This is a genomic window from Streptacidiphilus rugosus AM-16 (genome assembly GCF_000744655.1).
In the GTDB taxonomy this organism is placed as follows: Bacteria; Actinomycetota; Actinomycetes; order Streptomycetales; family Streptomycetaceae; genus Streptacidiphilus; species Streptacidiphilus rugosus.
Window position 1 is genome coordinate 1,005,328 of record NZ_JQMJ01000004.1, and the last position, 114,385, is coordinate 1,119,712.

A 114,385-nucleotide genomic window follows, 5' to 3' on the forward strand; every position below is an offset into this window, starting at 1 on the left:
GTGCGACTGGCCGGGGCGGCGCTGGCGTCCGGACCGCAGGTGCGCGCCTCGCTGCTGCTGGGAGCCGCGCTCGGCGAGTCGGGACGGGGGGCGGAGGCGGTGGCCTGCCTGCGGGAGGCCTTCGAGGCGGCCGACGCCGCGGAGGCGGGACCGGTCGCACAGGTGCTGGCCATCAACCTCTACTACGGGACGGGCGATCCGGAAGGGGCACTCGACTGTCTGCGCAGGGCGGCTGCCCGTCGCGCGCCCGGTCGCGCCCCTGAGCTGGCGGCCGCGCAGGCCACCTACCTCTCGATGTCCGGCCGCACGACCGAGGCGGCGGCCCTGCTCGACGCCGAACTGCCGGACGGCTGGGAGGCGTTCACCGCGCCGGGCGGCGCAGCCTCCGCGCAGGGTGCGCCGATCGGCGAGGGCGCGGCGGGCTCCGCGGTCACCCGCGTGCACGTGCTGCGGGCCGGAGCCAGGGTGCTGCTGGACAGCGGCCGGTTCACCGAGGCGGCGCAGGTGGCGGAACGCGGCTTCGAGGAGCACCTGGCCACCCACGAGCGCAGCACCCTGCACCACCCCGCGGGCTCCCTGCTGGCCTGGGTCAACGCCGAGCTGGAGCTCGGCGACCTGGCGCGGGCGGCGGCGTTGGTCGAGCGCGGACAGGCGATGGCCCTGAGCGACGGCGCCGACTCGCTCACCCCCTGGTACTCCTGGCAGTCGGGCAGGATCGCGCTGGTGGCGGGGCGCCCGGCGACCGCGGAGCGGCACTTCCTCGAGGCCGCCGCCCAGGCGCGCGCCGCCACCGACCCCACCCCCGACCTGCTGGCCCAGGCGGGACTTGTACTGGCCCGCGCGGCCCGCAGGGACGTCGAAGGGGTGGCCGCGCCGCTGCGGCGACTGGAGGAGTTGGCACGGCGGCTGCCGCTGCGGCACGCCGACATCGACCGGGCCCGCGCCTGGGCCCTGCTGCCCGCCGGCGGGGCCGGCCAGGCCCGCGAGCTGCTGCTCGCCTCGGCCGGGGAGTACGGCGCCCACGGTCACCGCGCCCACACCGTGAGCCTGCTGCACGAGGCACTGCGTCTGGGCGACCGCGGTGCCGCCGCGACGCTGGCCACCGCGGCCGGCGCCGTGGACGGACCGGCTGCCGCGGCCCGCGCCGCGCACGCGCGGGCGGTGCTGGACCGTGACCCCGAGGCGCTCACCGCCGCCGCCGAGGCGTTCGAGGGCCTGGGGGCGGAGCTGCTGGCGGCCGAGGCGCTGCTCGGAGCCGCGCAGCTGTGGCGGGACCGGGGCGGACAGCGCGCGGCCGCGGCTGCCGACGTCCGCGCGGCCGCGCTCGCCGCACGCTGCGAGGGCGCGCTGCCCCCCGAGCTGCTGGACTGGCACACCACCTCGCCGCTGAGCGCCAGGGAACGCGAGGTCTCGCTGTTGGTCGCCGAGGGGCTGAGCAGCCGTCAGATCGCGGAGCGGTTGTTCCTGTCGGTCCGCACCGTCGACAACCATCTGCAGAACATCTACGCCAAGCTGGGGGTGGCCAACCGGGGCGAGCTCGCCGCGACGGTCGCCGTCCCAGGCCGGGCGACGGGCGCCGAAGGAGCGAGCCGATGACCCCCGAACAGGTGACCCTGGTCCAGGACTGCATGCGGCGGCTGGCACCGGACCTGCCGACCCTCTCCCATGCCTTCTACACCCGCCTCTTCGCCGAACAGCCGGCCCTGCGCGCCCTGTTCACCACCGAGCCGACGGCACAGGAGCAGAAGTTCTCCGACGAGCTGACCGCGATCGTGACGGCCGTGTCCGACTTCGACGCCTTCGTGGAGCGGGCGCGACGGCTGGGGAGCAACCACCAGGACTACGGAGTCCGCGTGGCGCACTACGGCCACGTGCGCCGCGCCCTGCTGGGGACCTTCGCCGAGGCGCTGGGCGACGCCTGGACCCCTGAGCTGGACGCGGCCTGGTCGGGCGCCTACGACATGCTCGCCGAGGCGATGATGATGGCTCCCGCTCCCGCCCACGCCCCGGGCCGGGCCCCGCCTGACCCGCCCGGCGGCGGCCGCCGCGCCTCACTCGCTGTGCAGCACCTTGGCGATCGTCAGCCGCGCCGCCGCCCGCGCGGGATCAACGCGCCGAGGGCGGCCAGGGCGACCCCGGAGAGCACCAGCAGCGTCACGTTGCCCGGATGCCAGACCTCCCGCATCGAGGCGGGGAAGTCGATGCCCCCGGCCCGCCCCGTGACCGGGAGGATGAGCCGCTCGGCCAGGATGCCGAGCGGCACGCCGACCGCTCCTCCGGCCAGGCCCAGCGCCGACATGGAGGTGACCATCATCGCCGTGACCTGACGTGGCGTCATCCCGATGGACTTGAGCATGCCCAGATCCCGCCGCCGCTCCCGGGCGTTCAGGACCACGGTGTTGAACACGCCCAGCGCCGCGACCGTGCCCAGCAGCAGGCTGAGCACCGAGGCCGAGCCGACGGCCGTCATCGCACCGGCGTTGACGGTCTCCTTGGCCGTGGGGTACAGGCCCCGGTCCGCCGCGCGCACTGCGGCCTGGTAGGCGTCGACGCTCGTGCCGCCGGTCAGCTTCACCAGGTACTGGGTGCCCTCGACGCCGGGGTCGACCGCCGTCGCGGTGGCCCAGTCCGTGGAGACGTAGTCCGGATCACCGGAGAGCGTCTCGCCGACGATCGTCACCGGTTCCGCACGGCGGGCGGTCCGCAGGGTGAACCGGTCGCCCACGGCAAGCTCGTGCAGGGTCAGGAAGCCGGGCGGGACCACGATCTCGCCGGGCCCGCGGAACCAGCGTCCGGAGACGACCAGCGTGCCCAGGTCCGCGGAGGTCCCCCGGTAGGCGACGAGGGTCAGGCCCTCGGCGACGCCGGGCAGGCGCACCGGCACGTAGGCGGAGGCGGTCACCTGGGCGGCGCCGGGCAGGGTCCCCAGCAGGGACTGGATCTGCGCGTCGGTGTGGGTGGGCGCGGTCATCCCGACGTCCGCGCGGCCCGCGTCGACCACGACCTGGTACGCGCCGCCGCCCTCCGCCGCCTTCCCGAACGCGGTGACCGTGGTGGCCAGCCCGGTGGAGAAGGTCACCGTCGTCACGCCCAGCACGACCGCGGCCAGCGTCAACAGGCTCCGTCCGGGTCGGGCGAAGGGCAGACCGAGCCCGAGGCTCACCGAGCGCGGCAGCGGGGAACCCGTCAGCCGCCGCTGGATCCGCAGCGCGCGCCCCCTGCGCTGGGCGCTGCCGGCGCTGATCGCCCGCGCCGCCGGCAGCGAACGCGCCCGCAGCGACGGCAGCAGGGCGGCGAGCAGCACCAGCACGGGCAGACCCGAGAGGGCGACCAGGTCCACCCACGGGCTCAGCCCGACGCTGTCGGCCAGGTCCGCGCCACTCATGCCGTTGAAGATCTGCCGGAGCAGCGGCTGTTCCGCGAGGTCGCCCAGCACCGTGCCCAGGACGCAGCCCGCGAGCGCCGGCACCGACACCATCACCAGGTAGACGGCCACCACCTGGTTCGGCGTGAACCCGATCGCCTTCAGCACGCCGATGTGCCGGAACCCGGAGACCACCGCGCCGCTGACCACGTTCCCCACGATCAGCACGGCGACGAGCAACCCCAGCACCCCGAAGACCATGAGGAACGGCACGAAGGTGTTCGGACTGTGCTCGGCCCGCTGCTTCAGGTTCAGGTAGGACTGCGCGGCGGTGAGCGCCCCGGCGGGCACCGCCCCGGCGACGGTTCGGAGGTCCGTCCTCAGCGCGCTGTCGCCGGCCGCGTCGGCGAAGCGGTACAGCATCTGCGCCGAGGTCGGGTGGAGCAGCGCGATCCGGTCCGGCGCGACCCACGCGTCGGCGGTCCGGCTGACGCTGGAAGCCAGACCCACGACGGTGAACGGGACCCCGGACAGCTCGATCCTGCGGCCGAGCGCGGCGCGCGTGCCCTCACCGCCGACGCCCGGCGGCGAGCTGAACACCACCTCGCCCGGTCCGGTGGCCCAGTGGCCCGCCCACAGGTTCACCCGGTCCACGGCGCCGCCGGGATCGGCCCGGCCGACGACCGTCACCGGTCCGACGTCGTGCACCACCACCTGCCGGTCCAGATCGGCCACGGCCTGGGCGAACGGTCCGGCGGCGGCCGCGACGCCGGGCAGCCGGGACGTCGCCGCGAGCTGACCGGGCGTGACCTTCGCCGCGTCGAAGGTCACGTCCAGCTGTGCGCCCTGCTGCCGGTCGAAGGCCCGGTCGAAGGGGGCGGAGGCGGCGTCCAGCAGTCCCAGCGCGACCACGATCGTCATGGTCGAGACCAGGACCACCAGGCCGATGACGAAGGTCTGCAGCCTGCGCCGCCGCACCCCCGCGCGGGCCGCTCGCCACACGGCTCTCATCCCGCACGCTCCAGGCTGCGCTCGCCGACCACGCGTCCGTCGGCCAGGTCCACGACCCGGTTGGCGCACCTGGTCGCCAGCCGCGCATCGTGCGTGACCATCAGCAGGGTCTGCCCGATCTGGTTCAGGTCCAGCAGCAGGTCCATCACCTGCTCGCCGGAGTGGCTGTCCAGCGCCCCGGTCGGCTCGTCCGCCAGCAGCAGCGCCGGACGGTTCATCAGCGCCCGGGCGACCGCGACCCGCTGCCGCTCCCCGCCGCTGAGGACGGCGGGGTAGGCGTTGCGCCGGTCGGCGATGCCGAGCTCGTCCAGCAGCTCATGGGCGCGGCGGCGTGCCTGCCGCGCAGGGGCGCCGGTGAGCTGGGCGGCGAGGGCGACGTTGTCGAGGGCGGAGAGGTCGTCGAGCAGGTTGAAGAACTGGAAGACCATCCCGATCCTGTGCCGGCGGAACAGCGCCAGGTCGGTCTCGCTCAGTGCGGCGAGGTCCTCGCCGTGCACGGTGACCCGGCCGGACGTGGGCCGGTCCAGTCCGGCCACCAGGTTGAGCAGCGTCGACTTGCCGCAGCCCGAGGGGCCCATCACCGCGACCGCCTCGCCGGCGCGGATCTCCAGGGAGACCCCGCTCAGGGCTTCGTGGTCGCCGTACTCCTTGCGCACGTCCTCCAGTCGCACGACCGGCTGCGCCTCGCTTCCCCCACCCGTTCCGGGCTCGTTCCGTGATCCACGCGTCATGTCGGGAAACCTACGATCCGCCGGGCGCCGCGGGCATCCGACCGGGGATGCAATCGGGGGCGCCGGTCATCCCGTGGAGGTACGGCGCCGGTCTCCGGCCCGCTCGGGCGAACGGCGCCGGGGGCGTCCGCCCGGGGCCGGACGATCATCTATGCTTCATGGGTTCGCGGGGCGGAGGCTCCTCGCGGTGTGCGCCGGCAGCGGAGCGCCGGTCCGGTCCTGGGGATCTTCGGGGGACCTCCGACATGCGTCGCGCCGGCATGCGGCCGGTCCATCCGCCCATGGACGGAAGACCCCAGGGAGAAGTGAGGTATGTCGGTGATCTGCGTCGGAGGCATGATCGGGATCGGCAAGACGAGCGTCGCGGAGATCCTGGCCAAGGCGCTCGGCAGTGAGGTCTTCTACGAGAGCGTGGAGGACAACCCGATTCTTCCGCTCTTCTACACGGCGAGCCCGGAGGAGATCCAGGCCAACCGCTACCCCTTCCTGCTCCAGCTCTACTTCCTGCAGACGCGGTTCGCCTCGATCAAGGAGGCCTACCGGCAGGGCGACAACGTCCTGGACAGGTCCATCTACGAGGACTGGTACTTCGCCAAGGTCAACCACGACCTGGGCCGGATCAGCTCCCTCGAGATGGGCGTGTACGAGGGCCTGCTCAACGAGATGATGCGGGAGATCGACGGCCTGCCGTACCGCAAGGCGCCCGATCTGATGGTCTACCTGAAGGCGGACTTCGAGACGGTGCTGCACCGGATCGGGCTGCGCGGCCGCGACTTCGAGCAGGACGAGGGTCTGGTGGAGTACTACCGGACGCTCTGGTCCGGCTACGACGACTGGGTGCACAAGCACTACTCGGCCAGCGAGGTCCTCGTCGTCGACATGAACTGCACCGACGTGGTGAACAAGCCCGAGGACGCGGAGCGCGTGGCGCAGCAGGTGAAGGACGCCCTGGCGCAGGCCAGGCTCCGCGCCTGAGCCCCGCCTCCGTCCCGGCCTGAGCCGCGGCGGCTCAGGCCGGGACGGGACCGGCGAGCCGCAGGTCGGACACCGGACAGCGCGCCCCGGTCCGCTCGTGCGGGATGACCGGGCCGCCCGAGCGGCGGGCGCGGTCGCGCAGCGCGCCCTCGTGCACGGCCTGGTGGACGGCGCGGGCCAGGCGCGCGCCCCAGGTGGAGCGCGGTCCGCCGAACGGGTCCGCGACCTCGCCCGCCCTCGGCGTGCGGACCGCGACGCAGACCGCGTCCGAGGGGGTGCCCGAGCAGTCGTAGCCGGCGTCCAGCAGCGCCTGCACCTTCGCCTCGGTGGCGGTGGCGAGCAGGTTGACCAGTCCGGCGTCGGCGACCGGGGCGGGGACCACGGCCAGGATGTTGATCGTCCCCGGCCGGAATCCGGTGGCCCCGTCGGCGCGGGCCGGATCGGCGGCCCAGGTGGGAACGCCGATGCCGGTGGTGACCACGGCGTGCACGCCGCCGTCGGCGGCCCGGGTGCCGTCGTCCACCTCCGCGGCCGTCATCAGCCCGACGCCGGGGCCGTGCAGGCCCTGCGCGGCGGCCAGTTCGGCCAGGTGCCGGTCCGGGTCCATCCGGCTGTACCCGGCGCGGACCTGGGCGTTGAGCACCCAGTGGCGCTCGCCGATGCCGCCGCCGAGCACCGCGCTGCTGACCATGCGCCAGCCGGGCCCGGCCCGCCACACCAGCAGGTGCCGGCACGCGCCGTCCTCCCGCCGTGCGGCGCGGGCGACGACCGGGGGCCATGCGTCGTCGATCGGCGGGTTCGCGATGATCACTCCAGGGCGTCGGCGGGCCGCGGTCTCGGGTGACGCTATCGCAGCAGGTCGCAGGCGGGACGGGCCGGGGTCAGCCGCGGCCGGTGACCGGGGCGGCCAGCTGCGCCGCCAGGATCGCGGGGGCCTCGGCCAACGAGGGCCCGTACCAGGTCAGATGCCGACCGCTGACCAGTGCGGCGGGCAGGCCGGGGAACGCCTCGGGTCCGTCCTCGGCGGTGAAGCGGTAGGGCTCGTCGGGCAGCACCACCAGGTCCGCGCCCCGGCCGCGCAGTTCCTCGACCGGGATCGCGGGATAGCGTTCGGCGTGCTCGGCGTAGAGCTGCCGGACGCCGAGGCGCCGCAGCACGTCCCCGGCGAAGGTGTCGCGGCCCAGCACCATCCAGGGCCGCCGCCAGATCGGCACCACCGCGCGGGCCCAGGGCGAATCCGGGTCGCCCGGCACCGCGTCCCAGGCGGCGCGCGCCCGGTCGAGCCAGGCGGGAGGGGCGAGTCCGCAGGCGTCCGTCAGCAGCCGCTCCAGACTGGCGAACGCCTGCTCCAGGGTACGCACTTCGGTCACCCAGACCGGGATGCCGACCGCGCGCAGGCCGTCCAGGTCGACCTGGCGGTTCTCCTCCTCGTTGGCGATGACGAGGTCGGGGGCCAGCGCGGCGATCCGGTCGTGGTCGGGGTTCTTCGTGCCCCCGATCCGGGCGACGTCGAGATCGCCCGGGTGGGTGCACCAGTCGGTCGCGCCCACCAGCAGCCGCGGGGCGGTGGCGGCGACGGCCTCGGTGAGCGAGGGAACCAAGGACACCACCCGCTCGACCCGGCTCGGGTCCAACCGCAGCTCCGTGCCCTGATCGTCGCTGACGGTGCGTTCCGTGCCTGTGGCCATACCGCCACGCTACCCGGACCACCCGGGCCGAGGGTCCGAGTCCTCCACACGGGAGTCCTCCGCGCGAGGGCCCTCCATGCGGGAACCGTTCGCGTCGGAGGCCTCCGTCCGGGAACCCTCCGTGCGGGGGCTCGGCTCTGCCCCGCCCGGGTCCGAGACCGTTTGTGACGCAGGTCTCGACAAGATCATCCCGCTCGTGCAAGATTCAGCACACCTCGCTCGGGCGGAACCCCCCGTCGCCCGAGCGAGGGACGGCGTCGTGTCCCCGGCGGTCGCGTCAGCGCGCCTCAGGACAGGCCGTAGCCGTCCTGGGGATCGGTCTCCGGGACCCACCGGTCCGCGCGGCCCGGATCGAAGCAGTAGCGCGGCGCGCCGACGGTGCCCATGGTGTGGAACGCCCGCCCGTGGTCGTCGACGAGAACGGTGCCCTGGGCGCTCCCCTGACTCCACAGCCGGCGCAGCGTAGCGGCGCGCCCACCTCACGATCGACCGCATTTCGCGTTCCTCGGACCGCATGCGGCGGGGGCCGCCGGGAAGTGGCGACCCCCGTGTTCGGGGACTCCGGCCGCGGACGGCCGGCGGTGGTCAACGCTCCGCTGCGCCGGCGGTCTGCCAGGGGGCGACCGGGTTGCCGAACCAGCAGCCGTGGTCCGGCACCGACTCGCCGCGCATGACCAGGGACGAGGGGCCGACCACCGTCCCGTCGCCCAGGCGGGAGCCCGGCAGGGTGATGGCGTGCGGGCCCACGGTGGCGCCGGCGCCGATGGTCACGCCGTCCATGCGCATCAGGCGGTCGTGGAACAGGTGCGTCTGGACGACCACGCTGCGGTTGACCGACGCGCCGTCGCCGATGCGGACCAGGTCGGTCTCGGGGAGCCAGTGCGTCTCGCACCACACCCCGCGGCCGATGCGGGCGCCGAGGCTGCGCAGCCAGAGGGCCAGGAAGGGGGTCCCGATCAGGGACCCGCCGAGCCAGGGCATCGCCAGGACCTCGACGAACACGTCGAACAGCTCGTTGCGCCACACGAAGGAGCTCCACAGCGGCTGCTGTCCCGCGCGGAACCTTCCGACCAGCAGCCACTTGGCCGCCGTGGTGAGCAGGCAGGCGGCCGTCCCGCAGGCGAGCAGCACGGCTCCCGCCGCGAGGACGGAGACCGTCAGCCCGTAGACGTCGAGGAGCTTCTGGAGCACCAGCACCGCGGCGTCGGCGAGCAGGGCGGTCAGCAGCACCGGGAGCAGGCGGCACAGCTCCACCGCCGCCCGCGCCCACACCAGCCGTCGCGCCGGCTCGTAGGTGCGCGCCGCGTCCGCCCGCTCGGGGCTGCGCTGCATCGGGAAGCCGGGCCGGCCGAGCCACGAGCCTCGCGCCGCCGCCTGCTCGGGTGCGTCGGACAGCACGCCCACCAGCGCGTCGTCGGCCAGACCGCGGCCCGGTCCCACGATGGCCGAGTTGCCGACGAAGGAGCGCCTGCCCACGGTGGCGGTGCCCAGCCGCAGCCAGCCGCCGCGCGTCTCGAAGGGTGCCAGCAGCGTGTCGTCGGCGAGGAAGGCCTGGTCGCCGACGTGCATGAGTCCTGGCAGTCCCAGCACGGTCGAGGCCTCGACCCGGCTGCCGATCCTGGCGCCGAGCAGGCGCAGCCAAGCGGGCGTCAGCAGGCTCGCGTAGAGCGGGAAGAGGGTGCGCCGGGCGCTGTCGGTGAGCCGGTGCACCAGCCAGGCGCACCACGCCACGCCGCCGTGCGCGGGGTGGGTGCCGGGGACGAGGGGGCGCGAGAGCAGACGGATCGCGGCGGCGAGGAGCAGCGCGTAGAGCAGGGCGGTGGCCGGGACCAGCGGCAGGCACAGCTCCACGACGGTGACGCCGACCCGCCCGAGGGCGGTCGCGTGCCGGACCGCGAGCCAGAGGATGCAGAGCGCGGGCGTCGCCGCGAGCAGCGGCAGCAGCTGGCCCAGCGGCAGGGCCAGCGCGTAGGCCGCGCTCCACGCCCTGGAGCGGCGGTGCAGCGGGGCGGGCCAGGGGGCCGTCACCGGCGAGCGGTCGGGCCGTGCCGGGGAGCCGTGCCAGCGACCGCGGGCGGGCACCACGCCGTTCACGCAGCTGCCCGGTGCGATGTCCGCGCCGTCGCCGATGTCGGCGCCCGGCATCAGCATGCTGCGGGCGCCGACCCGCGCCCCGGCCCCGACGCGGATCGTGCCCAGATGCAGCAGGTCCCCGTCGAGCCACCAGCCGGCCAGGTCGGCCTCCGGTTCCACGGAGCACCCGTCGCCGAAGGTCGCCAGGCCGGTGACCGGCGGCAGGGTGTGCAGGTCGACGTGCGAGCCGACCCGGCAGCCCAGCATGCGGGCGTAGCGGGAGGCCATCGGGGTGCCGATCACGGAGGCGATGTTGAAGCTCGCCGCCACGCGTTCGGCCGTCCACAGCCGCAGGTGCGCCGAGCCGCCGCGCGGGTGGCTGCCCGGCCGCAGCCTGGCGGTCAGCGCTCGTGCGCCGAGCACGCCGATCGCGGCCCGCCCCGGTGCGCTGGACAGCAGCAGCCACCCGGCCCCGATCAGCCACCAGGAGGTGTGCACCGTCCACGGGAGCGGGCCCAGCAGGTTGTCCAGGGCGGCGAGCAGGAGCACCCAGTGCAGACCGCCGACGACGGACAGCACCATCAGCACCAGGGCCTGGTAGACGGCGACCAGGCGCGGCGTGGGGCGGACCTCCCTTCGGCCTCCGGTCGGGGCGCACACCTCGTCCAGGCGCTCGGCGAACCTGGCGAGCGTCGGCTCCCGGTAGAGGTCGGCGACGCCGATGCCCGGGTAGCGGTCGCGCAGCGCGGAGACGAGCCGGGCGGCGCTCAGGCTGCTGCCTCCTACGGCGAAGAAGTTACTGTCTCCGTCGACGGGCACGCCGAGCAGTTGTTGCCACTCCCCCGCCAGCCACCGTGCCGTGCCGGTCAGGGCGGAGGCCGCGTCCGGCGGGGCGTCGGCGGTGGGCAGCGGCCAGGGCAGTGCGGCGCGGTCGACCTTCCCCGAGGTCCGGGTGGGCAGTTCGGGCAGCACGGCGAGCACCGGCGCCAGGGCGGCAGGCAGCACCTCCAGCAGACGGCGCCGGAGGTCGGCTCGGTCGAAGGTCGCCCCGGGGTCGTCCAGGACCAGGTAGCCGACGAGGATCTGACCGCTCGTCCCGGTCCGCTTCACCGCGGCGGCCGCGGCCCTGACCCCGGGCAGCGTCAGCAGGGCGGCCTCGACCTCGCCGAGCTCGATCCGGCGTCCGCCGAGCTTGACCTGGTCGTCGGCGCGCCCGACGAAGACCAGCCCTTCGGGATCGGCGCGGACCAGATCCCCGCTGCGGTAGACCCGTTGACCCGGCAGTGCCTCGTGAGGGCGGAACTTGGCGGCGTCCTTCTGCGCGTCGAGGTAGCGCGCGGTGCCGACGCCTGCGATCAGCAGCTCGCCCGTGCCGCCCCAGGGGACCTCCCTGCCCTCCGGGTCGACGACCGCCAGCTCCCAGCCGGCCAGCGGAAGCCCGATCCGCACCGGCTGCCCGGCTCGCAGCCGGGCGGCGCAGGCCACCACCGTGGTCTCGGTGGGGCCGTAGGTGTTCCACACCTCGCGCCCCGGCACGTCCAGTCGCTCGACCAGTTCGGCGGGGCACGCCTCGCCGCCGACGATCAGCAGCCGGACGCCGTCCAGGGCCTCGACCGGCCAGAGCGCGGCGAGCGTCGGCACCGTGGAGACCACGCTGATGCCCCGCTCCACCAGCCAGGGGCCCAGCTCGGTACCGGCCTTGACCAGCGAGCGCGGTGCGGGGACCAGGCAGGCGCCGTGCCCCCAGGCCAGCCACATCTCCTCGCAGGAGGCGTCGAAGGCGACGGACAGCCCGGCCAGGACCCGGTCGCCGCGTCCGAGCGGGGCGTCCGCGAGGAACAGCCTCGCCTCCGCCTCCACGAAGGCGGCGGCTGAGCGGTGGGTGACCGCGACGCCCTTGGGCCGGCCGGTGGTCCCTGAGGTGAAGATGATCCACGCGTCGTCCGACGGCTCGGGCGGGCCGGGGCGGCAGCCCGGCGTGCCGGGTCCCTCCGTGATGCCGCACCCGGCGCCGATCACGGCGCAGACGTCCGCGTCCTGCCACACCATGGCGGCGCGCTCGTCCGGGTCGTCGACGTCCACCGGGACGTAGGCGGCACCCGCGCAGAGCACGCCGAGGATCGCCAGGTACAGGTCGGCAGTGCCGGAGGGCGCCCGCACTCCCACACGGTCGCCGGGACCGACGCCCCGCTCGGCGAGCACGGCGGCCACGCCCTGGGCCGCCACGTGCAGCTCCGCGTAGTCCAGCACCACCCCGTCGGCGTCCAGCGCCGGTGCGGTCGGCGCCGATCGCACCGTCGCTTCGAGCAGTTCCAGCAGCGTGGTGGGCGGCGCCGGAGGCCCGGCGGACCAGCGCGCGGGCGCCGGCCCGGTCGACACCGACAGCGGTGTCGCGAGCTGTGCGGGAGCAGGAGTGAGCGTCATGTACGGCCCTTCGAGGAGAGCAGCGGCCGAGAGTGCAACGGCCGTGAGACACGCCAGATCTGACGACCTGACCAGGAGAACTGCAGGCGGGAGCGAACTCCGTACACGGAGGGTTCCGTCGGAGCTGTCAGCGACGAGCCCGGGAGCGGCACGGAAGGGCCGGCTGCCCGAGGGCGCGGAAGAGGACGTGCGAAGAGGGGGAGATCCTGCGACGACGCGCGTCTACCGGACGGCTATGGAAGAGCCGAAGTCCGGGCGAGTGGGGAGAGTCGCGCGCGTGGAGGACGCCGAAAGCCGTGCCGAAGCCGCGGCCGTCACGTCCGAAAACAGGACAGTTGGTGCCATGAACCAAGTCTTCGGGATCGAACACCGCAGCTCATGCGCTTGCCGCACCATCCCAGTCACTTCCCACCGGACATTCAGGAAGTTCCCAGGAATGGCGCCGCGCCGGGTGCACGGGTGGATCTGCGGGTCGGCGCGGCCCGGGGGACCATCGAAGGAGGGCTCGCCCGCACGAACCCGCGCGCACAGGGAGCCGCCATGTCCCGAAGGACCGAGGACGACCGACCCGGCCCGCCCGCCGCGGGCCCCGATGGCGGCGCTTCCGGCCCCGGCCTGGCCGCGCGCTGGCGCGCCACCGTGGACCGGCACACCTCCCCCACCCAGCGCTCGCTGCTGGCGACCTGGCTCTCGTTCGGCGCGACCTTCGGCACCGTCCGGCTCATCACGCACGGGATCCGCGGGGGCTGGCTGCCCTGGGGGAACATCTCCGCCGGCGGCAGGCACCTGCACCACTACAACATCGGCATCGCCGTGCTCGCGGGCGTCGGCATGGTCGCCGTCCGCGGCGACGCGAGGTTCACCGGCCACCCCGGCGTCGGCGCGGCCTACGGGGCGGGCGCGGCGCTGATCGCCGACGAGTTCGCCCTGCTGCTGGACCTCCAGGACGTCTACTGGGCCGAGGAGGGACGCGTCAGCGTGGACCTCTCACTCGGCATCCTGTCGGGGCTGGGCGCCTACCTCACCGCGGTCCCGTTCTGGCACGAGCTGGCCAAGGTGACCGCCGACCACGCCCAGGGGCGGCTCGCCCGCGGAGCGGCCGGCTGAGCCGTCATGGCACCGTTCGTTCGCGCGGCGCGCCGACCCGCCGCGTGCCGACCGGGCTACGGGATCATCGGGCCATGTCCTCGATCACCGGGCCGATCAACATCACCAGCACCTTCGTCACGTTCTTCGCGGTCGTGGGGCCCCCGAAGGTCATGCTGACCTTCGCCCACGTGGCACGGGGCCGCACCGCGGCTGAGGCGCGGCGCGTGGCGCTGCTCGCCTCCGCGGCGTCGGCCCTGCTGGGTGCGCTGTGCGCGTGGACCGCGCCCTACATGGCGGAGTTCTTCCACATCAGCCCGGAGTCACTGGAGTTGGCCGGCGGCATCATCTTCTTCCTCTACGCGGTGGGCCTGGTGCTCGGCATGCACCTGGGGGCGGACACCCCCGAGGAGGCGGACGAGATGCACCCGCTGGTCTCCGGCTTCAGGGAGCTGCTGCTGCCGTACGTGGTGAGCCCCCTGGCCGTGACCGCCGTCCTGGTGGAGTCCCTCGACCGGGAGGGCTGGGCCTGGCGCTCCAGCGTCGTGGGGTCCTTCGTCGCCGTCGCCGCGATCAACGCCGTCTGCATGGTCGCGACGACGGGACTGCTGCGCAAGGTGCACACGACCACGCTCGAGTTGTGCTCCCGGCTGCTGGGGCTGCTCCTCGCCGCCGTGGGCGTGGAACTCTTCCTCACCGGGCTGGACGACGCGATCAGGTCCTGGGGGCACCTCAGCCAGCACTGAGCCGCAGGGGCACGCGGCAGGGGACGCGGCGGGGACACGCAGCGGGAGCCACACCGTTTCCACAAGGAGCCTGCCTAGCGTGCGGAGCACCCCGACCGACCGGCACGGAGGGAACGATGCGAGGCTTCCGAAGGTTCGGCGTGCTCACCGCGGCGGCGGCGCTCACCGCCGCCTGCACCGGAGGGGGCCACACCGGCGCTCCCCCGACGTCCGGCGGCGGCACCGCCGACGCGGCGGGCATCCACGCCATCAAGCACGTCGTCGTGATCATGCAGGAGAACCGCTCCTTCGACTCGTACTTCGGCACCTATCCCGGCGCGGACGGGATCCCTTCCGGCGTCTGCGTGCCCGATCCGGCGCACGGCGGCTGTGTGCAGCCGTTCCACGACACCGCCGACCGGAACACCGGCGGCCCGCACGGCGCGGTGAACGCGACCGCCGACGTGAACGGCGGGGCCATGAACGGATTCGTGCGGCAGGCCGAGGGCGGCCGGAAGGGCTGCGTCGATCCGGACAACCCCGCCTGCAGCACGGGAGCGGCGACGAGCGACGTGATGGGGTACCACGACGGGTCCGACATCCCCAACTACTGGGCCTACGCCAGGAACTTCGTGCTGCAGGACCACATGTTCGAGCCCAACGCCTCCTGGTCGCTGCCGGCGCACCTGTTCCTGGTGTCGGAGTGGTCGGCGTACTGCACGCAGCACGGCAACCCGTCGAGCTGCACGAACGCGCTGCAGAACCCTGGCCTGCCACCGGACTTCAAGGCCAGGAGGAAGAAGGCCGCACATCCGTCGGCGCAGCCCTCGGCCCAGCCCCCCGCGCGGCCGGCCGGACCGCCGATCTACGCGTGGACCGACCTCACCTACCTGCTGCACAAGGACGGCGTCCCCTGGGGCTACTACGTGATGACCGGTTCCGAGCCGGACTGCGAGGACGCCACGGCGCTGACCTGCTCCCCGGTGAAGCAGAACGCGAAGACGCCCGGGATCTGGAACCCGCTGCCGTACTTCGACACCGTGAAGGCGGACCACCAGGAGGGGAACATCCAGTCCCTGGACGCCTTCTACACCGCGGCGAAGGCGGGAACGCTTCCGGCCGTCTCCTGGATCTCCCCGGCCGGGCAGGTCAGCGAGCACCCGCCGGGGCTGGTCAGCGCGGGCGAGTCCTACACCACGAACCTGATCGACACGATCATGAGGAGCCCGGACTGGGACTCCACCGCGATCTTCCTGACCTGGGACGACTGGGGAGGCTTCTACGACCACGTCGCGCCGCCCTCGGTGGACGCCGACGGCTACGGACTGCGGGTGCCCGGCCTGGTGATCAGCCCCTACGCGAAGCAGGGCTACATCGACCACCAGAACCTGTCCTTCGACGCCTTCGACAAGTTCGTCGAGGACGACTTCCTGCACGGCCAGCGCCTGGACCCGGCCACGGACGGCCGCCCCGACCCGCGTCCGGACGTCAGGGAGAACGCCCCGCAGTTGGGCGATCTCGCCTCGGACTTCGACTTCACCCAGAAGCCCCGTCCGCCGCTGATCCTCCCGGTGCAGCCGCGGACCGACCTGCGCTGACGCCCAGGGCCGCGGTCTCGGCCTCGAAGAGCCGCTCGGGATCCAGGCCCATGCCGGTGAAGTGCCCGGCGAGTTCGAGCGAGAGCACGCCGTGGAGTCGGGTCCAGAAGCGCAGCGCCAGGGCCAGGGCGGCGGGCGGCGCCGGGTGCTCGCCGGCCCACCGGCGCTGCTCGGCCAGGTGCGCGGCCAGTGGCTCGGAGGGGGCCTCCGGGGACGCGTCAGGGGGCGTGTCGCCCTGCCGCGCCGCCAGGTGCGCCGTACAGGCGTCGAGCAGGTGCCCCATGATCTCGACCGCGATGGCCGTGGTCTCCGGAGGAGCCTGGTAGCCGGGCACCGGTGTGCCGTAGACCAGGAAGTAGCGGTGCGGGTCCGCCGCCGCCCACGCGCGCAGCCTCCGCGCCAGCGCGACCGGGTCGGGACCGGCCTCGGCCGCGGCGCGGAACGCGTCGGCCAGGCTGCGGTAGGCGTCCGTGACCAGCTCGGTGATCAGCTCGTCCCGGCCCCCGAAGTAGCGGTAGAGGGCGGGTCCGGTCATGCCGAGCTGCTTGGCGACCGCGTTGAGGGAGAGCGCGGAGGCGCCCGCCTCGGCGATCTGGTCCCAGGCGCGCGCCTTGATCTCCTCGCGCACCTGGGCGCGGTAGCGCTGACGCGGGGTCCCCGTCTGCTCCGCCATGGTCGGACCACCCTCCGCTACAGCCTCAAGAAACAGTGAGAGGTTATCACTCTTCCCCTTGACGACGACCGCGCGCTTCAGTTAGAACTTCTAACAGAAGGAACAAGCACAAACGACTTCGCCAGGAGGCGGCCGTGAACAGCACCGAAGAGCTCGTCGAGGTGGTTCTGCCGGGCATCGTGGAACCCGAGGGGCTGGCAGTGCGCCACGGGGCCGCCCCCGTGGCCGGCCCAGGCCAGGTCGTGATCCGGATGGAGGCGACCGGGGTCTCCTTCGCCGAGCAGCAGATGCGCCGAGGGCGCTACTACGACCAGCCGCCCTTCCCCTTCGTCCCCGGCTACGACCTGGTCGGCACGGTCTGCGACGCGGGACCCGGCGTCGACCCCGCCCTGCTCGGCTCCCGGGTCGCGGCGCTGGTCAAGACCGGCGGCTGGGCCAGCCATGTCGTGGTCCCCGCCGCCGACGCGGTGCCGGTGCCGGCCGGACTCGACCCGGCCGAGGCGGAGACCCTGGTGGTCAACGGGATCACCGCCTGGCAGATGCTGCACCGCCGCGCCAGGGTCAGGGCCGGCCAGACGGTCCTGGTGCACGGGGCCAACGGCGGCGTCGGCACGGTCCTGGTCCAGCTCGCCCGCGCGGCCGGCGCCCGGGTCATCGGGACCGCCGCGCCACGCCACCACGAGGCGCTGCGCGCGCTCGGCGTGCTGCCCGTCGACTACCGGGCCACCGATCTGGCCGCCCAGGTAAGGGAGTTGGCCCCCGGCGGCGTGGACGCCGTCTTCGACCACGTCGGCGGCGAGAGCGTGCGCACCTCCTGGGGTCTGCTGGCCCGGGGCGGCACGCTGGTCTCCTACGGCTCCGCCGCGACCCGGGACGCCGAGGGCTCCAAGCAGTGGCCGGTGCTCAAGCTGCTCGGCCGGGTCTGGCTCTGGCAGGCGCTGCCCAACGGTCGCCGCGCCTTCTTCTTCAACATCTGGGCCGGCCGGGGTCTGGCCGCCGCCCGCTTCCGCGCCCGGCTCCGGGCCGACCTCACCGAGGTCTTCCAGTCCCTGGACCGCGGCGACATCACCGCCCGCGTCGCCGCCCGCCTCCCCCTCGCCCAGGCGGCCGAAGCCCTCCGCCTGGCCGAGTCCGGCACCGTCGCCGGCAAGGTCGTCCTGCTTCCGTGACCCGGCGCTCCCCCGGGCCGAACGCCGCTCTGCCGCTCAGCGGCCGCCCGTCATCGCGCGCCTCGGGCAGGTTCCGCACCCGGTCCGGTGTGACGCCGGGAGCGAGCGGGATCCGGCGCGCGCCGTGGTCGGCCCGGCGCGGAACGGACCCGGCCGCGCCGATTCGACTCGTCGATCCGGTCGCTCACTCCGCCCGGAGGGTCAGCAGGGTGATCTCGCTGGGGGCGAAGACGCGGAAGGGCGGGCCCCAGAAGCCGGTGCCGCGGCTGGTGTAGAGCTGGGTCCGGTCGCCGTGCCGGCTCAGGCCGCTGACGACGGGCTGGTCGACGCGGACGAGGTAACGGAAGGGCCAGATCTGACCACCGTGGGTGTGGCCGGAGATCTGGAGGTCGATGCCGGCGGCGGCCGCCCGGTCGACGTACTTGGGCTGGTGGGCGACGAGCAGCACCGGGTCGTCGGCGTCCGTTCCGGCGAGGGCGCCGGCCAGGTCGGCGCTGTGTCCGGCGAGGCCGGAATGCTCGGCGGTGACGTCGTCGACGCCCGCCACGACCAGCCGGTCCCCGCCCCGCTCCACCGTCAGATGGCGGTTGTGCAAAGGCTCCCAGCCCAGCTCGGTCATCCGGTCCAGCCAGCCCTGCGCCTCGCTGTAGTACTCGTGGTTACCGGTGACGTAGACCTTGGCCGACCGCGCGCGGATCGTCCCCAGCGGAGCCGACTGCTCACGGCGCTGCTCCGCGGTGCCGTCGGCGATGTCCCCCGCGTGCACCACGATGTCCGCGTCCAGCGCGTTGACCGCCTCGGTCACCCGCGCCGACCAGCGGGCCCGGTCGATCGGCCCGTAGTGCGTGTCCGCCAGCACCACGACCCTGGTGCCGTCCAGACCCGCGCCCAGACGCGGGATGCGGATCTCCTGGCGTCGCACCCGGGGAACGCGCATGGCCTCGTAGTGGCCCCAGCACAGCAGCGTCGTCGCGACCACGGCGACGGCGCCCGCGACGAGCCGGGATCCGGCGACACCGCCGTCGGCGCCCAGCGCGATCAGGACCAGGTGCACCAGGTCGCCCAGCACCGACCAGGTGAAGAGCACCCAGACGATCCCGAGCGTGCTGTCGGCGACGCGCGCCGCCCGGTCGGCCCGACGACGCCCGTGCCCCGCCGCCATCAGGAAGGGGAAGGAGACCAGGCCGCCGAGGAACAGCACGGTGCCGGCCAGGAACACCGGGAAAGGCCAGTGGACGCCGAAGACGAACAGGGTCGACCAGGGCAGCACGAACAGCAGGGTGAGCACGAGGAAGACCACTCCTCCGCCCAGCCGCCGACGCAACGAGCCCCGGCGTGGACCGGCCCCCGCATCGGTTCCGCCGCCCGCGGACTCCGCCTCCGGCAGAGCCGCGACCCCGACGGCCTCCGACTCGCCCACCCGAGCCGACCGCGCTCCCACGGCTGCGCTTTCCGCCACGGCGCCACCCCTCACGTCTTCTGCCTGGACAGTCCACCTCCATCATCCCGTACGCGGCCTCGGGCCCTTCGCCCGCCCGGCACCTGCGCCGGGGTGGGGCGGACACGGAGATACGGCCCAGGTCGCTCAGCGTGGGTCGGCCGCCGAGGCCTGGGCAGGGTCGCCGGTGAGCACCGTGCGGGTGAGGCTGGCGCGGTTGGCGATGCCGAGCTTCCGGTAGACCTGGCTCAGATGCGTCTCCACGGTCCTGACGCTGAGAAAGAGCCGCTCGGCGATCTGACTGTTGGTCATCCCGGTGCTGACGAGCTCGGCTATCTGCCCCTCGCGGGCCGTGAGCGCCGCGGCCGCCGAAGGGGCGGCGGGGACCGGTGCACTCATCCGGGCCATCCGGCCGCGCTGACGGGCCACGGCGTCGGCCAGGCGGGCGGAGGAGCACCGGTCGGCCAGATAGGCCGCGCGGTCCAGCCAGTCGGTCACGCCGGCGCCACGTCCCGTGTCCAGGGCAAGCGTGGCGGCCGCGAGGAGGGTGCGGCACAGTTCGATGCGCTCGCCGCTCTCGGCGAAGTCGGCCATCGCCGCCTCCGCGCTGCGCAGCGCGGCGTCGACCGCGCCCTGGGAGGCGTGGGCCCGCATCCGGGCCCGGAGCGCGAACCCGAGGCGGCCCGTGGACGGGAGCTCGCGCAGGCACTGCTCGGCGAGGCGCGCCCACTGCTCGACCGCGGCCGGGTCCCCTGTCGCCTGCGCCGCCTCGGCGAGGGTGTCGCACCAGCGGGGCTTGCGCCAGGCGGTGAGCCTGGGCAGCCCGCTGCCGCCGGCGGCGTCGAGCAGCAGCAGCCGGGCCCGCACCGGGTCCCCGCTGTGCAGCACCAGTTCGGCGTGGAAGCAGCGGACCGTGACGGCCCAGCCCGCCTGGGAGCCGGAGGCGATGGACAGCGCCTGGTCGGCGGCCGTCTGGACCGCCGTCGCGTCGGCCCCGTCGCCTCCGGCGCCGTGCCAGTGCAGGACCTCCGCCATCAGCATGGCGCTGATCCCCTGGGCCGAGACCTCGCCGCTCCCGCGGGCCTGCTCCTCCAGCGTCGCCAGCGCGCCGGGCAGGTCACCCGTCCGCAGCTGGCAGTTGGCCAGCACCGCGAGGACGCTTCGTCCGACCTGCTTCTGACCGGTCCTGCGGGACAGCTCGGCGGCTCGTGCGAGATGGCCCTGCGAGGCGTCGAAGCGTCCCAGCAACCCCTCGGTGATCCCCACTTGGAGCACCGCGTAGAGGTTGGTCAGCAGGGTGGTGTCGGGGGAGGCGTCGATCAGTTCGGCGGCGGCCGCGGCCTGGGCCTGGGCGGCGCCCTGGTCGCGGGTGAACAGGTGGGCGACGGCGGCCTGCCCGAGCGCCTGCGCCTCGCCGACCCGGTCGTGGTGGCGGCGCGCGATGGACGCGGCGGTCTCGGCGTGCTGCCGGGACAGCTCGTAGTCCTGGAGGTCGTAGGCGTGGTCGGCCAGTTCGATGTGGAGCGCCGCCGCGGTCGCCGAGTCCCGGTCGGCGAGCGCGGCAAGTCCCGCCCGCGCCACGGCTCCCGCCTCGCTGAGGCGACCCAGCTGCCGCTCGACCCGGCTGGAGTCCGCCAGCGCTTCTGCCGCCGCCTGCGGACCGGACATCGCGGACCGCAGCAAGTCCAGCAGCTCGCGGCCCTCGGCCGCGTCCCCGGACAGGAGTTGGGCGCGAGCCAGGAGCACCTGCGCCTCGTGCCGGTGCTGCCGGCCCTCCCCTTCCGCGAGCAGCGGCAGCGCCGCCGACAGGAACCGCACCGCCTCGGCGGGCGCGGAGTAGAGCACGTCGCGCGCCGCGGCCATCAGCGTGGTCGCGTGGTCCGGCCGCCCGGGGTCGGCCGCGCGGGCGATGTGGTCGGCGCGGACCGCGATGGGAGCCGCGCGGTCGGCCAGCGCGGAGGCGGCCCGCCGGTGCAGGGCGACCCGACGGCCCGGCTCCAGCTGCCGGTACAGGACCGCTCCGATCGCGCGGTGGCGCAGGTCGAGCAGGCCGGCCGGACCGGAGGGCCGCAGCAGGTCGAGACGGGCCAGCTCGTCCAGGGCCCGGCCGGTCGCCGCGCCGTCCCGGTCCGCGACGTCGGCCACCAGCTCGGGATCGAACGGCTCCCCGAGCACGGCCGCGGCCCGGAGCACGGCGACGGCGTCGGGGTCGACGCCGGCCAGCTCGCCGAGGACGGCCGTGCCCGCCCTGGCGCGGGCGTCCTCGTCGTCGCCGAGGGCCTGGAGGTGGAGCGGGTTGCCCGCCGCCGCCTCGACGACCTCCTCGGCATGCGGTTGCTCGCCCAGCACTTGCTTCGCCTGGGCCGGGGACAGGGGCGGCACGTTCCACGTCTCCAGCATCCCTGCGGACGCCGCGTGGGCGAGGATCTCCGCCAGGGCGGGGGACAACTGCCGCCGGCGGTAGCCCAGCAGACAGAGCACCGGCCCGGTGGCGGCTGCCTGCAGCAGCTCCTCGACGTGGTCGAGTTCCTCGTCCGCGACCCGGTGCAGGTCGTCCACGACCACCAGCGAGGGCGCCCCGTCGGCCGCACGCCGCGCGACGTCCCCCAGATCGGGCACGCGCCGGACACCGGCCGCGGCGGACGCGCCGCCGCCCCGGCCGCGCACCGCGTACACCGCCGTTCCGGCGGCCCGGCTCCGGGCCACGATCTCCGACACCAGCGCGCTCTTCCCGATCCCGGGCTCTCCGACCAGCGCGACGGCCCGCCCGCGGCCCGCCGTCGCCGCGGCCAACGCCGCCACCAGGGACCGGACTTCCACCGCACGCCCGATCAGCGCACGAGCGGCGCCGGGCGCGGAACGTGGCAGAAACCGGCTGATGTCGTACAGATCATCCCCCATGGGCGGAACATTACTGAGCTTTTCGATTCGGCGTTATTTCGGATCCTTTCGGGATCCCCGTGCGCACCACGGGTCACGCGGGGTGCATGCTGGGAGCATGCCCGAGGGTGACTCCGTCTTCCGTGCCGCCGCCGAACTGCACCAGGCTCTGGCGGGACAGCGGCTGACCAGCGCCGATCTGCGCGTGCCCGCCTACGCGACGGCGCAGCTGACGGGCCGGCAGGTGCTGGAGGTGCGACCGCGCGGCAAGCACCTGCTGGCCAGGCTGGAGGGCGGCCTGACGCTCCACACCCATCTGGGCATGGAGGGCCGCTGGCGCGTCTACGCAGCGGGAGAGCGGTGGACCGGCGGCGCAGGGCACCAGATCAGGGCCGTCCTGGGGACGGCGGAGCGGACCGCCGTCGGCTACCGGCTGCGGGTGGTGGAGCTGCTGCGGACGGCCGACGAGAGCCGGGCGGTGGGCCACCTCGGACCGGACCTGCTCGACGGGGCGTGGGACGACGCGCTCGCGGCCGAGGCGGTGCGCCGGCTGCTCGCCGCGCCCGCGCGCCCGGTCGGCGAGGCGCTGCTCGACCAGCGGAATCTGGCCGGGATCGGCAACGTCTACGCCAACGAGCTCAGCTTCATGGCCGGGGTCACCCCGTGGGCGCCGGTCGCCGAACTCGCCGCGCCGCACAAGGTGGTCGCGCTGGCGCATCGACTGCTGCTCGCCAACCGGATGCGCTCCGGTCATCCGACCACCGGCCAGCTCCGGCCGGACCTCGCGCACTGGGTCTACGGCCGCGCGGGCAGGCCCTGCCGCCGCTGCGGCGCCCGGATCCGGACCGCAAGCCAGGGGGTACCGCCGCAGCAGCGCGTGGCGTACTGGTGCCCACGCTGCCAGCGGGGCGTGGGGCCGGACGGCAGGCCATCCGGAACCCCGACCCTTCCTTGATTGGACACGGACAAGCACTCTGGTGCAAACTTGTTTCGCGTTCAACGGCTCCCCCGGCCGAAGCGACGTGGCCGTCCTGCGCGGAACGATCCGTCGTTCCCCGCAGGGCGGCCCTTTTCTTTGCCCCGGGTCCGCGATCAGCCGCGGCAGACCTCGCGCAGGTGAGCCAGATAGGCGCCCGGATCGGCGAACGCGTGGTCCTGGGCCCCGTGACGGTGCAGCTCCAGTCGGCCGTCGGGGTGCAGGCGCACGGTGGTCGTCGCCCGACGCTCCTCCGGCCGAGTCGGGGAGGGCTCGTCCGTGCCCACGAGCACGGTGACGCCGGGACCGAACATGCCGACGGCCGCCTCCGGCGTGGGCGCGGGCGGGTGGCCGGTGCGGTTCGCGCTGCTGACGTAGAGCAGCGGGAACGTGTCCAGCAACGGGACCAGCGGCCGCGGCCGGGCTCCGAAGAGGAGAGTCCAGCCGCCCCGGGTCGCCGGGGCCAGCCAGTCCGGCGCGCCGCCCGGCTGCCGGAGCGGGACGAGCAGCGTGACCAGGTGCTCGCCGAGCAGTCGCCGGGCCGCACCGAACTCCGCCGGGCCGAGGTCCAGGAGCCCGGCCAGGCGGTGGAGCGTGTCCGGGTGGTGAGCCCACAGGGCGACGGCCTGGTCGTCCGGCCGCCCCTTGGCGGTGTTGACCGCCGCAGGCCGAGTCGCGGTGACCACGCAGGTGAGCGGCGCCGGATTGGGGAGCACGACAGCCCTGCCCTCGTCGAGGGCCCGGCGCACGACGGCCGGATCCCCCGTGGCGCCCGGGATCGCGGCCGGCGCGTGCGACGTCGGCAGGGCGCGCGGGTCGGGGGTCACCCGGTGGCTCCGGCACACCGCGAACCGAGCCCGTCCAGGTAGGCGGCGAAGAGGTGCTCGTCGACGACGGCCCGTCCGGTCCGGAAGGCCTGGGACTTGACCCAGGCCATGGCGTCCTTCGCGGCCGCGCCGTCGATCCGGTGGCCGTGCCGGGCGGCGACCGCGGCCACCACCCGGGCACTGGCCAACTGCGTGAGCACGACGGTCGGTTCGATGCCCAACAGGCTCCTCGGATCGTAGGGCTGGAACAGGTCGGGGTCGACGAACGGGGTGCCGGTCGAGATCGTGCCGACGCCTGAGCCCACCACCGGCGTGGTGACCGACAGCGGCACGCCGGTCTGCTCGGAGACCATCGCGGCGATGCCGGGCAGGCGCGTCAGATCCGGTGCCCGCCACCAGAGTTCGCCTCCCTCGGGGCAGCCGGTCAGTCCGGCTGTGCGACCGGGGTCGTGCGCGAGCAGGAAGAGCAGTTGCTCGGTCGCGACCATGCCGGAGCGCTCCGCGAGGCCGAGCCAGGAGCTGGAGACCACCCGCACTCCTGCCTGGAGGGCCTGGAGCGTGTTGGCCAGCCCGAGGCCGAGGTCGTTGTGGAGGTGCGCGCCGAGAAGGACGCCCGGTCCGGCGGCCGCACCGACGCCCGCGAACATCTCCGCCGCCTCGGCGGGCAGTTGGCGGCCGACCGTGTCCGCGAGCAGCACCGTGCCGCCGCCGGCCGCCGTCATCTCCGCGGCGGCCTCGGCCATCCTGGCATGGTCGGCGCGGGAGGCGTCGGCCAGGCAGACGTCGACCGCGACGTCCTCGCTCAGGTCCCTGGCGGCCTTGACCAGGTCCACTCCCTTCGACAGCGCCGCGCGGGCGTCCTGGTGGACCATCGCCCGTGCCATCGCCTCGGAGGCCGGAACCACCACCATCACCCTGGCGTGCGCGACACCGCGCACCGAGGCGACCGCCTGCCGGACGTCGGCCAGGCTGCCGCGGCACACCGCGGCCGCACTCACCTGCCCCTCGGTCTCCACCGCCACCTGCCGCACGGCCTCGTACTCCTCCGGGCAGACGGCGGGGAAACCGGCCGCGAAGACCACGTGCCGCGGGCCGTCGGAGCCGAAGAGGGCCCCGTGCTCGCGGGCGAGCCGTACCCGGAACGGGCCCGGCATCAGGGTCTTGGCCTGCGCGCCGTCCCGCGCGGACTCCTCCCACACCACGAGCCGACCGACCGAGGCCGACTCGCGCACGAGGTCGCGCACTGACATCCCCCACTCCCGTGCGGTCCCCACGGGCGACCGTGACCGGCCACCGCCCCGGAGGCTCCCGCCTCTCGATCTCCATCCCGCTCCGCGAGCGAGGCTACCCACGCCGACCTGCCCGCGACGCCCCCCGAAGGAGTGACGCTCACCGGTGGCCCTCGGCCTCCAGGGACAGCGGCAGCGCCTTGATCCCGTTGATGAAGTTCGAGACCAGCCGCCGGGGCGGTCCGGCCGGGCTCAGCACGGGAAAGCGTCGCGTGGTCTCGCGGTACAGCGCCGTCAGCTGGATCTGGGCGAAGCGCGCGCCCAGGCAGCGGTGGGGGCCGGTGCCGAAGGACAGGTGGGGGTTGGGGTCCCGGGTCAGGTCGAGACGGTAGGGGTCGGCGAAGACGTCCTCGTCGTAGTTGGCGGAGGCGTGGAAGACGACGACCTTCTCGCCCGCCCGGATCCGCTGCCCGGCCAGTTCGGTGTCGCGGGACGCGGTCCGGCGGAAGCTCAGCACCGGCGGATGCCAGCGCAGCAGTTCCTCGACCGCCCGGTCCGGCGTCGCCGCGCCGTCGCGCAGGGCCGCGTACGCGTCGGGGTGCTGCGCGAGGGCCAGCAGGCCGCCGGGGGCGGCGCTGCGGACGGTGTCGTTGCCCGCGACCGTCAGCAGGAAGAAGAACATCTCCAACTCGGCCTCGCCGAGCGGCGTTCCGGACCCGCTCCGGGCCGCGTGCGCCTGCGCGAGGGTGGTCATGATGTCGTCGCCGGGGTGGCGCAGCTTGTGGCGGGCGAGCTCGCGCGCGTAGCCGAACATCTCGGCGAGCTGCGCGGGCGAGCGCGGGTTGACCGGTCGCCCTTCCGCGTCGAGCACGGGCACGACCGGAGCCTCGTCGGGGTCCTGGTAGCCGATGACCTGCCGGGTCCAGCGCAGCAGCAGCCCGCGGTCCTCGGGCGGGACGCCGAGCAGGTCGGCGAGGTTGAGCAGGGCGTAGTCGTCGGTGACGGCGGCGACCACGTCGACCGTCCCGTCGCCGTCGCGGGCGGTCGCGCAGGCGGCGTCCAGCAGGGAGCCGGCCCGCGCGCCCGCGGTGACGGCGAAGCGCTCCATCCGGCCGGGCGCGAACGCGGCGGAGACCAGCAGCCGCAGCCGGGAGTGTTCGGGCGGATCCTGATTGAGCATCATCCTGCGGATGAAGGGCAGGTCGGCCGGGTCGGGGTCGCGGATCTGGGTCGCACCGAGACCGGAGGAGAAGAGTGCGGCCTCCTTGAGCACGCGGCTGACGTCCCGGTGCCTGGTCACCGCCCAGAATCCGGAGCCGCCGGGCCAGCCGAGCACCGGCGGCTCCTCCTGCCAGGCGACGGGCCGCCTCGCGCGCAGGGTGCGGAAGGCCCGGTGCGGGATGCCGTCCGCGTAGCGGCGCGGGTCGAACACGTCGGGGGCGACACCTGCACCGGTCACGGGCGCCCGACCGGGGCCTGCGGCAGGAGGGGCGGAGGGGAGGCCACGTCGACTCCGATCGGTCACTGTTCGTCAAAGACTCGGTCCGGCTTGCCGATCCCACCCTGCCGCCTGCTCACCACGGCGACAAGGCAGCGCGCAGACGCCTCCATGACTTGAAAGCAAATTCCGACCAAGCAGGCAATCTGCCTCCATTGCATTGACGCGGTCTTCATGACGGTGCTTCACTCCCTCGGTGAGAGCGCTCTCTGCACTCCCACCTGTCACGTGCCACCTCACCCGCCACTCATGGGAGAGCCATGCCCGTCGCGCCCAACCGACGTACAGTCCTGCTCAGTTCCGCCGCCCTCGCCGCACTGCCGCTGGCCGGCGCGCTGTCCACCGCATCGGCCTTCGCCGATCCGCGCCCCCGGCCGGGCGTTCCCGATCTCGGCGCCAACGTTCTGCTCTTCGACCCCGCCATGGGGGACGCCGCCATCCAGGCGCAGGTGGACGCGGTCTTCCAGACCCAGCAGTCCAACCAGTTCGGCACCGAGCGCTATGCCCTGGCCTTCCTGCCGGGCACCTACAACGTCGACATCAACGTCGGCTTCTACACCCACGTCCTCGGTCTCGGCGCCTCGCCGGACGACGTGGTGATCAACGGTCATGTCACGGTGGACGCCCAGTGGTTGGGCGGCAACGGCACCCAGAACTTCTGGCGCTCGGCCGAGAACCTGTGCATCGTCCCACCGGACGGCCTCGAGCGCTGGGCGGTCGCGCAGGCGGGTCCCATGCGCCGCGCCCACATCAAGGGCGACATGACGCTGTGGCCAAGCCCGCCCGGCAACCGCTGGTCCAGCGGCGGGTTCCTGGCCGACAGCGTGGTGGACGGACAGGTGGACTCCGGGTCGCAGCAGCAGTGGCTCTCCCGCAACGACCGGTTCGGCAGCTGGACCGGCTCCAACTGGAACATGGTCTTCGTCGGCACGCCCGGCGCCCCCGCCCAGCACTTCCCCAACCCCGCCTGGACCGTGGTCGACCGGACCCCGACGGTGCGGGAGAAGCCCTTCCTGACCGTCGACCGCGACGGCGCGGCGAGCGTCTTCGTGCCCGCCCTGCGCGCGAACTCGGCGGGTCCGACCTGGACGTCGGGGCGCGCCGCCGGACACTCCCTGCCGCTGTCGCGGTTCCACATCGCCCGCCCGGGGGACAGCGCCGCGACCCTCAACCGCGCCCTGGACCGGGGACAGCACCTGCTGCTCACCCCCGGCGTCCATCCGCTCTCCGCCCCGCTCCGGGTGAACCGCCCCGGCACGGTCGTGCTCGGCCTCGGCCTGGCCACGCTGCAGGCCACGCACGGCAACGCGCTGATCGAGGTCGCCGACGTGGGCGGGGTCAGCGTGGCCGGCGTGCTGTTGGAGGCGGCCTCCGCCGGCTCCCCCGTGCTGCTGCGGGTGGGCCACGGGCGCAGCCGGGTACGGCACGCCGACGACCCGACCGTCCTCTTCGATGTCTACGCCCGCATCGGCGGCGCCGTCCCGGGCAGCGCCACGGTCAGCGTGCAGATCGACAGCAACGACGTCATCTGCGACAACCTCTGGCTCTGGCGCGCCGACCACGGCAACGACGGCTCGGTGGGCTGGTCGGTCAACGCCGCCGACACCGGCTTCCTGGTCAACGGCGACCATGTCACCGCCTACGGCCTGGCCGTCGAGCACTACCAGAAGTACGAGGTGCTGTGGCGCGGCGAGCACGGCCGCACCTACTTCTTCCAGAACGAGCACCCCTACGACGTGCCCACCCAGTCCGCCTGGGTGCACGGCGGCACCAACGGCTACGCCGCCTACAAGGTGGCCGACTCGGTCGCCGACCACCAGGCCTGGGGTCTGGGCAGCTACTGCTTCTTCGACCTCGGCGCCGGCATCTACACCGACCGCGCGTACGAGGTGCCGGACACCCCCGGCGTCGTCCTGACCGACCTGATGACGGTCTGCCTCAACGGGCCCGGTGGCGGCGGCATCCTGCACTGCGTCAACAACAGCGGGGACCCGGTGCAGAACGGCTTCGGCACGTTCTACCTGGAGGGCTACAGCAACGGCGTGGCCACCCCCTGACGGCGCGCGGCGGCGGACGGGCGCCGACCACCGGATGGTCGTGCGCCCCCTGCTCCCCTCCGTGCCCCTGAGAAGGCCCTCAATCCCAACCGCCTCCTAGGCACCGCGATCGGGTTCGTGTTCTGCTGAGTGATCCGCGGCAGGTCGCCGCGCAACAAGGCTGGGGGGCATGGATGTTGGGGCAACTCGAGGGACGCACGGCGCTGGTCACCGGGGGGACGCGGGGCATCGGCCGCGCGGTCGCGAGGCGACTGTCCGCGGCCGGGGCCACGGTGGTGCTGACCGGCAGGGACGCACAGGAGGCGAAGGCCGCGGCGGCCGAGCTCGCGGCCGAGTCGGGCGGCGCGGTGACCGGGCTCGCGCTCGACCAGGGCGACCAGGCCCAGGTCGCGGCGTTCATGACGGCGCTGGCCGGAGACCTCCCCGCGCTGGACATTCTGGTGGCCAACGCCGGGACGATGGGCCTGGGCGGCGTGCTCCAGGAGATCTCCGCCGCGGACGCGCGCACCGTGGTGGAGGTCAACCTGCTCGGCACATTCGCCGTGCTCCAGGGCGCCGCCCGGATCATGGCGCCGCGCGGCCGCGGCTCCGTCGTGCTGCTCACCTCGCTGGCTGCCTCCGTCGGCGTGCCGTTCATGGCGGCCTACGCCGCCACCAAGGGCGCGATCGCCGCGCTCACCCTCGGCGCCGCACAGGAGCTGGGCCCGCAGGGCATCCGGGTCAACGCGATCGCCCCCGGCGTGATCGAGACCGACATGATCGCCCCCTTCCCCCGCGAGAACCTGGAGGAGGTCGCCGCCCGCTCGGCCCTCCGCCGCCTCGGGACCCCCGAGGACATCGCCGCGGCGGCCCTCTTCCTGGCCGGCGACGACGCCTCGTTCGTCACCGGCCACGTGCTCGCCGTCGACGGCGGCCTCCAGCCCTGACCGGAACGAGCGGAGCGCCCGGGCACGCGGAATCGGGTGGTGGACGAAGTGTGGCCGGGTACGGCCGGACCCGCGGCTGTGGCGCCGGGACCCGCTACGCTCGGGGCGCTTCGACCGACCGATCAGGAGTACCGCCGATGAGAATGGCCCGGTTCCGTGGGCAGCCCGCCGCAGCTCGGCCGCGCCGCGGCCTGGGACTGCCGGCGCTGACGGCCCTGGTCGCCGTCGGCGCGGCCGGGTGCGGGCCGAACACCGACGTCTACGTCGACCTGCAGAACGTGATGAAGTCCCACATCACCGACAAGGACCACCGACCCGTCGCCTCCGTCTCCTGCACGCCCCACGTGCACGACACCGCCCGCGGCGACACCGCCCACCTGCGCTGCGTGGTGGTCTTCAAGGACGGCACGTCCTACACGGCCAACGCGAGCATCCACAACCAGAACGACGGCGGCAGGCACAACATGCCGGACCTCTACTCCTGGGACAGCCCGCCGCCCGAATAGGCGCTCCGGCGGAGGCCGTGGCCCCAGCACGGGGGCGGGCCGGAGGCGGGGGCGTACGGGCCGGGGCGCGTGGAACGCGTCGCCGAGGCCCAAGGCCTCCTCCTCACCGTCGGTCCGCCGCCTCCGCCTCGCTGTCGGGTCGCGCCGGGCTGGAGGCCGTGGCCTGGACCCGGTCGCGTCGGGCTGGTCCGCCGACGGCGGACTACACCGGCTCGACGCGGGCGTACCGGCCCGCCGTGTGCAGGTCGGTCTCGACGGCGGCGGCGGTGGCGCGCAGCGCGGGGAGCAGGGCGCGGCAGTCCGCGAGGCTGCGGCGGGCCGCGTGCATGGAGACGTTCACGGCGGCCACGGCCCTGCCGTCGCGGTCGCGTACCGGGACGGCGATCGCGCGCAGGCCGTCCTCCAGTTCCTCGTCGACCAGCGCGTGGCCCTCGTCCGCTGCCTGGTCGAGGAGCGCGGCCAGTGCGGCGGCCGAGGTGACGGTCCGGCGTGTCAGCGGCTGGGGGTCCGCGCTCGCCAGACGCGCGGCGCGCTGCTCGGGGGGCAGTCCGGCCAGCAGCACCCGTCCCATGGAGGTGGCGTAGGCGGGAAGCCGGGTGCCGACCCTCAGGTCGACGCTCATCACGCGGGTCGCGGCCACCCGGGCGATGTACTGGATGTCGTCGCCGGCCAGGACCGCCAGCGAGGCGGAGTCGTGCACCCGGGCGGCGAGCGCGGCCAGGTGCGGCTCCGCGATCTGGGCCAGCGAGAGCCGCGAGAGCGGGGCGAACCCCAGGGCGAGCATCTGCGGCGTGGGGGCGAAGCAGCGTTCGGCGGCGGCGACATAGCCGAGGTGCTGCAGGGTGAGCAACGCGCGGCGGGCTGTGGCGCGCGGCAGTCCGGTCGCCTCCGCGACGGCGGTGAGCGGGAGTTCGGCCCGCCCCTCGCCGAACGCGGTCAGCACGGTGAGGCCCCGGGCGAGCGACTCGACGAACTCGGCGCCCAGTTCCTGCTTGGACTGCCGGGACCACTCGGCGGGACGTTCCGCCGACGGCGTCAACGGCGGTGTCGGCCGCCCCAGTTCGGCCTCCATCAGCGCGACCGTCTCGCGCAGGCGGGGCAGGGCCGTCTCCGCCAGGGACGCGGCGCTGTGCCGACTGGTGTGGCTGACGACGCTCACCGCGCAGACCTGACGCCCCACCAGGTCTCTTACCGGTAGCGCGATGGCGACGAGGCCCGGCTCGATCAGTTGGTCGTCGGCGGCCCAGCCCCGCTGCGCCGCCTCGGCCGCCCGGTCGACGAGATCGGCGAGATCGGAGAGATCGGAGACCGGTGCGCCGCTGCGCGGCGGCACCGCCGGGAAGCCGCGGTCCTCCGGATCCACGGCGCGCCGTTCGCGCCAGGCGGCCCAGGCAGCCTCGGTCCATTCGGCCGCGAACAGCGGCCCGGGAGCGGTGCGTTCGATCGGCAGCCGGTCGCCGATCCGGAACGAGAGCGAGAGCGCGCGCCGCCGCGTGGCCTGGTGCACGAAGCGGATCCCGTCGCCGTCCGGCACGGCCAGGGAGACCGACTCGTCCAGCAGGTCGGCGAGCCGGGTGGCGTGCGGACCGAGCAGGTCGGGCAGCCGGACCGCGGACAGATAGGCGTTGCCGAGCTCCATCAGGCGCGGCGCGAGTGCGGCCGCGCTGCCCTCCACCCGCAGATAGCCCATCCGCTCCAGGGTGGAGGCGATCCGGTCGACGGTGGACCTGGCCAGGCCGGTCTCGCGGACGAGCTCGCTCAGGCCGAGTCGCCCGCCCGCGTCGGTGAGCAGGCGCAGCACCGCGAGTCCGCGCGTCAGCGGGCCGACCGCCTCGGCGGGCGCGGCGGCGTCGGCCGAGGGGGCGTGGGCGATGGCGGGCATGTGCTCTCCGGTGCTGATCGAGGGCTCCACCGTAGCGAACGGCCGTTGACAGGCGCGTCCGGCTGGCCCAGACTCTGGCTTCAGTCAATAATGAACTCTAGTTCACCAGACGAACAGAGGCCAGAGCTCACCATGGACAAGGTCATCCACTCCGCCGCCGAGGCGGTCGCCGACGTCGCCGCGGGGTCCTCCCTGGCCGTCGGCGGCTTCGGCCTCAGCGGCGTGCCCAACGTGCTGATCCGCGCGCTGCTCGACCAGGGCGCGGCCCGGCTGCAGGTGGTGTCGAACAACTGCGGCGTGGACGGCGGCGGACTCGGCCTCCTGCTCGCCGCCGGCCGGATCGAGCGGGTCGTCGGCTCCTACATCGGCGAGAACAAGGAGTTCGCCCGCCAGTACCTGGGCGGCGAGCTCGAGGTCGAGCTGGTGCCGCAGGGCACGCTCGCCGAACGGCTGCGGGCCGGCGGCTGCGGCATCCCGGGCTTCTTCACCCCGGCCGGGGTCGGCACCCTCGTCGCCGACGGCGGGATGCCGTGGCGCCACGACGCCGCGGGCGGCGTCGCGGTGAGCTCCCCCGCCAAGGAGATCCGCGTCTTCGACGGCCGCGAGTACGTCCTGGAGCGCGGCATCACGACCGACTTCGCGCTGGTCCGCGCGGCCCGCGGGGACCGGCACGGGAACCTGGTCTTCCGCCGCGCCGCCAGGAACTTCAACCCGCTGGCGGCCATGGCGGGCCGGATCACCGTCGCCGAGGTCGAGGAGCTGGTCGAACCCGGCGTCCTGACCCCGGACGAGATCCACCTGCCGGGGCTCTTCGTCCAGCGCGTCGTGCCGCTCACCCCCGAGCAGGCCGCCGACAAGCGGATCGAGCGACGCACGGTCTCCGCAGCGACCACGCCGAAGGAGGCGACCCCCGCATGAGCTGGACCAGGGACGAGATGGCGGCCCGCGCGGCGGCCGAGCTCCACGACGGCAGCTATGTCAACCTCGGCATCGGCCTGCCCACGCGGGTGCCGAACTTCCTGCCCGCCGGGGTGGACGTGGTGCTGCACTCCGAGAACGGCCTGCTGGGCGTCGGCCCCTACCCGACCGAGGACGAGGTCGACCCCGACCTGATCAACGCCGGCAAGGAGACGGTCACCGTGCTGCCGGGCGCGAGCTTCTTCGACTCCGCCCTCTCCTTCGGGATGATCCGCGGCGGCCACATCGACGTGGCGATCCTCGGAGCCATGCAGGTCTCCGCCTCGGGCGACCTGGCCAACTGGACCGTCCCCGGCCGGACGATCAAGGGCATGGGCGGCGCGATGGACCTGGTGCACGGGGCCCGGAAGGTCGTGGTGCTGATGGAGCACACGGCCAAGGACGGCAGCCCGAAGCTCGTGGAGCGCTGCACCCTGCCGCTGACCGGACGCGCCTGCGTCCAGCGCGTCATCACCGACCTGGGCGTCGTCGACGTCACCCCGGCCGGGCTGGCGCTGGTCGAGACCGCACCCGGTGTCGGCATCGAGGAGATCACCGCGCGCACCGCCGCGCCGCTCCTGCTGCACGCCGCCCTCCTCCCGTCCGGCGCGCCCGATCCTTCCGGGGCGCCTCAGGCATCCGGGACCACCGAGGCCGACACGACAGGAGCCCGCCTGTGACACCCCCGACGGCGAACACGCCCACCCAGTCCTCCATCAGCGAGGAGATCGTGGCCGAGGCCGCGGCCTACGCGGCCTCCGGGCTCACCCGGCACCACCCCTCGCGCGGCTACGCCCCCTACCGCAGCAGCCTGCTGCGCCACCCGCGGCTGCCGCCCGTCGCGGTGCGCGATCCGGACGCGGTGGAGCTCTCCGGACCGGCCTTCGGCGTCACCGACGTCACCGAGCTCGACGCCGACCTGACGCGGCAGCACCTCGGCGAACCGCTCGGCGAGCGGATCACCGTCAGCGGCCGGGTGCTCGACCGGGCCGGCCGCCCGGTGCGCGGCCAACTGGTCGAGATCTGGCAGGCCAACGCCTCCGGCCGCTACGCCCACCAGCGCGACCAGCACCCCGCCCCGCTGGACCCCCACTTCACCGGCGTCGGCCGCTGCCTGACCGACGCCGAGGGCGGCTACGCCTTCACCACCGTCAAGCCCGGCGCCTACCCGTGGCGCAACCACGACAACGCCTGGCGCCCCGCGCACATCCACTTCTCGCTCTTCGGCACCGCGTTCACCCAGCGCCTGGTCACCCAGATGTACTTCCCCGGCGACCCGCTCTTCGCGCTCGACCCCATCCTGCAGTCCGTCACCGACACGGCGGCACGCGAGCGCCTGGTGGCGACGTACGACCACGGCCTGTCCGTCCCCGAGCTCTCGCTCGGCTACCGCTGGGACATCGTGCTCGACGGTCCGTCCGCCACCTGGATCGAGGAAGGCCGATGACGCTCCCCACCCCCTCCCAGACGGTCGGCCCCTTCTACGGCTACGCGCTGCCCTTCCCCGGCGGCGGCGACATCGCACCGGCCGGTCACCCCGACGCCGTCACCGTGCACGGCCGGGTCTTCGACGGCGAGGGTCGGCCGATACCCGACGCGCTGCTGGAGTTCTGGCAGCCGGACCCAGCGGGCTCCCGCACCGGCCGGCCGGGCTCGCTGCGACGCGACCCGGTGACGGGCGGGTTCCTCGGCCGCCACGGCGTCGACTTCACCGGCTTCGGCCGGGTCGCCACCGACGCCGACGGCCACTACACGCTGCGGACCCTGCCCCCGGGCGGCGCGCCGTACCTGTCGGTGTGCGTCTTCGCCCGCGGACTGCTGCACCACCTGTTCACCCGCGCCTACCTGACGGACCATCCGCTGTACGGGGGCGATCCGCTGCTGGCCTCCCTGGACGGGGCGCGGCGCGCCTCGCTGGAAGCGGTCCGCGAGGACGGGCGGACGCACCGCTTCGACATCCACCTCCAGGGGGAGAAGGAGACGACCTTCCTTGTCTTCGACTGACTCCCCCGGCGAGGCCGCCGCCACCGGACCGGCGGGATCCGCGGGACCGGCTTCCGCGTCCTGGACCGAATCCGACGCCGACGACGTCGGCCTGCTCTCGCCCGGCTGGGCCGGGTCCGAGGTGGCCGCGCTCACCGGTGACGCCGCCTTCCTTGACGCGCTGCTGGACGCCGAGACCGCCCTGGTCCGCGCCCAGGCCGAGCTCGGGCTGGCCCCCGCCCCGGCCGTGGCGGCGATCACCGCCGCCACCGCGGCCTGCCGGGATCCGCGCGCGCTGGCACGGCGGGCCCGCGCGGGCGGCAACCCGGTCATCCCGCTGGTCGCCGACCTGTCCGCGGCGGCGGGGCCGGAGGCGGCGCCCTATGTGCACCGGGGCGCGACCAGCCAGGACATCCTCGACACCGCGATGATGCTGGTCGCCGCGCGGGCGATCGAGCCGATCCTCGCCGACCTCGACCGCACCGTGCGGGCGCTGACCGCGCTGGCCGCGGCGCATCGTGACACCCCCATGGCCGGGCGCACGCTGACCCAGCACGCCGTGCCCACCACCTTCGGCCTCAAGGCCGCGGGCTGGCGCAGCCTGGTGCTCGGGGCGCACACCCGCCTGTCCGCGGTCCGCAGTGCGCTGCCGGCCCAACTCGGCGGCGCGGCAGGCACGCTGGCCGCCTTCGGGGCCTTCGCCGAGGCGGAGGGACCCGCCGGTTCCGACCGGCACGCCGAGCTCGGGCCGCGCCTGCTGGCCGCCTTCGCCCGCCAGACGGGGCTCGCTGAGCCGGTCCTGCCCTGGCACACGCTCCGTGCGCCGATCGCCGACCTCGCCGCAGCCCTGGCCTTCACCGCCGGGGCGCTGGGCAAGCCCGCCGCCGACGTGCTCGTCCTGTCCCGGACCGAGATCGGCGAGCTCTCCGAGGGCAGCGGCGGAGGGTCCTCCGCCATGCCGCACAAGGCCAATCCGGTCCGGGCCACGCTCGTGGCGGCCGCGGCCCGGCAGGTTCCCGCGCTCGCCTCGGTGCTGCTCGGCGCGCTCGTGGCCGAGGACGAGCGGCCCGCGGGCGCCTGGCACGCCGAATGGCAGCCCCTGCGCGAGGCGCTGCGGCTGGTCGGCGGCGCGGCCAGGGACACCGCCGAGCTGACGGCCGGGCTGACGGTCCACACCGACCGGATGCGCGCAAACCTCGACCTGACCGGCGGACTGGTCGTCACCGAGCGTCTGGCCGCCGCGCTGTCCGCGCTGACCGTCCGCGGCACGGCCAAGCAGGCGCTGACCCGCGCCGCCCGCCGCGCGGCCGACGAAGGTCTCGACCTCGCGGACGCCCTGGCCACCGAGCCGGCCCTCGCCGGGCTGCTCCCCGCGGAACGCCTGCGCCGACTGGCCGACCCCACCCACTACCCCGGCTCCGCCGGCGCTCTCGTGGACCGAGCCCTGCGGGAGCAGCCATGAGACCGCTGACCCCTGCGGGCTCCGTGAGACCCGTGAGTGCGGTGAGCCCTGTGAGCCCGGCGAACCCGTCAGCTCGGCCAGACCCGCGACCCCGGTGAACCCGGTGAACCCGGTGAACCCGGTGAACCCGGTGAGACCAATGAGCCACGCCAACCCCGTATGCCCCGGCAGCCCTGTGAGACCTGCCAGCCCCGCGAGACCCGTGACCACCGGAGATCCGATGCACCGCCCCGTACCGCACCACCGCGTCGACGGCCCCCCGCAGGCGCCGCCGCTGATCCTCGGTCCCTCGCTCGGGACCTCCCTGGCCGTCTGGGAGCCGCACCTGCCTGCGCTGACGCGGCGTCACCGGGTTGTCCGCTGGGACCTGCCGGGCCACGGCGGCTCCCCCGCCTCGCTGCTCCCGGCCGAGGGCGCGACCGTCGCCGACCTCGGCCGGCTCGTGCTGGACCTCGCCGACGCGCTCGGCGTCGACCGCTTCGCGTATGCGGGCATCTCGCTGGGCGGCGCGGTCGGCAGCTGGCTGGCCGTGCACCACCCCGAGCGGATCGACGCGCTCGCGCTGATCTGCTCCTCCGCCAGGTTCGGCGATCCCTCCGGCTGGCGGGAGCGCGCGGCCCTGGTCCGCCGCGAAGGCACCGAGCAGCTTGCCGCGAGTGCCCGCGAGCGCTGGTTCACGCCCGGCTTCGCCGGCGGCGCCGCGCTGGTCGAGGACCAGCGCGCGGCCGACCCCGCCGGGTACGCCGCCTGCTGCGACGCGCTCGCCGCCTTCGACCTGCGCGCCGAACTGCACCGGATCGGCGCGCCCACCCTGGTCGTCGCCGGGCGCCAGGACCGGGCCACGCCACCCGTCCACGCCCGCGAGCTCGCCGACGGCATCCCCGGCGCGACACTCGTGGAGCTCCCCGGGGCCGCGCATCTGGCCGGCGTCGAGCAGCCCGAGCAGGTGACGGCCGCGCTGCTCGGCCACCTGCGGGCCGGAGGCGGCGCGGGCGAGGGCACGGCGGTGCGCCGCGCCGTCCTCGGCGACGCCCACGTCGACCGGGCCACCGCCGCGACGACGGCGTTCACCGCGCCGTTCCAGGAGTTCATCACCCGCTACGCCTGGGGCGAGATCTGGACCCGTCCCGGCCTGGACCGGCGCACCCGCAGTTGCGTCACCCTCACCGCGCTGGTCGCCGGGGGGCACCACGAGGAGCTGGCGATGCACGTGCGCGCCGCCCTGCGCAACGGGCTGACGCCGGAGGAGATCGGCGAGGTCCTGCTGCAGTGCGCCGTGTACTGCGGCGTGCCCGCCGCGAACGCGGCCTTCGCGGTTGCGAACCGCGTCCTCACCGAGACCACGACGACCGGGACCGGCACAGCCGGGAAGGAGTCCTGATGCACACCACCGTCGGCATCATCGGCGGCGGGCCCGCCGGGCTGCTTCTCGCGCGGCTGCTCCACCTGGCGGGCGTCGACAGCGTCGTGCTGGAGAGCAGAAGCCGCACCTACGTCGAGGAGCGGCAGCGCGCCGGGATCCTCGAACAGGCCACCGTGGACGCGTTGCGGGCGGCCGGCGCGGGGGCCCGGATGGACCGCGAGGGGCTGGTCCACGACGGCATCGAGCTGCGCTTCGACGGGCGCAGCCATCGCGTCGACTTCCCCGCCCTGGCGGGCGGCCGAAGCGTCATGGTCTACGCCCAGACCGAGGTCGTGAAGGACCTGGTCGCGCTGCAGCTCGCGGAGGGCGGGCCGTTGCTCTTCGAGGCGGAGGTCCACCGCGTCGAGGGCGCCGAGACCGACCGACCCACCCTGCACTACACGCACGAGGGCCGCGCGCAGACGCTGAGCTGCGACTACGTGGTGGGCTGCGACGGCTTCCACGGCGTGGCGCGCGACGCCGTGCCGGAGGGGTTGCGGCAGACCTACGAGCGGACCTACCCCTACTCCTGGCTCGGCATCCTCGCGGACGCGCCGCCCTGCTACGACGAGCTGATCTACGCCCACTCCGAGCGCGGCTTCGCGCTCGCCAGCATGCGCTCGCCCACCGTCAGCCGCCTCTACCTCCAGGTCCCGAACGGCGCGGACGCCGCCGACTGGCCGGACGAGCGGATCTGGGACGAGCTCGACCTGCGGCTCGGCCGGCCGATGAACCGCGGCCCGGTGACAGCCAAGTCGGTGCTTCCGATGCGCAGTTCGGTCACCGAGCCGATGCGCCACGGCCGGGTGCTGCTGGCCGGGGACGCCGCCCACATCGTCCCGCCGACGGGTGCGAAGGGCCTCAATCTCGCCGCCGCCGACGTCGTCGTGCTCGCCCGCGCCTTCACGCGGCTGCGGGAGACGGGTTCCACCGAACTGCTGGACGGCTACTCCGACACCTGCCTGCGGCGGGTGTGGCGGGCGGAGCACTTCTCGTACTTCATGACGACGACCCTCCACACCGATCCCGGACAGTCCGCGTTCGAGACCCGCCTCCAGGAGTCGCAGCTGGATCGGATCTCCCGGTCCCGGCACGCGGCCGCCGAGCTGGCCGAGAACTACGTGGGGCTGCCGATCTGAGATTTCATGGACAGGTGTCCATGTATGCTGGACACCTGTCCATGAAATCCGATACCGACGACTGCGGAGCGACGATGAACACCGTGGCGAACGTCCTGGTCGGCCTGGTGGCCGCCCTGCACGTCTACATCCTGGTGCTGGAGATGTTCCTCTGGGAGAAGAAGCCCGGCCGTGAGCTCTCCGGATTCGACGCCGCGCTGGCCAGGACGACGGCGCCGCTCGCCGCCAACCAGGGCCTCTACAACGGGTTCCTGGCAGCAGGACTGATCTGGGGCCTGATCGCGAGCGACCCGACCGGCTTCGCCGCGCGGGTCTTCTTCACCTCCTGCGTGCTCGTCGCCGGGCTCTACGGCGGTGCGACCGCCAACCGCCGGATCCTGCTGGCGCAGGCGCTGCCGGGCGGCCTCGCCCTGGCCGCCGTCCTGCTGGCCCGGTGACGGCGGACGAGGGCGACCCTCGGGCGGCCCGCACCAGGGAGAAGCTGCGCCGGGCCCTGCTCGACGAGTGCGCCGAGCGTCCGCTGGCCGAGGTGGGCGTGGCCGCCCTGGTGCGCCGGGCGGGGGTCGCCAGGGCGACCTTCTACGTCCACTACAGCGGCCTGGAGGCGCTGGCCGTCGACGCCTGCGCCGACGTGGTGCGCGAGGCCGTCGACGCGCTGCACGCCTGGCGCGGCACGCCCGACCCGGTCAGCGCACCGCCCGCGCTGACGGCGTTCTTCACGTCGCTCACCCCGCACGCCGAGCTCTACCGGGAGCTGCTGCGTCCGGGCGGCGGCGGTCCGCTGGGCCACGTGCTCCACCGCGACCTGCGGGCCCGCAGCCGAGCCGAGCGCGCCCTGGTCGGAGCCCCCGACCCGGACCTGATCGCCTCCGCCGTCGCCGCGACCTTCGCGGGCGTCCTCGCCGACTGGCTCCACGGCCTCATCGACGCCACCCCACCCCAAATCGCCGACCAGGTCTGGCAACTCCTCGTCACCCTCCACCGCACCCCCCGTTGAGCGCCGGCACGGCCGTACGGCACGCACCTGCCGCGTCCTCGTCGAGGGCCGGCCGATGGGCCCCGGAGACAGGGACTGCCCGCTCCGGGAGCGGAGCGAGCCGCTGCCGCCACCGAGTCGGCACGGGCTTCGGCCGCGGCCGAGGGACGAACCACCGCCGATCACCCGTCACGACATCGCCGCACGCAGCCGAGCCGCGGCGATACCGCGGCGGGCGTCGTGGGGGTCGAGTCGGTCCAGGGCGTGGCGGTGCAGGGCGATGTCGTAGCGGGCGTGGCGGCCGAGCGCCAGCGCCGGGGTGGGATCGACGGCGGCCAGCGCCGCCTCGCGCAGGGCCACCTCCAGGTGTTCCCGCCACTCGACCACGCCCGGCGCCTCCGACCTGGGCAGCAGCGGGCCGCTGTACGCGGCGGCCGCCGCCGCGGTGTCACCGCGCTGCAGCGCGGCGTGGACCTCGGCGGCGTCGCACCGCAGCGGCCGCGTGAGCGCGTACCGACGCGTCGCGATCCCGCCGCCCAGAGCTGTGCGCAGGTGGGAGACCTCCGCCTTGAAGGTGGAACCGGAGACGGAGCGGTCGCCGTAGAGCGCGTCGTGCAGGCGTTCGGGGGTGAACCCCTCGGGCTCCAGGGCGAGAAGCGTGAGGATCTCCAACTGACGGGGCCGCAGCGGGAGCTCCCTCCCGTCCCGGTGCAGACCGGGGGCGTCGCCGAGGACCGTCAGCCGCAGCTCGTCGGCGGGCCCGGCCGAGGCCGGGGATCCGGATCCCGACGGCGCCTCCGTCCGACCGATCGGCGCGAAGGCACCGTCGTCGCGGCCCTCGCGCAGCCGCTCCTCGATGCCCGCCGCCAGCAGCCGGACCGTCGACAGGGCCAGCGGGTGCGAGCGGTCCCAGCTGGTGGAGAGGTCGAGCACGCCAAGGACGCGTCCCGCGCGGTCGCGGATCGGCGCGCAGTAGCAGACCCAGCCGTGCAGCGCCGAGAGGTAGTGCTCGGCGGAGAACACCGTCGACGCCTGGCCGCGCAGCAGCGCCAGCGAGAGCGCGTTGGTGCCCATGGCCTGCTCGTCCCAGCGGCCGCCGGGAGCGAAGTTGACCCGCTCGGCCTGCCGACGCATCGCCGGACCGCCGCAGGTCCACAGGATCATGCCGGACTCGTCCGTCACCGCGGCGACGAAGCCCGCGTCGTCCGCGATCCGCCGCAGCTCCTCCGCCACGGCGTTCACCGGCCCGCGCAGGCGGGAATGCGCCCACCTCGACCGCGCCGCGTCCGCGTCGCCGACGGGGGCCTCCGCACAGGACCGGTCGACGCTGGCTCCGCTGCGCGCCCAGGACTCGGCGACCTCACTGCGCAACGCGGCCCGCCCGGCGGGCCCCGGCGCCCAGCGGGCCCACTCGCGCTCCAGCTCGGCCCGCCGCTCGCGCAGGCCTCCCGCCGCCGGGGCCCGACCGTCCGTCAGTTCACCCGGCTCCGCCGCGCCGCCCGCTGCGCCGTTCGTGGTGCCGCCCGTCGTCGCTCCTTTGTCCGTCGTCCTCACTCATCCATTAACGACGTCTCCACGGCGACCGACAAGAGCCGCGGTCAGTATTCGCGCCACCTTGCCGCTGCGGGCGGGAATCCGCCGCAAGTCACTCCAACGAGTGGTTGTCAGGTGACTTGCTCCGACTTCTACGGCACGCGGCTAGCGTCGAGCGGGAGTCGGCACACGGCTCGACACATCGCCTGGACCGGGCCGAGGCCCGGCGCGGGGAGGGTGCCGTCATGGGCAGTTCGGCCAGTTCGCCCGAGTCCCGTACGCCGGGCCCGGCGGGTGTGCCCAGGGCCCCCTGGGAGTCGGACCGGAGATCGGCCGAGGCGCGCGGCCGGTTCCTCGCCGAGGGCGTGTCGGCGGCCGAGGTCCGCGGCCGGATCGTGGCGTCCTGGGAGCGCTGCCGGGCGACGGGGCTGTCCGTGGAGCGGACGGAGCTCTCCTACGACCCGGATCTCGACAGCGAGGAACGGCTGCTGCTGGCCTCGCTGCCCGTCCTCGACCGGCTGCACGAGCAGCTGGCGGGCTCTCGGGTGAGCGTGCTGCTGACCGACGCCCGCGCGAGGGTGATGCTCCGTCGGGCGGGCGAGCCGGGCCTGAACCGGCACCTCGACGCGATCAGGCTCGCGCCGGGCTTCGTCTGGGCGGAGCACGAGGCGGGCACGAACGGCATCGGCACGGCCCTGGCCGAGGGCAGACCCGGCGTCGTCGTCGGCAGCGAGCACTTCGCCGAGGCCTACCGCCCCTCCGCCTGCGCGGGCGCCCCCGTCCGGGATCCGCTGCTCGGCACGATCCGCGGCGTCGTCGACCTGACCAGCCGACAGCACGACGCGAACCCGCTGATGGCAGCACTGGCCGGGGAGGCCGCGCTGGCGATCGAGCAGCGCCTGCTCGACCAGTACTCCCGCCGCGAACGCGCGTTCCTGGACGCCGCGAGGCGTCGCACTCCAGGCAGGGCCGGCGCCACGGACCGAAGGGCGCGCCACCGCGATCCGGCCGCCGAGCCGGGGGTGCTCCTCTCCGGCCCGGCGGTCAGCCTGATCGGCGGCCGCCGCGCCGGCGCGCGGGAGGAGGCCCCGCCGGTGGGCGCTGCGGCGGCGCCGGTGCCGCGCGAAGGGGCCCGGCTCCTGCTCGGCGACGGCTCGGTCCTCGGGCAGGTCGCCGTCGCGGCGCGGCACCGCCTCACGCTGCTCTGGGACGCGGGCGTCAGGATCGGCACCACCCTGGACGTCGGCAAGACGGCCGACGAACTGGCCGAGGTCGCGCTGCCCGAGTTCGCCCAGTACGCCGTCGTGGATCTCGCCGAGTGGGTGCCCGAGGGCGAGGAGCCGCCGCCGACGGACGAGCATCCGCCGCTGCGGCGCGCCGCGACCCGCACGGTCAGGGGCGGCGAGCCCGCCGTGGCGGTCGGGTCGCCGGTCGCCTACCGGCCGGGCAGCGCCCAGGCACGCGCACTCGGCTCCGGGCGCGCGGTCCTCGACGAGGACCTCTCCGCCGGAGCCGGACCGGCGCCGGCTCCCTCGGCCCCGTTCTCGCTCTCGCCCGGCGACGAGCGCGGCCCGGCCGCGGGCCGACCGGGGTCCGTCATCGCCGTACCGCTCTCCGCCCGCGGGACGGTGCTCGGCGTCGCCTCCTTCTACCGGTCGCACGAGGCGGGTCCGTTCCACGAGGACGACCTGACCCTCGCCGAGGAGCTCGCCCACCGGGCCGCGGTCTGCCTCGACAACGCCCGCCGCTACACCCGCGAGCACGCGCTCGCCCTCGCCCTCCAGCGCAGTCTGCTGCCCCGCGCGCTCCCCGAGCTGCCCGCCGTGGAGGTGGCCCACCGCTATCTGCCCGCACAGGAGGGCGTCGGCGGGGACTGGTTCGACGTCATCCCGCTCTCCGGCGCCCGGGTCGCCCTGGTCGTCGGCGACGTCGTGGGCCACGGCATCCACGCAGCCGCCACCATGGGCCGACTGCGCACCGCGGTGCGGAACTTCTCCGCCCTCGATCTCCCGCCCGAGGAGCTGCTCGGGCATCTCGACGCGCTCGTCGACGCCATGGACCAGGAGGAGGGGGAGCTCGGCGGCATCGGCATCATCGGGGCGACCTGCCTCTACGTCATCTACGACCCGGTCACCCGGCGCTGCACCATGGCCGGAGCGGGGCACCCCTCCCCCGCCCTGGTCTTCCCCGACGGCACGGTCCACTTCCCCGAAGTGCCGTCCGGTCCGCCGCTCGGCCTCGGCAGCACTCCGTTCGAGGCGATCGAACTGGCCCTGCCCGAGGGCTGCCGCATCGTCCTCTACACCGACGGCCTGATCGAGGACCGCGGCCAGGACATCGACGTCGGCCTCTCGCGCCTCGCCACCGCGCTGGCCGGACGCGACCGCGCTCCGGAGGCGCTCTGCACCGCCGTGCTGGCCGACCTGCTGCCGCAACGCCCGTGCGACGACGTCGCCCTGCTGGTCGCCCGCACCCGCGGCGTGGACGACGACCTGGTCGCGCGCTGGGAGGTCCCGCTGGAACCCGCCGCCGTGGCGGGGTTGCGCGCACAGGTGGCCGAACGCCTCACGGGCTGGGGCCTGACCGCACTCACGCAGACGACACAACTGCTGGTCAGCGAACTGGTCACCAACGCGATCCTGCACACCACCGGCCCGGTCGAGTTACGCCTCCTGCGCGACCGCACACTGATCTGCGAGGTCGCGGACGGCAGCAGCGTCTCCCCCCGCCTGCGCCGTGCCCGGACCGAGGACGAGAACGGCCGCGGCCTCTTCCTGGTGGCCCAACTCGCCGAACGCTGGGGCACCCGCTTCACCAGCGGCGGCGGCAAGGTGATCTGGGCGGAGGTCAAACCCCGCACGGGCTCGCCTGTTCCGGCACCCCGCGCCTGATCCGACGCCTCGGCCCCGCCGACAGCGGGCGGACCGGCGCGGGGCGACGTCGTCGCACGGCGGTGCAGAGCGCCTTCCGGAGCGCGGTCGCGCCCGGCTGGCGCGGTGGCGAGCGGGAGACGCCGACTCGGAAAGCGACAGCCGCCCGGAGTGCATGCATCCATGCCACGGCCACGCGGGCGACGTCGAGGGCGGCGACGCCGATCAGTTTCGGAGCGCGGGCGGAGACGAACGGGGCGCAATCAGCTGACGCCGCCTGCGAGAACCCGGCGTTGTCAGTGATCGTCTGTAGGTTCTTGGGTGTTCCGCCGTTCCGGCGAGAACACTCCCCTGTTCCTGCCTCAAGGAGGCTGTGCCTTGCCCTTTTCGGAGGAGTCGAGCATGCTCCGCGTCGTCCCGCCCGCGCGGCCGCGCAAGCTCGCCAAGGTCCCGTTCGTCGAGCTGGCGGCCGGCCGCCTGCAGGGCGTGGTGTCCAGCGGGTCCGACATCTCGCGCGTCTACGTCTCGTCCGTGGCCGCCGCCGGATTCGGGTTCTCGTGCAACACCAACAACAACCGGCCGTGCGGCGGACTGCGCGGCGGCTTCTGCAACCACATCCTGGCCCTGGTCAACGAGGCCGTGGTCCAGTACGGCGGTGCGCGCGTCGCCCGCTACCTGCAGATCGACGTCAGCGACGCGGATCCGGCCGCCCACCAGCTCGCCGCCGCGATGAGCGCCGTACATCCGGCGCAGGCGGAGGACGGGAAGGCCGTGACCGGGCAGGTGTTCTCCCGGTTCCTGCGCCACCTCGCCTACCTCGAACTGGCCGCGACCACCGCGCCGTTGCCGGAGATGCACTGGTTCCCTTCCGCCGGGGCGGTGGCCTGATGCGCACCGATCTGCTGTCCGAGCGGATTCCGGGTCTCGACGAGGCGCTCGCCGCTGTCGACGCGTTCGACCAGGCCCTCGTCGGCGGGCTGCTGCGCCCGCAGCCGAGCCAGGCGGCAGGGCTCGTCGCGCTGGCCGACGCGGTCGCCGCGTCACCGATCGCCGGCCGTGTCGCCGAGGCTGCCGAGAAGGCCATGGCGGGCGTCGCGGGCGAGGAGCACTTCACCGCGCTCGCCGCCGCGCGCACCGCGCTGCTCGGTTCGGTCCACGACGCGCTCGTACAGCGGGCGGACGAGGCCACCGCCCGCACCCGCGAGCAGGCGCCGGCGTTCGAACCGCAGGCCCCACTCCCGCACAACCTGCTGGTCGCGGCCCGTTCCTGGCTGTGCGACCTGGCCCGGGCAGGCTGGAAGGGGCTGGACCACGAGCTGGTCGCCGACGCGGCGCAGGTCGTGTCCGCGCTGCTGCCGGACCCCGCGCTGCGGCGGCTCGCGGTGCTGCTCGACGGCCTCGCCTGCGAACTCGCCGCCTGCTGCCCGGGACGGACACTCGATCAGGTGCCGGCACGCCGCTGGGCGGACCTGTGGGCCCGCGCGATGATCCTGACCCAGCCCGGCGCGATCGGCTACGGCCCGACGGCGGCGCTGACCGGGAGGCTGCTGCCCCTCGGCGTCGACGTGCACGAGCACGCGACGGCCGTCCAGGCGCAGGTGCACGCCGTGTTCGAGCCCGCGGACGGGACGCCGTCGCGGCTGGTGCGCGCCTCGGTGTCGGCGCCGAAGCCGGACACGGTCGTCGGCGCCGGGCTCTGGCAACTGCTGCGTCCACACATGGCGCTGCTGGCGGCGGTCGGGGAGGGCCGGTCGATGGAGCTCACCGGGATGCCGGCCACCGTCGAGGGCGATCTGCTCTGGGACGAGGCGCACGCCCGGACCGGCGATCCGGCCGACCCGTTCGTGGCCGCTCGCGTCGCCCTCCCCGCGGCCACGGCTGCGGCGACCGCGCCGCTGGACCGTCACCCGGCGAGGATCGCCGAGCCGGTCCTCGTCGAGGGCTACACCACTGAACAGGACGGCGACGGCGTGGTGTTCCTGCTGGCCGGTGACCGGCTCACCGTGGCCGCGGACCGGGCGCCCGCCGCCTCGCCGCTGACGGTTCAGGCCGTCGCCGCGTCCACGGCGTGCATCGGCCTGCTGCGCTGGGACGCGGGCGGCTTCCGCCTGCAGCCGCTCGCGGTGGAGACGGTCGTGAAGAAGAAGACCGCCGCCGTCCATGCCGGCGCCTGGGCGGGCGGAACCAGCAACAAGAACGCCGTCAAGGCCGAGAAGGCCGCCGGCGACAGCGTCGAGACGCTGCGCGAGCGCGCGGGAAGGCTGCTGCGCCGATGAACGAGCGGACCGACACCGACGCCACCGACACCGACACCGACACCCGGCACGGGCTCGCGCTCGCCGACGCCGAGCCCGACACGGAGGCGAACCGCCGCCAGGTCCTGTACTGGCGGATGCTGGCCCGCCTGTTCGACCGCGAGGAGCAGCCCGCGCTGGAGACCGCGTCGCTGGACGTGGTGGAGGACCTCGGCCTCCCCGTCGCGCTGCTGGACCCGGGCGCGTCGATCGACGCCATCGTGCAGCGGCACCCGCAGCTCGCGGCCGAGCTGGACGGGGTGATGCTGCCCGATCCCGACGCCCCGCGGGACCGGGCCGCCGAGGTGCGCCGCGCCGCGCTGGTGTCCAAGGTGCTGCTGAACGCGTTCGCGACAGGCAGCGGCGAGGTCTCCGCGGCCCAGCTGGCGCGGTGGCAGTCCGACGCCGGGTGGCTCGAGCGGGCGCTCGGCTGCCGGCCCGGGGAGCTGCGCGGCTCCCGCCCCGGCGGCCCGGGTGTCAGCCCGGTCGGAACGGGCGGCCCGCACCGCACCCCCGACCTCAGCGTCCTGGTCCCGCAGTTGGGCCCGGAACTGGCCGGCATCGAGGCCGACCTGGTGCGCCGGATGCGGCTTCGGGAGCTGCTGGCCGACAACAAGCTGGCCGGGACGCTCACGCCGAGCATGTCGCTGATCGAGCAGCTGCTGCGCGACAAGGGCAACCTGGACGGCGTCGCCCTGAAGAACGCCAAGGCGCTGATCCGCAGGTTCGTCGACGAGGTCGCCCAGGTGCTGCGCACCCAGGTCGAAAAGGCGAGCGTCGGCGAGCTCGACCGCTCCGTCCCGCCGAAGCGCACCTTCCGCAACCTCGACCTCAAGCGCACGATCTGGAAGAACCTGCCCAACTGGGACCCGGAGAGCGAACGGCTCTACGTCGACCAGCTCCACTACCGGCGCACCGCCCGCAAGACCACGCCGCAGGATCTGATCGTGGTCGTCGACCAGTCGGGCTCGATGGTCGACTCGATGGTCAACTGCACCATCCTCGCCTCGATCTTCACCGGGCTGCCGCGGGTGCGGGTGCATCTGGTCGCCTACGACACCCGGGCGCTGGACCTGACCCCGTGGGTGCGCGACCCGTTCGAAACGCTGCTGCGCACCCAGCTGGGCGGCGGGACCGACGGCACGGTCGCGATGGACCTGGTCCAGCCGATGGTCACCGATCCCCGCAACACCGTCGTGGTGTGGATCAGCGACTTCTACGAGTCCCGCTGCGAGCCGCTGCTGGCGTCCATGACGGCGCTGCACCGCTCCGGGGTGCGGTTCATCCCGGTCGGGTCGGTGACCAGCGCGGGACGCGGCAGCGTCAACCCGTGGTTCAAGGACCGGTTCAAGGACCTCGGCACGCCGGTCCTCTCCGGCCACATCAAGAAACTCATCAGCGAACTCAAGAACTTCCTCGCCTAGAACCTGGAAAGGGCAACCACCCCCATGTCCGACATGCTGCGCGCACCCGCCGAGACCAAGTACGCCGAGGAGCTGTCCTGGCTGGAGTCCGTCGACACCGGGCGCAGGCCCTTCACCTGGCGGCTGTCCCCGAAGATGATCCGCACCTTCGTTCTCGGCTCCCAGCCGGGCGACGGCCTGGACCGGAAGATCGAACAGAAGTGGTTCGGCGAGGCGAGCATCGTCGAGCGCGCCATCGTCACCCTCGCCTCCGACCGCGGCCTGCTGCTGATCGGCGACCCCGGCACCGGCAAGTCGTGGCTCGCGGAGCTGCTGGCCGCCGCGATCTGCCGCGACTCCACCCTGGTGGTGCAGGGCACTGCAGGGACCACCGAGGACCACATCAAGTACGCCTGGAACGTCTCGATGGTGATCGCGAACGGGCAGTCGCGCGAGTCGATGATCCCCTCCCCGATCATGACCGCGATGGAGACCGGCGCGATCGGCCGCTTCGAGGAGCTGACCCGCGCCACCAGCGACGTCCAGGACGCGCTGATCTCGATCCTGTCGGAGAAGTACATCTCGGTGCCCGAGCTCAACCAGGACGGCACGGTCTTCGCCAAGCCCGGCTTCTCGATCATCGCGACCGCGAACAGCCGCGACCGGGGCGTCAACGACCTGTCCTCCGCCCTGAAGCGGCGCTTCAACTTCGTGCGCATCCCCGTCGTCACGAACCGGAAGAGCGAGGCGGAGATCGTCCGCTTCCGCACCGCCGAGCTGCTGGGGCGCCACGAGATCGACCTGGAGGTCCCGCCGACGCTGCTGGACGTGCTGCTGCAGTCCTTCAGCGACCTGCGCGACGCCTCCGCGGCCGCCGCGAGCGACGACGACCGGCTGGAGGCCGCGCTGTCCAGCGCCGAGCAGATCGGCGTGCTGGAGGACGCCGTGCTCAAGACGACCTTCTTCGGCGACCCGACGCTCACCGCCCACACACTGGCCCGCTCCCTGATCGGCTCGCTGGCCCAGCGGGAGTCCGACACCGCGATCCTCAACAAGTACCTGCACGGCGTCGTGGCCCCGCGCGCCGAGCAGCATCCGGAGTGGACCGAGTTCCTGCAGGGCGGTCGCAGCGCGCTGGAGGCCCTGGCGTGACGACCCCCGAGGCGGGCGTGTTCGACGCCCTGCGCGCCCAACTCCAGGAGGCGGCAGGGACCTTCGCCGACGGCCCGGACGCGCTGGAAGGAATCCTCCTCGGCATGGTCGACGACGTCGACCGCGCCGTCCGCGAGCCGCTGGAGATCTTTCCCGTCTGCCACCACTCCCCCGCGTCCGCGGCGGCCATGGCCCGCAGGCTGCGCGCGAAGCAGCCGAAGGTGGTCTACCTGGAGCTGTGCGAGGACATGGCCCCGCTGCTGACCGAGCTGCGCAACTGCACCCTGCCGGTGGCGGTCCAGGCCTTCGCGACCGAGCTGGAGGGCTTTCCTGCCGACCTGGCCCCGCTGTCGGTCATCGCCCCGCTGACCGAGGCGTCGGCCGAGTACCAGGCCATCGCCTACGCGCTGGACACGCCCGGGGTCGAACTGGTCCTGGTCGACCGCTCCAGCGACCACGTCTTCCAGTGGGAGCCGGAGCGCCCCACGCAGCCGGGCCAGGCCGGTGCGCACGCGGACGCGGACGTGGACGCCGAGGAGAGCGGTCTGCACGGCGACGCGGTCGGCGTGGAGATCGGCGACCTGCGTCCGCGCTTCGCCGAGCTCGAGGAGCACCTGCTGCGCAACGGCCGGGTGCGGCACTGGTCGGAGTGGTGGCACCAGTACGTCGAGCTGCCGCTCGGGGACGCGGGCCACGACGCCTACCGCCAGGTCATGTTCCTGATCGGCTCCCTGTTCCGGCGTCTGGCCCCCGGCGACGCGTCGCGGGTGCGGGTGGACGAGGACCGCGAGCGGTACATGTGGACGCGGATGCGCGAGCATCTGGCCGCGACCGGCACCGACCCGGCTGACGCCGTCTACGTCTGCGGCGCGTTCCACGCCGCGAGCCGCGTCGCCGAGTTCGGTTTCGCCGGCGCCGGGGGCTTCACGATCCCCGCACGCACCGGCACGAAGTGGCAGTACGGCCTGATCCCGTCCAGCAACACGGCGATCGAGGCGCAGTTCGGACTCGCGCCGGGATCGGTGTCGATCTCCGCGACGCAGTGGGCGAAGAACCTCAAGCGCACCAAGGTCGTCCCGTTCCGCCTGGAGGGCCAGGCCGGTGGCGGCCGGAAGCCCACGAGGAGGACCACGGCGAAGGCCGCCGCGCCAGCTGCCGCGCCCACTGCTGCAGAGGCGAAGGAACTGGACCGGCTGTCCGGGTTCCTGCAGCGGCCCGGCGTCCTGGACACTCTCGACGAGGCGGAACTGCTGGGCTGGTCCGTCTCCATCGTCCAGGCGGCGCGGCGCAACGGGTACCTCGCCTCCACGGCGGACGCGATCGCCGTCTACGAGCACGCCATCCTCCTGGCCCATCTGCGCGACCGCGCCAAGCCCACCCCGTACGACTTCCAGGACGCGGCGGTCACCTGCATCGAGAAGGAGCGCGTGCCCGGCCGCCGGGACGTCCGCCGCCTGGTCGAGATCATGATGGGCGGCGACCGGATCGGCCGCGTCGGCTACGACGCGCTGCCGCCGCTCGCCCGCGACGTCCACGACCGGCTCGCCCCGCTCGGCCTGGACCTGCAGCAGCGCGGCGTGAAGCGCGCGCTGCTGGACGTCTCCTCCAGGCCCGAACTGGAGCGCTGCTCGGACCTGCTGTGGATGCTGCGCAACCTGCTGCCCGCGGAGGCGGCCCGCCCGATCATGGGCGAGCGGGTGCTCGGTCAGCGCCCGATCCAGGAGTCCTGGGACCTCGCGCTCGGCACCCACCAGCGCGCGCTGATCGAGCTCGGGTACGAGGGCATCAGCGTCGAACAGGTCCTGGAGCAGCGGCTGCGCCGCAAGGCGTACCACCCGCTGGCCACCACGGCCACCGTGCTGGAGGCGGTCGAGGACGCCACCCTGTACCTGCGCTCCGCCCGCCTGGCCGACGAGCTCGGGGCCCACGCCCTGAAGGTCCTGGCGACCGAACGCACCGTCGACAGCGCCCCTGAGGTCCTGCGCAGGGTGCGCCGGCTGCTCGCGTACTACCGCACCAGCGCGCCGGTCCTGCCCGCATGGGTCGAGGCGTTCGTCACGACGGGCTACGCGCACTACTGCACGCTGTTGCCCCGTGCCTTCGCCGACGAGGACGCGACGGTGCGTCAGGTCGCGGCCATGCTGGGCTTCCTGTTCACCATGGAGTCCCTGGCCCTGTCGCTGGGCTGCGACCGGACCCAGCTGGAACTCGCCGTCGCGCAGGCCCACCCCGAGGAACCGTCGAAGGTCGCCCTGCTGTGGGCCGCGCAGGTCCAGCTCGGCCGCCTGAGCCGCGCGGAGCTGCGCGGCCGCTGCGACGAACTCCTCGGCAACCCGCTCGTCCTGCCCACCTACCCGCGCTACCTCTCCGGCCTGGTCCACGCCCTCGAACCGGTCCCGGGGCTGACCGACCTCGCCGTCGAGGCCATCTCGAACGCCTTCGCCCGACTCCCGGACCCGGTCCTGCTGCCGTGGCTGCCGACCCTGATCACCACCCTCCGCGCCGGCGGAGCGGAGTTCGCCCCTCTCCTCGTCCGCGAGGCCGGCCGGATCTTCCCCGGCCACCTGCCCTCCCTCGACACCTGGGTCCCCCCATGGCGCCTCCCCACCCCCACCCCAGCTCCACAGCGCCCCCGACCCGCCCACGACCCGGGCTCGACACTGCTCGCCGCCCACCCGGCCACCTGCAACGCCACGGCCCTCCTCCTCGGCTGCGACGCGCCCTGGGCATCCGCCGCCCCGGCCGCTCCCGCAGGGGCCCTGCTGATGGAACACCACCCCACCACCGCGGAGGCCCTGACGAGCCTCATCTCCCTCTGACCGCTCCCCTCCGGGCGGGCCGCCATGGGCGGTCCCCCTGAGGGGAGCAGGGTGCAGGCAGGAGGCGCTCAGCGCTGAAGGATGCAGCGCACTCCGTGGTACGACGCCATGAATCCGCTGGCGAAGTGGACGACCTCCCAGTCGGTACAGTCCTCACCGCCGAAGGCCGTGTCGATCAGGACGCCATTGACGGTGTGCCCCTCGTTCTCCAGCAGCTTGCGCAGGTAGCCACCGGGGTCGGCGCGCAGTGCTCGTCGCTCGCCCTCGTCGAGGTCGAGGTGGTACGTCTCGACGGAGAGGTCTTCGGTGCGTGTCCGGGTGATGCGCGCCATGAGTCGGCGTCCTTCCTGGTCAGGGTCCCCCCGACCCGGACCACCCTAGGTCCGGGTGGCGAAGGCCGCGCGTGGTGTCCGGCCGAACAGAGCAACGCAGTGCGGCGATTCCGACGTGCTGCCATCGCCCGGCGACCGCCCGGTCAGGCCGCTCCGTACGAGACCACCAGCGCGCCGTCGTGGAGGTCCAGGCTGTGGTCGGCGAGCGCGAGCGGGCCCTCGTCCGTGAGGGCCCTGGTGCGGAGGTGGAAGGTCGCACACCCGTCGCGGGCGACGCGACGCAGTCGCCAGTCTGCCGCGCCGAGAAGCGGAGGGACGGCCAACTGCACCGCCGTCCGGGCGGGCTGAGCATACGTGCGCGTGTGGGACGCAGCGTCCCAGGAGGCCGAGACCAGGACCGCCCGGTCCGGCCTGTCGTCCTCGGGCGCACGAGGCCTCTCGGCTGCCGGGACCAAATCAGCGCTGTGGGTGAACGTCCGCAGCGTGTCGGCGATCCAGGGTCGGAGTGCAGGACCGCCTCGCTCTGCCCAGGAGCGGACGAGGTCGCGGAACGCGCCGCCGCGGTGGCGAGCGCCGGCTGCCATGATCTCGGTACCCGCACCGGCGAAGACACGGCTCAGCTCCGCCGCCGACGTCCCTCCGGGGGCGCGGAGGTGGCGGGCGGCACGCAGCTCCAGCATGGCGCAGTGCAGCAGTCGGGCCGCCGTGTAGGCGTCCCACCGCAGCGGCACACCCCGCAGCTCCGGCACCCGTCTGAGCTCGGCCAGGCAGTCGTCCAGGGAAGGTGCAGTCGCCGCGACCTGTCGCCCAGCGGCCGACAGGTGCCACTGCCGGTCATCGATGCTGAGTCGGGCGTCGGGAGCGGTCACTCGGCCGCTGGCACCCCACCGGACACCGTCCGCTCCCAGCACCACGCCCCGCGTGTCGTCATAGTCGAAGCGCACTGCGGAGACCTCCGCAAGGTGCACCGACAGCAGCGCCTCGTCCGCCTCTCCGTCGGCGGTGAAGCGACGCGGAACGGCGAACCGCAGGCTCGCGTTCATCCGGGTCCCGGCCCGGTTCACCGCGAGTCTGCGGACGACGGCCGCCTCAAGCTCGTAGTCGGCCCGCACGTCGGCGATGCTCTGCGTCGAAAGCGCCTGGCGTGCCGGGTGCACGCGGCCCAGGTGGTCCCGGTACGGCAGCGGCGTGTCGAACCCCAGCCCCGCCAGGAGCGGCGCGAGGTCGTACCCGGCGACTGCCGCCTGCTCCAGCATCCACTGCCGCCGGGACGCACCGAACGCGCCCATCCACCGCAACGCGACCCGCGCCCGGCGTTCGCGGCGCCAGGCGCCCTTGGTGCAAGCGACCCGGAACAGCGGCAGCAGGTTGTTGTCCCAGACATCGGCGCTCTGGTGGATCAGGGCTCCGTCGAAGCGGCGGGGGTCGGCCGCGGTGTCGGTGATCAGTTCCAACGAGCGGTCCAGCAGCGCGGCCAGTGCACCGGACAGGTCCTGCGGCACGGGTGTCCCCTCTCCTCTCCGTCACGGTTGCCGAAGGAACTCTACGGTGCAGGCACAGCGACCTGCTCAGTTCGGGCCGATCAGCGCGGCGGTGGCCGCGAGGGTGGCGAGGGAGAAGGTGGTGGTGACGAGGACGGCGCGGTTGGCGAGGGCTTCGCCGACGCCGTACTCCTGGGCGAAGATGAAGGTGTTCTGCGCGGTGGGGAGTCCGGCGCAGACGACGACCGCGAGCAGTTGGGGGTGCGTCAGGTGCAGGAGCAGACCCGCCGCGAGCGCCGTGGCCGGCTGGAGGACCAGTTTCATGAGCGTGATCGCCCCGAGCTCCGCGCGCGCGACCTGCTGACGTGAGGCGCCGCTGTGGAGGGAGGCGCCCAACGCGATCAGGGCGACGGGGACGGCCGCGGTGGCCAGCAGGTTCAGTGATCCGGAGACCTCGTGCGGCACCGGCAGGTGCCCCGCGGACCAGATGACGCCGAGCACGGAGCCGAGGATCACCGGGTTGCGCACCGGCAGGCTCGCGATCCTGCGCACCCGCACCCTGCCCTCCGCGTCGCCGTGCCGGTCGAGGACGATGAGGATGACCGGCGTCACCACGAGAACCTGGAGCAGCACGACCTCGGCGAGGAAGGAGACGCTGTGCAGCACCTGCTGGGCGATCGGGATGCCCAGGTTCGCCGAGTTGACGTACCCGGCCGCCATGCCCCAGATCGGACGCTCGCCCGCCTTGCGGCCGAACAGCCGGCCTGCGCCGAGCCAGGACACGCCGATCGCCACGGCCGTGCTGACGCCGAACGCGCCGACGGCGCGCACGTCGAAGCTCTTGAGCGGCATCGCGGACAGGGTCAGGAAGAGCGCGGCGGGCATCGCGAGATGGAAGACGAAACGGCCCAGCACCGCGGCTGCGGTGTCGCCCAGCAGTCCGCGGCGGCGCGCCGCGTATCCGACCGCGGTCAGGACCCAGATCGGGACGAAGGCGTTGACGAGACCCACGGACTCAACCCCCGGAGGCGTCGCGCGCCCGGACAGTACGCCCCAGGCCGCAGCCTGGTATCCGGGTCCCGGGAGCTGCCGTTCCGTCGGGCGACATCGTCGCGGCGCCACTCATGACGAGCAGCTGATCATTCCTGACTCCGGGGCGTCAATCGCTGATTGATCGCATACGCAGCCCGTGATTCGACGATGTGTCAGGGTGCGACCTCCCAGCGATGCCGTGCGGGCATTCGGCTCCGAGGTCGCTACGCTGAGGCATGCCAGAAATGATCTCTACGCCCGATTTCACCGAGCCCCGATGGACCGCGCGCCCCGAGGCGCCGGACGGCTCGGAGGCCCGGGCCGTCCGGCGGGTGAACCTCGCCGCGTTTCCCACGGCCAACGAAGCGGACCTGGTCGACGCCCTCCGCCTCGACGCCGATGCCTGGCTGCCCGGCCTCTCCATGGTCGCCGAGGCGCCCGACGGCACCGTCGCCGCGCACGCTCTGCTGACCCGCTGCCAGGTCGACGGCGTGCCGGCGCTCGCGCTGGCGCCGGTCGCGGTGCTGCCGGAGTGGCAGCGGCGGGGAGGCGGGAGCACGGTGGTGCGCGCCGTGCTGGATCTGGCCGCGGCGGATTGCGAGCAGCTGGTCCTGGTCCTCGGCCATCCCGCGTACTACTCGCGCTTCGGCTTCGTCCCTGCGTCGGGTTACGGCATCAAGCCGCCGTTCGAGGTCCCGGACGAGGCGATGATGGCGCTCGCGCTGGATCCCGGCCGCCCGGTCCCCGCCGGATCGATCCGCTACGCGGACGCCTTCGGGGTCTGAGCGCAGGGGCAGCCGGTCACGCGTCGGTCGGCGGGGCGGAGGACTCGATGATGTCCGCGCTCTCACCCTCGAAGTCGAAGCTGTCCAGGGGCACGCCGTAGCGCCGCGCGATCTCGTAGAGGTCGTGCGGCTCGGCGATCACGAACTCCTCGCCGATGGGGTTGTTGAGCGTGTCCAGGACCTGGGCCACCACGTGCCGGGGTCCGATCTCGGCCTTCACCCAGACCCTGACCGTTGCACCGGATTGTCCCGTCATGATCCAATTATCCGCCCGGATCGGCTCCGCTTCCAGTGAGACACGCGCGGCAGACAGGCGAACCGGCCCGTGAGCCACCCCAACGGACGCGGGCCCGCGCACCCGTCCGGCCCAGTCCGCCACCGCCGCGCCCCGCCCGTGAACCCGCGAGCGAACCCGCCCGTCGACACCGTCCGTGGACACCGGCGACCCGCCCGCGGCGTCCCGGGTAGCCTGGCCCAGGAACTGACGTTCGTTCACCGGGGGGAGACGACATGAGTCTCGGGTTCCTGCTGACCTCACTGGTCATCGTCGCGACGCCGGGCACCGGCGCGCTCTACACGGTCGCCGCCGGACTGCAGCGCGGCGCGCGCGCCAGCCTGGTCGCCGCCGTGGGCTGCACGCTCGGCATCGTGCCGCACCTGGTCGCGGCCATCACCGGGCTCGCCGCCCTGCTCAACGCGAGTGCCGCGGCGTTCCAGATCTTCAAGTACGCGGGCGTCGCCTACCTGCTCTACATGGCCGTGGCCACGCTCCGCGACAAGAGCGCACTCAGCGTGGACGAGCAGGACAGCACGCCGCGGCCGGCGCTGCAGGTGATCACGCGCGGGATTCTGATCAACATCCTCAACCCCAAGCTGACCATCTTCTTCTTCGCGTTCCTGCCGCAGTTCGTGAAGACGGACCAGCCCGACGCCACGCTCCGGATGGTCGCCCTGAGCGGCGTCTTCATGTTGATGACCTTCGTGGTCTTCGCCGCCTACGGGCGTTTCGCGGCGGCGTTCCGCTCCCGCGTGATCGAGCGTCCCTCCGTGGTCGCCTGGCTGCGACGCAGTTTCGCGGGCGCGTTCGCCGCCCTCGCCGCCGCGCTGGCCTTCGAATCGGCGTGAGCGTCCGCCCCCGGTCAGGGGGCGGACGCTCACCGGAACCGTCGAGGCCCTCCGTCGTCAGCTCGAGGCGGCCGAGTCGACCAGCTTCGCGTAGGGGGCGTGCTTGCGCACCGACTCGATGCTCTTCTCGCAGGCCTCACGGCTGTCGAAGACCTCGCTCATGGCGATGACCTCGCCGGTCGCCGCCTTGAGCGTGAACCGGAACTCCTGCGCCTTGTCCTGATGCACTTCGAACTTGCCCGGCATGCCCGCACTCCTTGGTCGCTTCTGTCACTGTCCGTCGCGGTGCGACTACAGCCGAAGCTAACGCCGAACGCCCGCGTCGGCATCCGGAGCGAATCCGGAGCGGCGCGGGCGATCGGGTGTGCGAGGCGGTGCGGAGCGCAGCGCGTCAGAGAATGGCGCCCGGACGGTACTTGGCCGCCTCCGGGTAGCGCGCGGCGATGTCCTCGACCCGGGCGACGACCTGCGCCACCTGGCCGGACGCCGCACCGGTGAAGGAGAGCCGGTCCGCGAGCAGCGCGTCCAGGCCGGCCCGGTCGAGCGGGATCCGCTCGTCCGCCGCCAGCCGGTCCAGCAGCTGGTTCTCGCGGACGCCCTGGCGCATGGCCAGCGCGGACGCGACCGCGTGCTCCTTGATCGCCTCGTGCGCCGTCTCGCGGCCCACGCCCGCCCGCACCGAGGCCATCAGCACCTTGGTGGTGCCGAGGAACGGCAGGTAGCGGTCCAGCTCGGCGGCGATGACGGCCGGGAAGGCGCCGAACTCGTCGAGCACCGTCAGGAAGGTCTCCAGCAGGCCGTCGAAGGCGAAGAACGCGTCCGGCAGCGCCACGCGGCGCACGACCGAGCAGGAGACGTCGCCCTCGTTCCACTGGTCCCCCGACAGCTCGGAGACCATGGAGGCGTAGCCGCGCAGGATCACGGCCAGGCCGTTGACGCGCTCGCAGGAGCGGGTGTTCATCTTGTGCGGCATCGCGGAGGAGCCGACCTGGCCCTCCTTGAATCCCTCGGTGACCAGCTCGATACCGGCCATCAGGCGGATCGTCTTGGCCAGGCTGCCGGGCGCGCCCGCCAGCTGGACCAGGGCGGAGAGCACGTCGTAGTCGAGGGAGCGGGGATAGACCTGACCGACGCTGGTGAAGGCGTGGTCGAAGCCGAGGTGGCCGGCGACCCGCTGCTCCAGCTCGGCGAGCTTGGCCTCGTCGCCGCCGAGCAGGTCAAGCATGTCCTGGCTGGTGCCGACCGGGCCCTTGATGCCGCGCAGCGGGTAGCGCGCGATCAGCTCCTCCAGGCGGGTGAACGCCACCAGCAGCTCGTCCGCGGCGGAGGCGAAGCGCTTGCCCAGGGTGGTCGCCTGCGCGGCCACGTTGTGGGAGCGGCCGGTCATGACCAGCTCGCCGTGCTCGGCGGCGAGCGCGGCCAGGCGGGTGAGCAGCGCGACGGTGCGGTCGCGGACGTGCTCGAGGGACTGCTTGATCTGCAGCTGCTCGACGTTCTCGGTCAGATCCCTGGACGTCATGCCCTTGTGGATCTGCTCGTGCCCGGCGAGGGCGCTGAACTCCTCGATCCGCGCCTTCACGTCGTGGCGGGTGACCCGCTCACGGGCGGCGATCGAGGGGAGGTCGACCTGGTCGACGACGCGCTCGTAGTCGGCGACGGCTCCCTCGGGCACCTCGATCCCCAGGTCGGCCTGGGCCTTCAGGACGGCCAGCCAGAGCTGCCGTTCGAGGACGACCTTGTGTTCGGGGGACCAGAGCCGCGCGAGCTCGCCGGAGGCGTAGCGGGCGGCCAGGACATCGGGGATGAAGGGCTTGGCGCTCACGTTGCGCCATTCTAACGGTCCAGCTCAGCCATGCTCCGCCCACCTCTCCCCCCGGCGCGGCTCGGCGGACCGGAGGAGGCGGACCACCGGGCAGGCGGGGCGGACGGCCGGGGCGGGCGGTCCCGGCCGACATCCGGGCCCATCACCCCGCGACCAGGCCTGGAACGCCGGACGCCGGGTACTGGGCGCCGGACACCTGACGCCGGGAACCGGCACGGCACCGGGACCGGGACCGGGACCGGCAGCATCCGAGGCGTACGGGGTGGTCACCCAGAGACGCCCCTGTGCAGATCCGTGCGCGGCCCTGCAGCGGCGAGCGCGAACGACCGCATCGGCCTTCCCGACACGCCGACCGTCGCCCACGACGCGACGCGGGCCCGATCCCGTTTTCGCTCCGTTCGCACCCTTCTGACCGCGTGTCACTGCCTGTTCCCCGGGCCCCTGCGTATTGCCATGGAGGGATGAACTCACCCCCTGATGGATTCCCCGTGCCGCCCCGCCGCCCCACGGCCCCGTCCCGGCGTGACGTGATCAAGGCCGCGGCCGGCCTGGTCGGCGTGTGCGGCTCGGCCGCCTTCGCCGGGCCCCGGCCCCGGCAGGTCCCCGCACCGGAGGACCCGGCCGACGGCCCGCGCAGTCTGGTCCTGGCGGCGGACCAAGCCAGCGAGAGGGTGCTGCTGCTGAACGCCGACAATCCGGCCTGGCAGCACGTCAGCCCCATGGTCCACCCGATGCAGGCGGCCGCCACCGCCTCCTGGTCGTGGTCACCGCTTGACCACCCGGAGCTGAGCGGGCTTGACCCGAAGCACACCTGGTACAGCGTCAGCGAGGCCAAGTACCGCCTCTGGGCCGGTGAGCCGTGGGTGCTGTCCTGCGCGTCCGGCGGCCTGGCCGCGATGGTGTCCTACCCCGACGGGCGGGTGCAGTGGGCAGGCCGCACCGGTGCGAACGCGCACAGCGTGGAGGTGCTCCCCGAGGGCAACGTGGCCGTCGCCGCGAGCACGGAGGGGTTCGTGCGGATCTACACCGCCTCCCAGTCGCCCCTGTCGACCCGCTTCACCCAGTTCGACCTCGCGGGCGCGCACGGCCTGCAGTGGGACCGCACCAGGAGCCTGCTGTGGGCCGTCGGAGACACGGTTCTGCTCGCGCTCGACGTCGGCGGCACCGCGAACGCCCCCGTGATGAAGGTGCGGAAGACCGTCGTCCTGCCCACCAGCGGCGGTCACGACCTGAGCCTGGTCGCGGCCGCCCCGGACCGGATGTGGGTCACCACCGACAGCCATGTCTACCAGTACTCGGTCCCTGACAACGCCTTCGTGCCGTACGCGGGGCAGCTGGGCATCGACGAGGCGGGGGTGAAGAGCGTCGGTGACGACCCCGTGAGCGGCCAGGTCCTCACGGTGACACCCGACAGCGAGAACCCCTGCCAGTGGTGCACCTCCACGCTCTCGTTCCATCTCCCCGACCGCCGGACGAGCATCGCGAAGACCAGCCTGTACAAGGCGCGCTGGATGCCGGGCCTCCCGACGCCGGTGGCCCCTCCGCACGCCCCGCACACGCACGGCTGAGTCGCTGACCCCCGCCCCGCCCGGCCCGCGCGAACGACGGCGAGCCGGGGCGGGGCGGTGCCGCGGACGGTGCGGACGGTCCGGTTAAGGGAGTCGGCCGGGATGGCCGTAGGGGACCATCGCGAGCGAGGCCACGATCGCGACGAGGTGGACGAACGCCGCCAGGCCGTACGCGGGGGCCGGGCGCCTGGAGCGGGCGGCCAGCCACCCGCCCCACCCCGCGACGATCGCGATCGACGCCAGCCAGCCGCCCAGCAGCAGGGGAAAGCACAGGCTCCCGAGGTCACCCTCACCGGCGAAGCTCTCGAACCCGAGGACGAGGAGGCCGACACCGGCCCCCAGCAGCGCCGCGCCGATCGCCGCGCCGGTGACCCGATCGGCCATCGGCCGCGGCGCGGCCAGTCGCCGGCCGCCCTGCGGCGCCGCCGACGCGGGCGGGCGCTCCCGTCTCTGCGTGTACCTGTACCGCTCCACGTCCACCTCCGACGCAGCAGTCTGGCCCCGGCGTCGGCCGAATTCGATACCGCCACAGTCACATTCGGACGCCGGCTCCGCTTCGGCCAAAGGCCCAGCCGCACCACCCTCCGGCGGGGCGAGGCTCTGCCGACATGCGGCTCCGGCGCGCGTGCGGTAGGTCTCAGCGACGGGCCAGTTGCACCATCAGGGGCGCGGGGCTCCGCTCGATGAACTGCGTGCGCGAGGACCCCCCGGTGCGGACGGCCCTGCGCAATCGGGGACCCACCACCTGGGGTGGCTCGTCGAGCAGAGCCCCGCGCCCCTCGGGGGTGCGACTGCCGCCTCAGTGGACCAGGAGGGCGAGGAGGCGGTCGGCCTCGGCGGCGGGGTCGGCGGAGAGGCCGCAGTGGACCGGTCCCGGCTGGACCACCGTGCTGCGCGGGGCGGTAAGCCACCGGAAGCGGCGGCCCGGCTCCTCGTCCGCGGCCTGGCCGGCCGCCGCGCCGCCGCCGCAGACGCCGGCCACGGCGTCCAGCGCGGCGCGGACCGCGGCGACGTCCGCCGCCGGGTCGAGCGCGAGCAGCCGCGCCTCGTCCAGGTGGATCGCCGCGCGCAGCACGCCCGCCTGGCGGCTGTAGACCAGAACCCCTGCGTTGATCTGCTCGCCGCGTTCGACCCGCGGCACCACGCGCACCAGCGCGTACTCGTAGACCAGCTTCACGCCGCCACCCACCAATCCCTCGGGCCGGCCGCCCGCGTCGCCAGCTGCGTCACGTAGGCCGCGCGGACCGCGTCCGGGTCCTCGAAGCCCGGCTCGTCCGCCAGCCAGACGTCGGGGACCAACGCCAGCACCTCGGCCAGCAGCGTCTCCGTCACCCTCGGGCCGAGCTCCGCGTCCGCCGCCGCGAGGTTCGGGCCGAAGGGGGCCAGGACGTGGTCCGAGGCGTCGTAGGGCTTGCGGGCGGACGCGGACGCGCGCGGCCAGTTGTGATGGAAGATCAGGCTCGCCCCGTGGTCGATCAGCCACAGTTCGCCGTCGCGCATGAGCAGGTTCGGGTTGCGCCAGGAGCGGTCCACGTTGCCGATGAGGGCGTCGAACCAGACCACCCGCCCCGCCGTCGCCGCGTCGACCGCGAAGGCGAGCGGGTCGAAGCCGAGCGCACCGCTGAGGTAGGCCATGCCGAGGTTGGTACCGCCCGAGGCCTTCACCAGGTCCTGCACCTGCTGGTCGGGCTCGCCGACCGCGACCCGCGGATCGACCTCCATCCTGGCCAGCTCCGGCACCCGCAGGCCGAGCCGCCGGGCCAGCTCACCCGCGACGACCTCCGCGACGAGCGCCTTGCGGCCCTGCGCCGCGCCGACGAACTTGGCGACCCAGAGCCCGGCATCGCGCGCCGCCCCGCCCGCAGCCCCGCCCGAATCCCCCGTCTCCGCCGCCTCGACCAGGCCCGGCAGCGAGCCGCCCTCCCGAAGCGGCGTCACATAACGGTCCGCCGTCACCTCTCGCAACATGCGTCACACCCTATCGAGCCCCACGCGGCGGATCCGCAGGCCCGCGCGGTGGCGAGGGCGGCGAGGGCGTGCCAGTGTGACCAGGAGCGCGGAAGTAGAACAGTGACCCCAGCCGTGAGAAGACAAGGGATGGGCACGATGGAACGACCCCGGATCCTCGTGGTCGGCGGCGGCTTCGCCGGCGTCGAGTGCGCACGACGGCTGGAGCGGCAGCTCGCCCCCAGCGAGGCGGAGATCGCGATGATCGCGCCGTTCAGCTACGAGCTCTATCTGCCGCTGCTGCCGCAGGTCGCGGCCGGGGTGCTGACGCCGCAGTCGGTCGCCGTGTCACTGCGGCGGATGCTGCGCCGGACGCGGATCGTGCCGGGCGGCGCGGTCGGCATCGACGCGAAGGCGAAGATGGTGATCGCCCGCAAGATCACCGACGAGCTGATCGCCGAGCCCTACGACTACCTGGTGCTCGCGCCCGGCAGCGTGACCCGCACCTTCGACATCCCCGGCCTGGTCGACCACGCACGCGGCATGAAGACGCTGGCCGAGGCCGCCTACGTGCGCGACCACGTGATCTCCCAGCTCGACCTCGCCGACGCGGCCACCACGCAGCAGGAACGTATCTCCCGGCTCCAGTTCGTCGTCGTGGGCGGCGGCTACGCCGGTACCGAGACGGCCGCCTGCCTCCAGCGGGTCACCGCCTCGGCGGTGCGCCGCTATCCCCGGCTCAACCCGAACCTGATCAAGTGGCATCTGGTCGACATCGCCCCGAGGCTGATGCCCGAGCTGGGCGAGAACCTGGGCGACACCGCCATGGAGCTGCTCCGCAAGCGCGGCATCCAGATCTCCCTGGGCGTCTCTGTCGCCGAGGTCGAGGACGAGTCGGTCAAGCTGACCGACGGGCGGGTGATCCCCTGCCGGACGCTGATCTGGACCGCGGGAGTCGCCGCGAGCCCGCTGGTCGCCACGCTCGACGCGGAGACCGTGCGCGGACGCCTGGCGGTGACCGCCGACATGCGGGTGCCGCAGTGCGACGGCGTCTTCTCCCTGGGGGACGCGGCCGCCGTGCCGGACCTGGCGGCGGGCGACGGGGCGGTCTGCCCGCCGACCGCGCAGCACGCGCAGCGGCAGGGCAAGCAGGTCGCCGACAACGTGATCGCCTCGCTGCGCGGCCAGGAGCTCAAGCCGTACTTCCACAAGGACCTCGGCCTGGTCGTCGACCTCGGCGGCGCGGACGCGGTGTCGAAGCCGATGGGCGTGGAGCTCACCGGCATCGCCGCCCAGGGAGTGGCCCGCGGCTACCACCTGATGGCGTTGCGCACCAACGTCGCCAAGGTCCGGGTGATCACGAACTGGCTGCTGAACGCGACCGCCGGGGACGATTTCGTCCGCACCGGCTTCCAGTCGCGCCGCCCTGCCAGGCTGCAGGACTTCGAGTACACGGACTCCTACCTGACCAAGGACCAGATCCGCAGCCACACCGCGTCGCTGCGGGCGAGGCAGTGACCGCGGGGCCCTGACACGGGCTCCGTGACACCGGGGCTTTCGCGCCCTGGGCGGCGGGTTGCGACCTGCGCCGTCCAGGGCGAGATCATTCTGGCATGCACGCGCCAGGCTGTCACCCGTCTGCACGCAATTGACGACGACACGATCATCCTGCCGCCACGGAACTGTCCGCACGCCCTAACTTTGCGTGCATGCTCGACCACCCTTCGCCATTCGCGCAGTCCGGGCTGCCTCGCCCCTCCCGCCGTCGCATGCTCGGCTCGGCCGCGGGCGCCGCGCTGCTGACGGCCGCCGGCACGGCCGCCGCGCCCGCCGCCCGCGCCGCGACGACGGGCGAGCCGCGGAGCACCCCCTCCCGCAGCGCGTCGCGCACGCTGCCCGCCGACGCGCACGCCGCCGCGGCCGTCCGCGCGGAGTACCTGCACAGCTGGCACGGCTACACCGCGGCCGCCTGGGGCCACGACGAGGTGAAGCCGCTCAGCGGCGGGCACAACGACTTCTTCGCCATCGGGCGCACCTTCGGACTCTCCATCGTCGAGGCCCTGGACACCCTCTACCTGATGGGCTGCGACCAGGAGCTCGCCCGCGCCCGCGCCTGGGTCGAGGCGCATCTCGACCCGACCCAGAACGCCGACATCCACGTCTTCGAGGCGATCATCCGCCTCGTCGGGGGCCTGCTCGCGGGCTACAACACCACGCACAGCCAGGTGCTGCTGGCGCGCGCCCGCGAGTTCGCCGACCGGCTGCTGCCCGCGTTCACCTCCTCCCCCACCGGGATCCCCTACACCCACGTCAACCTCCGCACCGGGCGGGCCCACGGCCGCGAGGTCCCGCTGGCCGAGGCGGGGACCAGCGTGATGGAGTTCGGGCTGCTCTCCCGGCTGCTGGGCGACGCCCGCTACTACGACGCGTCGATGCGGGCCTACCGCGCGGTGCTGGCCAGGCGCAGCTCGCTCGACCTGCTCGGCACCGTCATCGACGCGGAGTCCGGCCGCTGGCTCGACCACACCTCACGCGCGCCCGATCCGCCCGTCGACTCCTTCTACGAGTACCTCTGGGCGGGCGGGCGGCTGCTCGGCGACAGCCGGCTGACCGGCTGGTACCGCCTGCTGACGAAGCCGGTGCTCGCCCACCAGAGCGACGTGCGCGGCGGCCGGCTCTGGTTCCACGGCGTCGACGCGGCGAGCGGCGCGCGCACCGGGCCGACGTACCAGTCCGAACTGGCCTGCTTCTACGCGGGTCTGCTGGCCAAGGGCGGCGACGTGAGCCGGGGCGCGGCGTACTTCCGCTCCTGGTCCGCCGTGCTGGCACGCCATCCGGTCCTGCCGGAGACCGTCGACTACACCACGCTGGCCGCCGTCGACTCCGGCAGCGAGCTGCGCCCCGAGTACGCCAACGCGGCCTTCGACCTGTGGCGGGTCACCGGCGAGTCCGGCTACAAGCAGGCGGCCTGGAACTGGTTCGAGAGCCTGCGCTCGCACCACAGGGTCGCCGGCGGCTACACGATCGCCGCGTCGGTCGACGGCTCCGCCGTCCGACTGGGCGACCTGACGCCCGGCTACTGGTTCGCCGAGAACCTCAAGTACCTGTGGCTGATGTTCTCGCGCACGCCACGCTTCGACTACCGCAACGGCATCCTCTCCACCGAGGGCAAGGTGCTCGCCGGCGCCCGCTGACAGCCGGACGCCCTCGACGCTCCGTCCCCGGACCTGCGACCTTCGGACGAGACGGGCACCGGTCCCGAGGCCGGTCCCCGCAGATCGGATGCGGGCCTAGCGTGACTGGCATGGAGATTCCGCAGCACCACCGACAGGCCGTCGTCCCGCACATCATGGTCGACGGCGCGGCCGAGGCGATCGCCTTCTACGAGGCGGCCTTCGGTGCCGTCGAGCACCTGCGTCTGGAGCGGGCGGACGGAGGGATCAGCCACGCCGAGATCGCAGTGGCCGGCTCCACGCTGATGCTCAGCGACGCCGACTCGCCGGACTTCGCCGCGCCCGGCCCCGCGTGAGCCTCGGTCGTGCTGCACGTGTACGTCCCCGACGTGGACGCCGTCACCGCCCGTGCCGTCGCCGCCGGCGCGGTCGTGCTCGCGCCGGCGGCGGACATGCCCTACGGGCTGCGGCAGTCGATGCTGCGCGACCCGTTCCGGCACGTCTGGGTCCTGCTGACCCCGCTGACCTGACCGTCAGCGGGTCACTTCAGGCCGAGCCGGGTCTCCGCCGTGGACCAGTCCGTGGCGATGGCCTGCTGCGCGGCGGAGAGCGTCACCGTGCCGGCGCAGACGGCCGTGTGGAGCCGGGTCTCGACGGCGTCCTTCGGGTTGTTGACACCCGCTCCGGGCTTGTGGCCGGGGGACGGCGGCTCGACCCAGAGGTTGCGCGGGTCGTTCGGGTCGCCGCCCAGTTCCAGGCTGACCAGGTGATCGTACTCGGCGTCGTGCAGCGAGCCGGTGTAGCCGTAGGAGGCCGCGTTCTTGCGCTTCTCGCTGTCCGTGACCGAGGCCGGCGGCCGCACGCCGCCGGTGTAACCGCCCTTGCGGCAGATCGTCGTGGCGAGGTCGGCCTGGGTCACCTCCGGGGAGAGGGCCCCGGGGGTGCAGGCCGGGTCCGGCAGCGGCTGGCCCGCGTCGGAGCGGTAGTGGCAGCTGCCCGCGGCGGGCTGGGCGGCGACGGTGTAGTGCGTCTGCGGGCCGGGGCCCTCGGCGAGCGGCGCGGCGGCGTCACCGGCCCGCGCGCTGCTGCTCGCGGCGCCCGACGCTGACGCGTGATCACCGGAGCCCGAGGTGCCGGAGGTGTGGGCGCAGCCCGCGACGGCGGCGAGCAGCAGCGCGGAGGCGAGGGCAAGGACAGGACGGCGCACGGATGTTCCTCAGCTGTGGGTCGTGGTTGCCGGGACAGCCTGGCAGAGTCGGCGCGGCGGCGGAGCGGATTCCGCTTCTGACGGTGCGTCCCCCGTTCGCCACGCTATCCTCGCACCTCGCGGGCCTCCCGGTCACGGCCCTGACGGCACGGGCTCCCGCCGCCGTCCGGCCCGCCCGCTTCGCCCGTCCCTTCACACCGCGCCCGCAGGGACGACCGACGCCGGCCTGCCACGTTCCCGCTCGACGGCCCTGACGTGGCGTCGGGCCAGCCAGAGCGGGACCGCGCCGAGGACGCCGAAGGACATGTCGATCGGCAGCCACCACAGCGGCAGTCCGCGCAGCGGCCCGCAGATCGCGGCCAGCGGCAGGATCCCGGCGCAGGCGATCAGGCCGAACTCCAGCACCCAGACGTTGCGGACCGGGTCGCGCAGCGGTCCGACGAAGGCGACGGCGATGACCAGGTGCGCGAAGGCGAGCCAGTCGGTGCCGTAGGCGAGGAACGGATAGCTGCGCGCGGTGGCCGTCAGCCCGGTGTGGACGTGGCGGACCCACTCGACCCCGGCGGGGAAGTGACCGGCGAGCGAGGAGATCGGGGAGCCGCGGTCGCTCGCCCACCACACCAGCCAGCCCGACTCGGTGACGAGCGGAAAGGCGGTCAGGCCGGCCAGCACCAGTCCAACCATGAAAAGGACGATCCACACCCGTGCGCGCCGGAGGCGCTCCCCTTGGCTCATGCGCCCATCATGGCGGAGTTTTTGAACACGTTCAACTTTGGCTCGGCCCGTGATCGCCGCGAGCCCCTTGTTCTTGAATGGTCGCTCATGTATTTTCGTGCCATGCCCAGACCCCGAGAGTTCGAGCCCGACACGGTCGTGGACCAGGCCATGCTGCGGTTCTGGCTGCAGGGGTACCGGGCCACCTCCGTCGAGGACCTGGTCAAGGCGACCGGGGTGAAGCCCGGGAGTCTGTACAGCGTCTTCCCCGGCGGCAAGCACACGCTGTTCCTCAAGTCCCTGGAGAGGTACTCCAAGCTGGTCGTTCCCCAGAAACTGGGCGAACTCGCGGCACCGGCCGCTTCGCTCGCCGCCCTGCGCGGGTACTTCGACGGACTGGTGCACGACCTGCTCAGCCCGGAGGGCCGGCAGGGGTGCCTGCTGGTGAACACGGCCATCGAGAACGCCGCCGAGGACGACGAGGCCGCCGCCGTCGTGCGCGGACATCTCGCCCGCCTCGAGCACTGCATGACCACCGCACTGCGCAACGCCCGCGACGAGGGCGAGGTCCGCGCCACGGTGGACCCGTCCGGCAGTGCCAAGGCCCTGGTCGCCACCTGCCAGGGGCTGATGGTCGTGGGCAAGGCGAACCCCGACGAGACCCTGCTGCGCGCCGTCGTCGACAACGCCTTCGCCGTACTGGTCTGACCCGACCCTTGGGCCACCGCCGGCGGTGGCTCTTTTTTCCGCCCAATAGTTGAACGACCGCTCAAGAATGGATTCCGCCCATGCAGGCCATCGTCATCTCCAGCTACGGCGCCCCCGAGGTGCTCCAGCTCACCGAACTGCCCGACCCCCTGCCCGCGCCGGGCGAGGTGCTGATCCGGGTCAAGGCGTTCGGCCTCAACCACGCGGAGGCCTACATGCGCGCGGGCGCCTGGGGCGAGGTCGCGGCCGTCCCCGGCATCGAGTGCGCCGGGGTCGTCGAGGCCGACCCCTCGGGCCGACTCGCCCCCGGCACCCGGGTCGTGGCGATCCTCGGCGGCATGGGCCGCACCCGCAACGGCAGCTACGCCGAGCTGGTCACGGTGCCGGCGACCAACGTGGCCGCGGTGAGCTCCCGGCTGGGATGGGCCGAGCTGGCGGCGGTGCCCGAGGTCTACGCGACGGCCTGGTACGGGCTGTTCGGCAATCTGGGCCTGCGCCGGGGTGACCGGGTCCTGGTGCGCGGAGCGACCTCCTCCCTCGGCCAGGCCGCGGTGAACCTGGCCGTCGACCACGGCGCGCACGTGCTCGCGACCACCCGGAACCCCGCCCACGCACCGCTGTTGAAGGAGCTCGGCGCGGAGGACGTCCTCGTCGACGACGGCCGCCTGGCCGCGCAGGTCGACCGGCGCACGACACCGGTCGACGCCGTCTTCGACCTGGTCGGCAACAGTGTCCTGCGCGACTCCCTGGCCACCGTGCGCCCGGGGGGCCGGGTCTGCCAGCTCGGTTTCCTCGGCGGCTTCGACCCGGTGCGCGACTTCGATCCGATCGCCGATCTCCCCACCGGCGTCCAGCTCAGCTTCTTCGGCAGCGCGTTCGTCCTGGGCAGCCCCGAGTTCCCGCTCGCCGCCGTTCCCCTGGCAGCGATCTACGCCAAGGTCGAGTCGGGAACCTTCCCGGCCAAGCCGGTACGGGTCTTCCGCTTCGACGAGATCGTCGAAGCCCACCGGGTCATGGAAGCGGGAGTCGCGCTGGGCAAGATGGCCGTCACCGTCGGCTGACGACCCCGCCGGCAGCCGGGCGCGGAGCTCCGGCGGACGCCTCACATCGTGCCGTCGGACCTCACGCCCCCAGGTGTGCAGGACATCGCGCGCCCACCCCGGAGGTCATCATGGCTCGCAGCGCCTTGGACGAGATCCGCCGTCTCCCCCCGACCGGCGAAGTCCCCGGGGCGCCGCCGGACGAACCCTTGTCGCCGGAGGCGGTGAGCCGGCCGTGACCGCGACCGACACCGCCCCGGCCGGTCCGGCCGGTCCGGCTTGGGAGGTGGCCGCGCTCGACGCCACCGCCCAGGCGGAGCTGGTGCGCGGCGGCGAGGTGTCCGCGACCGAGCTCGTCACCTGGGCGATCGAGCGCATCGAGCGGCTGAATCCGCGGCTCAACGCCGTGATCACCCCGACGTTCGACGCCGCGCTGCGCGCCGCGGCCGCTGCGGACCGGGCGGCGGAGTGGGACCGCGCGCCGTTCGCCGGCGTGCCGTTCCTGGTCAAGGACCTGGTGGCGGAGACCGCGGGTGAGCGCTTCACGGAGGGGTCGCGCTTCCTGCGGGACAACCGCTCCGGTCACGACTCCGAGCTGGTGCGCCGCCACCGTCGGGCGGGGCTGGTCATCCTGGGAAAGACGAACACCCCCGAGTTCGGCATGGTCCCCGCCTGCGAGCCGCTGCTCTTCGGTCCGACCCGCAACCCCTGGGACACGGACCGCTCCACCAGCGGGTCCAGTGGCGGCTCGGCCGCCGCGGTCAGCAGCGGGATGGTTCCGTGCGCGCACGCCAACGACCTGGGCGGCTCGATCCGCTTCCCGGCTTCCGCCTGCGGGCTCTTCGGCCTCAAGCCGACCCGGGCCCGCAACCCCCTGGGGCCCGAGTACGGGGACGCGGTCAGCGGCTGGGCCGTCGAACACGTGCTGACCCGCAGCGTGCGCGACAGCGCCGCGCTGCTCGACGCCACCAGCGGGCCGATGCCGGGCGACCCGTATCCGGCTCCGGCGCGGCACCGCCCCTTCGCGGCGGAGGTCGGCGCGGACCCCGGCCGCCTGCGCATCGCCTACAGCCCGCGCACCGCCGACGGTTCGCCAGGGCACCCCGACTGCCTGGCCGCGCTCGAGGACGCCGTCAGGCTCTGCGGGGCGCTGGGCCACGATCTCGTCGAGGCGGATCTCCCCGGTACGACCCCGAGGGTGGGAGAGGCGATCGGCACCGTCTTCATGGCCGCCACGGCCTGGATCGTCCACTACTGGATCCGCCGGACCGGCCGGGTCCCCAGCCGTGACGAACTCGAACCCCTGACCCGCGCGTACCTGGAACGCGGGGAACAGGTGAGCGCCGCCGACTACCTGCTGGCCGTCGAGGAACTCCAGCGTCTCGCGCGCGGGGTGGCGGGGTTCCTGGCGGACGTGGACCTCTGGCTCACCCCGACCATGTCCACCCCGCCCGCCCTCCTCGGCGAGATCACCTCCACCGAGGACGACCCGCTGCGGGCGGCCCGGACCGGCGGCGCGACCATCGGCTACCCGGCCGTGGTCGCCAACCTGACCGGCAACCCCGCGATGTCCGTCCCACTGTCCCGAAACACGGCGGGCCTGCCGATCGGCGTCCACTTCCTGGCCCGCTACGGCGACGAGGCCACCCTGCTCCGCCTGGCCGCACAGCTCGAATCGGCCTGCCCCTGGCCGCTGACCGCCGGAGGCGGCCCACCCTCGCCCCGGTCGGCCCGCTAGGGACGCCGGCCGACGGCGACGGCTTCCCCGATGGCGGCCGCCACCGGCCCGGGGGCCTCCACCGGGAGCAGGAACACCGAGCCCGGGATGGTCACCAGACGGACGTTCGGGCAGGCCGCCAGGGTGCTGCGTTCGGCGCCGGTGAGCCCGCCGTCGCCCTTCTCGGCGTGCACGATCCAGGTCGGCGCCCCGGCCCGGCACAGGCGCTCGGCCCGGCGACGGTCCTGCCGCAACCACCGTACGTACTGCGCCAGGATCAGCCGCATCACCGCCGAGTCGTTCCTGCGGAAGTCCGCGCGCAACTCGTCGCGACGCTCCGCGGTCAACGACGCCCGCCTGAGCATCGATTCCGCTCCGCGCGCCAGGAGGGTCGCCGGGAGGCCGCCGAGTACCCGACCCAGCCCCACCAGCGCGTGGAAGAACGCCGGTTCGTCGGCGGAGGAGAGGCTGATCCCGAGCAGCACGACCGGCCCGGTGAACGCGCCCGAGGTCACCATCTCCGCCGCGACGGACGCGCCGATGCTGAACCCGACCACGACATCGGCGCCGACGGCGGCCGCCAGCTCCGCCGTGACCGCCGCGCAGGACTCGATGCCGCAGTCCGCCAAGGGTGGCGCCCCGGCGTGTCCCGGCAACGTCGCGGCCACCAGTCGCACCCCGTCGAGCGCGGGCTGCGCCATCACCTCAGCGTAGGAAGCAGCGCTGCACATCCCTCCCGGGAGCAGCAGCACCGTTGCCTCAGCCTGTGCCGGACCGGACTCCCGCAGCTGCCATTCCAGGTCCATCACGCATCGGCTCCCTCCCGGCTGCTCGGTGTCCGGACGCCGTTCATCTGCGCCGGCCGGCAGGTTCGGGACGACCGGGTGATTCCAGTCTGGTGCCGGCCCCGGCGCCACGCGACACGATGGCGGTCCGGAGCCGGTCTCCGGTGCTTCGGGGCACGCGCTCAGGCCGTGCCCGCGCGCTCCGAGCCCTCCGGCCAGACGCGGACCACCTCGACGCCCGCTGCGCGGCTGCGCTGCACCAGGTCCCCGGTACCGCCGGGCCCCGCGGGCGGGCGGCCGTCCCAGACCGCCACGACCACGTCGGCCCGGCTGAGCAGGACCTCGTTCGCCGCCTCGTAGGCCTCGTGCGAGACCTGCGCGAAGTCCAGCTCGTGGACCTCCACCGCGACGTCGACCAGCCGGTCGAAGACGGGCGCGTGGTCGGGCCTGACCTTGTTCTCCCGGTAGTGCTGGGCGGGCAGCACCACCACCAACTCTCCTCCGGCCTCGACCAGTTCCTCGGCGAAAATCGTGTCCGCGCCCCTGGCCAGGCAGGACAGGCCCGTCAGCGGGCCCTCGGCGGCGCGCGCCGCGAGGAGCTTGCGCAGCTCCGCGCGGACCAGCTCGGCCGTCTGCTCGGTCAGATCCCTGTGCCCGGTCACCGCGAGCGTCACCACTGACTCCCCTTCGTCGCAACCGTGGCCCGGTGTCTGCGGCGCTCCGCTGGGCCCCCTCTCACCTATGCCCGTCCGACGCGGGCCCGATGCCGCCGTGAGACGGGCGCGCTGCGGGCGCGCGGCGTCACCTGGTCGGGGCAGAACGGCGCACGGCCGCCGGGTGCGGGGCAAGGACGGGCGGCACCCGCGGGCCGAGACCAAAGCCCCGGCAGGAGGGGCCGGTCGCCGCGCTCACCGGCGCCGGCTGCGGAGCAGCATGACGGTGTACGGGTTCACGCCTTCGGTTCCGGCAGGGGAGCGAGTATGACCGTCCAGTACGGCGAGTCCACGCAGCCAGGCGGCGCCTGGGAGGGTTTCCGCGGCGGGCTGTGGCGGGAGGCGATCGACGTCCGCGACTTCATCCAGGCCAACTACACCCCCTACCTGGGCGGCGACTCGTTCCTGGCGGGCCCGACCGGGCGGACCGCAGCGGTCTGGAAGAAGATCACCGATCTCTTCCCCGAGGAGCGCCGCAGGGGCGTCCTCACCATCCGGGTCAGCGGCTACGCCGTCAACTTCGTCCGGCTGAGCCGCGAGCAGCAGCTCGACGTGCTGAACCGCACCTTCCACGGTGCGCTGTGACCGGCCGCGCCACCACCGTCGCCGCCGCACGCACGCTCGCCGCGGTCGCCACGCGCCGCCCGGCCTGCGGCTCGGTGCACTCCTGGGACCTGTCGACGGGCGTGGACGGGCCGGGCACGCGTTTCGTCACCTTCCTGTCGGGCTGCCCGCTCAACTGCCTGTACTGCCAGAACCCCGACACGAAGAAGCTGCGCAACGGCACCCGCACCTCGGCCGACGACGTGCTGGCGGAGGCGGGCAAGTACACCGCCTTCATCCGCGCCTCGGGCGGCGGCGCGACGGTCAGCGGCGGCGAGCCGCTGCTGCAGCCGGTCTTCACCGGCGAACTGCTGAGCCGCTTCAAGCACGAACTCGGCCTGCACACCGCCCTGGACACCTCCGGCTTCCTGGGCCCGCGCGCGACCGACGCGATGCTCGCCGACACCGACCTGGTCCTGCTGGACATCAAGTCCTGGGACCCCGCCCTCTACCGCAGACTGACCGGCCGCCCCCTCCAGCCCACCCTGGACTTCGCCCGCCGCCTGGCCGCCCTCGACCAGGACGTCTGGGTCCGCTTCGTCCTCGTCCCCGGCCTGACCGACGGCGAGGACAACATCACCGGCGTGGCGAGGTTCGCTGCCTCGCTGGGCAACGTCTCCCGGATCGACGTCCTGCCCTTCCACAGGCTCGGCGCGGCCAAGTACGAAGCCATCGGCGAACGCTTCGCACTCGCCGACACCCCGTCACCCACCCCCGAACAGGTCGCCTCGGCCCGCGCCGTCTTCGCCGCCGAGGGCCTCGACGCGGTGTAAGCCCTCCCGCCAACAGCCCATATACCTGTGGTGAATTCGCGGTATACCCGCCGGCAATAAGGTCGCGCCGCGCACTGACGAAGTTCGGTGCGACATCCCCTCCTTGCCGAAAGGGACAGAATGACCACGCGACGGAAACTGGCGACCGCGCTCGCCGCGGCGGCTGCGGCCTTGCTCGTCACCGCCACTCCCGCGACCGCTTCGTCGACGCACACGCTCTCCGACACCGGAGTCGGCGGTTGCCAGAAGCCCAGCAACAACGCCTGGGGCACGTCGGGATCGTACGCGTACGTGTACATCTACGACTCGTTCACGGAGAACTCGCTGCAGAGCCTGCACATCAACACCAGCAGCATGGACGGCGACCTGTACGAGTGCAACAACGGCTACAACCGCACCGGCGGCAGCTACAGCTACTCCAACCACTGGCAGGTGGACGGCGCGGGCATCACGACCTGCTCGATCGCCGTCGGCGGCACCGGCTGCTCGTTCGGTGGCGGCACGGTCGCCAGCGACACCTACTCCCACTCCGGGAGTAACACCACGGGAACCGTCGCCTACAACGGCGGCGGCTGGAACATCTACACCAAATCCACGGGGATCCTCCACACCTACTCGCACAGCGCGGACGTGACCTACTCCTACAGTTCGTGGGCCACCGAAGCCGGCAGTTCGAACCAGTGGAATTTCTGACGCAGTAGTCCGCCATGGGATCGCCCCGGCGCTCCCATGGCGCACTGTGCACCTCATAAGCCAAGGGATCGGGCTCGATAGAATGATAGTGACCATCCGTCGGTGGGCCGCGCTGCTGGCCCTGGGTCTGGCCGCGGTCGTCGTGGCGGTGTACGCGATTCCCGGCCACTCGGAAAAGGCGCCGCTGTGGGCGGTCTCGGACCAGCCCGATCCCGTCGACCACTGGCGTTACAACCTGGCGACCACCGCCGGCGACATGCTGCTGCGGACGGACACGGGTTACCGCCTGCTGTACCCGGACGGCGAGACCAGCCTCCTGACGGAGCTGGGCGCAGGCGCCGCTCTCGGCGGCGCGACGACGGCGCGGATCACCCCGAGTGATCTGCGGGACGCCTACTCGCAGTCGACCGGGCTCTTCGGGTACAAGACCATCGATCCCCTGTACGTCACCTGGCTGACCGTCAGGTACGAGCAGGGCATCCACGACCTCTCCCTGCTCGAGCCGCGGAAGCAGGCGATCCTTCGGTCGACCCGGCTGGCCGTCGCCAAGCTCGTTCCCACGGTCCAGCAGGGGGACCTGAACGCCGCCACGTCGCTCGTGCACGGCGTGCAGGTGCTGACCCTGCTCGGCGACACGGCTCCGCTCGCCGGTACCGGCCTGGAGCCCTGCTCCCGGCTCGCCGCCGCTGCCGGTGCCGGCCAGCTCGAGGCCGCGGACACCTGGCTGCAGCTGGCCGCTCTCGCCCGCGTCTCGTGTGACGTCCCCTTCCCACGCGCCCTCACCGATGCGGCTCACACCGCCGTCACCACGCAGTACTCGTCCCTGAACCTTCCCGAGGTCGCCGACGCGGCCGCCGGCCTGGACATTCTGCGCACCGCAGGAAAGCGGTCCACGGCGGCTCCGGCGGTGTGCCAGGAACTGTTCGAAGAGGCGCCGGACGACGGCCTGCTGCCGAGCCACCAGCCGGTGTTCTATCTGGTGTGCCGGGACGCGCTCGATCACGCCGGTCTGCCCGTGACGCTCTCGTCCAGGGTGCGGACCAGCCTCGAACTGCAGGTCCAGCTGCACGGACAACTGGTCAGCAACGAGCGGACGGACTCCCTGGGCGTGCTCTACGCGTCGAGCATCCTGCGGGGCCTGAACTTCCGGCCTGCGGTCGTCAGCGGCACCGCCGGGGAGCAGTTCATCCCCGAGGCGGCGGACTTCGACTCCACGGTCCTCAAATTCGCCCATGGGACACCGGACTTCAGCGGGCCGGAGCTGGACAGGCTGGCCGCGACCCTCGGCGGCGACAAGGATCTGCGGACCGCGAGCATGACCGCGGCCGTGATCCTCTCCTCTCACCGGTGCTCGGCCCGGGCGGTGGACGGCCTGCGCGCGGCCTACGGTGCGACGCCGAGCCAGAACCTCGCGCTCGTCCTGCGGAAGGCCATGGTCGTCACGGCGCTGGGGCGTTGCTGGCCGGCCGGCGGCGACTGGGTGCAGGAGCAGAAGGCGAAACTGCTGGACTTCCTGGGCAGCCAGAAGAAGCAGGGCGGGCTCTTCGGCGACGATCCCGACGTGCTGCAGACCTGGTGGGGACAGGAGTCGCAGTGCCTGCTCGCAGGGCGCTCCGACATCGACGAGCGGGCCCTGCTGCCGCTGCTGCCGCCGGCGGACCCGGGCGCGTCGCAGTTCACCTTCCGCGGAGACCAGATCTACGGCGCCCTTCGGCTCACGCAGTTGCTGCACGGCTGCGGCGGCGCCTGGTGGGCGACCCGGAGCTAGTTCCGACTCCGCTCCTGCCGCCCTGGTCAGGAGCGGTCCTTCCGATCGAAAGGGATGAGATGACCACCACCCGCAAGACGCTGGCTCTGTGCCTCGCCACGGCGGCCTCCGCCATGCTGGCCTTCGCCGCGCCCGCGCAGGCCGCCAGTCCGGCGACCCTGTCCGACACCGGAGTCGGGGGCTGCGTGAGGCCCAGCAACAACGCCTGGGGCACCTCCGGCTCGTACGCGTACGTCTACATCTACGACTCGGCCACGGAGTACTCGCGTCAGAGCGTGCACATCAACTCCAGCAGCATGGACGGCGACCTGTACGAGTGCAACAACGGCTACAACCGCACCGGCGGCAGCTACAGCTACACCAACCACTGGCAGGCGGACGGCACCGGCATCACCTCGTGCACGATCGCCGTCGGCAGCACCGGCTGCAGCATCTCCTCGGGAACCGTCGCCAGCAACACGTACTCGCACTCGGGGAGCAACACGACCGGCACCGTCTCCTACAGCGGCGGCGGCTGGAACATCTACACCAAGTCCACCGGCTATCTGGACACGCTCGCGCACAGCGCGAACGTGACCTTCTCCTACAGCTCGTGGGCCACTGAGGCGGGAAGCGCGAACCAGTTCAACTTCTGAGCCTCTGAATCGCCTGTCTGCCGTGGGGTCGTTGCGCCGACCCCACGGCAGACCTCTCTCATGCGCTTCGGCGCCCGTCGCTCCCGAGCGGAGCCGCCACGACGGGTCGTCCGTTCCTGAGGATGGACTGGTGCAACTGCTGCAGCGAGGAGGAGGGGTCCGCCCCCAACGTGTGGCGCAGACAGCTACGGGTCCGGGCATACACCTCCAGCGCCGCAGCAGGCTGACCGGCGCCCACGAGCGCCGTCATCAGATGCCCGACCAGCGCTTCGTGGACGGGATGGCGTCGCACCAGGTCGTCCAGCTCGTCGGCCACCTCCCGGTACCTGCCCAGCTCCAGGGAGGCCGCGCTCCAGCGTTCGCAGACGCCGAGTCGTAGGCGCTCCAGACGCTGCGCCTCGAGCTCGACCGACTCGCAGTCGAGAAAGTCCGCGTAGGCGGGCCCACGCCACATGTCCATGGCCTGTCGCAACGTGCTGCAGGCGCCAGCGAAGTCGCCCGAGTCGAGCTCCTGCGCCCCCGATCGGGCCAGTTGCTGGAAATGGACCGCGTCCACGCGGTCACAGGGCCCGAACGAGTACGCCTCCTCGTGTGTCCTCACGAGCGGCGCCCCCAGCTGGGATCGCAGTCGATGGACATAGAGCTGGATGTTCCGGCGGGCCGACTTGGGCGGGTCGACCGGCCACAACGCGCTGGTCAGGCCCTCCAGTGTGATCGCTCGCCCCCGCTGAGCGATCAGCACCGCGAGCAGCACCCGCGCTTTACGGGTCAGGTCGAGGTCGACCTGACCACCAGAAGTTTCGACAACTTGAAAAGGCCCAAGAACAGACAGAAGCAACTGATCCCCCGTGCAAATTCTGCGCTGTGTCGTCGGCACAGCGCGACTCTCCAGACAAAACACCCCCGGCCAAAGGTGTAAACCTCCGTTGACCGCGGGGACTGCAGGCGCACGCTACCCCATGGCTTCGCGGCACGGTAGGGGGAAAGTACCTAGGTTCATCGACTCATTGTCACGACCGGAGATCCCTGACAGACGGTACGAAATCAGGCAATGCGCAACCGTGCAGACCGGCCCGCCGCCCCGGGCCACCCTGGGGCTGCACCGGTCGCCACCATCCCCCACATCCGTCTCCTGCAACGGAGTTGGCGACTCCGGAAGCTCGCTGCCGCCCGATTCCGCCTCGGCCGATCCGCGCAGCTGCAGCACTGGTCTCGGAATGCACGCGTGCGCGCGCCGGCCGGAGCGGGAAATCGTTTCGAATTCACCGGGTTCTCACCGGAAGCGCCGCGAGGACTGTCCCGACGGGTATCCATGACCCTCTCCGCCTCCGGCGTCGGCGAGTTGGCCAATTGTGCGGACTTCTCACCAGGTCTGCACGCGAATTGACTCCCCCGGACGCAGGCCCTACCGACGTCATTCCTCTGTGGGATTTCCCAACGCGAAGGCGGCGCGACAGCGTTCGACCTGCCCGGTGACCTGCTCCATGAACCACCGCATGATCTCGTAGGGGATCACGTGCTCGTCGTGGCTGTGGATGTGGACGGTCGGCTCCAGACTCGGGTCCTCATCGGGCACGAACGCCACCAGGAAGGCGTTCCCGGGCAGATGGGTCCCGGCGTCGGGGATGTCGGCCCACGCAGCAGGCGCCGGCACGGCTTCGCTGAGCTCCACCGCCCAGGCATCGTCGGGCAGGGCGTAGTGGAACTGGACGGCGTAGTGGCGGCCCGCATGTTCGCGCAGCTCTGGCATGTCCGCAGACTGCCACAGACTCGCGGGGACGCCGCGGCCGGGCCTGCCTCGGAAATCCGCGCCGACCCGCGGCGTGGCGCGTGCTCCTCAGTGAGACGTCTGAGTGCCGTCGCCGCGGCCGCGCTCGGCATTGTCATCCACGGGTCGCGACGCTCATGCCGGCCATGCGGCCGCCGGCGGAAACGCCGGTGCCTCCGGTGTCAGTAGTGCCAGCGGTAGCGGCCGTTGACCTCGCTGCAGACGATCCGGTTGCCGTGCGAGTCGACCGTCGAGAGGCCGTCGTCGGCGTGCGGGCAGAACTCCCCCGCGTGGTAGAAGTTCCCGCTCGGCGATTTGATCACCGCGCCCCCACCGGAGGAGGTCCCACCCGTCGAGCTCCCGCCCGAGGTGCCGCCCAAACTCCCGCCGGAGCCGCCGCTGCGGCGGGTGGAGCCGGAGGTGTGGGTCGGCGCCGGGGTGCGGGGGTGCGTCGCCGCGACGGTCGGCCGGGCGGACGGGGACGCCGACGGGCTGGCGCTGGGGGTCGCCGCCGGGCTGGTGGTGGCCTCGCCGGTGACGACGGAGCGGGTGGTGACGGCGACGGTCGGGGATGCGGCCGCGTCGCCGCTCGACGTCGTGGTGGGGCCGCAACCGGCGAGGGCCAGGAGCACGGCGGCAGCGGCGGTGCGTATGGGGAGGCGCTTCATCCCGGCAGCCTCCCGCGTCTGTGAGGGGATGGTGTGCAAAGTTGCCGGGTCGTGACCTTCCGTCCAGGCCCGCTGCCGGACCTGCTACGCCCCGTCGGCAAGGTCGGCCCCCTCGACGGCAAGTACCGTGCCGCCGACGGCGAAGAGCCGCGCGCAGCGCTGCGCCATCGCCTCGGGCGACTGGTCGGGGTGGTGGATCCACCAGCGGACCAGGGCGGTGGTGAGGCCGCGCCAGGCGTACTTGAGGGCGTCGGCGTCGAGCGGGTCGTGCGAGCCGGCGGCGCGCAGCAGGTCGGCGGTGCCGGCCGCGGCGAGGTCGTCGATCGCGCCGCGGTAGTGGGCCGCCCGGTGGGCGACCTCGCTGTCGGGCGGCAGCGATTCGGCGTAGAGGACGAACCAGGCCTCCCGCTGCCCTTCGAGGGCGGTGAACAGGCCGTGCAGTACCCGGATCGGCGTCGGCCGCGCGCCGGGGCCGGCGTCGGCCATCGCGTCGCGGATGGCTTCCAGCAGCCGCTCGCCGACCGGTTCCAGGCAGGCGAGGTAGAGGTCCTGCTTCGCGCCGAAGTACTGGTGCAGCAGCGGCTTGGTGACGCCCACGCGCGCGGCGATGGCGGCCACGGTGGTGGCCTCGTAGCCGTGGCGGCCGAACTCCTCGGTCGCCGCGGCCAGGACCTGTCGTTCGCGGTCGGCCCGTGCGACGCCCTTGGTGCCGGCCTTGGGGTGGGACGTTGTCATGACCGGCATCTTACCCTAGGGTAATTTACCCATCGGTCATATCAAACCTGGAGCACGCGCATGTCCGCATCCCCGACCGCCCCCGGCGCCGCCCGCGCCCGCTCCTGGTGGGGCTGGGGCTACAGCGACGCCCACCCCGACGACGCGGAGTGCCTCGCCCTGGGAAGCCTCCTGCCCGGCACCCTGGCCGCGCCGCTGCCCGTCCCCCGGGTGGCCGACCTCCGCATCGGGCGCCCGGCCGTCTCCGCGCCGGACTCCCTGGCACACCTGGTCAGCGAGGATCCAGGGACGCGCGCCGCGCACGCCATGGGCAAGGCCTACCGTGACGTCATCCGGGCGCTGCGCGGCCGGCCGGGCCGGATTCCCGACCTGGTCGCCCGGCCGCGAAACGAGCAGGATGTCGCCGACCTGCTGGAGTGGGCCGGCGGTCCCGGCGTGGCCGTGATCCCCTTCGGCGGCGGGTCCTCGGTGGTGGGCGGGGTCGAGTACCGCGGCGACGCCCACCGAGCCGTGCTGTCGCTCGACCTGACCGCGATGGACCGGATCCTGGAGATCGACACGACCAGCCGGGCCGCCCGCATCCAGGCGGGTGCGCTCGGCCCGGTGCTGGAGGAGCAGCTGCGGCCGCACGGCCTGACTCTGCGTCACTTCCCGCAGAGCTTCGAGTTCTCCACCCTCGGCGGCTGGCTGGCCACCCGGGCAGGCGGCCACTTCGCCACCGGCCCCACCCACATCGACGACTTCGTCCAGTCGATGCACGTGGTCACGCCCGCCGCCGCGGGTTCCTCCTGGCGGCTGCCGGGATCCGGCGCCGGCCCCTCGCCCGACCGGCTGTTCCTCGGCTCCGAGGGCACGCTCGGCGTCATCACCGAGGCCTGGATGCGCCTGCAGGAGCGCCCGCGGCACAAGGCGTCGGCCTCCGTGGCCTTCTCCGACTTCCGGCGGGCGCTGGACGCGGTGCGCTCCCTCGCCCAGTCCGACCTGGCCCCCGCCAACTGCCGCCTGCTCGATCCGGGCGAGGCCGCGCTGTCCGGGGCCTCGCGCGACGGCTCCAGCGTCCTGGTGCTCGGCTTCGAGTCCGCCACCGCGCCGGTCGACGACCGGTTGGCGATCGCCCTGGAGCTGGCCCGCTCCCACGGCGGGCGTGGGCCGGCCGAACCGGCGCAGGGCCACGGTGCCGAGGCCGACACCGCCGTGGACGCCTGGCGCTCCGCGTTCCTCCGGATGCCGTACCTGCGCGACGGCCTGGCCCGGATGGGGGCCGTCGTGGAGACCTTCGAGACCGCCGCCACCTGGGACCGGATCCCGGCCCTGATCGACGCCGTCCGGACCGAGGTCGGTGCCGCCGCCGCGAAGGCCACCGGGCACACGGCGACCGTCAACTGCCGCCTGACGCACGTCTATCCCGACGGCGCCGCACCCTACTTCACCGTGGTCGTCGGCGGCCGCCCGGGCGACGAGGTCGCGATCTGGGACGACGTCAAGGCCGTCGCGGGGGACGTCCTGCACCGCCACCGCGCCACGATCACCCACCACCACGCCGTCGGCCGCGACCACCGCCCCGGCTACGACCTCCAGCGCCCGGAGCCGTTCGCCCTGGCACTGCGCGCGACGAAGGCCGCCCTGGACCCGCACGGCATCCTCAACCCCGGCGTCCTGCTCGACTGAACAGCAGCAGGATCGACCCGCCCCGGGGCACCGAGCGGCCGCGGCACCGTACGGTCGAGCAGGTCACGGGGAGCCACGGACGCGTCCGGTCAGACCTTCAGGCCAACTCCGGCGTAGAAGGACACCTGCGCGTCCGTCACCTCGTCCGGCAGCCGCTCGTCGCCGTCGTCCGGACGCCAGCGGTGGGCGGTGACGATGCCGGGCTCCCAGAGGTCCAGGCCCTCGAAGAAGGTGGCGAACTCCGCGCGGGACCGCAGCTGGAGCGTGGTGCCCACCTGGTTGTAGATCTCCTGGACCTTGGGCGCGCCGTCCGGGTCCAGTTCGGCGGTGGCGTGCGAGAGCACCAGCGCCGAGCCGGCCGGGAGCGGCTCGAAGAGGCGGTCCACGATGGCGCGGGCCTCGCGGATGTCCGGCACGAAGTGCAGCAGGGCCACCATCGACAGCACCACCGGCTGTCCCAGGTCGAGGGTCTGCGCCAGCTGCGGCGCGGCCAGGATCGCGTCGGGGTCGCGCACGTCACCGTGGATGTAGGCGGTCCTGCCCTCGGCGGAGCTGGTCATCAGCGCCCGCGAGTGCGCCAGCACCACCGGGTCCTTGTCCACGTAGACCACGCGCGCCTCGGGGGCCACCGACTGCGCGACCTCGTGGAGGTTCGGCGAGGTGGGGATGCCGGTGCCGATGTCGAGCCACTGCCGCAGACCGTGCTGCGCCAGCGCCCGGGTGGACCGGCGCATGAACGCCCGGTTCGCCCGCACGGCGGTCCTCATGTTCGGGAAGACCGTGAGCACCCGCTCGCCGGCCTCGCGGTCCACCGCGTAGTTGTCCTTGCCGCCGAGGAAGTAGTCGTACATCCGGGCGCTGTGCGGCACATCCTGCTGGATGTGCGTGCTGAGCGGCGCCTCGGAGCCAAGGTCCCCCGCAGTCATCCCGCACTTCCCTTCACCCCAGGCGATCTCCCGTCGCCAGAAGTGTAGTCAAGTGCTTGATCAAAAAGGCAACTTCTCCGGCCGTTCACCCACCGGAGGACGCCGCGTCAGGTGGGCCTGCTCTCGATGGCCAGCCACGCGAGCAGCAGGAACAGCGGGGTCAGCAGAACGAAAACAGTGAAGGCAAGCAAGGGAGACTCCCTGGGGCCGGATCCACGTCTGGCTACGCCCCCACCCGTCGCACCCTACGCCACGGGGACGTCCGGCACACGGATACGCCCGTTCCCCCCACCCCAATGGACCCGCATTCCTGGTCCTCCCGGGTGAAAGACGCCTGGCCCGGCGGGCGGGAGCGACGGAGTGCCCGTCGCGCCCGCCCGCCGGGGGTTCAGCAGCGCCGTGCGGTCAGTGCAGGGCGAACTTCTGCGCGGAGCTGCCGTTGCAGGTCCAGATCTGCAGCCGGGTGCCGTTGGCCGTGTTGCCGCTCGGATCGTCCAGACACAGACCCGACTGCGGATTCAGCAGCGAACCGTCCGACTGCTGCACCCACTTCTGACCACCCACCCCGTTGCAGTCCCACAACTCCACCGGTGTACCGGCCGCCGTCCCGTTGCCGTTGATGTCCAGGCAGCGCCCGAGCGTCCGCAGCGAGGTGTCGGCGTTGTGGAACCAGTGCTGGTCGACGGCGTAGGACTGGCAGCCCCACAGGTCGATGGCGGTGCCGTTCGCGCCGTTGTCGTCACCGATGACGTCCACGCACTGGCCGCCGGGGCCCACGACCGGCGCGCCGCCGTCGACCGCGAACTTCTGCGCGGAGCTGCCGTTGCAGGTCCAGATCTGCAGCCGGGTGCCGTTGGCCGTGTTGCCGCTCGGATCGTCCAGACACAGACCCGACTGCGGGTTCAGCAGCGAACCGTCCGACTGCTGCACCCACTTCTGACCACCCACCCCGTTGCAGTCCCACAACTCCACCGGCGTGCCCGCCGCCGTCCCGTTGCCGTTGATGTCCAGGCAGCGCCCGAGCGTCCGCAGCGAGGTGTCGGCGTTGTGGAACCAGTGCTGGTCGACGGCGTAGGACTGGCAGCCCCACAGGTCGATGGCGGTGCCGTTCGCGCCGTTGTCGTCACCGATGACGTCCACGCACTGGCCGCCGGGGCCCACGACCGGCGCGCCGCCGTCGACCGCGAACTTCTGCGCGGAGCTGCCGTTGCAGGTCCAGATCTGCAGCCGGGTGCCGTTGGCCGTGTTGCCGCTCGGATCGTCCAGACACAGACCCGACTGCGGGTTCAGCAGCGAACCGTCCGACTGCTGCACCCACTTCTGACCACCCACCCCGTTGCAGTCCCACAACTCCACCGGCGTGCCCGCCGCCGTCCCGTTGCCGTTGATGTCCAGGCAGCGGCTGATCGTGCTGAGCGAGCCGTCGGCGTTGTGGGTCCAGTGCTGGTCCTCGGCGTAGGACTGGCAGTTCCACAGCTGGACCGCCGTGCCGTCGACGCCGGTGTCGTCGGCGGCGACGTCGACGCACTGGCCGCCGGGCCCCGCGATGGTGCCCTGCGGGCCGTTGGGCACGTTGGTCTCCCCCGCGTAGCCGACGGAGACGATGTTCGACTGGACCGCGTTCTCGGTGGCGTCGCTCGAGAAGCCGGAGACCATGACGCCCTCGAAGAAGGTGCCCATGTTCCAGTTGCTGTTGTCACCGCCGGTGCCCAGGATGATGCCGCCCTCCTGGTGCATCGGCATGTAGCCGCCGCGGGTCGGCAGCGCGCCGTTCCACCAGGTGGAGAGGCCGCCCGACTGCGAGTTGCCGCCCTTGAGGGCGTAGGTCGTCTGGCCGTTGTCCTTGAGCACGGCGGTGACGTAGGTGCTGCTGTTGCCCGCGTTGGCGGTGTTGGAGCCGTTGTTCCCCTGGAACATGCCGTTCTCCATGTCCGCCTCGACCCAGGGGCCGGAACCGGTGCACGGCGGGAAGTAGCAGGTGGTGGCGAGACTGACGGCGTCCATGTGCCCGTTGCCGGTGTCGGACGGGGTGCTCTCGGCGTTGCCGTAGTCGAAGCAGCAGGCCGAGCCGACGTGCGTGCCGCTGGCGACCATGTAGGCGCCCTCGGCCTGGCCGTTGACCGCGACGCCGGAGGCCGCGCCGGTGTAGCGGTAGCCGACGCCGGGCGAGATCCACACGCCGTACACCTTGTGCCCGCCGGCGGTGACGGCGATCTCGCTCGCGTCGGCACCGCGGTCCGCGCCCATGCCGGAGGTGCCGGACGGGCCGGGGGTCAGGTCGTTGTGGCGCGAGGTCTGGTCGTAGATCCGGGTGATCCGGCAGCTGGACCCGGCGCAGAAGGCGTCCTGCTGGCCGGAGTTGGCGTACCCGCCGGCGGCCAGCAGGCCGATGTCGGCGGTGGCGCCGTCGGAGACCCTGGTGACCTGGTAGAGCGGGCCGTTGTAGGAGGAGAACAGGGCGCGGACGGTGCTGTGCGCGGCGACGCACGGGGTGCCGCCGGAGGCGTACAGATCGCAGGGCAGCGATCCGGCCGCGTGCCCGACGGCGGGCAGGCCGACGAGCGCGGCGAGGACGAGCGCGAGCGTCGCCACGGCCGAGCGGACGGCCAGGCGTATCCGGCGGAGGGGTCGGGGCGGGCCGCCGGGAGTGGGGTGACTGGACATGGTGGCTCCTGGGGTGGAGGGGAGCGAACAGCGGAAGGGACCTTGCGCGGGCCTTGCTCTGGCCTTGCTGGGCATTGCCGAACCGGTGCGCGGTCGGGGCGCGGCCCGTGGCGGCGCCCGCGCTCCACCCGGCGTCCGACGGATGCGGCAGACCTGACGGCAGATCACCGGTGACCTTGTATTCTCACGTTGTAGTCGCGGCGCAGGTGCCGGCCCCGCTCCCTCGCGCACGGTCGGCGGAAAGTGGGGGTGCAGGCATGTCCGTGCCGACCGAGGGTCCGACGGCACCACGTCTCAAGGACGTGGCCGAGCTCGCCCAGGTGTCCGTCAAGACCGTCTCCAACGTGGTCAACGGCACGACGCCGGTGGCCGAGCCGACGCGCGAGCGCGTCCAGCGCGCCATCGACGCGCTCGGCTACCAGCCGAACGTGACGGCCCGTCGGCTGCGCACCGGCCGCAGCGGAGTGATCGCCCTGGCCTTCCCCGAGCTGCCTTCGCCCTACTTCGCGGAGCTCGCCGTCGAAGTGATCGCCGCCGCGAGACGGGTCGGCATCACCGTGCTGATGGACGACACGGGCGGGGACCCGGCGGCCGAGCTGCGCATCGCCTCCGGTCTGGGCGATCCGATGATCGACGGGGTGATCCTCAGCCCGCTCGGCCTGGACCAGGCGACGCTGCTGTCCCGCTCCCGCGAGATCCCGCTGGTCCTGCTCGGCGAGGCCGACCTGGGCCCGGTCGCGGACCGGGTGCACATCGACAACGTGGCGGGAGCGCACGCGGTGACCCGGCACCTCATCGACGAGGGTTACCGCCGCATCGCCGCCATCGGCTGGCAGGACCCCTCCCCGCGCGCCACCGCCGAGCAGCGGCTGTCCGGCTACCGCACGGCGCTGGAGGAAGCGGGCCTGACGGTCGATCAGGCCCTGCTGCCGCCGGTGCGGGCCTACTTCCGCCCCGACGGCGCCTCGGCGATGCGCCGCCTGCTGAAGCTGCCGCAGCGGCCGGACGCGGTGTTCTGCTTCAACGACCTGCTGGCCCTGGGCGCGCTCCGCGCCGCGCACGAGGCCGGCCTGCGCGTCCCCGACGACATTGCGATCGTCGGCTTCGACGACGTCGAGGAGGCCGAGTACGCGATCCCCTCCCTGACCACGGTGGCCCCCGACAAGCGCCACATCGCGGAACTCGCGGTGCGCTGCCTGATGGAACGGATCGAGGGCCGGTACGACGGCCCGAGCCGACTGATCACGCCGGGCTACCGCGTCGTGGTGCGCGAGAGCAGCACCAGCTCGCGCTGACGCGCGGTCATGCGTGCAGCAGGATAAGTCGGGCGGACACGGGCGACCGGCACCGGACCGACTCGGCACAGGTCGCCCGTTCCCCCCGCCCGCCTGCGGTCGCGCCACGCCACGTGCGAGCCAGGCGCGGCGCGCCTGCGTCGCAGAGCCGAGCGGGCGTTCCGATCCCGGCCTCCGGCGGGAGGGCGCAGCCGGGGCGGCGGGGACAGGCGTCGGGTGGCGGGTCATCGAGGTTCACCGTTCCTCGGCGCGTGCGGAGAGGTGGGGGAAGCGGAACTCCGTGGTGCTGTGACGGGCCGTGCCCGGGCGGAGCACCGGGTCGGGGTAGTCCGGGCGGTTGGGGGCGTCGGGGAACTGCTGGGTTTCCAGGCACACCGCGGCGTGGCGCTCCAGGCGCTTGCCGTCGGGGCCGCGCAGGGAGCCGTCGAGGCTGTTGCCGGTGTAGACCTGGAGGCCCGGCTCGGTCGTCCAGACCTCCATCCGGCGTCCGCCGCGCGGATCGTGGAGCCTGGCCGCGCGGCGCAGCGCGCCCGGGCCCGGCGGCGGGGCGAGCACGAAGCAGTGGTCGTAGCCGCCGGCCGCGGCGAGCTGCGGATCGTCCTGGCCGATGCGCTCCGCGAGGACCCGCGGCTCGCGCAGGTCGAAGGCCGTGCCGGCGGTCGCGGTCGGCGCGCCGAGCGGGATGGATTCGGCGTCCACCGGCAGATAGGCGTCGGCGTCCACCGCGAGCCGGTGGCCCAGGACGTCGCCGCGGCCGGGCCCGCCGAGGTGGAAGTAGGCGTGGTGGGTGAGGCTCACCGGGGTGGCCCGGTCGGTACGGGCGGTGAGGTCGAGGCGCAGGGTGCCGTGCCGGTCCAGGGTGTAGACGGCGGCGACGTCGAGGGTGCCCGGGAAGCCCATGTCGCCGTCGGGGCTGCGCAGGTCGAGCCGGAGCGCGGCCGCCTCGGGCCCGGGCTGGGGGGTGGCCCGCCAAAGGCGGCGGTTGAAGCCGTCAGGGCCGCCGTGCAGGGCGTGGCCACGGTCGTTGGGCGGCACCTGGCGGGTGACCCCGTCGAGGGTGAACCGGCCGTGCGCGAGGCGGTTGGCGTAGCGGCCGACGAGGGCGCCGAGGTAGGCGGTGTCCGCCCGGTAGGCGGCGAGGTCGGCGAGACCGAGCACGACGGTGTCGGAGCGGCCCGAGAGGTCGGGCACCTCGAGACGGTGCAGGATGCCGCCGTACTCGAGCACCTCCGCCCGCACGCCGGTCCCCGAGTCGAGGATCCAGCGGGCGACGGCGGCGCCGTCCGGCAGGGCGCCGAACGGGGCGCGGGTCAGCTGGGGCTGCGGCATGGGGTCCTTCTCGTCCTTCTCGTCGTGCGCGGCGGGGAGGGGCGGGATGCGGATGACTGGTCGTCAGGAGTCTTCGCCGGGTGCGGGGTCACGGATCGACGCAGCCGCCCGGGGCCGCGGCCGTGGCCAGTCCGGGCGCCGCGGGCCGGTGCGCGGGGGCCGCGCGGCCCGTGGTGGACTCGCGGACGACGAGAGTGTGTCCGGGCAGGATGCGGCGCGGGAGGATCGGTGCCCGGTCGGGGCCGGCCTCGATCCGGGTGATCAGGCAGTCGACGGCGAGGCGCGCGATCGCCGCCTTGTCGGGGGCGACGGTGGTCAGCGAGACGCCGCCGTAGCGGCCGTCCTCGATGTCGTCGAAGCCGACGACGGCCACGTCCTGCGGGACCCGCAGGCCGCGTTCGGCCAGGACCCGCAGCGCGCCCAGGGCGACCAGGTCGTTGTAGGCGAACACCGCGTCGGGCGGTTCGGGCAGGTCGAGCAGCCTGGTCATGGCCACCGCGCCGTCGAGCCGGTCGTAGCCGTCGGTGGCGACCACGAGGTCATCCCTCGGTGTGCCGCCGGCCCGCAGGATCTCCTCGCGCCAGCCGCGCAGCCGCAGGTGGGCGGGTTGCCGGAGGCTCTCGCGGCGTGCGCCGACGAAGGCGATCCTGCGTCGGCCCAGGTCGATGAGGTGACGCACCGCCAACCGGGCGGCGGCGACGTTGTCGATGGCGATGTGGTCGTAGGGGGCGTCGTACTCGCGTTCGCCGAGCAGCACCAGCGGGGGGCCGTCCGGGCGGCTGAGCAGATCCTCGTTCTCCAGCTGGATCGGGCTGAGGATCAGCCCGTCGATGAGGTGGGAGCGGAAGCCCTGCGAGACCAGGGTCTCGTTCACGCGCCGTCCGGCCGTGTGGTCCAGCAGCACCGTGTGCCGGTGGTGCGCCGCGGCGTCGATCACGGCCGCGGCGAGGTCCGCGAAGTAGGGGTTGCCCAGTTCGGGGACGGCCAGGGCGATGATCCCGCTGCGGCCGGTGCGCAGATGACGGGCGGTGGCGTTGGGTCGGTATCCCAGCTCATCGATGGCGCGCTGGACGCGCTCCCTGGTGCCGGGTCTGATGTGGGGGTAGTCGTTGACGACGTTGGAGACGGTCTTGACCGACACTCCCGCGCGCAACGCGACGTCCTTGAGGCTCACGCCCACGGCGCTGCTTCCCTCGACTTCCTTGTGCTCGGCGGCCCGACGGCCGGTCTCCCGACCGTCGGCTGGGGGGCGCTGGTCACTCCTCCTGCCGGCCGCGGTCGAGCAACGCCTGGGCGAGCACGACCAGGGCGAGGAAGCCGCCGTTCACGGTGTCGGTGAACGCGGAGCCGTACTGGGAGGCGTACTGGTCGATCAGGTTGTGGATCACGGCCAGCAGCAGGACGCCGCTGACGGTCCCGCCGACCGAGCCGCTGCCGCCGGTGAGCAGCGTGCCGCCGATGACGACGGAGGCGATGGCGGTCAGCTCGTAGCCGATGCCGATGGTGGTGACCCCGGAGCCGAGGCGGGCGCTGCCGAGCGCTCCGGCCGCGGCGGCGAGCGTCGCGGAGAGCACGTAGACCAGCAGCTTGCTGCGGACGACGGGCAGGCCCATCAGCCGCGCGGCGTTCTCGTTGCCGCCGATGGCGGTCAGGTCCGCGCCGAACCTGGTCCGGGTGAGCAGCACGGCGCCGAGGCCGAACAGGACCGCGACGATCAGCACGGGGGTCCAGGTGCCGGCGCCGAGGCTGCGGAAGGCGGAGCCGGCCGGGACCAGGTAGGTGGTGGCGCCCTCGCTGGTGACCAGTTGCAGCAGGCCGCGGGCTCCGAGGAGTCCGGCGAGGGTGACGATGAACGGCGCCATCCCGGCGCGGGCGACGAGCAGGCCGTGCACGGCTCCCCAGGCCGCGCCGACGGCCAGCGGCAGCAGGATCGCCAGCCAGGTGCCCTGCGTCTGCGCGCCGTAGGCGGCGAGTACGCCGCCGAGGGCGTACATCGAGCCGACGGAGAGGTCGATGCCGCCGGTGATGATGACGAAGGTCATGCCGAGCGCGAGCAGCCAGACGAAGGCGTTGTTGCCCAGGATGGCGCTGAGGTTCGACCAGGTGGGAAAGGTGGCCGACACCGAGGAGGCGACGACGGCGACGAGCACCAGCACCACCAGCGCGCCGCGGCGCTGCACCTGGGCGGCGAGCCGTTCGCGCCGCTCGCCGCCGGTCGGCGTGGTGGCGCGGGGCGTCCGCCGGGGTCCGGGTTCCTGGTCCGGTGGGGCGGAGGTCAGGACGGTGGGGCTCATCGGGTACCACGCTCCTGGGAGGCGTACACGGCGAAGCAGATGATGGCGGCCTCCACGATCTGGGTGACGGAGGTGTGCACGTTGTGCTGGGTCAGCACGGCGCTGATCAGCTGCATGAACAGCGCCCCGGCGACGGTGCCGAGCACCCGCACCCGGCCGCCGGTCAGCGGGGTGCCGCCGACGACGACGGCGGTGATGGCGTCGAGCTCCATGTTCAGGCCCTGGTTGGCCGGGTCGGCCTCGGCGCCGTGGCCGACGATGAGCGCGCCCGCGAGGGCGGCGAGAACGCCGGAGAGCAGGTAGACGGTGAGCAGCACCCGGCGCACGGGGAGTCCGGCCAGGCGGCCGGCGCGCCGGTTGTCGCCGACCGCGACCAGCTGACGTCCGAAGGTGGTGCGGTGCACCAGCACGCCGGTCAGCGCGACGCAGACGGCGGCGAGCCAGGCCATCAGCGGAACCCCGGCGAACCCGTCCGCGCCGAGCGAGAGCAGGGCGGAGTCGGTGACGGGCTTGGCCGAGCTCCCGTTGACCAGTTCGGCCAGGCCGCGCACCCCGATCATCAGGGCGAGCGTGGCCACGATGGGCTGGACCCTGGTGAAGGCGACCATCGCCCCTGCGGCGAGCCCGCTCACCGCGCCGAGCGCGAGGGCGACGAGCAGGGCGACCGGGAGCCCCCAGCCCAGGTACAGCGGAATGACGGCGGCGGACAGGGCGATGACGGCCCCGACGGAGAGGTCGATCCCCTCGGTGCCGATCACCAGCGCCATGCCGAGGGCGACCAGTAGCGTCGGGGCGACCTGGAACAGCTGGATCCGGATGTTGCCCGCGGACAGGAAACCGGTGTCCAACGCGACGGAGACCGCGAACAGCACGACGAGCGCGGCGTAGACGCCGTAGCTCTGGAGCAGTCGCAGGCTGCGGTCACGGTCACGGACGATGTCCGCGAATCCGAGGGCGGTCATCGGGAGGTGCCCTTCCTCTGGGGGTACTCGGACGCGGCGGATGCCGCGCCAGGCGCGCCGGGATCGGCAGAGCCGCCCGCCTCGGCCATGCCCTTGGGCTCGACGGGATTCCCGTCGGTTTCCTCGGCCCGGACGAGCACGGCCGCCTCGGCGGCGCCCGGCTCGGCGGAATCGCCGGACACTCGGCGGACCTGCTCCAGATCGGCCTGGTCGGCATCCGCGGCCCCGGGCCCTCCGGCTCCGAACTCGGCGGAATAACCGGCCGCATCGGCGGCCCCGCCCTCCCGGGTTCCCGGCTCGGCTGAATCACCGGACAGGCCGCGGGCCTGCTCCCGACCGGGTGAGTCGGCATCAGCAGCCCCGGGGCCCTCAGCTCCGGACTCGGTGGAATCACCGGCCGTGCCAGGGCCTTGCGCCGGGGTGCGCGCGCCGGAGGCGGCGGCTTCGGGCGCCTCGCTCGCGGCATGGGCCGCGAGGGTGTCCGGCGCCGGGCCGGACGGGTCCGCCGCGCCTGCGGCCAGGGCGGTGAGGAGGCCGGATTCGCTGACCTGGTCGCCCGTCAGTTCACCGACGACCGTGCCGTCCTTCAGGACGACCACGCGGTCCGAGCCCTCGATCAGTTCCTCCGGGTCGGAGGAGATCAGCAGGACGCCGAGGCCGTCCGCCGCCAGTTCGTCGATGAGGGCCTGGACCTCGGCCTTCGCGCCGACGTCGATGCCGCGGGTCGGCTCGTCCAGCAGCAGCACCTCGGGGTCGAGGCAGAGCCAGCGGGCGAGCAGTACCTTCTGCTGGTTGCCGCCGGAGAGGTCGCTGACCTTCTGGTCCGGGCCGGAGGTCTTGATCCGCAGCCGCCGCACGAAGCGGTCGACGATCTCGTCCTGGCGGGCGCGGGACACCACGCCCGCACGGGAGAGGCGGGGCAGGGCGGCGAGCACGATGTTCTCGCGGACGGAGAGGTTCGGGATGATCCCCTCGACCTTGCGGTCCTCCGGCAGCAGCACCACGCCCGCGCGGATCGCCGCGGCCGGGCTGCGCCGGGTCAACAGGCGGCCGGCCACCTCGACGCGGCCCGCGGCCGCGCCCAGCGCGCCGACGACCGCCTTGGCGGTCTCACTGCGTCCGGAGCCCAGCAGGCCGCCGAGCCCGACCACCTCGCCCGCGTGCACGTCGAAGGAGACGCCGTCGATCCGGTGGCGGACCGTCAGTCCTTCGGCGCGCAGCGCGGGCGTCCCGTCGGCGTGGCGGCGGTGTGCGCTCCCGAACGCGGTGGTGCCCTTGGCGCGCACCACGCTCTGCTCCCGGCCGAGCATCAGGGAGACCAGTTCCAGCCGTTGCAGCCCGGCCAGCTCGCCGCTGTGCACGACCCGGCCGTCGCGCAGCACGGTCACCTGGTCGCAGACGGCGTAGAGCTCGTCGAGCCTGTGGCTGACGTAGACGACGGCGATGCCCTGGGCGGTGAGGCCCCGGATGACCCGGAAGAGCGTCTCCACCTCGCGCGGTTCGAGCGAGGAGGTGGGCTCGTCCATGATCACGACGCGGGCATCGACCTGCACGGCGCGGGCCAGTGCCACCATCTGCTGCGCGCCCAGCCCCAGCGTCTGCAGCGGACGGGTGACGTCCACGTCGACGCCGTAGCGGGCCAGGACCTGCGCGGCCTCGCGGTTCATCCGGCGGACCTCGAGCAGCCCGAGGCGGCGCGGTTCCCGGCCCAGGAAGAGGTTGCGCGCCACCGACATCATCGGGACGAGGTTGACCTCCTGGTAGATGGTGGAGATCCCCGCCTTCTGCGCCTCCAGCGGGCTGCGGAACTCCCGCTCCCGGCCGCCGAAGCGCAGGCCTCCGGCGTCGGGCCGGTGGACGCCGGTCATCACCTTGATCAGCGTCGACTTGCCGGCGCCGTTCTCTCCGACGAGCGCGTGCACCTGGCCGGCGCGCAGCGTCAGGTTCACCCCCTGCAGGGCGTGGACGCCGGCGAAGCTCTTGTCGATCCCGGACGCCTCCAGGACGGGGTGGTCGGCCGGGTCGGTGCGGTCCGCGAGGACCATGTCGCACCTCCTCCTTCGGGGGCGGGCGCGGGGAGACGGCGGCGCGCTGCGGACGCCGTCTCCCGGTGCGCGGGTGGTGGCAGCTCCGTCAGTAGACGAGGCCCTGGGCCAGCGCCTGCTGGGCGTTGGCGCTGGTGAAGTGGCCGTCCTTGATGATCACCTTGGACTGGACGCCGGTGCCGCCGTAGAGGTCCTGGAGGGACTGGAAGGCGAGCGGTCCGAAGCGCGGGTTGGTTTCGATGTCGGCGACCAGCTGCCCGGCGACGACGTCCTGTACGGCCTGCTGGATCCCGTCGATCGAGACGATCTTTATGTCCTTGCCCGGGGTCTTCCCGGCGGAACGGATCGCCTGGATCGCACCGAGGGCCATCTCGTCGTTCTCGGCGTAGACGGCGTTGATGTCCGGGTGCGCCTGGAGCAGCTGCTCCATGACCTTCTGGCCGTCGGTCTGGTCGAAGTTGCCGGTCTGCGAGGCCACGACCTGGATGTTCGGGTACTTGGCCTTGACCTCGTCGAGGAAGCCGTTGGTGCGGTCGGTGGAGACGTTGTTGCCGGGGGTGCCTGAGAGGATCGCCACGTGGGCGGTGCTGTCGGTCGCGCCCGCCAGGTCGTCGGCGGCGATCTGCGCCTGGCCGTAGAAGTTGGAGCCGATGAACGCCACAAAGTCGCTGCAGGCGGAGCCGGTGACGGTTCTGTCGATGGTGAGCACCGGGATCTTCTTGGCCTTGGCCTGGGCCAGCGCCGGTCCGAGGCCGTCTGAGTTCTCCGGAGCCACGCTCAGCACCTTCGCGCCCTGCGCGATCATGTCCTCGATCTGCGAGTTCTGCGCGTTGACGTCGGCGTTGGCGTTGCGCTCGATCAGCTTGACGCCCAGCTTCTTGGCCTGGGCCTCGATGCTGGAGGTCTCGGTGGCGCGGAACGGGTTGCTGGTGGACTCGGACTGGGAGAACCCGACGATCGTCCTGCCGTCGGTGATGTCCAGCTTCGGGACGCCGCCGCCGTAACTCTGGTACGTGCAGGCGGGCCCGGCGGCGCTCGCCGAGGGCGAGACCACCTGCTGGGCGGCCGCGGAGTTCTCCGCGCTCGCGGAGGAGCCGCCGGAGGCCGTGGTGGAGCCGGCGTTCGTGCAGGCGGCCGCCGTCAGGCAGAGGCCCGCGGCGAGCAGGGCGGCGACGGGGGTCTTGGCGCGCAGGGTGGGGTTCATGCGCCCGATCACATCCTTGACTGCGAGAGGGAAGGGTGGAGGAAGGTGCGCGAGGGGCACGGCGGGGGCGTCCGCGGCTGCCTGACTACCCGCCGGTTTCCAACGATGTAGAGGACCATGAAGCATGGCCGACTCGCTGTCAAGAACCTTGGTGCGAAGGGTGCTTGACCTCCCCTCGGTTGAACGGGCGCGAAGGTTCAGGCATTTCACCAGGTCATTGCCGCCCTGAGGAGGATCCGTCGGGCCCGCGCGCAGAGTGTCCGAGATGGCCGGTGAGCGAGAGGTCTGGACAAGCCCTGAGCAGCGTGCTGTCATGCTCGTGTCCTGTTTCCAACGTTGTGCAAAAGGGCGGGGCGCGCAGCGCGCACCCAGCCCCTCCTGGCAAGTGGTCGGATCAGCCGGTGAACGTGTGGTGCGGCATCGTGTTCCGGTACGTCTGTGTGGAGGGCTGGTCGTCGAACCAGTGGCCGAGCACCTGCCCGACCGGAACGGTCACCGGCTGCTCCGCGCTGACGTCACTTTCCGCGACCTGGCAGACCTGCTCTCACGGTGCGCCGGGGGGTGCACGCCGAGGAGGAGGCGCGCCGAGACGCGCCGTCTCCCCCGTCGGCCCTCCGCCCCGTGGCCCGACCGACCATCGGGCCCGTCCGGGGCCTCGGTGAGCCAACGCCCGGGGCCCCGGACAATCCCCGAGCCGGCCAGAGCCCCCAGAGTCACCGGGACCTGGGCCATGTGATGCTCACGCAGTTCGTGCGTGAACATGGGGAACCTCCTCCCCCGGATTGTGGCTCACCGGTCTTCCGGGGCGGCCTTGGAGCGCCTGAAGTTGTGCTGTTTCAGGCAGCGGGTGGCTCCGCTGTTGCCACCCGCTCCCGAGCGATGCCGCCGCCTCCCCGGACGACTGCGGATTCCCGACCGAGCGGCACTCGCTGGCGTCATGTACGTGCTGCGGACCGGTGCCGCATGGCGCGACGTCCCTAGGCGACTGACCCTCGCCAGTCCCGAGTAGGTACAGACCATTGACGGAGTGTCGGACTCCACTCCACCCTGTGATCCACGCACGCACCCCCCACAGTCCCTGTCCCCTGGAGGCAAGGAATGCGCATGCACACAGGCCGTCTCAAATCTCTGGCAGGAGCCGCTCTCCTGGTGGGCGCGGCGGTGACCGGGACGGCCGCCGCGCCCGCGGCGCAGGCGGCAGCCGCGTCCTCGATTCAGGTCTACGGGGCGTGGCACTGCGGTAACGATGCCTGTACCTGGGGCACCGTCCGCAACATGACCGACTTCGACACCAACAACCACTGGCTGATCGACCGCGGCGACGGACACCCGTCCGTCAACCTCGTCGTCCTCGCCTTCGTCGACCCGCTCAAGCTGCTCAACAGCACCAACGACTCCGGCGACGTCAACGGCGCACCGGTCGGCATGAACCAGGCCGTGGTCAACTACTTCACCAGCCACGGCGTTCGCGTGATGCTCTCGATCGGCGGGATCACCTACACCGGCAACTGGGACACCGCCCTCAGCCAGAACCCCACTCTGCTGGGGCAGAAGGCCGCAGCTCTGGCCACGCAACTCGGTGTCGGCATGGAGATCGACTACGAGAACTCCTCCAGCCCCGACGTTACCGGCCTGCAGTCCTTCATCACTGCCTACCGGGCCGCCCACCCTTACGACGCGACCGGTTCGAATCCGGCCGCACGTCTGACGATCGACCTCGCCGCCGGCGACCGCTACCTGATCGCGCTGACCCAGTACGCCACCCCGAACTGGCTCAGCACCGCCAACCCCGTGCTCGATTACGCCAACGCGATGGTTCCCAACAAGCAGCCCTCGACCAGCGGAGCCGAGTCGAACTGGCAGGAGCACATCACCGGCAAGCCGAACTACAGCCCGCCGATCGCCCCGCTCGCCCCCGCGAAGTTCACCGGCAGCGTCTACCTCGCGGGCCAGCCCCAGGTACTGCCCGAGTGCAACAACTTCGCGTCCTCGCTGGAGAACACCACCGGCAGCTGGCTCCAGGCGGCGGCCCCTGCAGGCGCCGGGTCCACCTCCGGGATGCTCGGCTACATGTTCTGGGCCGCTGAGATGCCCTCCACCCGCGGCGTCACCACGGACCCGCCCAACACCTGCCAGGGCGGCGTCGGCGTCGGCTCCAGCACCTACAACGTCCCCGTCCCGATGCCCGCGCTCCGCCAGAACTGACCGTCGGGCCTCAGCCCGACCAGTGCCCCGACTGCGGGTCCTGACCATTGGGCCAGGACCCGTAAGGCGGCTGAACGACCTGCTGCTCGGGCCAGTGGCCCGACTGGTGCGGGTACTGCGGCGGCTGCACGTAGCCGGGCTGCTGCGGGTACGCCTGGGGAACCGGTTCGTAGTACGAAGGCTCCGGGCTGCCCGCCGCGTAGAACGTGGGCTGCGTCTCGGCGCGCACCTCGTCCAGCCACTCTTGGCCCAGGTTCAAGCCGGACCCCTGCCCGGGGATCGGGATGTTGGTCAGCTGCGTCCCCGGTCCGGTCTGGGTGAAGCTCCCGACCGGCGCGCCCAGGCCGGTCGGGGCCTGGAGGGAGCCGTAGCGTTCCATCCGCTGCCAGCGCAGCCGGACGCCGGCCACGGCCGTGATCGCGGACTGGATCACCACCAGGTACATCAGCTGCCGGTAGACGAACTGCTGCAGCGGCAGGCTCCACAGCGCACCGGGGCGCTCGCCGTCCAGGCGGAACGCGTAGAGCCCCATCAGCAGTTGCAGGGCCAGGAAGCCGAACCAGAGACCGAGCACGTGCCAGGGGTCGAGGAAGACCAGCCCGTAGAGCGCGAAGATGTCCACCACCGGCGCCAGCAGCGGCAGCAGCACCTGGAAGAGCAGCAGGTAGCCGAGGCCGCGGCGGCCCAGCTTGCCCGCCGCGCCGCCCTGGAGCAGCGCGCCGCGGTGCTTCCACATCGCCTGCATCGTGCCGTAGCACCAGCGGTAGCGCTGCCTCCACAGCGCCCCCAGCGACGCCGGGGCCTCGGTCCAGGCGACGGCCTGCTCCTCGTAGACCACCCGCCAACCGTCCCGGCACAACGCCATGGTCAGGTCGGTGTCCTCCGCCAAGGTGTCCTCCGCCAGGCCGCCGACCCGTTCCAGCGCCTCGCGGCGGAAGCCGCCGACCGCGCCGGGCACGGTGGGCATGCACTCGGCCAGGTCGAAGAGCCTGCGGTCCAGGTTGAAGCCGACCACGTACTCGATGTGCTGCCAGCGCCCCAGCAGACCACCACGGTTGACCACCTTCGCGTTGCCCGACACCGCGCCCACCTTGGGGTCGGCGAAAGGCTGGATCAGCTTCCTGACCGCGTCCGGTTCGAAGACCGTGTCGCCGTCCACCATCACCAGCAGGTCGAACGAGGCGTTCGCGATGCCGGTGTTCAGAGCGGAGGGCTTGCCGCCGTTCTCCTTGCGGATCACCCGCACCCCGGGCAGACCCAGTGACTCGGCGATGTCCGCGGTGCCGTCCGAGGAGCCGTCGTCCACGACCAGGATCTCCACCGGATGGTCCTGTGCCACCAGCGAGCGCACCGCCGCCTCGATGCCCGCGCTCTCGTTGTAGGCGGGCACGATCACCGTCGCCGGCTCGGTGACGGGGTCACCCCAGGCGTACTGCGAGAGGCGCTTGTGGCGCCGGGCCGCGATCACACTGACCACGGCGCGCAACACGCTCAGGCCGCCGGCCGCGTACATGAACCAGCCGAGGACCGTCAGCAGCCAGTGGCTGCCCAGCAGTGCCCAGATCAGCGCCAGGCCCGTCCAGTGGTCCACCGAGGGCGCCTTGGTCATCGGTGCGGAGAGCCCGGTCGTCGCGCTGACCGTGCCGACCGTGAGCCCTTGCTGCTGGTACCGCGTCAGCAATCGATCGAGTGCCGCCACGGACTGCGAGCGATCCCCGCCCGCGTCGTGCATGAGCACCACCTGCCCAATGGGCAGCTTTCCGCTCCGCACACCTGGGAGAGCGCCGTTGGCGACGATCTTCGCTACGCCGGGGCGCTGCCAGTCCTCGGTGTCCCGCGTGGTCAGGACGGTCAGGTAGCCCTCGCTGCCGGCCTGCTGGACCGCCGCCCAGTCGGCGTCGTCGAGCGAGTCGTTGCCCGCCGAGTAGGGCGGACGCAGCAACGTCGTGGTCCGCCCGGTCGCCCCGGCGATGGCCAGCTGCGTCTCACGCAACTGCAGCGTGCGCTGCCACGCCGGGATCAGGCCCAGATTCGGGTGGGTGAAGGTGTGCACCCCGAGCTCGTTGCCGTCCGCCACGATCTGCGACGTCACGCCGGGATGGGCGCTGACGTTCTCGCCGATCACGAAGAAGGTCGCGTGCACGCCGTGCCGGCGCAGCACCGCAAGGATCTGCGGGGTCCACGTCGGGTCCGGACCGTCGTCGAAGGTCAGCGCGACGGTGCCCGGCCGCGGGCGCGCGGTACGCGGCGTCCCGGCCGCCCCGCCCTGGGGGGCGAGCACCGGCCCACCACCGACGACCGCGCCCGGAACGTGCACGGATGTCCCCTGCGTCATGCCCGCACCGTCCGGCGTGCTGCCGAACATGTGCTGGGTGTAGCCCTCGATAAGCAGCGCAAGCGTCAGCGTCACCGCGAGCGTGCCGAGCAGCAGCCAGTGCGTCCGCAGCGGCACCTCACGGACCGAACGACGCCGACCGCGACGAGCCGAGGGAGAAGAAGCATTCATGGTGCGGCTCACGCCTTCTTGGTCGGGTGGTTCGACGCCCCAGGCGGCGTGGCGGTGTGGGTGCTGCGCCCGTGGGCCGCCGTGGCACTGGCGCTCGGCACCGCCGAAACCGTCGCAGGGGCGGACGGCGTGGGCCCCGGAACGGGCGCACCTGCCGACGTGGAACCAGCGCCCGGCGTGACTCCTCCCGCCCCCCTCGACTGCCCTGTGTCCCCGGTCGCCCCACCGCCGGCGCCGACCGTGGTGCGGCTTCCCGGCCCAGCACCCCCGCTCTGCTGCGCGCCTCCGTCACCCGGTGCGCCCTTCGAGGGTGCTGCCGCAGGCGCATGGCTCGCTCCCGGGGCACCGGGTAGCGGCAGATACGGCGAGTCGACGGTGGGACCTCCCAGCGCAGTGCTGACCAGAAGTCCGACATAACCGATCGCGGGCACCATCAGGACACGTCCCAGCCGCCGCACCCGGCGCTGACGGCGACCCGTGGCGTCAACGAACACGGGCCGCACCAACCCCCGCCGAACGGCGGGGGTACCCATCGGACCCGGCGCGGATGTCGAACCCACTGATTCCTTCTGCACAAGCACGGAACCCTAGTCGCGGCAGGAGCATCCGTCATACCGCGGTCCCGCCTACCGCCCCCCCAACTGGGGGGAACGTACCCGGGCAAGCGATGCGCGCGTGCTGCCTTCGGCCGGTCCCGGCCGAGTGGCAATCCGCCCGAGTAGGCCAAGCGGCCGGCTGATCAGGGCCGAAGGACCCAAGCGCGCACGGCAGGTCTCAGGCGCACGCTGGAGGTCGACCATCCGACGCGCGTCCTCCGGCCAGAGTCCGCCGTCCGCGCCAGTCGCGGCATTCCGGATACCGGTGAGCACCATGACCTTCGAGCTCAAAGCCGAGTACGAGTTCCGCGCCGTCCTCGCCTGGCACGTGGTGCCGCAGGGCGATTCCACGAGCCTCTGCGGCACGCCGCTGGCCCCGAGAGCCGAAACACGCGACGTGGCTGCCTTGCACAGACTGAGCAACCGGTGCCGCCCGTGCGAGATCCTCTACACGCCGCGGCTGGGAATGTGGCGGGCAGGGTGAGTGCAGCCCCGCTACGGGGCGCTGCCGAACCCCCGACCCTCCTCGGAGGGGCGACCCAGCATCGGCACCTGGCCGGCGGGGGTGGGATCGGCGAGGGAAGCGGGACGTCCCCCCTCCTCGACCGACCCCGGAGGCATACCAGGAACCTCCGGTCCGACGAAGCTGCCCGATCGAGGAGGGAACCGCCCCGCTCACAGCGCGCATCAAGCTGCGCTGCCGGGCCCGGCCACCACATCCGGCAGCCGCGCCGGCTGCACCGCCGTGATCGTGTCCAAGCGCGCCGCGAGCCCCGCCTTCACCGGCGCCTTTGTCGGCCTGTGGGTCCAGGACCTCGGCGCGGACGGCGGCTACGCCGACTTCGACCACGCCACCTACCGGACGCTGTGAGGCGCAGCCTCCAGGGGCGCGAGGACTGCGCGACAAGCCACCCACGAACGGATGGTCCCCGGGGTGCAGGGCCACCCGCACACGGTGGTCGCCCGCGGTTCGGCGCCGGGTGGTGGGTGTGTTCCGCAGGCGCGGGTCGGGACTCAGCCGGCGCCGCGCTGGTACTCCTCGTTGAGCTGGTAGCCCACCTGGTAGGTGCCGTTCTTGATCTGACGGTCGATCTCGTAGCAGGCGAAGGCGATGGCGGGGCTGCTGGAACTCGCCACGTCGGCGCGTCCCTGCGCCTGGCACGCTGCCTGGGCGTTGGTGCCCCAGTAGTTCCCGACCACGACCCACACGGTCTGTGCCGAGGCGGCGGGCGCCGCGACGGCGAGCGCCGAGGTGATCGCGGCCGCCGTCAGGCCGGCCCGGAGAAGTGTCGTGCGCATGCGGCACACCCTTCGTGAGATGCGGATGCGAATGCGGCCCGGCGGCCGCGCCCGTCAGCCTCGCAACCGCAGCGTCGAGCCCACCAACGTTTCGGCCTGGCCCGAAACGACTCCGCCCTCCGGCGGGCCGGAGGGCGGAGCGCGCGTGGCGGACGGCGGTCAGCAGATGCGCGGCAGCTGCTCGCCGAGCGGGAGGTCGACCACGCGGGTGCCGCCCAGGCCGGTGCGGGCGACGACCATGCCCGGGTGCTGGTCGGTGCACTCGCCGATGATCGCGGCGCGCGCGCCCAGCGAATGGGCGCGCAGCGCGGCGAGCGCGGCCTCCGCCTGCTCGCGGGGGACGAAGGCGACCAGCTTGCCCTCGTTCGCCACGTACCAGGGGTCGAGGCCGAGCACCGCACAGGCGTTGGCCACCTCGGGCGGCACCGGCACCGCGCGTTCGTCGACGCTCACGCCGACGTCGGCGGCCACTGCGATCTCGTTCAGCGCGGCGGCCAGTCCGCCGCGGGTCGGGTCGCGCAGCACGTGGACGTCCGGCACGGCGGCCAGCAGCGCCTGGACCAGACCACCGAGCGGGGCGCAGTCGCTGACGATCTCGACGCCGAACTCCAGGCCCTCCCGCACGCTCATCACCGCGACGCCGTGGACGCCCAGGTCGCCGCTGACGATCACGACGTCGCCGGGCCTGGCCCGCTGCGGGCGGATGTCGACGCCGGGGGCGACCAGGCCGAGCCCCGAGGTGTTGAGGTAGACGCCGTCGCCGTGGCCGGACTCGACGACCTTGGTGTCGCCGGTGACCACCTCAACCCCGGCCCGCCGGGCCGCCGCGCCCAGCGCCTCGGCCACGCGGGTGACCGTGTCCAGGCCGACGCCCTCCTCCAGCACGAAGCCGCAGGCGAGGTAGGCGGGCGTGGCGCCGCTCATGGCCAGGTCGTTGACGGTGCCGTTGACCGCCAGGTCGCCGATGCTGCCTCCGGGGAAGAAGAGCGGCCGCACCACGAAGGTGTCGGTGGAGAAGGCGATCCTGGCCCCGCCCAGGTCGAGCACCGCGGAGTCGCCGAGCTGGGCGAGGTGCGCGCCGCCGAAGGCGGGGGCGAACACGTCGCGGACGAGTTCGGCGGAGAGCATGCCGCCCCCGCCGTGGCCCATGACGACCCGCTCGGCGTTGCGCAGCGGCGTGGGACAGCTGAACTTCGAGAAGTCCGGGCTCTCCCGGTCCGCGTCGGTGGTGAGGATGTCAGCCAACGGGGCTCGCCTCCATGGCAGTCGGCGCAGCGGCCGCGACGGGTCCGCCGAGCCGGCGGTAGAGGTAGTAGGCGGCGCAGGCGCCCTCGCTGGAGACCATCGTCGCCCCCAGCGGGGTGCGCGGGGTGCAGGTCGTGCCGAAGGCCTCGCACTCGTGCGGCTTCAGCAGCCCCTGCAGCACCTCGCCGCTGCGGCACGCGGCCGGCTCCTGCGTCGCGATGTCGCCGACCTCGAAGCGGTGCTCGGCGTCGTAGGGCCGGTAGCGCTCGGACAGCCGCCAGCCGCTGGCGGGAATGGTGCCGATGCCGCGCCAGGGACGGTCGGTGACCTCGAAGACGTCCGCGAGCATCCGGCGCGCGGCCGGGTTTCCCTCCGGACGCACCGCGCGCTCATAGGCGTTCTCGACCCGGTGGTCGCCGCGTTCCAGCTGGATCACCGCGCGCCGCACGCCCTCCAGGATGTCCAGCGGCTCGAAGCCGGTGACCACGATCGGCACCCGGAACCGCTCGGCCAGCTCCGGGTACTCCTCGGTGCCCATGACGCTGCACACGTGCCCGGCCGCCAGGAAGGCCTGCACCCGGCAGTCGGGCGAGGTCATCAGCGCCTCGATCGCCGGGGGCACGCGGACGTGGGAGACCAGCATGCTGAAGTTCTTCACGCCCAGCTTCTCGGCCTGGTACACCGTCATCGCGTTGGGCGGCGCGGTCGTCTCGAAGCCGATGCCGAAGAAGACGACCTCGCGCTCGGGGTTCTGCTGGGCGATCCGCAGGGCGTCGAGCGGGGAGTAGACGACGCGCACGTCGCCGCCGTGGCTGCGGACCTGGAACAGGTCGCGGTCACTGCCGGGCACCCGCAGCATGTCGCCGAAGGAGCAGAAGATCACGCCGGGCCGGGAGGCGATCTCCAGGGCCTTGTCGATGGTCTCCAGCGGCGTCACGCACACGGGGCAGCCGGGTCCGTGGATCAACTCGACCTGCTCGGGCAGGAGCTGGTCGATGCCGTGCCGGATGATCGAGTGCGTCTGCCCGCCGCAGACCTCCATCAGTGCCCAGGGGCGGGTCGTCACGGCGTGGATCTCGTCCAGCAGTCGGCGGGCCAGCCGCGGGTCCTGGAACTCCTCGAGGTACTTCACGCCCGCGCCTCCTCGTCGCGCTGCGGGCCGCCGTGCGCGTCGCCGCCAGGGGCGTCGTCCGTCGGCTGCTCGGCCCCGGCGGCCTTCGCGGCGATCGCCCACTGGTCGCCGAACTCCTCCTCCAGCAGCCCAAGGCCCTCGAACAGGGCCAGCGTCTGCCGCGCCGACTCCTCGTCCAGGCGCTGGAGCGCGAAGCCCACATGGACGATGGTGTACTCGCCGACCTGCAGGTCGGGCAGGTACTCCAGGCACACCTCCTTGACCACGCCGCCGAAGTCGACGACGGCCATCCTGGTCCCTTCCCTGTCCTCGATCTCCAGGACCTTGCCGGGTACCGCCAGGCACATGGGCTGCTCTCCTCGGTTTCGCTAGCGCTGATCAGGTTCGGGCGGTCACGGCCAGCTGGCCGAGGGCCAGTCCGCCGTCGTTGGGAGGTACCAGGCGGTGCCGCAGCACGGCGAAGCCGTCCTCGCGCAGGCCGGCCAGAGCGGCCGTCAGCAGGAGCGTGTTGGCGAACACGCCGCCACTGAGCGCGACCGTGCCGACGCCGGTGCTCTCGCGCAGCCGGCCGCAGACCTCCCGGACCGCGTCGGCGAGGCCGGCGTGGAAGCGGGCCGCGACCAGCCGCACGGGGACGCCCGCCCCGAGGTCGGCGACGACGGCCCGCAGCACCGGCGCGGCGTCGACGCGCAGTGGCGCGTCGCCCGGCCGGTCGAGGGCGAACGCGTAGGGCTCGGGCACCGGGCCGTCCCAGAGCCGGGCGGCCGCCTCCAGTTCGACGGCGGCCTGCGCCTCGTAGCGCGCTTCCTGGCACACCCCGGCCAGCGCGGACACCGCGTCGAAGAGGCGTCCCGCGCTGGAGGTGGGCACGCAGTTCAGGTCGCGCTCCAACTGCCGTGCCAGCAGCCTGCGCTCGTCCTCGGGGCAGGCCTCGACGCAGGGCAGTCCCGGCGTCCACGGCAGTCCGGCCGCGTACAGGTGGGCCAGCGCCATCCGGTAGGGGCGGTGCACGGCGGCGTCGCCGCCGGGCAGCGGGACCTGGGCGAGGTGGGCGAGGCGGCGGAAGCCGTCGTAGTCGGCGAGCAGGAACTCCCCGCCCCACACGGTGGCGTCGTCGCCGTAGCCGGTTCCGTCGAAGGCGACGCCCAGGACCGGGCCGGTTCCGTTCCAGCCGTTCTCGGCGAGGACGGCGGCGACATGGGCGTGGTGGTGCTGGACCCCGTGCAGGGGGCGGCCCTCGGCGTTGCGCCGGGCCCAGCCGCCGGAGCGGTAGCCGGGGTGGCGGTCGACGGCCAGCCGTTGCGGCGTCACACCGCTGATCGACTCCAGTTGCCGCTCCGCGCGCTCGAAGGCGGTGAGGGTGGCGAGGTCGTCCATGTCGCCGATGTGCGCGGAGAGCCAGGCCTGCCGGTCGCGGCCGAGGCAGAAGGCGTTCTTCAGGTCCCCGCCGACGGCCAGCGTCGGCGCGACGGAGAAGGGCAGGGCGACCGGGAACGGCGCGTAGCCGCGCGAACGGCGCAGCAGCAGTTCCTCACCGTCGACGACGCGGACCACGGAGTCGTCGCAGGGCACGTGGATGGGACGGTCGTGGGTGAGCCAGGCGTCGGCCAGCGGGGCGAGCCTGACCAGCGCGTCGGTCTCGTCGGTGACGATCGGCTCGCCGCCCAGGTTGCCGCTGGTCATCACCAGCAGACGCGGTCCAGGGGCGTCGCCGGGCAGGCCGAGCAGCAGGTGGTGCACCGGAGTGTAGGGCAGCATCACGCCCAGGTCCGGGCTGCCGGGCGCGACCGCGTCTGCCACCCCGGCGCGGGCGCGCGGCCCCGCGTCCCCGCGGCGGCGCAGCAGCACGATCGGCCGCCGCGCGCCGGTGAGCAGCGCCCGCTCCTCGGCGTCCAGGTGCACCAGCTCGGCGACCGCGTCGGTGTCGGCCGCCATCAGTGCGAAGGGCTTGTCGCCGCGCGCCTTGCGGGTGCGCAGCAGACTGACGGCCCGTTCGTTGGCCGCGTCGCAGGCCAGGTGGTAGCCGCCCAGGCCCTTGACGGCGACGATCGCTCCCTGGGCCAGCAGCCGCCGGGTGGCGACGACGGGGTCCCCGGGCCGCTCCACCGGGCCGCCGGACGCGGCGACCAGCAGCCGCAGCCGCGGACCGCAGTCGTGACAGGCCACGGGCTGGGCGTGGAAGCGGCGGTCGGCAGGATCGGCGTACTCCCGTGCGCACTGCGGGCACATCGGGAATCCCGCCATCGTGGTGTTGACCCGGTCGTAGGGCAGGCCGGTGACGATGGTGAACCGCGGTCCACAGTGCGTGCAGGTGACGAAGGGGTGCCGGTAGCGGCGGTCGCCCGGGTCGCACAACTCGGCCAGGCAGGCGTCGCAGGTCGCGGTGTCGGGCGACACGAGGGTGCGGCGCTCGCCTCCCGCGCGTGAGGCCCTGATCGTGAACACCGCGTCGCCGCACGCGGCGACGGGCGCGTGGCGTACCGACTGCACGACCGCGAGCGGCGGCGCCTCGGGGGCCAGCCTGGCGCAGAACGCGGCGACGTCCGCGCCGGCGCCCTCGACCTCGGCGACGACGCCCTCGGCCGTGTTGGTGACGTACCCGGTCAGCCGCAGTTCGTTGGCCAGGCCGAAGACGTAGGGCCGGAAGCCGACGCCCTGCACCACGCCCTCGACGGTGACGCGGCGGCGCTCGACCGGGAGTCGCTGCGCGACGGAGGCGGTGGTCGGGGCGGTCACGACGGCCTCAGTGGGCGTGCTCGTGCGGGTGGGCGGCTCCGTGGCCGGGCCCCTGGCCGGGGCCGTGGGTGTGCGGGGCGGCCGGACCCTGGTCGTGGGAGCGGGCCTGGCCGTGGGAGTGCGCGTGGCCGTGGGACTGCGGCGCGGTCGCCATCACCGGGCGGTGCGCCGGGCCGCCGCGCTCGTGGGCCGCGAGCGCCCGGTCGAGGAGCGCGCCGACGCCCTGCCCCCGCCGGGCCGAGGTGAAGACGACCTCGACGCCCGGGTTGACCCGGCGCACGTTGGCCAGGAACGCCTCGCCGTCGAAGTCGACCGCCTCGGCGATGTCGAACTTGGTCACCAGCACCAGGTGCGCGAGGCCGAAGGCGCTGGGGTACTTCAGCGGCTTGTCCTCCCCCTCGGTGACCGAGGCGAGGGCCACCCGCAGCGTCTCGCCGAGGTCGTAGGAGGCCGGGCAGACCAGGTTGCCGACGTTCTCGACGAAGAGCAGCCGGGTGTCGGCGGGCAGCCAGCCGTCCAGGTGGGCGCCGAGCATGTCGGCCTCCAGATGGCACAGGCCGTCGGTGAGCACCTGCTTCACCGGGGCCCCCGAGCGGGCGAGGCGGACCGCGTCGTTCTCGGTGGCCAGGTCCGCGGTCAGCGCGGCGACGGGGACGCCCCGCTCGCCCGCCAGCCGCAGTTCCGCCTCCAGCAGCGCGGTCTTGCCGCTGCCGGGGCTGGAGAGGAGGTTGACGACGGTCGTGCCGCGGGCGGCGAGGTCGGCGCGCAGCTCGTCCGCGCTCCGGTCGTTCTTGGCGAGCACCGCCTGCTGCAGTTCGGTCACACGGCACACAGGGCGTCAGTCCTCCTTCGGTGGGGCCGTGGACGCCGGTTCGGACCAGCACACCTCGGCGATCTCCAGTTCCCGGCCGGCGACCAGTTCGCTCGCGGCGCCGCCGCAACGGGGGCAGCACAGGTCGGGCGGCAGTCCGGTGGCCCACTCGTCGGCGCACGGGGCGCACCGGGCACGGCCGGGCACGTGCCGGGTCGTCAGTTCGGCGCCGGCCAGCAGGGTGTCGGCGCAGGCGAGCTCGAAGCAGAAGCGCAGGGAGTCCGGCACCACTCCGGCGAGTTCGCCGACCCTGAGGGTGATGCTGCGGGCCGTGGGCGCGGCACCGTCGCCGCCTGCCGCACGCGCCGCCGTCTCGACCTGGCCGACGACGGCCAGGGCGATCGACATCTCGTGCATCGCGCTCTCCTGACGCCGCGGCCGGGCGGGCCCGTTGCCGGGCCCCGCTTCGCGGCCCGTCCATTACATGGCGACGGGCGGGGCCTTCGGCCCCGCCACGCCGTCGGGGACCGTCCGAGGTCCACCGTTCGGATGCGCTCACATGGAGCGCATGCGCAGGTACCGCTTGATGTCGGGCAGGTTGGCGGCCACCAGGCCGGCCACCGCGAGCAGCGAAGCGCCGCAGAGAAACTTGAACATGTGCACCTCCTCGGTCGTCCGTGGGGTCGGTGGGAAGGGTCAGCCGTGAGGGTCAGCCGTGAGGGGCGGCGTGGCGGCCGGTCAGCCGGGGGTCACCGTGGCGGGATCCGGGGCGAGCAGGCGCAGCACGACGTCGACGGCCTCGTCGAGGGAGGCCGTCACCGGGGCGCTGAGCCCGATCCCCTCCTCCACCGTGGCCGGTTCGCAGCCGACGACCACGACGCGGCGCGGCCGGGCCGCGCCGGTTCCGGCGCTGAGTGTGCCGAGCAGTGCGAGCACCGCGTCGGGCGTCATCCGGTGCCCGTCGATGACGACCGATTCGGGGACCACGGCGTCGGCCTGGTCGATCAGGTAGACCGTGCCGGGGAGTCCGCCCTGGGCGGTGGCGTCGAGCAGCACCACCGTGTCGTAGCCCTCCAGGAGTTGGTAGGCGAGGTGGACTCCGCGCACACCGATGTCCACGACCTCCACGCCGGGCGGCAGCCGCCGGGCGGTGAGCCGCCGGGCCGCCTCGACGCCGAAGCCGTCGTCGCCGAGGAAGATGTTGCCGAGCCCGGCGACGAGCGTGCGCCCCGAAGCCCGCCTCGGAGCCCGCCCCGGAGCGTGTCCGGAGAACCCGTGCCGGGTCATCGCTCGACCACCGCCGCCACCTCGTCGGGCTGGAAGTAGAGGAACCGGCCCTGCTGCCGGCGCAGGTCCGCGCCCGGGTCGTCGTCCAGGGTGACGGCGAGGTGGATCAACCCGTCGACGTCGTGCAGCACGGCTTCCACCCGGGCGAAGGCGTCCTGGAGGAAGAGGTCCTGGGCGTCGCTGCGCCGCCTGCCCGGGCGCAGCCGTACCCGGCTGCCCGCGCGGACGGGAGTGCCGTCCACCACCACGTGGTCGCTGCCGGGATCGACGCTGCGGTCCGCGGCCGGGTCCCACCAGGGCAGTTGCGGGGTCATCAGGTCCTCCAGCGCGGCGCTCTCCTCGCCCGGGGTGACCAGGACCGGCGGTCCCTCGGTCACCTCGCGCATCGAGCGGACGGCGCCGTGCAGGCGTTCCCAGATCTCCGGTGGCAGCGAGTCCGCCAGGTCCACCACGGCGGCGGCGCGGTCGTCCGTGCCGCGGGCCTCGCGCTTCTCCTGGTCGGTCAGCGCAGCGGTGCGCAGGGCCAGGATCTCGTCGATCTCGGTGGCGTCGTAGAGCGTCCCGCAGCTCTCCGGGGCGATCCGCGGGTGGTCCTCCAGGATGATGGGCGAGGAGAGCACCACGTCGGCGCCGCCGTCCGCCCCGGCCAGCACCGGCCAGGTCCGCTCGTTGCGGCACTCGGCCACGGCTGCGCCCGCCCATTCGGGCGGGTCGGTCATCGACACGAACGACCCGTCGGTCAGGCCCAGCAGCAGGTGCGCGGAGAGCAGGGCGTGCGGCAGCGCCGCCTCCCTGTCGCCGGCCCGGCCGACGCCCGGGCTCCACGCCCCGGTGTTCTCCACGACGGCGCGCAGCCGCACCACCCGGTAGGGGCCGGGCAGTTCCTCCGCCGAGAGGCGCAGCACCCCGTCGACCTGCTCGCGTCGGCGCACCAGGCGGCCGACGACGCGTCCCTCCTCGTCGCGCACCTCCTCGGTCTCCTCGGCGGCGGGGCGGTGGAAGGGAAGGGAAAGCGGTTCTGCGCTCTCGCACAGGTCGGCGATCGGCACCCGGAAGTCCGCCGTCTGCTCGACGCCCTCGTCCCAGGGGACCAGGACCCGGTCGGCGAGCTCCAGCCGCTCCACCGTCCGGTGCGAGCGGTCCGGGCCGACGCGCTGCACGGTGCGCCGTTGCGCGTGCAGGAACCGCACCTGGGCGACCAGTTCGGCTCCTGCACGGGGTTCGGCCAGGCACTCGGTGCGGTGCCAGGCGTGCTCGCCGACGTCCAGACCGTAGCCGGGCGGCACCAGCACCCCGAACTGCCAGCGCATCCGGTTCTTGGCGGAGGAGGCGCGGTAGGGGTAGAGCACGTAGCCCTCGTAGAGCACCGCGTCCGCGACCTCGCGCGCGGTGTCGAAGCAGGGGCGGGCGGCGGTGGTGGTCACGTGGGACTCCCCTCGGTGGTCAGCAGGCGTGCGGCCGGCACGGCGTCCGCCGCGTCCGCGTGCGCGAGCAACTGTTCGACGGTGGCCTCCCAGGACGGCAGGCCGTGCCGGGAGCGGTAGCCGCGCAGGGCGTCCAGCACGTCGCGGGGCAGCCGCAGCCAGCCGCAGCCGGGGAAGTGCTGGTCGATCATCTCCCGCCAGACGGCCACCGGCATGCGGCAGACCGCCTCCTTGTGCCAGGGCACGGGCTCGACCTGGAAGCCGCCGGGCCCGCGGAAGGCGGTGCCGGAGAAGAGCAGCAGCAACGGCACCTCGCCGTCGGCGAGGGCCTCGAAGTAGCGGGTCGCGGCGATGTCGGTGTCGTAGCTGCACGGCACCGGCAGGTCGACCTCGGTGCTGCCGTCGAACCCGGGGACCACCATCGAGACCTGGGCGAACTGCATCGGGTTGAGGCTGCGGCCCCACCGCTCGCGCCCGCCGAACAGGTCCCCGAGTGCCTCGGCCTCCGCGTCGTCGTAGCGGCGCCGGGCCGGCTCGACGCGCAACTGGCAGCGCAGCGCGATCGCGTGGACCCGGCGGTCCTCGCCGTCGGCGGTGATCCTGATCCGGAACACCAGGGTGGGTCCGACGGCGTAGGGCTCGGCGCGGACGCCGACGCAGGCGAAGTCCAGGCCGCCGCTCACCGCTCGGCCTCCGCGTCGTGGCGCAGCGCGCGGGACTGCCGGGCCACCTCGGCGAAGAAGGCGTCGAGTTCGGCGTGCGCCTCGGCGCCGCCGTCGAAGCCCTGCCAGAACACGCGCATCCGGCCGACGAGTTCGTAGGCGGCGTCGACGGGGACGAGATGGCAGTCGCGGTGTCCCTCGGTCCGGCGCACCAGCAGCACCTCGACGTCGGGGAGCAGCTCGGCGGCGAGCGGGGTCGCGGCGGTGAACCGGTCCCAGACGGCAGGTTCGATCTCGCTCTCGGTCACCCCCGCGGGGCCGGGGAAGCAGGCGACGACCTGATCGAGGGCCGAGTTGCGCAGCAGGAACGCGACGCCGATGGGGATCCGCAGCAGCGCCCAGGCGTCCTCGTCCAGGGGGCGGGCTGGGTCGTGGAGGTAGCGGCGCGGCACGGCGCGGTAGCGGACGCCGCCCGCGCCCTCGCGGTCGAACAGGGCCGCGCAGGGCGGGCAGGCGCAGGCCAGCGCCCGGCGTTCGACGTCGACCAGGTGCCGGTGCTCGGGGGCGACCGGTGTCGCGCACATCTCGCACCGCTCGACGGCGGGCGGGCGCGGCGCGGTGAAGCGCCGCAGCCCGCCGCGAGCGGTGGCGGGAGCCGGCGGGAGGCCCGCGCTCATCGGGCCTCCGAGGCGGCGGCGGGACGCCGGCCGATCTGCAGCAGTGCCGGTTCGCGCGGGGCCTGCTCGGTGACGATCTCGACGGTGGTGATCTCCGGCGCGAAGCAGGACAGCGACGCCTCGATCCGGTCGCCCAGTGTGGCGTTGGTACTGGGGCAGCCGCAGCCGTGTGCTGCATCAGCAGTCTGGCGCAGCGTCAGCCTGGCGTCGGCCGCGTCGAGTTCCGCGATCTCCAGCGCGCCGGCGTCGGCCGCGCGCAGGGCGCGGCCGACGCGGGCGGCCAGGTCGTCGGGGTGCAGGTCGTGCAGGACCAGCAGGCCCGCGGTGACCTCGTCGGCCAGCAGCGCGTCCAGCGGCGCGCCGGAGCGTCCCGACAGCAGGCCGACCGCGCGGGCCAGGCCCGCGCCGTAGAACTCCATCAGGGCGCGGACCAGTTCCTCGGCCGTCGCGGCGGCGGCCGGGTCCTGCGCCGCCAGCCGGTCCAGCAGCTCCTCGACGCGGGCGGCCGTCTGCTGCGGGGACGGCGCGGACTGCGTGGCGGCGGCCGTCATCCGGCCAGGCCGCTCAGGCCGGTCGGGACGTGCATCTTCTCCACGGTCTTCCCGTTGCCCACGTACATGTGCACGCCGCAGGGCAGGCACGGGTCGAAGCTGCGGACCGCGCGCATGATGTCGATGCCCTTGAAGTTGTCCGGCGGGTTCTCCTCGAAGATCGGGGTGTTCTGCACCGCGTCCTCGTAGGGTCCGGGCGTGCCGTAGCTGTCGCGCACGGAGGCGTTCCACGGCGTCGGCGGGTAGGGGTGGTAGTTGGCGATCTTGCCGTCGCGGATCACCATGTGGTGCGAGAGCACGCCGCGGACGGCCTCGGTGAAGCCGCAGCCGATTGACTCGTCAGGCACCTCGAACTTCTCCCAGGTCTGGGTGCGTCCGGCGCGGATCTCCGCGAGCGCCTTCTCGGCGCTGTGCAGCGCCACGCCGGCGGCGTAGGCCTGGAAGTAGGTGCGGGCCCGGTTGCGTTCCAGCGCGTTGCTCCACTGCGGGATCTTCCACTCGAAGGTGGTCTCCGGCTTGGTGAGCGTCTTGGGCAGGTTGATGACCACGCTGTGGCCGGTGGCCTTGACGTAGCCGATGTCGACCAGGCCCGACAGCGCGGTGGACCACAGGCGGGCGATGGGGCCGCCGCCGGTGTCGAGCGCGAGGTGGTCGGTGCCGTCGAACCAGCGCGGGGACATGACCCAGCTGTACTTGTCGTCGAAGTTCCGCTTCTGCGGGGCCGGGATGGTGTGCTGGTTCCACGGGTGACGCGGGTCGACCGGGTTGCCGAGGGGGTCGTGGGTGACGAACTGCTCCTGCCCCTCCCAGTCCTGGTAGTAGGAGCTGCCCAGCAGGATCCTGATGCCGAGGTTGATCTGCGTCAGGTCGTTGGTGACCAGCTTGCCGTCGACCACCACGCCGGGGGTGACGAACATCCGCCGGCCCCAGTCGGTCATGTTGCGGTAGGTGAAGTCGCAGTACTCGGGGTCGTTGAGCGCGCCCCAGCAGCCGAGCAGCACGCGGCGGCGGCCGACCTCCTCGTAGCCGGGCAGCGCCTCGTAGAAGAAGTCGAAGAGGTCGTCGTGGAGCGGCACGACGCGCTTCATGAACTCCACGTAGCGCATCAGCCGGCTCATGTAGTCGGTCATCAGCTGGACCGAGGCCACCGTGCCGACGCCGCCGGGGTAGAGGGTGGAGGGGTGCACGTGGCGCCCCTCCATCAGGCAGAACATCTCCCGGGTGTAGCGGGAGACCTGGAGCGCCTCGCGGTAGAACTCGCCCTCCAGCGGGTTGAGCGAGCGCATGATGTCGGCGATGGTGCGGTAGCCGTGGTCGCCGGCGTGCGGGGCCTCCGTGCGCTCGGCCAGCTCCAGCACGCCGGGGTTGGTCTCGCGGACCATCTTCTCGCAGTAGTCCACCCCGACCAGGTTCTCCTGGAAGATGTTGTGGTCGAACATGTACTCGGCCGACTCGCCGAGGTTGATCAGCCACTCCCCCAGGTGCGGCGGCTTCACGCCGTACGCCATGTTCTGCGCGTACACCGAACAGGTGGCGTGGTTGTCGCCGCAGATACCGCAGATGCGGCTGGTGATGAAGTGCGCGTCACGCGGGTCCTTGCCGCGCATGAACACGCTGTAGCCGCGGAAGACGGACGAGGTGCTGTAGCACTCGGCGACCCGCTTCTGCTTGAAGTCGATCTTCGTGTGAATGCCCAGACTTCCGACGATCCGGGTGATCGGATCCCAGGACATCTCCAGCAGTCCGTCTGCCGCCATGGTGGGGTGCGCTCTTTTCCTCGTCGATGCGATGACGCTCGGTCGGTTCTGTTCGGTGTCGGGTGTCGGCCGCGCCGACTACCAGGGCTTGCGGTAACCGGTGGTCAGTTGGTCGCCCCGGTGACGCCACTTGGGCTCCTGGTCGACCGTCTTCATGGTCACGGCGCGCAGTCTGCGGATGGCCGCGCCGTAGATGCCGCTGGCGGTCGAGGAGATCTTGCCGCCGGGAGGCTCGTCCATGAACGGCATGAACTTGTCCGGGAAGCCCGGCATGGTGCAGGCGATGCAGATGCCGCCGACGTTCGGGCAGCCGCCGACGCCGTCCATCCAGCCGCGCTTGGGCACGTTGCAGTGCACGACCGGACCCCAGCAGCCCAGCTTCACCAGGCACTTGGGCGAGTCGTAGGTGGTGGCGAAGTCGCCCTGCTCGTAGTACCCGGCCCGGTCGCAGCCCTCGTGGACAGTCGCGCCGAACAGCCAGGTGGGCCGGAGCTTGTCGTCCAGCGGGATCATCGGGGCCGCCCCGGTGGCCTGGTAGAGCAGGTAGGTCAGGGTCTCGGCGAAGTTGTCCGGCTGGATCGGGCAGCCGGGGACGCAGACGATCGGGATCCCCGCCTTGGACGTCCAGTTCCAGCCCAGGTAGTCGGGAACGCCCATGGCTCCGGTGGGGTTGCCCTCCATGGCGTGGATGCCGCCGTAGGTGGCGCAGGTGCCGATGGCCACGACCGCCAGCGCCTTGGGCGCCAGCCGGTCCAGCCACTCGCTGGTGGTGATCGGCTGTCCGGTGGCCGGGTCGTCGCCGAAGCCGCACCAGTAGCCCTCGGGCTTGATCGCCTCGTTGGGGATGGAACCCTCGACCACCAGCACGAACGGTTCCAGTTCGCCGCGGTCCGCCTTGAAGAACCACTCGATGAACGTGTCCGCGCCCTGGACCGGGCCGCACTCGAAGTCGATCAGAGGCCAGTGGACCGCGATCTTCGGCAGTCCTGGCAGCGCGCTGAGCGCGATCTCCTCGATGCTCGGCTGGGTGGCCGCGGTCAGCGAGACGGAGTCCCCGTCACAACTGAGTCCGGCGTTGATCCAGAGGATGTGGATCGGGGCCTCGTCCTCGGCCCCCGGGCCCGCCGTGGCGGTGGAAGTCTGCGCATCCGACATGGATGCCTCCAAAGGGAAGATTGCTGAGGAGCCGGACAAACGGCGTCCTGTCTCCTGGATAGCCTGCGCCGCGCCGGTGCGCGCGCTGACGTGGCGCCGTCAGGGTGAGGGGGACGCCGCCGACCGGTGGTACGCCCGCAGGTGCTCCGGGGTCTCCGCGAGCCTTTCCTTGCCCACGAACGCCCGGCGCAGGGCGTGGTACGGGTGCTCCGGGTCGAAGAAGACGGCGTGCATGCGGCGCAGCTCCTCCTCGCGGTAGGCGTGCAGCGGCTTCTCCGCCTCTCGGCGCTCCAGATCGGCCTTCTTCCTGGCCGTCTGCGCCTGCACGCCGGAGCCTGCGGCCAGCCGCTGGGCCGACCGGATGACGGATCCGGCGAAGTCCTCCGGCGGGCAGTCGACGATGCGGTCCACCAGTCCGAGGTCCAGGCCGCGCCCGG

100 protein-coding genes and 2 pseudogenes (2 of these 102 running past the window's edge) are annotated in these 114,385 nt (G+C 73.2%); 47 read left to right on the forward strand and 55 right to left on the reverse strand.

Annotated features, from left to right (window positions below; all coding sequences use genetic code 11):
- Both BS83_RS13600 and BS83_RS43900 read left to right on the forward strand, forming a co-directional pair.
- A protein-coding gene (locus BS83_RS13600; RefSeq protein ID WP_198035231.1) for a helix-turn-helix transcriptional regulator crosses the window boundary here: on the forward strand, window positions 1-1,596 show its 3' portion. 1,140 nt of this gene lie to the left of the window's left edge; 1,596 of the gene's 2,736 nt are visible here — the last part of the coding sequence; its start codon lies beyond the left edge, outside the window; it ends in the stop codon at window positions 1,594-1,596.
- Window positions 1,593-1,967: pseudogene (locus BS83_RS43900) on the forward strand (globin domain-containing protein); the annotation flags it as partial. The gene BS83_RS13600 and the pseudogene BS83_RS43900, both read left to right, overlap by 4 nt.
- A 113-nt stretch (window positions 1,968-2,080) precedes the next feature.
- Here the strand turns inward: BS83_RS43900 and BS83_RS13605 are convergent.
- Window positions 2,081-4,375, reverse strand: coding sequence for an ABC transporter permease (locus BS83_RS13605; RefSeq protein WP_232248272.1), 2,295 nt, complete (start codon window positions 4,373-4,375; stop codon window positions 2,081-2,083).
- Window positions 4,372-5,106: an ABC transporter ATP-binding protein gene (locus BS83_RS13610; RefSeq protein WP_051943022.1), complete on the reverse strand. Its 735-nt coding sequence runs from the start codon at window positions 5,104-5,106 to the stop codon at window positions 4,372-4,374. Before BS83_RS13610 ends, BS83_RS13605 begins: the two co-directional genes overlap by 4 nt.
- 312 nt (window positions 5,107-5,418) lie before the next feature.
- Between BS83_RS13610 and BS83_RS13615 the strand changes: the two genes are divergently transcribed.
- A complete protein-coding gene (locus tag BS83_RS13615) occupies window positions 5,419-6,081 on the forward strand; it encodes a deoxynucleoside kinase (RefSeq protein ID WP_037604148.1) in 663 nt (220 codons plus the stop codon).
- A 34-nt stretch (window positions 6,082-6,115) separates the two neighbouring features.
- On the opposite strand, the gene BS83_RS13620 is transcribed toward BS83_RS13615, so the two are convergent.
- The 3 genes from BS83_RS13620 to BS83_RS13630 all read right to left on the reverse strand — a co-directional run bounded on the left by BS83_RS13620 (window position 6,116) and on the right by BS83_RS13630 (window position 12,266).
- Window positions 6,116-6,889: an adenosylcobinamide amidohydrolase gene (locus tag BS83_RS13620; protein WP_408641090.1), complete on the reverse strand. Its 774-nt coding sequence runs from the start codon at window positions 6,887-6,889 to the stop codon at window positions 6,116-6,118.
- A 73-nt stretch (window positions 6,890-6,962) separates the two neighbouring features.
- Entirely contained in the window at window positions 6,963-7,769 is an 807-nt protein-coding gene (locus BS83_RS13625; RefSeq protein ID WP_232248275.1) for a helical backbone metal receptor, read from the reverse strand.
- 585 nt (window positions 7,770-8,354) lie between these two features.
- Window positions 8,355-12,266, reverse strand: a complete 3,912-nt coding sequence (locus tag BS83_RS13630; RefSeq protein ID WP_084713447.1) for a Pls/PosA family non-ribosomal peptide synthetase — start codon at window positions 12,264-12,266, stop codon at window positions 8,355-8,357.
- Window positions 12,267-12,806: 540 nt separating this feature from the next.
- Here BS83_RS13630 and BS83_RS13635 point away from each other — a divergent pair.
- The 3 genes from BS83_RS13635 to BS83_RS13645 all read left to right on the forward strand — a co-directional run bounded on the left by BS83_RS13635 (window position 12,807) and on the right by BS83_RS13645 (window position 15,675).
- Window positions 12,807-13,373: a hypothetical protein gene (locus tag BS83_RS13635; protein WP_232248276.1), complete on the forward strand. Its 567-nt coding sequence runs from the start codon at window positions 12,807-12,809 to the stop codon at window positions 13,371-13,373.
- A 74-nt stretch (window positions 13,374-13,447) separates the two neighbouring features.
- Entirely contained in the window at window positions 13,448-14,098 is a 651-nt protein-coding gene (locus tag BS83_RS13640; protein ID WP_037604150.1) for a MarC family protein, read from the forward strand.
- Between the two features lie 116 nt (window positions 14,099-14,214).
- Window positions 14,215-15,675 carry an alkaline phosphatase family protein gene (locus BS83_RS13645; RefSeq protein WP_051943023.1) on the forward strand — a complete coding sequence of 487 codons (1,461 nt, stop codon included), beginning with the start codon at window positions 14,215-14,217 and terminating at the stop codon, window positions 15,673-15,675.
- Here BS83_RS13645 and BS83_RS13650 read toward each other — a convergent pair.
- Window positions 15,614-16,348: a TetR/AcrR family transcriptional regulator gene (locus BS83_RS13650; RefSeq protein ID WP_037604152.1), complete on the reverse strand. Its 735-nt coding sequence runs from the start codon at window positions 16,346-16,348 to the stop codon at window positions 15,614-15,616. The genes BS83_RS13645 and BS83_RS13650 overlap by 62 nt on opposite strands.
- 134 nt (window positions 16,349-16,482) lie before the next feature.
- Here BS83_RS13650 and BS83_RS13655 point away from each other — a divergent pair, with 134 nt between their 5' ends.
- Window positions 16,483-17,517 (forward strand): medium chain dehydrogenase/reductase family protein, encoded by a 1,035-nt coding sequence (locus BS83_RS13655; RefSeq protein ID WP_037604161.1) that lies wholly within the window; start codon window positions 16,483-16,485, stop codon window positions 17,515-17,517.
- A gap of 184 nt (window positions 17,518-17,701) precedes the next feature.
- Here the strand turns inward: BS83_RS13655 and BS83_RS13660 are convergent, their stop codons facing one another.
- Both BS83_RS13660 and BS83_RS13665 read right to left on the reverse strand, forming a co-directional pair.
- A complete protein-coding gene (locus BS83_RS13660; protein ID WP_051945351.1) occupies window positions 17,702-18,904 on the reverse strand; it encodes a metallophosphoesterase in 1,203 nt (400 codons plus the stop codon).
- Window positions 18,905-19,102: 198 nt separating this feature from the next.
- Window positions 19,103-21,856, reverse strand: a complete 2,754-nt coding sequence (locus tag BS83_RS13665) for a helix-turn-helix transcriptional regulator (protein WP_037604163.1) — start codon at window positions 21,854-21,856, stop codon at window positions 19,103-19,105.
- A gap of 97 nt (window positions 21,857-21,953) precedes the next feature.
- On the opposite strand from BS83_RS13665, the gene BS83_RS13670 reads away from it, so the two are divergent.
- Window positions 21,954-22,790, forward strand: coding sequence for a DNA-formamidopyrimidine glycosylase family protein (locus BS83_RS13670; RefSeq protein ID WP_037604164.1), 837 nt, complete (start codon window positions 21,954-21,956; stop codon window positions 22,788-22,790).
- A 137-nt stretch (window positions 22,791-22,927) separates the two neighbouring features.
- Here the strand turns inward: BS83_RS13670 and BS83_RS13675 are convergent, their stop codons facing one another.
- From BS83_RS13675 to BS83_RS13685, 3 genes are all read right to left on the reverse strand, one after another.
- Complete coding sequence (locus BS83_RS13675) at window positions 22,928-23,638, reverse strand: hypothetical protein (protein WP_084713449.1); 711 nt, start codon at window positions 23,636-23,638, stop codon at window positions 22,928-22,930.
- Entirely contained in the window at window positions 23,635-24,888 is a 1,254-nt protein-coding gene (locus BS83_RS13680) for a 2-isopropylmalate synthase (RefSeq protein ID WP_232248277.1), read from the reverse strand. Before BS83_RS13680 ends, BS83_RS13675 begins: the two co-directional genes overlap by 4 nt.
- 139 nt (window positions 24,889-25,027) lie before the next feature.
- Window positions 25,028-26,326: a cytochrome P450 gene (locus BS83_RS13685; RefSeq protein ID WP_084713451.1), complete on the reverse strand. Its 1,299-nt coding sequence runs from the start codon at window positions 26,324-26,326 to the stop codon at window positions 25,028-25,030.
- 299 nt (window positions 26,327-26,625) lie between these two features.
- Between BS83_RS13685 and BS83_RS13690 the strand changes: the two genes are divergently transcribed.
- From BS83_RS13690 to BS83_RS13700, 3 genes are all read left to right on the forward strand, one after another.
- The gene (locus BS83_RS13690) at window positions 26,626-28,422 is read left to right on the forward strand and encodes a hypothetical protein (RefSeq protein WP_037604166.1); all 1,797 of its coding nucleotides are present in this window, start codon (window positions 26,626-26,628) and stop codon (window positions 28,420-28,422) included.
- 173 nt (window positions 28,423-28,595) lie between these two features.
- On the forward strand, window positions 28,596-29,348 hold the full coding sequence (locus tag BS83_RS13695) for an SDR family NAD(P)-dependent oxidoreductase (RefSeq protein WP_037604167.1): 753 nt from the start codon (window positions 28,596-28,598) through the stop codon (window positions 29,346-29,348).
- A gap of 137 nt (window positions 29,349-29,485) precedes the next feature.
- Window positions 29,486-29,854 (forward strand): hypothetical protein, encoded by a 369-nt coding sequence (locus tag BS83_RS13700; protein ID WP_157597172.1) that lies wholly within the window; start codon window positions 29,486-29,488, stop codon window positions 29,852-29,854.
- 202 nt (window positions 29,855-30,056) lie between these two features.
- On the opposite strand, the gene BS83_RS13705 is transcribed toward BS83_RS13700, so the two are convergent.
- Window positions 30,057-31,736, reverse strand: a complete 1,680-nt coding sequence (locus tag BS83_RS13705) for an IclR family transcriptional regulator domain-containing protein (RefSeq protein ID WP_051943024.1) — start codon at window positions 31,734-31,736, stop codon at window positions 30,057-30,059.
- A gap of 132 nt (window positions 31,737-31,868) precedes the next feature.
- Here BS83_RS13705 and BS83_RS13710 point away from each other — a divergent pair, with 132 nt between their 5' ends.
- The 9 genes from BS83_RS13710 to BS83_RS13750 all read left to right on the forward strand — a co-directional run bounded on the left by BS83_RS13710 (window position 31,869) and on the right by BS83_RS13750 (window position 39,676).
- Window positions 31,869-32,654: a CoA transferase subunit A gene (locus BS83_RS13710; protein WP_037604169.1), complete on the forward strand. Its 786-nt coding sequence runs from the start codon at window positions 31,869-31,871 to the stop codon at window positions 32,652-32,654.
- Entirely contained in the window at window positions 32,651-33,373 is a 723-nt protein-coding gene (locus tag BS83_RS13715) for a CoA transferase subunit B (RefSeq protein WP_084713453.1), read from the forward strand. Before BS83_RS13710 ends, BS83_RS13715 begins: the two co-directional genes overlap by 4 nt.
- On the forward strand, window positions 33,370-34,140 hold the full coding sequence (gene pcaH / locus BS83_RS13720) for a protocatechuate 3,4-dioxygenase subunit beta (protein WP_037604170.1): 771 nt from the start codon (window positions 33,370-33,372) through the stop codon (window positions 34,138-34,140). Before BS83_RS13715 ends, pcaH begins: the two co-directional genes overlap by 4 nt.
- Window positions 34,137-34,697: a protocatechuate 3,4-dioxygenase subunit alpha gene (pcaG, locus tag BS83_RS13725; protein WP_037604173.1), complete on the forward strand. Its 561-nt coding sequence runs from the start codon at window positions 34,137-34,139 to the stop codon at window positions 34,695-34,697. The genes pcaH and pcaG overlap by 4 nt, the downstream gene beginning before the upstream one ends.
- Window positions 34,698-34,788: 91 nt before the next feature.
- The gene (pcaB, locus tag BS83_RS13730; RefSeq protein ID WP_037608879.1) at window positions 34,789-36,138 is read left to right on the forward strand and encodes a 3-carboxy-cis,cis-muconate cycloisomerase; all 1,350 of its coding nucleotides are present in this window, start codon (window positions 34,789-34,791) and stop codon (window positions 36,136-36,138) included.
- A 220-nt stretch (window positions 36,139-36,358) separates the two neighbouring features.
- Window positions 36,359-37,519: a bifunctional 3-oxoadipate enol-lactonase/4-carboxymuconolactone decarboxylase PcaDC gene (gene pcaDC, locus BS83_RS13735; RefSeq protein ID WP_037604175.1), complete on the forward strand. Its 1,161-nt coding sequence runs from the start codon at window positions 36,359-36,361 to the stop codon at window positions 37,517-37,519.
- On the forward strand, window positions 37,519-38,679 hold the full coding sequence (locus BS83_RS13740; protein WP_037604176.1) for a 4-hydroxybenzoate 3-monooxygenase: 1,161 nt from the start codon (window positions 37,519-37,521) through the stop codon (window positions 38,677-38,679). Before pcaDC ends, BS83_RS13740 begins: the two co-directional genes overlap by 1 nt.
- 74 nt (window positions 38,680-38,753) lie before the next feature.
- Window positions 38,754-39,116, forward strand: coding sequence for a DUF1304 domain-containing protein (locus tag BS83_RS13745; protein ID WP_037604177.1), 363 nt, complete (start codon window positions 38,754-38,756; stop codon window positions 39,114-39,116).
- Window positions 39,113-39,676: a TetR/AcrR family transcriptional regulator gene (locus BS83_RS13750; RefSeq protein WP_037604178.1), complete on the forward strand. Its 564-nt coding sequence runs from the start codon at window positions 39,113-39,115 to the stop codon at window positions 39,674-39,676. The genes BS83_RS13745 and BS83_RS13750 overlap by 4 nt, the downstream gene beginning before the upstream one ends.
- A 168-nt stretch (window positions 39,677-39,844) precedes the next feature.
- Here the strand turns inward: BS83_RS13750 and BS83_RS13755 are convergent, their stop codons facing one another.
- Window positions 39,845-41,209 (reverse strand): GAF domain-containing protein, encoded by a 1,365-nt coding sequence (locus tag BS83_RS13755; RefSeq protein ID WP_232248278.1) that lies wholly within the window; start codon window positions 41,207-41,209, stop codon window positions 39,845-39,847.
- Window positions 41,210-41,433: 224 nt separating this feature from the next.
- Here BS83_RS13755 and BS83_RS13760 point away from each other — a divergent pair, with 224 nt between their 5' ends.
- The 6 genes from BS83_RS13760 to BS83_RS13785 all read left to right on the forward strand — a co-directional run bounded on the left by BS83_RS13760 (window position 41,434) and on the right by BS83_RS13785 (window position 51,726).
- On the forward strand, window positions 41,434-44,079 hold the full coding sequence (locus BS83_RS13760) for a SpoIIE family protein phosphatase (protein ID WP_084713457.1): 2,646 nt from the start codon (window positions 41,434-41,436) through the stop codon (window positions 44,077-44,079).
- 381 nt (window positions 44,080-44,460) lie between these two features.
- Complete coding sequence (locus BS83_RS13765) at window positions 44,461-44,946, forward strand: hypothetical protein (protein ID WP_037604179.1); 486 nt, start codon at window positions 44,461-44,463, stop codon at window positions 44,944-44,946.
- Entirely contained in the window at window positions 44,946-46,334 is a 1,389-nt protein-coding gene (locus BS83_RS13770; protein ID WP_037604180.1) for a hypothetical protein, read from the forward strand. Before BS83_RS13765 ends, BS83_RS13770 begins: the two co-directional genes overlap by 1 nt.
- A gap of 116 nt (window positions 46,335-46,450) precedes the next feature.
- The gene (locus tag BS83_RS13775; RefSeq protein ID WP_232248696.1) at window positions 46,451-47,776 is read left to right on the forward strand and encodes a VWA domain-containing protein; all 1,326 of its coding nucleotides are present in this window, start codon (window positions 46,451-46,453) and stop codon (window positions 47,774-47,776) included.
- A 24-nt stretch (window positions 47,777-47,800) separates the two neighbouring features.
- Window positions 47,801-48,907 (forward strand): ATP-binding protein, encoded by a 1,107-nt coding sequence (locus BS83_RS13780; protein WP_037604182.1) that lies wholly within the window; start codon window positions 47,801-47,803, stop codon window positions 48,905-48,907.
- The gene (locus tag BS83_RS13785; protein ID WP_037604183.1) at window positions 48,904-51,726 is read left to right on the forward strand and encodes a DUF5682 family protein; all 2,823 of its coding nucleotides are present in this window, start codon (window positions 48,904-48,906) and stop codon (window positions 51,724-51,726) included. The genes BS83_RS13780 and BS83_RS13785 overlap by 4 nt, the downstream gene beginning before the upstream one ends.
- Before the next feature lie 68 nt (window positions 51,727-51,794).
- On the opposite strand, the gene BS83_RS13790 is transcribed toward BS83_RS13785, so the two are convergent.
- From BS83_RS13790 to BS83_RS13800, 3 genes are all read right to left on the reverse strand, one after another.
- Window positions 51,795-52,058 carry a hypothetical protein gene (locus BS83_RS13790; RefSeq protein WP_037604184.1) on the reverse strand — a complete coding sequence of 88 codons (264 nt, stop codon included), beginning with the start codon at window positions 52,056-52,058 and terminating at the stop codon, window positions 51,795-51,797.
- Between the two features lie 143 nt (window positions 52,059-52,201).
- Window positions 52,202-53,560, reverse strand: a complete 1,359-nt coding sequence (locus BS83_RS13795; protein WP_037604185.1) for a hypothetical protein — start codon at window positions 53,558-53,560, stop codon at window positions 52,202-52,204.
- 66 nt (window positions 53,561-53,626) lie between these two features.
- Complete coding sequence (locus BS83_RS13800) at window positions 53,627-54,550, reverse strand: AEC family transporter (protein ID WP_037604186.1); 924 nt, start codon at window positions 54,548-54,550, stop codon at window positions 53,627-53,629.
- A gap of 266 nt (window positions 54,551-54,816) precedes the next feature.
- On the opposite strand from BS83_RS13800, the gene BS83_RS13805 reads away from it, so the two are divergent.
- Entirely contained in the window at window positions 54,817-55,356 is a 540-nt protein-coding gene (locus BS83_RS13805) for a GNAT family N-acetyltransferase (protein WP_037604187.1), read from the forward strand.
- Between the two features lie 16 nt (window positions 55,357-55,372).
- Here BS83_RS13805 and BS83_RS13810 read toward each other — a convergent pair whose 3' ends face one another.
- Window positions 55,373-55,612, reverse strand: a complete 240-nt coding sequence (locus BS83_RS13810) for a hypothetical protein (protein ID WP_157597173.1) — start codon at window positions 55,610-55,612, stop codon at window positions 55,373-55,375.
- Between the two features lie 254 nt (window positions 55,613-55,866).
- On the opposite strand from BS83_RS13810, the gene BS83_RS13815 reads away from it, so the two are divergent.
- On the forward strand, window positions 55,867-56,481 hold the full coding sequence (locus BS83_RS13815) for a LysE family translocator (RefSeq protein WP_037604189.1): 615 nt from the start codon (window positions 55,867-55,869) through the stop codon (window positions 56,479-56,481).
- Window positions 56,482-56,538: 57 nt separating this feature from the next.
- On the opposite strand, the gene BS83_RS13820 is transcribed toward BS83_RS13815, so the two are convergent.
- Complete coding sequence (locus BS83_RS13820) at window positions 56,539-56,727, reverse strand: YegP family protein (RefSeq protein ID WP_037604190.1); 189 nt, start codon at window positions 56,725-56,727, stop codon at window positions 56,539-56,541.
- A gap of 145 nt (window positions 56,728-56,872) precedes the next feature.
- On the reverse strand, window positions 56,873-58,303 hold the full coding sequence (gene purB / locus BS83_RS13825; RefSeq protein WP_037604191.1) for an adenylosuccinate lyase: 1,431 nt from the start codon (window positions 58,301-58,303) through the stop codon (window positions 56,873-56,875).
- A gap of 488 nt (window positions 58,304-58,791) precedes the next feature.
- Between purB and BS83_RS13830 the strand changes: the two genes are divergently transcribed.
- Window positions 58,792-59,871, forward strand: coding sequence for a DUF6528 family protein (locus tag BS83_RS13830; RefSeq protein ID WP_051943025.1), 1,080 nt, complete (start codon window positions 58,792-58,794; stop codon window positions 59,869-59,871).
- An 84-nt stretch (window positions 59,872-59,955) separates the two neighbouring features.
- On the opposite strand, the gene BS83_RS13835 is transcribed toward BS83_RS13830, so the two are convergent.
- The 3 genes from BS83_RS13835 to BS83_RS13845 form a co-directional block, all read right to left on the reverse strand.
- On the reverse strand, window positions 59,956-60,345 hold the full coding sequence (locus BS83_RS13835) for a hypothetical protein (protein ID WP_037604192.1): 390 nt from the start codon (window positions 60,343-60,345) through the stop codon (window positions 59,956-59,958).
- Window positions 60,346-60,670: 325 nt separating this feature from the next.
- A complete protein-coding gene (locus BS83_RS13840) occupies window positions 60,671-61,063 on the reverse strand; it encodes a DUF3037 domain-containing protein (RefSeq protein ID WP_084713459.1) in 393 nt (130 codons plus the stop codon).
- Window positions 61,045-61,839 (reverse strand): HipA family kinase, encoded by a 795-nt coding sequence (locus tag BS83_RS13845; protein WP_037604194.1) that lies wholly within the window; start codon window positions 61,837-61,839, stop codon window positions 61,045-61,047. The genes BS83_RS13840 and BS83_RS13845 overlap by 19 nt, the downstream gene beginning before the upstream one ends.
- 138 nt (window positions 61,840-61,977) lie before the next feature.
- Between BS83_RS13845 and BS83_RS13850 the strand changes: the two genes are divergently transcribed.
- The 4 genes from BS83_RS13850 (at window position 61,978) to BS83_RS47500 (ending at window position 65,521) form a co-directional block, all read left to right on the forward strand.
- On the forward strand, window positions 61,978-63,336 hold the full coding sequence (locus BS83_RS13850) for an NAD(P)/FAD-dependent oxidoreductase (RefSeq protein WP_037608888.1): 1,359 nt from the start codon (window positions 61,978-61,980) through the stop codon (window positions 63,334-63,336).
- 191 nt (window positions 63,337-63,527) lie between these two features.
- On the forward strand, window positions 63,528-65,012 hold the full coding sequence (locus BS83_RS13855; RefSeq protein ID WP_051943026.1) for a glycoside hydrolase family 47 protein: 1,485 nt from the start codon (window positions 63,528-63,530) through the stop codon (window positions 65,010-65,012).
- 110 nt (window positions 65,013-65,122) lie between these two features.
- Window positions 65,123-65,347: a VOC family protein gene (locus BS83_RS47495; RefSeq protein ID WP_232248281.1), complete on the forward strand. Its 225-nt coding sequence runs from the start codon at window positions 65,123-65,125 to the stop codon at window positions 65,345-65,347.
- A gap of 9 nt (window positions 65,348-65,356) precedes the next feature.
- Entirely contained in the window at window positions 65,357-65,521 is a 165-nt protein-coding gene (locus BS83_RS47500; RefSeq protein ID WP_232248286.1) for a VOC family protein, read from the forward strand.
- A gap of 11 nt (window positions 65,522-65,532) precedes the next feature.
- On the opposite strand, the gene BS83_RS13865 is transcribed toward BS83_RS47500, so the two are convergent.
- Window positions 65,533-66,198 carry a hypothetical protein gene (locus tag BS83_RS13865; protein ID WP_037604195.1) on the reverse strand — a complete coding sequence of 222 codons (666 nt, stop codon included), beginning with the start codon at window positions 66,196-66,198 and terminating at the stop codon, window positions 65,533-65,535.
- Between the two features lie 192 nt (window positions 66,199-66,390).
- Window positions 66,391-66,933: a hypothetical protein gene (locus BS83_RS13870; RefSeq protein ID WP_037604196.1), complete on the reverse strand. Its 543-nt coding sequence runs from the start codon at window positions 66,931-66,933 to the stop codon at window positions 66,391-66,393.
- 102 nt (window positions 66,934-67,035) lie between these two features.
- Between BS83_RS13870 and BS83_RS13875 the strand changes: the two genes are divergently transcribed.
- The 3 genes from BS83_RS13875 (at window position 67,036) to BS83_RS13885 (ending at window position 70,398) form a co-directional block, all read left to right on the forward strand.
- Window positions 67,036-67,620, forward strand: coding sequence for a TetR/AcrR family transcriptional regulator (locus BS83_RS13875; protein WP_037604197.1), 585 nt, complete (start codon window positions 67,036-67,038; stop codon window positions 67,618-67,620).
- Window positions 67,621-67,700: 80 nt separating this feature from the next.
- Window positions 67,701-68,681: a zinc-binding dehydrogenase gene (locus BS83_RS13880; protein ID WP_037604198.1), complete on the forward strand. Its 981-nt coding sequence runs from the start codon at window positions 67,701-67,703 to the stop codon at window positions 68,679-68,681.
- 214 nt (window positions 68,682-68,895) lie between these two features.
- On the forward strand, window positions 68,896-70,398 hold the full coding sequence (locus BS83_RS13885) for an amidase (RefSeq protein ID WP_232248288.1): 1,503 nt from the start codon (window positions 68,896-68,898) through the stop codon (window positions 70,396-70,398).
- Here the strand turns inward: BS83_RS13885 and BS83_RS13890 are convergent.
- Window positions 70,395-71,078, reverse strand: a complete 684-nt coding sequence (locus BS83_RS13890; RefSeq protein ID WP_157597174.1) for an alpha/beta fold hydrolase — start codon at window positions 71,076-71,078, stop codon at window positions 70,395-70,397. The genes BS83_RS13885 and BS83_RS13890 overlap by 4 nt on opposite strands.
- A gap of 266 nt (window positions 71,079-71,344) precedes the next feature.
- On the reverse strand, window positions 71,345-71,836 hold the full coding sequence (locus tag BS83_RS13895) for a hypothetical protein (protein WP_408640997.1): 492 nt from the start codon (window positions 71,834-71,836) through the stop codon (window positions 71,345-71,347).
- 306 nt (window positions 71,837-72,142) lie between these two features.
- Here BS83_RS13895 and BS83_RS13900 point away from each other — a divergent pair, with 306 nt between their 5' ends.
- From BS83_RS13900 to BS83_RS13920, 5 genes are all read left to right on the forward strand, one after another.
- Window positions 72,143-72,460, forward strand: coding sequence for a glycyl radical enzyme family protein (locus tag BS83_RS13900; RefSeq protein WP_037604201.1), 318 nt, complete (start codon window positions 72,143-72,145; stop codon window positions 72,458-72,460).
- Complete coding sequence (gene pflA / locus BS83_RS13905; protein WP_037604202.1) at window positions 72,457-73,251, forward strand: pyruvate formate-lyase-activating protein; 795 nt, start codon at window positions 72,457-72,459, stop codon at window positions 73,249-73,251. The genes BS83_RS13900 and pflA overlap by 4 nt, the downstream gene beginning before the upstream one ends.
- Before the next feature lie 120 nt (window positions 73,252-73,371).
- Window positions 73,372-73,944, forward strand: a complete 573-nt coding sequence (locus BS83_RS13910) for a hypothetical protein (RefSeq protein WP_037604203.1) — start codon at window positions 73,372-73,374, stop codon at window positions 73,942-73,944.
- An 88-nt stretch (window positions 73,945-74,032) separates the two neighbouring features.
- The gene (locus tag BS83_RS13915) at window positions 74,033-75,712 is read left to right on the forward strand and encodes a hypothetical protein (protein WP_037604204.1); all 1,680 of its coding nucleotides are present in this window, start codon (window positions 74,033-74,035) and stop codon (window positions 75,710-75,712) included.
- Window positions 75,713-75,771: 59 nt separating this feature from the next.
- Complete coding sequence (locus BS83_RS13920; protein ID WP_037604205.1) at window positions 75,772-76,347, forward strand: hypothetical protein; 576 nt, start codon at window positions 75,772-75,774, stop codon at window positions 76,345-76,347.
- Window positions 76,348-76,405: 58 nt separating this feature from the next.
- Here the strand turns inward: BS83_RS13920 and BS83_RS13925 are convergent, their stop codons facing one another.
- From BS83_RS13925 to BS83_RS13940, 4 genes are all read right to left on the reverse strand, one after another.
- Complete coding sequence (locus BS83_RS13925; RefSeq protein WP_198035232.1) at window positions 76,406-77,224, reverse strand: AfsR/SARP family transcriptional regulator; 819 nt, start codon at window positions 77,222-77,224, stop codon at window positions 76,406-76,408.
- A 537-nt stretch (window positions 77,225-77,761) separates the two neighbouring features.
- Window positions 77,762-78,097 carry a hypothetical protein gene (locus BS83_RS13930; protein WP_037604208.1) on the reverse strand — a complete coding sequence of 112 codons (336 nt, stop codon included), beginning with the start codon at window positions 78,095-78,097 and terminating at the stop codon, window positions 77,762-77,764.
- Window positions 78,098-78,297: 200 nt separating this feature from the next.
- Entirely contained in the window at window positions 78,298-78,783 is a 486-nt protein-coding gene (locus BS83_RS41805; protein WP_051943028.1) for a hypothetical protein, read from the reverse strand.
- Between the two features lie 84 nt (window positions 78,784-78,867).
- Window positions 78,868-79,518 (reverse strand): TetR/AcrR family transcriptional regulator, encoded by a 651-nt coding sequence (locus tag BS83_RS13940; RefSeq protein ID WP_037608894.1) that lies wholly within the window; start codon window positions 79,516-79,518, stop codon window positions 78,868-78,870.
- Window positions 79,519-79,578: 60 nt separating this feature from the next.
- Between BS83_RS13940 and BS83_RS13945 the strand changes: the two genes are divergently transcribed.
- A complete protein-coding gene (locus BS83_RS13945; protein WP_037604210.1) occupies window positions 79,579-81,186 on the forward strand; it encodes an FAD-binding oxidoreductase in 1,608 nt (535 codons plus the stop codon).
- Window positions 81,187-81,275: 89 nt separating this feature from the next.
- On the opposite strand, the gene BS83_RS13950 is transcribed toward BS83_RS13945, so the two are convergent.
- Window positions 81,276-82,112, reverse strand: a complete 837-nt coding sequence (locus tag BS83_RS13950) for an SAM-dependent methyltransferase (protein WP_051943029.1) — start codon at window positions 82,110-82,112, stop codon at window positions 81,276-81,278.
- Between the two features lie 405 nt (window positions 82,113-82,517).
- Window positions 82,518-84,776, reverse strand: coding sequence for an arabinofuranosidase catalytic domain-containing protein (locus BS83_RS13955; protein WP_084713467.1), 2,259 nt, complete (start codon window positions 84,774-84,776; stop codon window positions 82,518-82,520).
- Between the two features lie 257 nt (window positions 84,777-85,033).
- Between BS83_RS13955 and BS83_RS13960 the strand changes: the two genes are divergently transcribed.
- Entirely contained in the window at window positions 85,034-86,071 is a 1,038-nt protein-coding gene (locus tag BS83_RS13960) for a LacI family DNA-binding transcriptional regulator (protein ID WP_037604212.1), read from the forward strand.
- Window positions 86,072-86,305: 234 nt separating this feature from the next.
- On the opposite strand, the gene BS83_RS13965 is transcribed toward BS83_RS13960, so the two are convergent.
- The 6 genes and pseudogenes from BS83_RS13965 to BS83_RS13990 form a co-directional block, all read right to left on the reverse strand.
- The gene (locus tag BS83_RS13965) at window positions 86,306-87,400 is read right to left on the reverse strand and encodes an aldose epimerase family protein (RefSeq protein ID WP_037604213.1); all 1,095 of its coding nucleotides are present in this window, start codon (window positions 87,398-87,400) and stop codon (window positions 86,306-86,308) included.
- 88 nt (window positions 87,401-87,488) lie between these two features.
- Window positions 87,489-88,580: a LacI family DNA-binding transcriptional regulator gene (locus tag BS83_RS13970; RefSeq protein ID WP_051943030.1), complete on the reverse strand. Its 1,092-nt coding sequence runs from the start codon at window positions 88,578-88,580 to the stop codon at window positions 87,489-87,491.
- Window positions 88,581-88,656: 76 nt separating this feature from the next.
- Entirely contained in the window at window positions 88,657-89,694 is a 1,038-nt protein-coding gene (locus BS83_RS13975; RefSeq protein ID WP_037604214.1) for an ABC transporter permease, read from the reverse strand.
- Complete coding sequence (locus tag BS83_RS13980; RefSeq protein WP_037604215.1) at window positions 89,691-90,656, reverse strand: ABC transporter permease; 966 nt, start codon at window positions 90,654-90,656, stop codon at window positions 89,691-89,693. Before BS83_RS13980 ends, BS83_RS13975 begins: the two co-directional genes overlap by 4 nt.
- Window positions 90,657-91,153: 497 nt before the next feature.
- Window positions 91,154-92,701 (reverse strand): annotated as a pseudogene (locus BS83_RS13985) (sugar ABC transporter ATP-binding protein); the annotation flags it as partial.
- An 88-nt stretch (window positions 92,702-92,789) separates the two neighbouring features.
- Window positions 92,790-93,905: an ABC transporter substrate-binding protein gene (locus BS83_RS13990; protein ID WP_037604217.1), complete on the reverse strand. Its 1,116-nt coding sequence runs from the start codon at window positions 93,903-93,905 to the stop codon at window positions 92,790-92,792.
- A gap of 760 nt (window positions 93,906-94,665) precedes the next feature.
- Here BS83_RS13990 and BS83_RS49125 point away from each other — a divergent pair.
- Window positions 94,666-94,914, forward strand: a complete 249-nt coding sequence (locus BS83_RS49125) for a transposase (protein WP_084713471.1) — start codon at window positions 94,666-94,668, stop codon at window positions 94,912-94,914.
- A gap of 95 nt (window positions 94,915-95,009) precedes the next feature.
- On the forward strand, window positions 95,010-96,110 hold the full coding sequence (locus BS83_RS14000; protein ID WP_232248290.1) for a glycoside hydrolase family 18 protein: 1,101 nt from the start codon (window positions 95,010-95,012) through the stop codon (window positions 96,108-96,110).
- Window positions 96,111-96,120: 10 nt separating this feature from the next.
- On the opposite strand, the gene BS83_RS14005 is transcribed toward BS83_RS14000, so the two are convergent.
- Window positions 96,121-98,628: a bifunctional polysaccharide deacetylase/glycosyltransferase family 2 protein gene (locus tag BS83_RS14005; protein WP_332262332.1), complete on the reverse strand. Its 2,508-nt coding sequence runs from the start codon at window positions 98,626-98,628 to the stop codon at window positions 96,121-96,123.
- A gap of 858 nt (window positions 98,629-99,486) precedes the next feature.
- Between BS83_RS14005 and BS83_RS14010 the strand changes: the two genes are divergently transcribed.
- A complete protein-coding gene (locus tag BS83_RS14010; RefSeq protein WP_157597175.1) occupies window positions 99,487-99,696 on the forward strand; it encodes a hypothetical protein in 210 nt (69 codons plus the stop codon).
- A 267-nt stretch (window positions 99,697-99,963) separates the two neighbouring features.
- Window positions 99,964-100,083, forward strand: coding sequence for a beta-xylosidase family glycoside hydrolase (locus BS83_RS47505; protein ID WP_232248292.1), 120 nt, complete (start codon window positions 99,964-99,966; stop codon window positions 100,081-100,083).
- A 143-nt stretch (window positions 100,084-100,226) separates the two neighbouring features.
- Here BS83_RS47505 and BS83_RS14015 read toward each other — a convergent pair whose 3' ends face one another.
- The 16 genes from BS83_RS14015 to BS83_RS14085 form a co-directional block, all read right to left on the reverse strand.
- A complete protein-coding gene (locus BS83_RS14015; RefSeq protein WP_037604222.1) occupies window positions 100,227-100,511 on the reverse strand; it encodes a hypothetical protein in 285 nt (94 codons plus the stop codon).
- Between the two features lie 159 nt (window positions 100,512-100,670).
- Entirely contained in the window at window positions 100,671-101,756 is a 1,086-nt protein-coding gene (gene hypE, locus BS83_RS14020) for a hydrogenase expression/formation protein HypE (protein ID WP_051943031.1), read from the reverse strand.
- Complete coding sequence (hypD, locus tag BS83_RS14025) at window positions 101,749-102,888, reverse strand: hydrogenase formation protein HypD (protein ID WP_037604223.1); 1,140 nt, start codon at window positions 102,886-102,888, stop codon at window positions 101,749-101,751. The genes hypE and hypD overlap by 8 nt, the downstream gene beginning before the upstream one ends.
- Window positions 102,885-103,235 carry a HypC/HybG/HupF family hydrogenase formation chaperone gene (locus BS83_RS14030; protein ID WP_037604224.1) on the reverse strand — a complete coding sequence of 117 codons (351 nt, stop codon included), beginning with the start codon at window positions 103,233-103,235 and terminating at the stop codon, window positions 102,885-102,887. Before BS83_RS14030 ends, hypD begins: the two co-directional genes overlap by 4 nt.
- Window positions 103,236-103,266: 31 nt before the next feature.
- Window positions 103,267-105,624 carry a carbamoyltransferase HypF gene (gene hypF, locus BS83_RS14035; protein WP_037604225.1) on the reverse strand — a complete coding sequence of 786 codons (2,358 nt, stop codon included), beginning with the start codon at window positions 105,622-105,624 and terminating at the stop codon, window positions 103,267-103,269.
- A 7-nt stretch (window positions 105,625-105,631) separates the two neighbouring features.
- Window positions 105,632-106,456: a hydrogenase nickel incorporation protein HypB gene (gene hypB, locus BS83_RS14040; RefSeq protein ID WP_037604226.1), complete on the reverse strand. Its 825-nt coding sequence runs from the start codon at window positions 106,454-106,456 to the stop codon at window positions 105,632-105,634.
- Window positions 106,457-106,462: 6 nt separating this feature from the next.
- Window positions 106,463-106,852, reverse strand: coding sequence for a hydrogenase maturation nickel metallochaperone HypA/HybF (locus BS83_RS14045; RefSeq protein ID WP_037604227.1), 390 nt, complete (start codon window positions 106,850-106,852; stop codon window positions 106,463-106,465).
- A gap of 138 nt (window positions 106,853-106,990) precedes the next feature.
- On the reverse strand, window positions 106,991-107,092 hold the full coding sequence (locus BS83_RS48895) for a DUF6893 family small protein (protein ID WP_408640998.1): 102 nt from the start codon (window positions 107,090-107,092) through the stop codon (window positions 106,991-106,993).
- An 81-nt stretch (window positions 107,093-107,173) separates the two neighbouring features.
- On the reverse strand, window positions 107,174-107,722 hold the full coding sequence (locus BS83_RS14050; protein ID WP_037604228.1) for a hydrogenase maturation protease: 549 nt from the start codon (window positions 107,720-107,722) through the stop codon (window positions 107,174-107,176).
- Window positions 107,719-109,146, reverse strand: coding sequence for a hypothetical protein (locus tag BS83_RS14055; RefSeq protein WP_037604229.1), 1,428 nt, complete (start codon window positions 109,144-109,146; stop codon window positions 107,719-107,721). The genes BS83_RS14050 and BS83_RS14055 overlap by 4 nt, the downstream gene beginning before the upstream one ends.
- Complete coding sequence (locus tag BS83_RS14060; RefSeq protein WP_232248294.1) at window positions 109,143-109,829, reverse strand: DUF6084 family protein; 687 nt, start codon at window positions 109,827-109,829, stop codon at window positions 109,143-109,145. The genes BS83_RS14055 and BS83_RS14060 overlap by 4 nt, the downstream gene beginning before the upstream one ends.
- Window positions 109,826-110,485: a DUF5947 family protein gene (locus tag BS83_RS14065; protein ID WP_037604230.1), complete on the reverse strand. Its 660-nt coding sequence runs from the start codon at window positions 110,483-110,485 to the stop codon at window positions 109,826-109,828. Before BS83_RS14065 ends, BS83_RS14060 begins: the two co-directional genes overlap by 4 nt.
- On the reverse strand, window positions 110,482-111,036 hold the full coding sequence (locus BS83_RS14070) for a hypothetical protein (protein ID WP_037604231.1): 555 nt from the start codon (window positions 111,034-111,036) through the stop codon (window positions 110,482-110,484). Before BS83_RS14070 ends, BS83_RS14065 begins: the two co-directional genes overlap by 4 nt.
- Window positions 111,033-112,793, reverse strand: coding sequence for a nickel-dependent hydrogenase large subunit (locus tag BS83_RS14075; protein WP_037604232.1), 1,761 nt, complete (start codon window positions 112,791-112,793; stop codon window positions 111,033-111,035). Before BS83_RS14075 ends, BS83_RS14070 begins: the two co-directional genes overlap by 4 nt.
- A gap of 78 nt (window positions 112,794-112,871) precedes the next feature.
- Window positions 112,872-113,948 carry an NADH-quinone oxidoreductase subunit B family protein gene (locus BS83_RS14080; protein WP_037604233.1) on the reverse strand — a complete coding sequence of 359 codons (1,077 nt, stop codon included), beginning with the start codon at window positions 113,946-113,948 and terminating at the stop codon, window positions 112,872-112,874.
- Window positions 113,949-114,047: 99 nt separating this feature from the next.
- Window positions 114,048-114,385 carry the 3' portion of a hydrogenase maturation protein gene (locus tag BS83_RS14085; RefSeq protein ID WP_037604234.1) on the reverse strand. 1,405 nt of this gene lie beyond the right edge of the window, so 338 of the gene's 1,743 nt are visible here — the last part of the coding sequence; the start codon falls outside the window, past its right edge; the stop codon is at window positions 114,048-114,050.

Excerpts from the sequence above, each read along its gene's own strand:
- BS83_RS13605 (WP_232248272.1), bottom strand. The coding sequence starts at position 4,375 with ATGAGAGCCGTGTGGCGAGCGGCCCGCGCGGGGGTGCGGCGGCGCAGG.
- BS83_RS13610 (WP_051943022.1), bottom strand. The coding sequence starts at position 5,106 with ATGACGCGTGGATCACGGAACGAGCCCGGAACGGGTGGGGGAAGCGAG.
- BS83_RS13615 (WP_037604148.1), top strand. The coding sequence starts at position 5,419 with ATGTCGGTGATCTGCGTCGGAGGCATGATCGGGATCGGCAAGACGAGC.
- BS83_RS13625 (WP_232248275.1), bottom strand. The coding sequence starts at position 7,769 with ATGGCCACAGGCACGGAACGCACCGTCAGCGACGATCAGGGCACGGAG.
- BS83_RS13630 (WP_084713447.1), bottom strand. The coding sequence starts at position 12,266 with ATGACGCTCACTCCTGCTCCCGCACAGCTCGCGACACCGCTGTCGGTG.
- BS83_RS13635 (WP_232248276.1), top strand. The coding sequence starts at position 12,807 with ATGTCCCGAAGGACCGAGGACGACCGACCCGGCCCGCCCGCCGCGGGC.
- BS83_RS13640 (WP_037604150.1), top strand. The coding sequence starts at position 13,448 with ATGTCCTCGATCACCGGGCCGATCAACATCACCAGCACCTTCGTCACG.
- BS83_RS13645 (WP_051943023.1), top strand. The coding sequence starts at position 14,215 with ATGCGAGGCTTCCGAAGGTTCGGCGTGCTCACCGCGGCGGCGGCGCTC.
- BS83_RS13650 (WP_037604152.1), bottom strand. The coding sequence starts at position 16,348 with ATGGCGGAGCAGACGGGGACCCCGCGTCAGCGCTACCGCGCCCAGGTG.
- BS83_RS13665 (WP_037604163.1), bottom strand. The coding sequence starts at position 21,856 with ATGGGGGATGATCTGTACGACATCAGCCGGTTTCTGCCACGTTCCGCG.
- BS83_RS13670 (WP_037604164.1), top strand. The coding sequence starts at position 21,954 with ATGCCCGAGGGTGACTCCGTCTTCCGTGCCGCCGCCGAACTGCACCAG.
- BS83_RS13680 (WP_232248277.1), bottom strand. The coding sequence starts at position 24,888 with ATGTCAGTGCGCGACCTCGTGCGCGAGTCGGCCTCGGTCGGTCGGCTC.
- BS83_RS13690 (WP_037604166.1), top strand. The coding sequence starts at position 26,626 with ATGCCCGTCGCGCCCAACCGACGTACAGTCCTGCTCAGTTCCGCCGCC.
- BS83_RS13695 (WP_037604167.1), top strand. The coding sequence starts at position 28,596 with ATGTTGGGGCAACTCGAGGGACGCACGGCGCTGGTCACCGGGGGGACG.
- BS83_RS13700 (WP_157597172.1), top strand. The coding sequence starts at position 29,486 with ATGAGAATGGCCCGGTTCCGTGGGCAGCCCGCCGCAGCTCGGCCGCGC.
- BS83_RS13705 (WP_051943024.1), bottom strand. The coding sequence starts at position 31,736 with ATGCCCGCCATCGCCCACGCCCCCTCGGCCGACGCCGCCGCGCCCGCC.
- BS83_RS13710 (WP_037604169.1), top strand. The coding sequence starts at position 31,869 with ATGGACAAGGTCATCCACTCCGCCGCCGAGGCGGTCGCCGACGTCGCC.
- BS83_RS13715 (WP_084713453.1), top strand. The coding sequence starts at position 32,651 with ATGAGCTGGACCAGGGACGAGATGGCGGCCCGCGCGGCGGCCGAGCTC.
- pcaG (WP_037604173.1), top strand. The coding sequence starts at position 34,137 with ATGACGCTCCCCACCCCCTCCCAGACGGTCGGCCCCTTCTACGGCTAC.
- pcaDC (WP_037604175.1), top strand. The coding sequence starts at position 36,359 with ATGCACCGCCCCGTACCGCACCACCGCGTCGACGGCCCCCCGCAGGCG.
- BS83_RS13740 (WP_037604176.1), top strand. The coding sequence starts at position 37,519 with ATGCACACCACCGTCGGCATCATCGGCGGCGGGCCCGCCGGGCTGCTT.
- BS83_RS13745 (WP_037604177.1), top strand. The coding sequence starts at position 38,754 with ATGAACACCGTGGCGAACGTCCTGGTCGGCCTGGTGGCCGCCCTGCAC.
- BS83_RS13760 (WP_084713457.1), top strand. The coding sequence starts at position 41,434 with ATGGGCAGTTCGGCCAGTTCGCCCGAGTCCCGTACGCCGGGCCCGGCG.
- BS83_RS13765 (WP_037604179.1), top strand. The coding sequence starts at position 44,461 with ATGCTCCGCGTCGTCCCGCCCGCGCGGCCGCGCAAGCTCGCCAAGGTC.
- BS83_RS13770 (WP_037604180.1), top strand. The coding sequence starts at position 44,946 with ATGCGCACCGATCTGCTGTCCGAGCGGATTCCGGGTCTCGACGAGGCG.
- BS83_RS13775 (WP_232248696.1), top strand. The coding sequence starts at position 46,451 with ATGCTGGCCCGCCTGTTCGACCGCGAGGAGCAGCCCGCGCTGGAGACC.
- BS83_RS13780 (WP_037604182.1), top strand. The coding sequence starts at position 47,801 with ATGTCCGACATGCTGCGCGCACCCGCCGAGACCAAGTACGCCGAGGAG.
- BS83_RS13790 (WP_037604184.1), bottom strand. The coding sequence starts at position 52,058 with ATGGCGCGCATCACCCGGACACGCACCGAAGACCTCTCCGTCGAGACG.
- BS83_RS13805 (WP_037604187.1), top strand. The coding sequence starts at position 54,817 with ATGATCTCTACGCCCGATTTCACCGAGCCCCGATGGACCGCGCGCCCC.
- BS83_RS13810 (WP_157597173.1), bottom strand. The coding sequence starts at position 55,612 with ATGACGGGACAATCCGGTGCAACGGTCAGGGTCTGGGTGAAGGCCGAG.
- BS83_RS13815 (WP_037604189.1), top strand. The coding sequence starts at position 55,867 with ATGAGTCTCGGGTTCCTGCTGACCTCACTGGTCATCGTCGCGACGCCG.
- BS83_RS13820 (WP_037604190.1), bottom strand. The coding sequence starts at position 56,727 with ATGCCGGGCAAGTTCGAAGTGCATCAGGACAAGGCGCAGGAGTTCCGG.
- BS83_RS13845 (WP_037604194.1), bottom strand. The coding sequence starts at position 61,839 with ATGTTGCGAGAGGTGACGGCGGACCGTTATGTGACGCCGCTTCGGGAG.
- BS83_RS13850 (WP_037608888.1), top strand. The coding sequence starts at position 61,978 with ATGGAACGACCCCGGATCCTCGTGGTCGGCGGCGGCTTCGCCGGCGTC.
- BS83_RS13855 (WP_051943026.1), top strand. The coding sequence starts at position 63,528 with ATGCTCGACCACCCTTCGCCATTCGCGCAGTCCGGGCTGCCTCGCCCC.
- BS83_RS47495 (WP_232248281.1), top strand. The coding sequence starts at position 65,123 with ATGGAGATTCCGCAGCACCACCGACAGGCCGTCGTCCCGCACATCATG.
- BS83_RS13870 (WP_037604196.1), bottom strand. The coding sequence starts at position 66,933 with ATGAGCCAAGGGGAGCGCCTCCGGCGCGCACGGGTGTGGATCGTCCTT.
- BS83_RS13875 (WP_037604197.1), top strand. The coding sequence starts at position 67,036 with ATGCCCAGACCCCGAGAGTTCGAGCCCGACACGGTCGTGGACCAGGCC.
- BS83_RS13880 (WP_037604198.1), top strand. The coding sequence starts at position 67,701 with ATGCAGGCCATCGTCATCTCCAGCTACGGCGCCCCCGAGGTGCTCCAG.
- BS83_RS13890 (WP_157597174.1), bottom strand. The coding sequence starts at position 71,078 with ATGGCGCAGCCCGCGCTCGACGGGGTGCGACTGGTGGCCGCGACGTTG.
- BS83_RS13900 (WP_037604201.1), top strand. The coding sequence starts at position 72,143 with ATGACCGTCCAGTACGGCGAGTCCACGCAGCCAGGCGGCGCCTGGGAG.
- BS83_RS13910 (WP_037604203.1), top strand. The coding sequence starts at position 73,372 with ATGACCACGCGACGGAAACTGGCGACCGCGCTCGCCGCGGCGGCTGCG.
- BS83_RS13920 (WP_037604205.1), top strand. The coding sequence starts at position 75,772 with ATGACCACCACCCGCAAGACGCTGGCTCTGTGCCTCGCCACGGCGGCC.
- BS83_RS13930 (WP_037604208.1), bottom strand. The coding sequence starts at position 78,097 with ATGCCAGAGCTGCGCGAACATGCGGGCCGCCACTACGCCGTCCAGTTC.
- BS83_RS41805 (WP_051943028.1), bottom strand. The coding sequence starts at position 78,783 with ATGAAGCGCCTCCCCATACGCACCGCCGCTGCCGCCGTGCTCCTGGCC.
- BS83_RS13940 (WP_037608894.1), bottom strand. The coding sequence starts at position 79,518 with ATGACAACGTCCCACCCCAAGGCCGGCACCAAGGGCGTCGCACGGGCC.
- BS83_RS13945 (WP_037604210.1), top strand. The coding sequence starts at position 79,579 with ATGTCCGCATCCCCGACCGCCCCCGGCGCCGCCCGCGCCCGCTCCTGG.
- BS83_RS13950 (WP_051943029.1), bottom strand. The coding sequence starts at position 82,112 with ATGACTGCGGGGGACCTTGGCTCCGAGGCGCCGCTCAGCACGCACATC.
- BS83_RS13955 (WP_084713467.1), bottom strand. The coding sequence starts at position 84,776 with ATGTCCAGTCACCCCACTCCCGGCGGCCCGCCCCGACCCCTCCGCCGG.
- BS83_RS13960 (WP_037604212.1), top strand. The coding sequence starts at position 85,034 with ATGTCCGTGCCGACCGAGGGTCCGACGGCACCACGTCTCAAGGACGTG.
- BS83_RS13965 (WP_037604213.1), bottom strand. The coding sequence starts at position 87,400 with ATGCCGCAGCCCCAGCTGACCCGCGCCCCGTTCGGCGCCCTGCCGGAC.
- BS83_RS13975 (WP_037604214.1), bottom strand. The coding sequence starts at position 89,694 with ATGAGCCCCACCGTCCTGACCTCCGCCCCACCGGACCAGGAACCCGGA.
- BS83_RS13980 (WP_037604215.1), bottom strand. The coding sequence starts at position 90,656 with ATGACCGCCCTCGGATTCGCGGACATCGTCCGTGACCGTGACCGCAGC.
- BS83_RS13990 (WP_037604217.1), bottom strand. The coding sequence starts at position 93,905 with ATGAACCCCACCCTGCGCGCCAAGACCCCCGTCGCCGCCCTGCTCGCC.
- BS83_RS49125 (WP_084713471.1), top strand. The coding sequence starts at position 94,666 with ATGGGGAACCTCCTCCCCCGGATTGTGGCTCACCGGTCTTCCGGGGCG.
- BS83_RS14000 (WP_232248290.1), top strand. The coding sequence starts at position 95,010 with ATGCACACAGGCCGTCTCAAATCTCTGGCAGGAGCCGCTCTCCTGGTG.
- BS83_RS14010 (WP_157597175.1), top strand. The coding sequence starts at position 99,487 with ATGACCTTCGAGCTCAAAGCCGAGTACGAGTTCCGCGCCGTCCTCGCC.
- BS83_RS14015 (WP_037604222.1), bottom strand. The coding sequence starts at position 100,511 with ATGCGCACGACACTTCTCCGGGCCGGCCTGACGGCGGCCGCGATCACC.
- BS83_RS14030 (WP_037604224.1), bottom strand. The coding sequence starts at position 103,235 with ATGTGCCTGGCGGTACCCGGCAAGGTCCTGGAGATCGAGGACAGGGAA.
- BS83_RS14045 (WP_037604227.1), bottom strand. The coding sequence starts at position 106,852 with ATGCACGAGATGTCGATCGCCCTGGCCGTCGTCGGCCAGGTCGAGACG.
- BS83_RS48895 (WP_408640998.1), bottom strand. The coding sequence starts at position 107,092 with ATGTTCAAGTTTCTCTGCGGCGCTTCGCTGCTCGCGGTGGCCGGCCTG.
- BS83_RS14050 (WP_037604228.1), bottom strand. The coding sequence starts at position 107,722 with ATGACCCGGCACGGGTTCTCCGGACACGCTCCGGGGCGGGCTCCGAGG.
- BS83_RS14065 (WP_037604230.1), bottom strand. The coding sequence starts at position 110,485 with ATGAGCGCGGGCCTCCCGCCGGCTCCCGCCACCGCTCGCGGCGGGCTG.
- BS83_RS14070 (WP_037604231.1), bottom strand. The coding sequence starts at position 111,036 with ATGACGGCCGCCGCCACGCAGTCCGCGCCGTCCCCGCAGCAGACGGCC.
- BS83_RS14075 (WP_037604232.1), bottom strand. The coding sequence starts at position 112,793 with ATGGCGGCAGACGGACTGCTGGAGATGTCCTGGGATCCGATCACCCGG.
- BS83_RS14080 (WP_037604233.1), bottom strand. The coding sequence starts at position 113,948 with ATGTCGGATGCGCAGACTTCCACCGCCACGGCGGGCCCGGGGGCCGAG.